The organism is Streptomyces sp. NBC_01012, from assembly GCF_045162755.1.
GTDB lineage: Bacteria > Actinomycetota > Actinomycetes > Streptomycetales > Streptomycetaceae > Streptomyces.
Window position 1 is genome coordinate 6,683,886 of sequence record NZ_CP108688.1, and the last position, 115,343, is coordinate 6,799,228.

At 70.4% G+C, this 115,343-nt stretch carries 100 protein-coding genes and 1 riboswitch (2 of these 101 cut by a window edge); of the genes, 56 read left to right on the top strand and 44 right to left on the bottom strand.

All coding sequences use genetic code 11. The annotated features are described in order from the left end of the window. The 4 genes from OG623_RS29915 to OG623_RS29930 all read left to right on the top strand — a co-directional run. On the top strand, nt 1-625 hold the 3' portion of the coding sequence (locus tag OG623_RS29915; RefSeq protein WP_406150683.1) for an MBL fold metallo-hydrolase. It extends 62 nt beyond the left edge of the window; 625 of the gene's 687 nt are visible here — the last part of the coding sequence; the start codon falls outside the window, past its left edge; its stop codon occupies nt 623-625. Between the two features lie 16 nt (nt 626-641). After that, nucleotides 642-1,904 carry a histidine--tRNA ligase gene (gene hisS, locus OG623_RS29920; RefSeq protein WP_406150684.1) on the top strand — a complete coding sequence of 421 codons (1,263 nt, stop codon included), beginning with the start codon at nt 642-644 and terminating at the stop codon, nt 1,902-1,904. Between the two features lie 290 nt (nt 1,905-2,194). Next, entirely contained in the window at nt 2,195-2,830 is a 636-nt protein-coding gene (locus OG623_RS29925) for a vitamin K epoxide reductase family protein (protein ID WP_406150686.1), read from the top strand. Nucleotides 2,831-2,872: 42 nt separating this feature from the next. Beyond that, nucleotides 2,873-4,246 (top strand): replication-associated recombination protein A, encoded by a 1,374-nt coding sequence (locus OG623_RS29930; RefSeq protein WP_406150688.1) that lies wholly within the window; start codon nt 2,873-2,875, stop codon nt 4,244-4,246. A gap of 40 nt (nt 4,247-4,286) precedes the next feature. Here OG623_RS29930 and OG623_RS29935 read toward each other — a convergent pair whose 3' ends face one another. Further along, nucleotides 4,287-4,988, bottom strand: coding sequence for a DUF2470 domain-containing protein (locus tag OG623_RS29935; RefSeq protein WP_406150689.1), 702 nt, complete (start codon nt 4,986-4,988; stop codon nt 4,287-4,289). A gap of 188 nt (nt 4,989-5,176) precedes the next feature. On the opposite strand from OG623_RS29935, the gene rpsD reads away from it, so the two are divergent. Then, entirely contained in the window at nt 5,177-5,791 is a 615-nt protein-coding gene (gene rpsD / locus OG623_RS29940; protein WP_406150691.1) for a 30S ribosomal protein S4, read from the top strand. Nucleotides 5,792-5,802: 11 nt separating this feature from the next. Here the strand turns inward: rpsD and OG623_RS29945 are convergent, their stop codons facing one another. Beyond that, nucleotides 5,803-8,049, bottom strand: coding sequence for an ATP-binding protein (locus tag OG623_RS29945; RefSeq protein ID WP_406150692.1), 2,247 nt, complete (start codon nt 8,047-8,049; stop codon nt 5,803-5,805). Nucleotides 8,050-8,288: 239 nt separating this feature from the next. On the opposite strand from OG623_RS29945, the gene OG623_RS29950 reads away from it, so the two are divergent. The 13 genes from OG623_RS29950 to nusB all read left to right on the top strand — a co-directional run bounded on the left by OG623_RS29950 (nt 8,289) and on the right by nusB (nt 21,427). After that, nucleotides 8,289-8,738 (top strand): DUF948 domain-containing protein, encoded by a 450-nt coding sequence (locus tag OG623_RS29950; protein WP_362890476.1) that lies wholly within the window; start codon nt 8,289-8,291, stop codon nt 8,736-8,738. Between the two features lie 7 nt (nt 8,739-8,745). Continuing rightward, on the top strand, nt 8,746-9,042 hold the full coding sequence (locus tag OG623_RS29955; RefSeq protein ID WP_362890256.1) for a DUF6167 family protein: 297 nt from the start codon (nt 8,746-8,748) through the stop codon (nt 9,040-9,042). Next, nucleotides 9,042-11,711, top strand: coding sequence for an alanine--tRNA ligase (gene alaS / locus OG623_RS29960; protein WP_406150694.1), 2,670 nt, complete (start codon nt 9,042-9,044; stop codon nt 11,709-11,711). Before OG623_RS29955 ends, alaS begins: the two co-directional genes overlap by 1 nt. Continuing rightward, nucleotides 11,708-12,193 (top strand): Holliday junction resolvase RuvX, encoded by a 486-nt coding sequence (ruvX, locus tag OG623_RS29965; protein WP_406150695.1) that lies wholly within the window; start codon nt 11,708-11,710, stop codon nt 12,191-12,193. Before alaS ends, ruvX begins: the two co-directional genes overlap by 4 nt. A gap of 101 nt (nt 12,194-12,294) precedes the next feature. Next, nucleotides 12,295-14,016 (top strand): endolytic transglycosylase MltG, encoded by a 1,722-nt coding sequence (gene mltG / locus OG623_RS29970; RefSeq protein WP_406150696.1) that lies wholly within the window; start codon nt 12,295-12,297, stop codon nt 14,014-14,016. Continuing rightward, a complete protein-coding gene (locus tag OG623_RS29975) occupies nt 14,013-14,885 on the top strand; it encodes a shikimate dehydrogenase (protein WP_406150697.1) in 873 nt (290 codons plus the stop codon). The genes mltG and OG623_RS29975 overlap by 4 nt, the downstream gene beginning before the upstream one ends. Nucleotides 14,886-14,970: 85 nt before the next feature. After that, nucleotides 14,971-16,155 (top strand): chorismate synthase, encoded by a 1,185-nt coding sequence (aroC, locus tag OG623_RS29980; protein WP_406150698.1) that lies wholly within the window; start codon nt 14,971-14,973, stop codon nt 16,153-16,155. Beyond that, nucleotides 16,152-17,801, top strand: coding sequence for a 3-dehydroquinate synthase (gene aroB / locus OG623_RS29985; RefSeq protein WP_406150699.1), 1,650 nt, complete (start codon nt 16,152-16,154; stop codon nt 17,799-17,801). The genes aroC and aroB overlap by 4 nt, the downstream gene beginning before the upstream one ends. Further along, nucleotides 17,798-18,241 (top strand): type II 3-dehydroquinate dehydratase, encoded by a 444-nt coding sequence (aroQ, locus tag OG623_RS29990; protein WP_406150701.1) that lies wholly within the window; start codon nt 17,798-17,800, stop codon nt 18,239-18,241. Before aroB ends, aroQ begins: the two co-directional genes overlap by 4 nt. Nucleotides 18,242-18,348: 107 nt before the next feature. Beyond that, nucleotides 18,349-19,176 carry a Pro-rich N-terminal domain-containing protein gene (locus OG623_RS29995; RefSeq protein WP_406150702.1) on the top strand — a complete coding sequence of 276 codons (828 nt, stop codon included), beginning with the start codon at nt 18,349-18,351 and terminating at the stop codon, nt 19,174-19,176. Between the two features lie 69 nt (nt 19,177-19,245). Continuing rightward, a complete protein-coding gene (locus tag OG623_RS30000; RefSeq protein WP_406150704.1) occupies nt 19,246-20,352 on the top strand; it encodes a M24 family metallopeptidase in 1,107 nt (368 codons plus the stop codon). 74 nt (nt 20,353-20,426) lie between these two features. Continuing rightward, on the top strand, nt 20,427-20,993 hold the full coding sequence (gene efp, locus OG623_RS30005; RefSeq protein ID WP_406150706.1) for an elongation factor P: 567 nt from the start codon (nt 20,427-20,429) through the stop codon (nt 20,991-20,993). Nucleotides 20,994-20,995: 2 nt separating this feature from the next. Next, a complete protein-coding gene (gene nusB / locus OG623_RS30010) occupies nt 20,996-21,427 on the top strand; it encodes a transcription antitermination factor NusB (protein ID WP_362890234.1) in 432 nt (143 codons plus the stop codon). A gap of 157 nt (nt 21,428-21,584) precedes the next feature. Here nusB and bldD read toward each other — a convergent pair whose 3' ends face one another. Then, nucleotides 21,585-22,085, bottom strand: a complete 501-nt coding sequence (gene bldD, locus OG623_RS30015) for a transcriptional regulator BldD (RefSeq protein ID WP_014157378.1) — start codon at nt 22,083-22,085, stop codon at nt 21,585-21,587. Between the two features lie 232 nt (nt 22,086-22,317). Here bldD and pyrR point away from each other — a divergent pair, with 232 nt between their 5' ends. From pyrR to OG623_RS30085, 14 genes are all read left to right on the top strand, one after another. Further along, on the top strand, nt 22,318-22,902 hold the full coding sequence (pyrR, locus tag OG623_RS30020) for a bifunctional pyr operon transcriptional regulator/uracil phosphoribosyltransferase PyrR (RefSeq protein WP_406150707.1): 585 nt from the start codon (nt 22,318-22,320) through the stop codon (nt 22,900-22,902). Nucleotides 22,903-22,993: 91 nt separating this feature from the next. Then, on the top strand, nt 22,994-24,010 hold the full coding sequence (locus OG623_RS30025; protein ID WP_406150708.1) for an aspartate carbamoyltransferase catalytic subunit: 1,017 nt from the start codon (nt 22,994-22,996) through the stop codon (nt 24,008-24,010). A 2-nt stretch (nt 24,011-24,012) separates the two neighbouring features. Further along, the gene (locus OG623_RS30030; RefSeq protein WP_406150709.1) at nt 24,013-25,299 is read left to right on the top strand and encodes a dihydroorotase; all 1,287 of its coding nucleotides are present in this window, start codon (nt 24,013-24,015) and stop codon (nt 25,297-25,299) included. Then, on the top strand, nt 25,296-25,886 hold the full coding sequence (locus OG623_RS30035) for a hypothetical protein (RefSeq protein WP_406150710.1): 591 nt from the start codon (nt 25,296-25,298) through the stop codon (nt 25,884-25,886). Before OG623_RS30030 ends, OG623_RS30035 begins: the two co-directional genes overlap by 4 nt. Next, a complete protein-coding gene (gene carA, locus OG623_RS30040) occupies nt 25,883-27,025 on the top strand; it encodes a glutamine-hydrolyzing carbamoyl-phosphate synthase small subunit (protein ID WP_406150711.1) in 1,143 nt (380 codons plus the stop codon). Before OG623_RS30035 ends, carA begins: the two co-directional genes overlap by 4 nt. After that, a complete protein-coding gene (gene carB, locus OG623_RS30045) occupies nt 27,018-30,326 on the top strand; it encodes a carbamoyl-phosphate synthase large subunit (protein ID WP_406150712.1) in 3,309 nt (1,102 codons plus the stop codon). The genes carA and carB overlap by 8 nt, the downstream gene beginning before the upstream one ends. Before the next feature lie 67 nt (nt 30,327-30,393). Then, nucleotides 30,394-31,503 carry a quinone-dependent dihydroorotate dehydrogenase gene (locus OG623_RS30050; protein ID WP_406150714.1) on the top strand — a complete coding sequence of 370 codons (1,110 nt, stop codon included), beginning with the start codon at nt 30,394-30,396 and terminating at the stop codon, nt 31,501-31,503. Then, the gene (gene pyrF, locus OG623_RS30055) at nt 31,500-32,339 is read left to right on the top strand and encodes an orotidine-5'-phosphate decarboxylase (RefSeq protein ID WP_406150715.1); all 840 of its coding nucleotides are present in this window, start codon (nt 31,500-31,502) and stop codon (nt 32,337-32,339) included. Before OG623_RS30050 ends, pyrF begins: the two co-directional genes overlap by 4 nt. A gap of 244 nt (nt 32,340-32,583) precedes the next feature. Further along, nucleotides 32,584-32,907: an integration host factor gene (locus OG623_RS30060; RefSeq protein WP_014157387.1), complete on the top strand. Its 324-nt coding sequence runs from the start codon at nt 32,584-32,586 to the stop codon at nt 32,905-32,907. 38 nt (nt 32,908-32,945) lie between these two features. Further along, a complete protein-coding gene (gmk, locus tag OG623_RS30065; RefSeq protein ID WP_406150717.1) occupies nt 32,946-33,563 on the top strand; it encodes a guanylate kinase in 618 nt (205 codons plus the stop codon). Between the two features lie 102 nt (nt 33,564-33,665). Further along, nucleotides 33,666-33,938 carry a DNA-directed RNA polymerase subunit omega gene (rpoZ, locus tag OG623_RS30070; protein ID WP_003970369.1) on the top strand — a complete coding sequence of 91 codons (273 nt, stop codon included), beginning with the start codon at nt 33,666-33,668 and terminating at the stop codon, nt 33,936-33,938. A 137-nt stretch (nt 33,939-34,075) separates the two neighbouring features. Then, complete coding sequence (gene coaBC, locus OG623_RS30075) at nt 34,076-35,287, top strand: bifunctional phosphopantothenoylcysteine decarboxylase/phosphopantothenate--cysteine ligase CoaBC (protein WP_406150718.1); 1,212 nt, start codon at nt 34,076-34,078, stop codon at nt 35,285-35,287. A gap of 230 nt (nt 35,288-35,517) precedes the next feature. Next, nucleotides 35,518-36,741, top strand: a complete 1,224-nt coding sequence (gene metK / locus OG623_RS30080; protein WP_406150719.1) for a methionine adenosyltransferase — start codon at nt 35,518-35,520, stop codon at nt 36,739-36,741. A 111-nt stretch (nt 36,742-36,852) separates the two neighbouring features. Then, nucleotides 36,853-38,997, top strand: coding sequence for a primosomal protein N' (locus OG623_RS30085; RefSeq protein ID WP_406150721.1), 2,145 nt, complete (start codon nt 36,853-36,855; stop codon nt 38,995-38,997). A 21-nt stretch (nt 38,998-39,018) separates the two neighbouring features. Here the strand turns inward: OG623_RS30085 and OG623_RS30090 are convergent, their stop codons facing one another. Beyond that, nucleotides 39,019-39,531, bottom strand: coding sequence for a hypothetical protein (locus OG623_RS30090; RefSeq protein WP_406150722.1), 513 nt, complete (start codon nt 39,529-39,531; stop codon nt 39,019-39,021). Between the two features lie 237 nt (nt 39,532-39,768). Between OG623_RS30090 and fmt the strand changes: the two genes are divergently transcribed. The 4 genes from fmt to OG623_RS30110 all read left to right on the top strand — a co-directional run bounded on the left by fmt (nt 39,769) and on the right by OG623_RS30110 (nt 44,298). Beyond that, a complete protein-coding gene (gene fmt / locus OG623_RS30095; protein WP_406150723.1) occupies nt 39,769-40,701 on the top strand; it encodes a methionyl-tRNA formyltransferase in 933 nt (310 codons plus the stop codon). Nucleotides 40,702-40,802: 101 nt separating this feature from the next. Further along, nucleotides 40,803-42,236 carry an RsmB/NOP family class I SAM-dependent RNA methyltransferase gene (locus OG623_RS30100; protein ID WP_406150724.1) on the top strand — a complete coding sequence of 478 codons (1,434 nt, stop codon included), beginning with the start codon at nt 40,803-40,805 and terminating at the stop codon, nt 42,234-42,236. A gap of 252 nt (nt 42,237-42,488) precedes the next feature. Beyond that, a complete protein-coding gene (gene rpe, locus OG623_RS30105) occupies nt 42,489-43,172 on the top strand; it encodes a ribulose-phosphate 3-epimerase (RefSeq protein ID WP_406150726.1) in 684 nt (227 codons plus the stop codon). Nucleotides 43,173-43,311: 139 nt separating this feature from the next. Next, the gene (locus OG623_RS30110; protein ID WP_406152072.1) at nt 43,312-44,298 is read left to right on the top strand and encodes a sugar-binding transcriptional regulator; all 987 of its coding nucleotides are present in this window, start codon (nt 43,312-43,314) and stop codon (nt 44,296-44,298) included. 67 nt (nt 44,299-44,365) lie between these two features. On the opposite strand, the gene OG623_RS30115 is transcribed toward OG623_RS30110, so the two are convergent. Continuing rightward, nucleotides 44,366-45,415 carry a terpene cyclase gene (locus OG623_RS30115; protein WP_406150727.1) on the bottom strand — a complete coding sequence of 350 codons (1,050 nt, stop codon included), beginning with the start codon at nt 45,413-45,415 and terminating at the stop codon, nt 44,366-44,368. 297 nt (nt 45,416-45,712) lie between these two features. Here OG623_RS30115 and OG623_RS30120 point away from each other — a divergent pair, with 297 nt between their 5' ends. From OG623_RS30120 to OG623_RS30140, 5 genes are all read left to right on the top strand, one after another. Continuing rightward, nucleotides 45,713-47,179 carry a GuaB1 family IMP dehydrogenase-related protein gene (locus tag OG623_RS30120; protein WP_406150729.1) on the top strand — a complete coding sequence of 489 codons (1,467 nt, stop codon included), beginning with the start codon at nt 45,713-45,715 and terminating at the stop codon, nt 47,177-47,179. Nucleotides 47,180-47,330: 151 nt separating this feature from the next. Then, nucleotides 47,331-48,791, top strand: a complete 1,461-nt coding sequence (locus tag OG623_RS30125) for an aldehyde dehydrogenase family protein (RefSeq protein ID WP_406150730.1) — start codon at nt 47,331-47,333, stop codon at nt 48,789-48,791. A 126-nt stretch (nt 48,792-48,917) separates the two neighbouring features. Further along, entirely contained in the window at nt 48,918-49,376 is a 459-nt protein-coding gene (locus OG623_RS30130; protein WP_406150731.1) for an Lrp/AsnC family transcriptional regulator, read from the top strand. A 200-nt stretch (nt 49,377-49,576) separates the two neighbouring features. Then, nucleotides 49,577-50,374, top strand: coding sequence for a carbon-nitrogen hydrolase family protein (locus OG623_RS30135; protein ID WP_406150732.1), 798 nt, complete (start codon nt 49,577-49,579; stop codon nt 50,372-50,374). 43 nt (nt 50,375-50,417) lie between these two features. Continuing rightward, on the top strand, nt 50,418-52,124 hold the full coding sequence (locus OG623_RS30140; protein WP_406150734.1) for a flavin monoamine oxidase family protein: 1,707 nt from the start codon (nt 50,418-50,420) through the stop codon (nt 52,122-52,124). A gap of 89 nt (nt 52,125-52,213) precedes the next feature. Here OG623_RS30140 and OG623_RS30145 read toward each other — a convergent pair whose 3' ends face one another. The 6 genes from OG623_RS30145 to OG623_RS30170 all read right to left on the bottom strand — a co-directional run bounded on the left by OG623_RS30145 (nt 52,214) and on the right by OG623_RS30170 (nt 59,562). Beyond that, nucleotides 52,214-52,987, bottom strand: coding sequence for a DeoR/GlpR family DNA-binding transcription regulator (locus OG623_RS30145; RefSeq protein WP_406150735.1), 774 nt, complete (start codon nt 52,985-52,987; stop codon nt 52,214-52,216). Between the two features lie 102 nt (nt 52,988-53,089). Further along, entirely contained in the window at nt 53,090-54,283 is a 1,194-nt protein-coding gene (locus OG623_RS30150) for a Gfo/Idh/MocA family protein (RefSeq protein ID WP_406150736.1), read from the bottom strand. Between the two features lie 144 nt (nt 54,284-54,427). Further along, nucleotides 54,428-55,264 (bottom strand): ketose-bisphosphate aldolase, encoded by an 837-nt coding sequence (locus OG623_RS30155; protein WP_406150738.1) that lies wholly within the window; start codon nt 55,262-55,264, stop codon nt 54,428-54,430. 71 nt (nt 55,265-55,335) lie between these two features. Beyond that, the gene (locus OG623_RS30160) at nt 55,336-56,292 is read right to left on the bottom strand and encodes an SIS domain-containing protein (RefSeq protein ID WP_406150739.1); all 957 of its coding nucleotides are present in this window, start codon (nt 56,290-56,292) and stop codon (nt 55,336-55,338) included. Between the two features lie 502 nt (nt 56,293-56,794). Beyond that, nucleotides 56,795-58,186, bottom strand: a complete 1,392-nt coding sequence (locus tag OG623_RS30165; RefSeq protein WP_406150741.1) for a uracil-xanthine permease family protein — start codon at nt 58,184-58,186, stop codon at nt 56,795-56,797. A gap of 146 nt (nt 58,187-58,332) precedes the next feature. Beyond that, nucleotides 58,333-59,562, bottom strand: a complete 1,230-nt coding sequence (locus OG623_RS30170) for an MFS transporter (protein WP_406150743.1) — start codon at nt 59,560-59,562, stop codon at nt 58,333-58,335. 166 nt (nt 59,563-59,728) lie between these two features. On the opposite strand from OG623_RS30170, the gene OG623_RS30175 reads away from it, so the two are divergent. After that, nucleotides 59,729-60,949: an ROK family transcriptional regulator gene (locus OG623_RS30175; protein ID WP_406152074.1), complete on the top strand. Its 1,221-nt coding sequence runs from the start codon at nt 59,729-59,731 to the stop codon at nt 60,947-60,949. Between the two features lie 325 nt (nt 60,950-61,274). Here the strand turns inward: OG623_RS30175 and OG623_RS30180 are convergent, their stop codons facing one another. From OG623_RS30180 to OG623_RS30200, 5 genes are all read right to left on the bottom strand, one after another. Next, nucleotides 61,275-65,996: a putative T7SS-secreted protein gene (locus tag OG623_RS30180; protein ID WP_406152076.1), complete on the bottom strand. Its 4,722-nt coding sequence runs from the start codon at nt 65,994-65,996 to the stop codon at nt 61,275-61,277. Then, nucleotides 65,996-66,643 (bottom strand): hypothetical protein, encoded by a 648-nt coding sequence (locus tag OG623_RS30185; protein WP_406150745.1) that lies wholly within the window; start codon nt 66,641-66,643, stop codon nt 65,996-65,998. The genes OG623_RS30180 and OG623_RS30185 overlap by 1 nt, the downstream gene beginning before the upstream one ends. Next, on the bottom strand, nt 66,640-67,122 hold the full coding sequence (locus OG623_RS30190) for an SseB family protein (RefSeq protein ID WP_406150746.1): 483 nt from the start codon (nt 67,120-67,122) through the stop codon (nt 66,640-66,642). The genes OG623_RS30185 and OG623_RS30190 overlap by 4 nt, the downstream gene beginning before the upstream one ends. A gap of 75 nt (nt 67,123-67,197) precedes the next feature. Continuing rightward, nucleotides 67,198-67,665: an ATP-binding protein gene (locus tag OG623_RS30195; protein WP_406150747.1), complete on the bottom strand. Its 468-nt coding sequence runs from the start codon at nt 67,663-67,665 to the stop codon at nt 67,198-67,200. 220 nt (nt 67,666-67,885) lie between these two features. Next, nucleotides 67,886-68,905 carry a MarR family transcriptional regulator gene (locus OG623_RS30200; RefSeq protein ID WP_406150748.1) on the bottom strand — a complete coding sequence of 340 codons (1,020 nt, stop codon included), beginning with the start codon at nt 68,903-68,905 and terminating at the stop codon, nt 67,886-67,888. A gap of 546 nt (nt 68,906-69,451) precedes the next feature. On the opposite strand from OG623_RS30200, the gene OG623_RS30205 reads away from it, so the two are divergent. Together OG623_RS30205 and OG623_RS30210 are read left to right on the top strand one after the other, a co-directional pair. Then, nucleotides 69,452-70,318, top strand: a complete 867-nt coding sequence (locus tag OG623_RS30205; protein WP_406152078.1) for a helix-turn-helix domain-containing protein — start codon at nt 69,452-69,454, stop codon at nt 70,316-70,318. Then, nucleotides 70,315-70,572, top strand: a complete 258-nt coding sequence (locus tag OG623_RS30210) for a DUF397 domain-containing protein (RefSeq protein WP_406150750.1) — start codon at nt 70,315-70,317, stop codon at nt 70,570-70,572. Before OG623_RS30205 ends, OG623_RS30210 begins: the two co-directional genes overlap by 4 nt. 182 nt (nt 70,573-70,754) lie before the next feature. Here OG623_RS30210 and OG623_RS30215 read toward each other — a convergent pair whose 3' ends face one another. Further along, nucleotides 70,755-71,339 carry a GNAT family N-acetyltransferase gene (locus tag OG623_RS30215; RefSeq protein WP_406150752.1) on the bottom strand — a complete coding sequence of 195 codons (585 nt, stop codon included), beginning with the start codon at nt 71,337-71,339 and terminating at the stop codon, nt 70,755-70,757. A gap of 137 nt (nt 71,340-71,476) precedes the next feature. Continuing rightward, entirely contained in the window at nt 71,477-71,971 is a 495-nt protein-coding gene (locus tag OG623_RS30220; protein WP_406150754.1) for a hypothetical protein, read from the bottom strand. A gap of 366 nt (nt 71,972-72,337) precedes the next feature. Then, a riboswitch (FMN riboswitch) is annotated at nt 72,338-72,468 on the top strand. A 160-nt stretch (nt 72,469-72,628) separates the two neighbouring features. Between OG623_RS30220 and ribD the strand changes: the two genes are divergently transcribed. The 10 genes from ribD to OG623_RS30270 all read left to right on the top strand — a co-directional run bounded on the left by ribD (nt 72,629) and on the right by OG623_RS30270 (nt 81,241). Then, entirely contained in the window at nt 72,629-73,729 is a 1,101-nt protein-coding gene (gene ribD / locus OG623_RS30225; RefSeq protein ID WP_406150755.1) for a bifunctional diaminohydroxyphosphoribosylaminopyrimidine deaminase/5-amino-6-(5-phosphoribosylamino)uracil reductase RibD, read from the top strand. Next, nucleotides 73,730-74,356, top strand: coding sequence for a riboflavin synthase (locus OG623_RS30230; RefSeq protein ID WP_406150757.1), 627 nt, complete (start codon nt 73,730-73,732; stop codon nt 74,354-74,356). Next, on the top strand, nt 74,353-74,997 hold the full coding sequence (locus OG623_RS30235; protein WP_406150758.1) for a nicotinamide riboside transporter PnuC: 645 nt from the start codon (nt 74,353-74,355) through the stop codon (nt 74,995-74,997). The genes OG623_RS30230 and OG623_RS30235 overlap by 4 nt, the downstream gene beginning before the upstream one ends. Further along, complete coding sequence (locus OG623_RS30240; protein WP_406150759.1) at nt 74,994-76,280, top strand: bifunctional 3,4-dihydroxy-2-butanone-4-phosphate synthase/GTP cyclohydrolase II; 1,287 nt, start codon at nt 74,994-74,996, stop codon at nt 76,278-76,280. The genes OG623_RS30235 and OG623_RS30240 overlap by 4 nt, the downstream gene beginning before the upstream one ends. Before the next feature lie 51 nt (nt 76,281-76,331). Next, nucleotides 76,332-76,817, top strand: coding sequence for a 6,7-dimethyl-8-ribityllumazine synthase (gene ribH / locus OG623_RS30245; RefSeq protein WP_362890153.1), 486 nt, complete (start codon nt 76,332-76,334; stop codon nt 76,815-76,817). 35 nt (nt 76,818-76,852) lie between these two features. Continuing rightward, entirely contained in the window at nt 76,853-77,125 is a 273-nt protein-coding gene (locus tag OG623_RS30250) for a phosphoribosyl-ATP diphosphatase (RefSeq protein WP_277335015.1), read from the top strand. Between the two features lie 64 nt (nt 77,126-77,189). Continuing rightward, complete coding sequence (hisG, locus tag OG623_RS30255; RefSeq protein ID WP_406150761.1) at nt 77,190-78,038, top strand: ATP phosphoribosyltransferase; 849 nt, start codon at nt 77,190-77,192, stop codon at nt 78,036-78,038. 74 nt (nt 78,039-78,112) lie between these two features. Continuing rightward, nucleotides 78,113-78,592, top strand: coding sequence for a PH domain-containing protein (locus OG623_RS30260; RefSeq protein WP_406150762.1), 480 nt, complete (start codon nt 78,113-78,115; stop codon nt 78,590-78,592). 190 nt (nt 78,593-78,782) lie between these two features. Then, nucleotides 78,783-80,159, top strand: coding sequence for a hemolysin family protein (locus tag OG623_RS30265; RefSeq protein WP_406150763.1), 1,377 nt, complete (start codon nt 78,783-78,785; stop codon nt 80,157-80,159). Continuing rightward, complete coding sequence (locus tag OG623_RS30270; protein WP_406150764.1) at nt 80,156-81,241, top strand: hemolysin family protein; 1,086 nt, start codon at nt 80,156-80,158, stop codon at nt 81,239-81,241. Before OG623_RS30265 ends, OG623_RS30270 begins: the two co-directional genes overlap by 4 nt. A 78-nt stretch (nt 81,242-81,319) precedes the next feature. Here the strand turns inward: OG623_RS30270 and OG623_RS30275 are convergent, their stop codons facing one another. Beyond that, nucleotides 81,320-83,224, bottom strand: a complete 1,905-nt coding sequence (locus OG623_RS30275; protein WP_406150765.1) for an AAA family ATPase — start codon at nt 83,222-83,224, stop codon at nt 81,320-81,322. Between the two features lie 367 nt (nt 83,225-83,591). Continuing rightward, a complete protein-coding gene (locus OG623_RS30280) occupies nt 83,592-84,206 on the bottom strand; it encodes a uridine kinase (RefSeq protein ID WP_406150767.1) in 615 nt (204 codons plus the stop codon). Nucleotides 84,207-84,389: 183 nt separating this feature from the next. On the opposite strand from OG623_RS30280, the gene OG623_RS30285 reads away from it, so the two are divergent. Continuing rightward, nucleotides 84,390-85,751, top strand: coding sequence for a peptidase C39 family protein (locus tag OG623_RS30285; protein ID WP_406150769.1), 1,362 nt, complete (start codon nt 84,390-84,392; stop codon nt 85,749-85,751). Nucleotides 85,752-85,820: 69 nt separating this feature from the next. On the opposite strand, the gene OG623_RS30290 is transcribed toward OG623_RS30285, so the two are convergent. The 5 genes from OG623_RS30290 to OG623_RS30310 all read right to left on the bottom strand — a co-directional run bounded on the left by OG623_RS30290 (nt 85,821) and on the right by OG623_RS30310 (nt 92,170). Then, nucleotides 85,821-86,714 carry a geranyl diphosphate 2-C-methyltransferase gene (locus OG623_RS30290; protein ID WP_406150770.1) on the bottom strand — a complete coding sequence of 298 codons (894 nt, stop codon included), beginning with the start codon at nt 86,712-86,714 and terminating at the stop codon, nt 85,821-85,823. 15 nt (nt 86,715-86,729) lie between these two features. Further along, a complete protein-coding gene (locus OG623_RS30295; protein ID WP_406150772.1) occupies nt 86,730-88,049 on the bottom strand; it encodes a family 2 encapsulin nanocompartment cargo protein terpene cyclase in 1,320 nt (439 codons plus the stop codon). 105 nt (nt 88,050-88,154) lie between these two features. Then, nucleotides 88,155-89,582, bottom strand: a complete 1,428-nt coding sequence (locus tag OG623_RS30300) for a family 2B encapsulin nanocompartment shell protein (RefSeq protein WP_406150773.1) — start codon at nt 89,580-89,582, stop codon at nt 88,155-88,157. An 860-nt stretch (nt 89,583-90,442) separates the two neighbouring features. Further along, nucleotides 90,443-91,111: an SGNH/GDSL hydrolase family protein gene (locus tag OG623_RS30305; RefSeq protein WP_406150774.1), complete on the bottom strand. Its 669-nt coding sequence runs from the start codon at nt 91,109-91,111 to the stop codon at nt 90,443-90,445. 312 nt (nt 91,112-91,423) lie between these two features. Further along, nucleotides 91,424-92,170: an alpha/beta fold hydrolase gene (locus tag OG623_RS30310; protein WP_406150775.1), complete on the bottom strand. Its 747-nt coding sequence runs from the start codon at nt 92,168-92,170 to the stop codon at nt 91,424-91,426. A 516-nt stretch (nt 92,171-92,686) separates the two neighbouring features. On the opposite strand from OG623_RS30310, the gene OG623_RS30315 reads away from it, so the two are divergent. After that, complete coding sequence (locus OG623_RS30315; protein WP_406150776.1) at nt 92,687-93,271, top strand: TerD family protein; 585 nt, start codon at nt 92,687-92,689, stop codon at nt 93,269-93,271. An 85-nt stretch (nt 93,272-93,356) separates the two neighbouring features. Here the strand turns inward: OG623_RS30315 and OG623_RS30320 are convergent, their stop codons facing one another. The 19 genes from OG623_RS30320 to OG623_RS30410 form a co-directional block, all read right to left on the bottom strand. After that, nucleotides 93,357-94,289 carry a LacI family DNA-binding transcriptional regulator gene (locus OG623_RS30320; RefSeq protein WP_406150777.1) on the bottom strand — a complete coding sequence of 311 codons (933 nt, stop codon included), beginning with the start codon at nt 94,287-94,289 and terminating at the stop codon, nt 93,357-93,359. 160 nt (nt 94,290-94,449) lie between these two features. After that, nucleotides 94,450-95,361 carry a formyltetrahydrofolate deformylase gene (gene purU / locus OG623_RS30325; RefSeq protein WP_406150778.1) on the bottom strand — a complete coding sequence of 304 codons (912 nt, stop codon included), beginning with the start codon at nt 95,359-95,361 and terminating at the stop codon, nt 94,450-94,452. Continuing rightward, nucleotides 95,358-96,230 carry a methylenetetrahydrofolate reductase gene (locus OG623_RS30330; RefSeq protein WP_406150779.1) on the bottom strand — a complete coding sequence of 291 codons (873 nt, stop codon included), beginning with the start codon at nt 96,228-96,230 and terminating at the stop codon, nt 95,358-95,360. Before OG623_RS30330 ends, purU begins: the two co-directional genes overlap by 4 nt. Before the next feature lie 9 nt (nt 96,231-96,239). Next, nucleotides 96,240-97,586: an aminomethyl transferase family protein gene (locus OG623_RS30335; protein WP_406150780.1), complete on the bottom strand. Its 1,347-nt coding sequence runs from the start codon at nt 97,584-97,586 to the stop codon at nt 96,240-96,242. A gap of 270 nt (nt 97,587-97,856) precedes the next feature. After that, complete coding sequence (locus OG623_RS30340) at nt 97,857-99,083, bottom strand: FAD-dependent monooxygenase (protein ID WP_406150781.1); 1,227 nt, start codon at nt 99,081-99,083, stop codon at nt 97,857-97,859. Then, nucleotides 99,080-100,477: an MFS transporter gene (locus OG623_RS30345; RefSeq protein WP_406150782.1), complete on the bottom strand. Its 1,398-nt coding sequence runs from the start codon at nt 100,475-100,477 to the stop codon at nt 99,080-99,082. The genes OG623_RS30340 and OG623_RS30345 overlap by 4 nt, the downstream gene beginning before the upstream one ends. Nucleotides 100,478-100,715: 238 nt before the next feature. After that, on the bottom strand, nt 100,716-101,198 hold the full coding sequence (locus tag OG623_RS30350) for a DUF3500 domain-containing protein (RefSeq protein ID WP_406150783.1): 483 nt from the start codon (nt 101,196-101,198) through the stop codon (nt 100,716-100,718). A 32-nt stretch (nt 101,199-101,230) separates the two neighbouring features. Beyond that, entirely contained in the window at nt 101,231-103,774 is a 2,544-nt protein-coding gene (locus OG623_RS30355) for an ABC transporter permease (RefSeq protein WP_406150784.1), read from the bottom strand. Next, entirely contained in the window at nt 103,771-104,616 is an 846-nt protein-coding gene (locus OG623_RS30360; RefSeq protein ID WP_406150785.1) for an ABC transporter ATP-binding protein, read from the bottom strand. Before OG623_RS30360 ends, OG623_RS30355 begins: the two co-directional genes overlap by 4 nt. A gap of 143 nt (nt 104,617-104,759) precedes the next feature. Further along, the gene (locus OG623_RS30365) at nt 104,760-105,434 is read right to left on the bottom strand and encodes a response regulator (protein ID WP_406150786.1); all 675 of its coding nucleotides are present in this window, start codon (nt 105,432-105,434) and stop codon (nt 104,760-104,762) included. Continuing rightward, nucleotides 105,431-106,669: a sensor histidine kinase gene (locus OG623_RS30370; RefSeq protein ID WP_406150787.1), complete on the bottom strand. Its 1,239-nt coding sequence runs from the start codon at nt 106,667-106,669 to the stop codon at nt 105,431-105,433. Before OG623_RS30370 ends, OG623_RS30365 begins: the two co-directional genes overlap by 4 nt. A gap of 57 nt (nt 106,670-106,726) precedes the next feature. Then, on the bottom strand, nt 106,727-107,794 hold the full coding sequence (locus OG623_RS30375) for a fatty acid desaturase family protein (RefSeq protein WP_406150788.1): 1,068 nt from the start codon (nt 107,792-107,794) through the stop codon (nt 106,727-106,729). Nucleotides 107,795-107,856: 62 nt separating this feature from the next. Further along, complete coding sequence (locus OG623_RS30380; protein ID WP_406150789.1) at nt 107,857-109,095, bottom strand: acyltransferase; 1,239 nt, start codon at nt 109,093-109,095, stop codon at nt 107,857-107,859. Beyond that, the gene (locus OG623_RS30385) at nt 109,092-110,069 is read right to left on the bottom strand and encodes an alpha/beta hydrolase (RefSeq protein ID WP_406150790.1); all 978 of its coding nucleotides are present in this window, start codon (nt 110,067-110,069) and stop codon (nt 109,092-109,094) included. The genes OG623_RS30380 and OG623_RS30385 overlap by 4 nt, the downstream gene beginning before the upstream one ends. Before the next feature lie 269 nt (nt 110,070-110,338). Beyond that, a complete protein-coding gene (locus tag OG623_RS30390) occupies nt 110,339-111,115 on the bottom strand; it encodes a class I SAM-dependent methyltransferase (RefSeq protein WP_406150791.1) in 777 nt (258 codons plus the stop codon). 42 nt (nt 111,116-111,157) lie between these two features. After that, nucleotides 111,158-111,838 carry a pyridoxal 5'-phosphate synthase gene (locus OG623_RS30395; RefSeq protein ID WP_406150792.1) on the bottom strand — a complete coding sequence of 227 codons (681 nt, stop codon included), beginning with the start codon at nt 111,836-111,838 and terminating at the stop codon, nt 111,158-111,160. A gap of 60 nt (nt 111,839-111,898) precedes the next feature. After that, a complete protein-coding gene (locus OG623_RS30400; RefSeq protein ID WP_406150793.1) occupies nt 111,899-113,851 on the bottom strand; it encodes an ABC transporter permease in 1,953 nt (650 codons plus the stop codon). Between the two features lie 80 nt (nt 113,852-113,931). Continuing rightward, nucleotides 113,932-114,738: a molybdate ABC transporter substrate-binding protein gene (modA, locus tag OG623_RS30405; protein WP_406150794.1), complete on the bottom strand. Its 807-nt coding sequence runs from the start codon at nt 114,736-114,738 to the stop codon at nt 113,932-113,934. A 238-nt stretch (nt 114,739-114,976) separates the two neighbouring features. Further along, nucleotides 114,977-115,343, bottom strand: partial view of a molybdopterin-dependent oxidoreductase gene (locus OG623_RS30410; protein WP_406150795.1) — the 3' portion only. The gene runs 56 nt beyond the window's last position; only the last 367 of its 423 coding nucleotides appear in the window; its start codon lies off the right edge, out of view; its stop codon occupies nt 114,977-114,979.

The window sequence follows — 115,343 nt, forward strand, 5'->3', positions numbered from 1 at the left end:
CGCAGGCGAGGAGTGCGTGATCATCGACCCGGGCCACCAGGCCGCCCAGGGCGTCGAGGACGCGCTGAAGAAGCATCGGCTCAAGCCCGTCGCCGTCATCCTCACCCACGGCCACATCGACCACGTCGCCTCGGTCGTCCCCGTATGCGGCGCCCATGACGTCCCCGCCTGGATCCACCCCGACGACCGCTTCATGATGAGCGACCCCGAGAAGGCACTCGGCCGCTCCATCGGGATGCCGCTGATGGGCGAGCTCGCCGTGGGGGAGCCGGACGACGTCAAGGAGCTGACCGACGGCGCCCGGCTGGAGCTGGCGGGTCTGGAGTTCGGCGTCGCGCACGCGCCCGGCCATACGAAGGGGTCGGTGACGTTCAGAATGCCCGAGGTCGCGGATGTCCCGCAGGTCCTCTTCTCGGGCGATCTGCTCTTCGCCGGCTCCGTCGGACGCACCGACCTGCCCGGCGGCGACCACGCCGAGCTGCTCGAGTCGCTGGCCCGCGTGTGCCTGCCGCTCGACGACTCGACCGTGGTGCTGTCCGGCCACGGCCCCCAGACGACCATCGGCCGCGAGCGCGCCGCCAACCCGTATCTGAACGGTCAGGCCGCGCCCCGCCGAGGAATGTGACGAGAGAACAGAAGCTGTGAGCACCTTCCAGGCCCCCAAGGGCACGTACGACCTGATCCCCCCGGACTCCGCGACGTACCTCGCGGTGCGCGAGGCCATCTCCGCGCCCCTGCGCAACTCCGGCTACGGCTACATCGAGACACCCGGCTTCGAGGACGTGGCCCTGTTCGCACGGGGCGTCGGCGAGTCCACCGACATCGTGTCCAAGGAGATGTACGCCTTCGAGACCAAGGGCGGCGACAAGCTGGCACTGCGCCCCGAGGGCACCGCGTCCGTGCTGCGCGCGGCGCTGGAGGCCAACCTCCACAAGGCGGGCAACCTCCCGGTCAAGCTCTGGTACTCCGGCTCGTACTACCGCTACGAGCGCCCGCAGAAGGGCCGTTACCGCCACTTCTCGCAGGTCGGCGCCGAGGCTATCGGCGCCGAGGACCCGGCGCTCGACGCCGAGTTGATCATCCTCGCCGACCAGGCGTACCGCGCCCTGGGGCTCCGCGAGTTCCGGATCCTGCTCAACTCGCTGGGTGACAAGGAGTGCCGCCCCGTCTACCGCGAGGCGCTCCAGGGCTTCCTGCGCGACCTCGACCTCGACGAGGACACCCGCCGCCGCATCGAGATCAACCCGCTGCGGGTGCTCGACGACAAGCGGGCCGAGGTCCAGAAGCAGCTGACCGGCGCCCCGATGCTGCGCGACTACCTCTGCGACGCCTGCAAGGCGTACCACGAGGAGGTCCGTGCGCTGCTGACCGCGGCGGGCGTGGTCTACGAGGACGACGAGAAGCTGGTCCGGGGCCTGGACTACTACACCCGCACCACCTTCGAGTTCGTCCACGACGGGCTCGGCTCGCAGTCGGCGGTGGGCGGTGGCGGTCGCTACGACGGGCTGTCGGAGATGATCGGCGGCCCCGCGCTGCCGTCCGTCGGCTGGGCGCTCGGCGTGGACCGCACGGTGCTCGCCCTGGAGGCGGAGGGCATCGCGCTCGACATCCCGGCCGCCACCAGTGTGTACGCGGTACCGCTCGGCGATGAGGCACGGCGCGTGCTCTTCGGCCTGGTCACGGAGCTGCGCAAGGCCGGGGTCGCCACGGACTTCGCGTTCGGCGGCCGGGGGCTCAAGGGCGCGATGAAGAGCGCCAACCGCTCCGGCGCGCGCTTCACGCTCGTGGCGGGGGAGCGTGACCTCGCCGAGGGTGTCGTCCAGCTCAAGGACATGGAGTCGGGAGAGCAGAAGCCGGTCGCGCTCGACGCGCTCGTGACCACGGTCAGGGACGAGCTGGCCTGACCGTCCCCGCCCACCGATCGATGTGTGCCCGCCCGGTCCGTCCGGGCGGGCACACACGCGTCGGGGCGTGGGCCCGAATCCCGCACCGTCAACTCGGTGAGGCCGGGTTCATCCTGTCGAACGGTGCCGATCCTGGAGGGCTCCCGACGGCCGGCAGCGCCGGGACCGGCCGAAGTGCCGCGTTCCTGGCGCCGTTCGGGCACATCTTTATGCGCATCGAACGGTTGGTCGCTTCGGAGGTGCGGCACAATGACCTTGCCCGGCCGGCTACTCAGTGATGGAACGGCGATATGACGATGGCAGCGGTAGACCACCCCTCCTCCCGGCAGGACGAGGACAACGGGGCGAAGACCTTCGGCAGCGGCCGCGCGTTCGCGCTGCTGCTGGTGATCACCGGTGCGGCCGGGCTGCTCGCCGGCTGGGTGATCACCATCGACAAGTTCAAGCTGCTGGAGGACCCGAGCTTCGTCCCGGGATGCAGCCTGAACCCGGTGGTCGCGTGCGGCAACATCATGAAGAGCGAGCAGGCGTCCGCCTTCGGCTTCCCCAACCCGATGCTCGGCATCGCCACCTACTCGGTGGTCATCGGCATCGGCATGGCGCTCCTCGCCGGCGCCCGCTTCCGCGCCTGGTACTGGCTCGGCCTCAACGCGGGCACGCTGTTCGGCGTCGGATTCTGCACCTGGCTGCAGTACCAGTCGCTCTACAACATCAACTCGCTCTGCCTGTGGTGCTGCCTGGCCTGGGTCGCCACGATCTTCATGTTCTGCTACGTCACCACGCACAACATCAAGCACGGCATCCTGCCCGCCCCCGCCTGGCTGCGGAACACCCTCACCGAATTCCACTGGGTGCCGCCGGTCCTCTGGATCGGGGTCATCGGAATGCTGATCCTGACCCGCTGGTGGGACTTCTGGACCAGCTGATGCCGGGCGGTCCTGTCAGTGGGGTGACATAGGCTTCTCGACGTGGAGCCCGACCTCTTTACCGCAGCAGCCGAAGACCGCCAGGAGAAGGACCCGTCCAGCAGCCCCCTCGCTGTCCGGATGCGCCCTCGTACGCTGGACGAGGTCGTCGGCCAGCAGCATCTGCTCAAGCCGGGCTCGCCGCTGCGCCGTCTCGTCGGTGAGGGCGGTGGAGGGCCCGCAGGCCCCTCGTCGGTGATCCTCTGGGGGCCGCCGGGCACCGGCAAGACCACCCTGGCGTATGTGGTCAGCAAGGCCACCAACAAGCGCTTCGTCGAGCTCTCCGCGATCACCGCGGGAGTCAAGGAGGTCCGGGCCGTCATCGAGGGCGCGCGCCGCGCCACCGGCGGTTTCGGCAAGGAGACCGTTCTCTTCCTCGACGAGATCCACCGCTTCTCCAAGGCCCAGCAGGACTCCCTGCTCCCCGCCGTGGAGAACCGCTGGGTCACGCTGATCGCGGCCACCACGGAGAATCCGTACTTCTCGATCATCTCCCCCCTGCTGTCGCGCTCCCTGCTCCTCACCCTTGAGCCGCTCACGGACGAGGATCTGCGGGCGCTCCTGCGCCGGGCGCTGACCGAGGAGCGTGGCCTCGGCGGTGCCGTCACCCTGCCCGATGACGCCGAGGCGCATCTGCTGCGCATCGCCGGCGGTGACGCGCGGCGTGCGCTGACCGCGCTGGAGGCCGCTGCGGGAGCGGCTCTCACCACGCACGAGCGGGAGATCACGCTCACGACGCTGGAGGAGACCGTCGACCGCGCCGCCGTGAAGTACGACCGCGACGGCGACCAGCACTACGACGTGGCGAGCGCCCTGATCAAGTCGATCCGCGGATCCGACGTGGACGCGGCCCTGCACTATCTGGCCCGGATGATCGAGGCGGGCGAGGACCCCCGCTTCATCGCGAGACGGCTGATGATCTCCGCGAGCGAGGACATCGGACTCGCCGATCCGACGGCGCTGCCCACAGCGGTGGCGGCCGCCCAGGCCGTCGCCATGATCGGCTTTCCCGAGGCGGCTCTCACCCTCAGCCATGCCACGATCGCGCTGGCGCTCGCACCCAAGTCCAATGCGGCGACCCTGGCGATCTCCGCCGCGCAGGAGGATGTGCGCCGGGGCCTCGCGGGCCCGGTCCCGGCCCATCTGCGTGACGGTCACTACAAGGGCGCGGCCAAGCTGGGCCACGCCCAGGGCTATGTCTACCCGCACGACGTGCCCGGCGGGATCGCCGCCCAGGAGTACGCCCCGGACGCCGTCCGCGGCAGGCGTTACTACGAACCCACGCGCTACGGCGCGGAGGCACGGTACGCCGATGTGGCCGACCGGGTCCGTGAGCGGCTGGGCCGCGGCGAGCCGGGCGGTCCGTCGTCCTCCTGACGGCTGCCGCCCAGCAGGAAGCCGCCCAGCGGGACGCCGCTCAGCAGGACGCCGCTTCGAAGAGGGTGTGCATCGCGCGGCGCAGCTCGGTGATGTCGCGTACGGGCTCGGGAAATTCGAACCGGGCGTCGAAGCAGGCGTCACCGTTCTCCACGAACCGCACCCGGAGGCCGAAGCGGTCGAGCGCGACGGGCACGGCGGCGAGCCTGTGGTCCGCGCAGCCGCACTCGGCACGGTCACCGAGCAGCGCGGACAGGGTGGCCAGCTGCTCGCTGTGGGCGGCGTGCAGATGCTGGAGCAGCTCGGCCTCGTGGTCGACCAGCGGATCGGCGACGGCGTCGCGGAAGTCCTCGGGCTCCACCTCGTCGAATCCCCACAGGTCGTCGACCGACGCCTCCCCGGTCTCCAGCCGGAGCACCATCCGGCCGGGTTGCCCGAGCCCCGGCACCGCGGTGAGCCAGCCGGCGATCCGGGCACGGCCGCGGATCCGGTGCGGCACGGAGACCGGGGCGACATCGGTGATCTCCAGCACAGCGGTCAGTTCGTCGCCCTGAGCGCGGGTCGCGGCCCGCACGACCGGGGATTCGGCCGGGAATCCGAGGAACAGATCCCCCTCCGGGCCGATGCTCCTGCTGTCGGGCATCAGCTGGTCCGGGTGGATCACCGACAGCCCCGGTACGAGCAGCACCGCGGAGCAGGTACTCTGTACGAGAGTTCGTGTGCGCTCGGCTGCTGACGGCATCCGAGTGTTTTCAAGCCCGCTGGGACGCGGCTGACCACGATCAGATCGGCCTTCCGTCGTTGCGGCGCCTTCTTGTGCGCCGTCGCTGTCTGTGCTGTCCGTGACGTGTGTGGTGTTCCCAGGGCGAGACATGCGATCTCCTTGAGTAAGGTAAGCCTAACCTAACCTACAACGGAGGTCTGGAGAACGTGCCTAACCAGTCGCGTCCCAAGGTCAAGAAGTCGCGTGCACTCGGCATCGCCCTGACGCCGAAGGCTGTCAAGTACTTCGAAGCCCGCCCCTACCCGCCGGGCGAGCACGGCCGTGGCCGCAAGCAGAACTCGGACTACAAGGTCCGTCTGCTCGAGAAGCAGCGTCTGCGTGCGCAGTACGACATCAGCGAGCGTCAGATGGCGCGCGCCTACGACCGCGCCCGTAAGGCCGAGGGCAAGACGGGCGAGGCGCTGGTCGTCGAGCTGGAGCGTCGTCTCGACGCCCTGGTCCTGCGCTCGGGCATCGCCAAGACGATCTACCAGGCTCGTCAGATGGTCGTCCACGGCCACATCGAGGTCAACGGTGGCAAGGTCGACAAGCCGTCCTTCCGCGTGCGCCCCGACGACGTCGTCCAGGTCCGCGAGCGCAGCCGCGCCAAGGTCCCCTTCCAGGTGGCCCGCGAGGGTGGCTTCGACACCGAGGGCGAGACCCCGCGCTACCTCCAGGTGAACCTGAAGGCCCTGGCCTTCCGCCTGGACCGTGACCCGAACCGCAAGGAAATTCCGGTCATCTGCGACGAGCAGCTCGTCGTCGAGTACTACGCCCGCTGACGCAGGCGTAGCTATCGACCGAGCTCGGGCCCGCCCCTCCCTGTCGTACGGGAGGCGGCGGGCCTTCGCGTTTCCCCTGCCGCATCGGCCGCCCCGCCGCCGGGCGACGCCTCCGGCGCCGCGCCTTCGCCCTCGGGGGCCGTGCCACCGCCGTCCGGGCCGGCGTCCTCCCGGCCGGTCCTGAGCGCCCGCGCCACCGCCGCGTTCGCGTCCAGCCGGAGGCCCAGGCGCCGCTCCGTCTCGTACCGCGTGTCTCCGAGCTCCGCCCTGGCGCGCTTCTCGCACTCGGTCCTGGGCCTGCCGTAGTGGACGGAACCGAACAGCGGCAGGCCCACCGAAGGCCAGATCCGGTCCGCCGCACCCTGGAGCACCGCGGCCTCCGACGCGTCGCCCTCGGTCACCGTGATGAGGGCCAGCAGCTCCAGCGAGAGTGCCGTGCCGAGCAGATCGTGGAAGGCGTGGCCGATGGAGAGGGCCTCCCCGAGCATCCGGCGTGCGCGCGTGCACGCCCCCGCCCGCAGGGCCGCGAAGCCCAGGACGTACAGCGCGTAGGCCAGGGTCCACCGCTCACCGTGGTCCTCGCAGATCTCCCTGACCTCCTGACAGATCACCGAGGCCGCGTCCAGGTCACCGCGGAAGGCCACGGCCATGCCCAGCTCCACCTGGGCCATCAGGACATTGCTGTTCAGCTCGCCGATCTCCCGGTAACGATCGAGCGCCTCGCGCAGCAGTCCCTCCGCGCGGACCGGGTCGTCCGTGACGAGCGAGAGACAGCCCGTACGGTGCGCGGCGTAGGCCACCGCCGTGGCGTCCCCCGAGCGCTCGCCCTCCTCGCGGCACTCCTGCAGAGCCGAGACCGCGCCGGCCGGATCCCCCTGGAGCACGGCGACGTACCCCAGCACCCACAGGGCCTTCAGGCGCGAGTGGTCGGGGGGCGACTCCGCCTCCAGCACGTGGTCCAGCCAGTGGCGGCCCTCCGACAGACGTCCGCAGCCCACCCAGTAGAACCAGAGCGTGCCCGCCAGGTACTGCGCGAGATGAACCTCGTCGGGACTCTCCATCGAGCACTCCATCGCACGGCGGAGATTGGGCAGCTCGCTGTCGATCCGGGCGGCGACCTCCGCCTGCCTGGGGCTGAACCAGTCGAGCTCGCACCAGGTGGCAAGCCCCAGATACCAGTCCCGGTGCCTGTGCCGCAGCCGCTCGGCGTCCCCCGTCGCCCGCAGCCACTCGGCTCCGTACTCCCGCACGGTGTCCAGCAGCCGGTAGCGGCTGCCGACGGCGCAGTCCTCGCGCAGCACCACGGACTGGGCGAGCAGCTCGTCCAGCACGTCCAGCACGGAATCGGCCGGCAGACCGGGGCCGCTGCAGATGTACTCGACGGCCTCCAGGTCGAACTGCCCGGCGAACACCGAGAGCCGCGCCCACAGCAGGCGCTGCTCGGGGGCGCACAGCTCATGGCTCCAGCCGATCGCCGTACGCAGTGTCTGATGGCGGGGTAGCGCGCTGGGGCTGCCCCCGGTCAGCAGCCGGAACCGGTCGTCGAGGCGGTGCAGCACCTGCTCCGTCGTCAGGGCGCGCAGCCGCCCCGCGGCGAGCTCAAGGGCCAGCGGGATGCCGTCGAGACGGCGGCAGAGCTCCCGTGCGGTCTCCCGGTCGGCGTCCGTCCGCAGGACCCCGGGGCGCACCGCGGCGGCACGCCGGGTGAAGAGCTCCAGGGCGTCGTCCTCCCTCATCGGCAGCAGGGGGAAGGTGAGTTCACCGTCCACCCGCAGCGGGCGCCGCCCGGCCGCCAGCACCTTGAGGTGGGGCGACCGGCGCAGCAGCTCCCGTACCAGCGAGGCGCACGCGTCGGTCAGCTGCTCGAAGCCGTCGATCACGAGCAGGAGCCGGCGTTCCGCGCAGTGTTCGAGCAGCATCGTGCGGGGTGGTCTGCCGGTCTGTTCGGTGATGCCCAGCGCGTCGACAAGTGCGTGTTCGAGCAGTTCGGGGTCCTGGACGGTCGAGAGCTCGACGATCCAGACACCGTCGCAGTACCGTTTCTCCATCAGTGCGGCGACTCTGGTCACGAAGCGGGTCTTGCCGACCCCGGCCACACCGGCGACGGTGACGAGCCTGGACTTCCGCAGCAGCGGCTCCAGTTGGGCCAGTTCGTCGTCACGTCCCACGAAGGTGTTCAGCTCCGCGGGGAGATTTCCGCGTACGGCGGCGGGCTCCGCGTCGTCGGGCGTGGGGGAGGGGCGCTGAGGGCGTCGCATGAAACACGCAGAGTACTGGCACATAAGCTCTCCGTACAATCTCCCCGCGTCGAGGGGGCCCACGCCGCCCCGTAATGCGGTACGGCGCGTGACGTCCGGCGCGATAGGCTCGGGGGACGACGATCGGCAGTGGTGGCAGGACGCGCCGGCCGAGCGGTGGCAGGCAGACAGCGGCCGGGAGAGGTCCCGGCCGGTGCGGGCGACGAAACAGAGAGCGGTGCACTGTGTCCGGTGGAGAGGTGGCCGGCATCCTGGTGGCTGTCTTCTGGGCGATCCTGGTGTCCTTCCTCGCCGTGGTACTGGTGAGACTGGCCCAGACGCTCAGGGCGGCCACCGCCCTGGTGGCGGACGTGACCGAGCAGGCGGTTCCGCTGCTCGCGGACGCCTCCGCCACGCTGCGCTCCGCGCAGAGCCAGCTGGACAAGGTCGACGCCATCGCGAGCGACGTCCAGGAGGTCACCTCCAACGCCTCGGCGCTCTCCACCACGGTCGCTTCGACGTTCGGCGGCCCACTCGTGAAGGTCGCGGCGTTCGGCTACGGGGTGCGGCAGGCGATCGGCCGCCGCACCGCAGCCGAGCCCGAGCCGGCCGGCCGGACCTCCCGCCGCGCCGTGATCGTCGGCCGTACCGTGCCGTCCGCCCGCGCCAGGAAGCGGAACGGCCGAAGCTCCCGCGGACAGAAGGACTGAACCAGCGATGTTCCGCCGTACGTTCTGGTTCACCGCCGGCGCAGCCGCCGGTGTCTGGGCCACCACCAAGGTCAACCGCAAGATCCGGCAGCTGACTCCCGAGAGCCTCGCGGCGCAGGCCGCCGACAAGGCGCTCGACGCGGGTCACCGGCTGAAGGACTTCGCACTCGACGTCCGTGAGGGCATGGTCAGGCGCGAGGCCGAACTGGGCGGGGCACTCGGTATCGAGGCGCCGCCCGACCCCGAGCTCGCCGTCCACCGGGCACTTCCCTACAACTCGAACAACCGGAATGAGGACCACTAATGGAGTCGGCTGAAATTCGCCGCCGCTGGCTGAGCTTTTTCGAGGAGCGCGGCCACACCGTCGTGCCTTCGGCGTCGCTCATCGCGGACGACCCGACTCTGCTGCTGGTCCCCGCGGGCATGGTCCCCTTCAAGCCCTACTTCCTCGGTGAGGTCAAGCCGCCCGCCCCGCGCGTCACCAGCGTGCAGAAGTGCGTGCGCACGCCGGACATCGAAGAGGTCGGCAAGACCACCCGGCACGGCACCTTCTTCCAGATGTGCGGCAACTTCTCCTTCGGGGACTACTTCAAGGAAGGGGCCATCCAGTACGCCTGGGAGGCCCTCACCGGCTCCGTCGCCGACGGCGGCTTCGGCCTCGACCCCGAGCGCCTGTGGATCACGGTCTACCTCGACGACGACGAGGCCGAGCGGATCTGGCGCGAGAAGATCGGCGTCCCGGCCGAGCGCATCCAGCGCCTGGGCAAGAAGGACAACTTCTGGTCCATGGGCGTCCCAGGACCCTGCGGCCCGTGCTCCGAGATCAACTACGACCGCGGCCCCGAGTTCGGCGCCGAGGGCGGCCCCGCCGTCAACGACGAGCGGTACGTGGAGATCTGGAACCTGGTTTTCATGCAGTACGAGCGGGGCGCGGGCGACGGCAAGGAGGACTTCCCGATCCTCGGTGACCTGCCGTCGCAGAACATCGACACGGGCCTCGGCCTCGAACGCCTCGCCATGATCCTCCAGGGCGTACAGAACATGTACGAGACCGACACCCTGCGCGTCGTCATGGACAAGGCCACCGAGCTCACCGGTGTGCGCTACGGCGCCGAGCAGGGCTCCGACGTCTCCCTGCGCGTCGTCGCCGACCACATCCGTACCTCGGTGATGCTCATCGGCGACGGCGTCACCCCGGGCAACGAGGGTCGTGGCTACGTCCTGCGCCGGATCATGCGCCGCGCCATCCGCAACATGCGCCTCATGGGCGCCACCGGGCCCGTCGTCCGTGAGCTCGTCGACGTCGTCGTCGACACCATGGGGCTGCAGTACCCCGAGCTGATCACCGACCGCAAGCGCATCGAGACGGTCGCCCTCGCCGAGGAGGCCGCCTTCCTCAAGGCACTCAAGGGCGGCACGAACATCCTCGACACCGCCGTCACCGAGACCAAGGCCGCCGGTGGCCAGGTCCTGGCCGGCGACAAGGCGTTCCTGCTCCACGACACCTGGGGCTTCCCGATCGACCTCACGCTGGAGATGGCCGCCGAACAGGGCCTCTCCGTCGACGAGGACGGTTTCCGCCGCCTGATGAAGGAGCAGCGGGAGCGCGCCAAGGCCGACGCCAAGGCCAAGAAGACCGGGCACGCCGACCTGTCGGCCTACCGCGAGGTCGCCGACAACTCCGGCGTCACAGAATTCACCGGCTACACCTCCGTCGAGGGCGAGTCGAAGATCGTCGGCCTCCTCGTCGACGGTGTCCCCTCGCCCGCGGCCACCGAGGGCGACGACGTCGAGGTCGTCCTCGACCGCACCCCGTTCTACGCCGAGGGCGGCGGCCAGCTCGCCGACCAGGGCAGGATCCGGCTCGACAGCGGCGCCGTCATCCAGGTCCGCGACGTGCAGCAGCCCGTCCCCGGCGTCTCGGTCCACAAGGGCTCGGTGCAGGTCGGTGAGGTGACGGTCGGGTCCTCGGCACTCGCCGTCATCGACACCACCCGTCGCCGGGCCATCGCCCGCGCCCACAGCGCCACGCACCTGACCCACCAGGCGCTGCGCGACGCGCTCGGCCCCACGGCCGCCCAGGCAGGCTCGGAGAACTCGCCCGGCCGCTTCCGCTTCGACTTCGGCTCGCCCGCCGCCGTACCCGGCACGGTGCTCACCGACGTCGAGCAGAAGATCAACGAGGTGCTGGCCAGGGAGCTCGACGTCCAGGCCGAGGTCATGTCCATCGACGACGCCAAGAAGCAGGGCGCCATCGCCGAGTTCGGCGAGAAGTACGGCGAGCGGGTCAGGGTCGTCACCATCGGCGACTTCTCCAAGGAGCTGTGCGGCGGGACGCACGTCCACAACACCGCCCAGCTGGGCCTGGTGAAGCTGCTCGGCGAGTCCTCGATCGGTTCCGGTGTGCGCCGTATCGAGGCCCTGGTCGGCGTCGACGCGTACAACTTCCTCGCCAAGGAGCACACGGTCGTCGCCCAGCTCCAGGAGCTGCTCAAGGGCCGTTCCGAGGAGCTCCCCGAGAAGATCTCCGGCATGCTCGGCAAGCTCAAGGACGCCGAGAAGGAGATCGAGAAGTTCCGCGCGGAGAAGGTCCTGGCCGCCGCCGCCGGACTCGTGGAGTCCGCCAGGGACGTACGCGGTGTCGCGCTGGTCACCGGAGAGGTGCCGTCCGGCACCTCGGCCGACGACCTGCGCAAGCTGGTCCTCGATGTGCGCGGGCGTATCCAGGGCGGCCGGCCGGCTGTCGTGGCCCTGTTCACCGTGGCCAACGGCCGCCCGCTGACCGTCATCGCCACCAACGAGCCGGCCCGCGAGCGCGGCCTCAAGGCCGGTGAGCTGGTGCGCACCGCAGCCAAGACCCTCGGTGGCGGGGGCGGCGGCAAGCCGGACGTCGCCCAGGGCGGCGGCCAGAACCCGGACGCCATCGGCGACGCCGTCGCCGCTGTCGAACGCCTCGTCACCGAGACGGCATGACACCGGACGTGCCTCAGCTGCGCCGTGGACGCCGGCTCGCCGTCGACGTCGGTGACGCCCGTATCGGGGTCGCCTCGTGCGACCCCGACGGGATCCTCGCCACGCCGGTGGAGACCGTGCAGGGACGCGACGTCCCGGCCGCCCACCGGCGGCTCGGCCGGCTCGTCGAGGAGTACGAGCCGATCGAGGTCATCGTCGGACTGCCCCGCTCGCTGGGCGGCGGCGAAGGCCCGGCGGCCGCGAAGGTCCGCGCCTTCGCCCAGGTGCTCGCCCGCGGGATCGCACCGGTCCCGGTGCGTCTCGTGGACGAGAGGATGACCACAGTGACGGCCGCCCACGGGCTGCGCGCCTCGGGTGTGAAGTCCAAGAAGGGCCGGTCTGTCATCGACCAGGCTGCCGCTGTGGTGATCCTTCAGAACGCTCTGGAGTCCGAACGGGCGTCAGGCGCTGCCCCCGGCGAGGGCGTCGAAGTGGTTGTCTGATCGCGATACGGTAACGTTCCGCGCGATGCGCCGGTGTTCGAACAGACACCGCACAGCAAAGCGGAAGAGACGGAGCGTCGTCTCGCGGCTCAAGGGGATCGATGACTGAGTATGGCCGGGGCCCACGCCCCGAACCGTGGCATCCCGAGGATCCCCTGTACGGGGACCAGGGATGGGGAGGCCACCAGGCCGCCCACGGCCAGGGCCAGTACGAAGGCCAGCAGCAGCCCTACCCCCAGGACCCGTACGCCCAGCAGGGCTACCAGCAGGACCCGTACGAGCCGCAGCAGCAGCACGATCCGTACGCACAGCAGCAGTACCAGCAGCAGCAGTACGGCGGCGGCTACCCGCAGGACCCGTACGCCCAGCCTCAGCAGCACCCCCAGTACGACGGCGGCTGGGACACCGGCCAGCAGGCGGCGATGCCGTACGCGGCGCAGCAGCAGCCGCAGTACGGCGAGAACCCCGGCGGCTACGACGAACAGGCCGACTACTACGGAACCCCCGGGGCCTACCCTCCGCCGCAGCCCCCGGGGCGGCGTGAGGAACCCGCGCAGCGGCAGGGCCCCGACTGGGACCCGGAGGAGCCGCAGGAGGAGACGCACCCCTTCTTCACGGGTGCCGACGAACCGGCCGAGGACCCCGGCTCCCGCACGCGCTCCCGAGGGGACGACTCGTACGACGACCACGACGACGACCCGGGCGATTCCCGTGGCGGCGGTGAGCGCCGCGGCAAGGGCAAGAAGAAGCGCGGTGGCTGCGCCTGCCTGGTCATCTCGCTGGTCCTGGCCGGAGGCGTCGGGGGAGTGGCCTACCTGGGTTACTCGTACTACCAGAGCAAGTTCGGTGACGCCCCCGACTTCGAGGGCGAGGGATCGGGCACGGTCGAGGTCGAGATTCCCGAGGGTGCCTACGGGAACGAGATCGCGAACATCCTGAAGAGGGCCGGTGTCGTGAAATCGGTCGACGCCTTCGTCTCCGCCCAGGAAGCGAATCCCAAGGGGGAGTCCATCCAGGCCGGCGTCTATCTCCTGAAGAAGGAGATGTCCGGTGACAGCGCCGTCGAGCTGATGCTGAATCCCAAGAGCCAGAACGCACTTGTCATTCCCGAGGGTACGTCCACCATCGGTATCTACACGGCGATCGACAAACGGCTCGACCTGAAGAAGGGCACCACGGCCAAGGTCGCGAAGACGAAGGCCGAGAGCTTCGGACTGCCCGAGTGGGCGGAGGCCGATCCCGCGATCAAGGACCCGCTGGAAGGCTTCCTCTTCCCGGCCGCCTACGCGGTTCCCAAGGACGCGAAGCCGGAGGACGCCCTCAAGAAGATGGTCGCCCGGGCCAACAAGGAGTACGACAAGCTCGATCTCGAGAAGAGCGCGAAGGAGCAGAATCTCAAATCGCCGCGCGACATCATCACCGTGGCGAGCCTTGTCCAGGAAGAGGGCAAGTACAAACACGACTTCGACAAGGTCGCGAGGGTGGTCTACAACCGGCTCAAGCCGGCGAACCTCGAAACGGTCGGCAGGCTCGAATTCGACTCGACGGTCAATTACATCCGGGCCGAGAGCACCCTGGACGTGGGAGCCGTCGACGACCTGCGGAAGATCGACGATCCGTACAACACGTACAGCATCAGAGGACTTCCGCCCGGCCCGATCAGCAATCCCGGCGCGGACGCGCTGCAGTCGGCCATCAGCCCCGCGGACGGCCCCTGGTACTACTTCGTGTCCGTCACCGCGGACAAGACGCTGTTCGCCGTGACGAACGAGGAGCACGAGGCCAACCGCAGGAAGTACGCGGAGAGCAAGGCGGACCAGTGAGCATCACCCGCCGGGCGGCCGTACTCGGCTCGCCCATCGCCCATTCCCTGTCCCCGGTCCTGCACCGGGCCGCGTACGCGGAGCTCGGCCTCGACCACTGGTCGTACGAGCGTTTCGACGTGGACGAGGCCGCCCTGCCCGGATTCATCGGGGGGCTGGACTCCTCCTGGGCGGGGCTCTCCCTGACCATGCCGCTCAAGCGGGCGGTCATCCCGCTGCTGGACTCCCTCAGCGACACGGCGGCCTCGGTCGAGACCGTCAACACGGTCGTCCTCACCGAGGACGGCCGTCGCCTCGGCGACAACACGGACATCCCCGGCATGGTCGCCGCCCTGCGTGAACGCGGTGTGGAGAAGGTCGAGTCCGCCGCCGTCCTGGGCGCGGGTGCCACGGCGTCCTCGGCCCTGGCCGCCCTCTCCGCGATCTGCGCGGGACCGGTGACGGCCTGTGTGCGCAGCGCGGCACGGGCGGACGAGATGCGCGGCTGGGGCGAACGGCTCGGCGTCGACGTCAGGATCGCCGACTGGGCGGAGGCAGGCGAGGCGCTGGGCGCCCCGCTGGTGATCGCCACCACACCGGCCGGCACCACGGACGCCCTCGCGGACGCCGTCCCGGCCGCCCCCGGCACCCTGTTCGACGTGCTGTACGAGCCCTGGCCGACGGCGCTGGCCGCCCGCTGGGGCGGGGCAGGCGGGACGGTCGTCGGGGGCCTCGATCTCCTCGTCCACCAGGCGGTACTCCAGGCCGAGCAGATGACAGGACGGACCCCCGGCCCGCTCGCCGTCATGAGGGCCGCGGGCGAGCGGGCCCTCGCCGCACGGGCGGACAAACGTCCGTCTGCTGGACCGGCGGCGGATCCGCTCTCCTGATCGTGGGAGGATCGGGGGCGGCGGGCCAGGGCCGCGCACCCGGGTCGCGCCGTCGCAGTTACAGGCGCGAGCATGAGGAGCACCGTTGAGCAGGTTGCGCTGGCTGACCGCCGGAGAGTCGCACGGCCCCGCACTGGTGGCGACGCTGGAGGGTCTTCCCGCCGGTATCCCCGTCACCACGGAGATGGTGGCGGACGCGCTCGCCAGGCGCCGGCTCGGTTACGGGCGCGGCGCCCGGATGAAGTTCGAGCGGGACGAGGTCACGTTCATCGGCGGTGTCCGGCACGGCCTGACCATGGGCTCGCCCGTCGCCGTCATGGTGGGCAACACCGAGTGGCCCAAGTGGGAGCAGGTCATGTCGGCCGACCCGGTCGACCCCGACGTGCTGGCCGAGCAGGCCCGTAACGCCCCGCTGACCCGCCCCAGGCCAGGCCACGCCGACCTGGCCGGGATGCAGAAGTACGGCTTCGACGAGGCCAGGCCGGTCCTGGAGCGTGCCAGCGCCCGGGAGACCGCGGCCCGGGTCGCCCTCGGCGCCGTCGCCCGCTCCTACCTCAAGGAGACCGCGGGCATCGAGATCGTCTCGCACGTCGTCGAGCTGGCCGCGGCCAAGGCGCCCTACGGCGTCCACCCCGAGCCCTCCGACGTCGAGCGCCTGGACGCCGACCCGGTGCGCTGCCTGGACGCCGACGCGTCGAAGGCGATGGTCGCGGAGATCGACCAGGCCCACAAGGACGGCGACACCCTCGGCGGTGTCGTCGAGGTGCTGGCCTACGGCGTGCCCGTCGGCCTCGGCTCGCACGTGCACTGGGACCGCAGGCTCGACGCCCGTCTGGCCGCCGCGCTGATGGGCATCCAGGCCATCAAGGGCGTCGAGGTCGGCGACGGCTTCGACCTCGCCCGGGTGCCGGGATCCAAGGCGCACGACGAGATCGTGTCCACCGCGGACGGGATCAGGCGCACCTCGGGCCGCTCCGGCGGCACCGAGGGCGGTCTCACCACCGGCGAACTGCTGCGCGTGCGGGCCGCGATGAAGCCCATCGCCACCGTGCCCCGCGCACTGGCCACGGTCGACGTCGTCACCGGCGAGGCGACCAAGGCGCACCACCAGCGCTCCGACGTCTGTGCCGTCCCGGCCGCCGGGATCGTCGCCGAGGCGATGGTCGCCCTGGTGCTGGCCGATGCCGTCGCGGAGAAGTTCGGCGGGGACAGCGTCGCCGAGACCCACCGCAACGTGCAGTCGTACCTCTCCCACCTCCAGATCCGGTGAGCGGCCCGCTGATCGTCCTGGTCGGCCCCATGGGGGTCGGCAAGTCCACGGTGGGCGGACTGCTCGCCGACCGGCTGGGCGCCGCCTACCGCGACACCGACGCGGACATCGTCGCCACGGCCGGCAAGGAGATCTCGGAGATCTTCTTCGACGAGGGCGAGGAACGCTTCAGGGCCCTGGAGCGGCAGGCCGTACGGGACGCCGTCGACCGGCACACCGGCGTCCTCGCGCTCGGCGGCGGCGCCGTGCTCGACGGGGAGACCCGGGCGCTGCTCGCGGGCCACCCGGTCGTCTATCTCTCCATGGACGTGGACGAGGCCGTACGGAGGGTCGGTCTCAACACCGCCCGGCCCCTCCTCGCGGTCAACCCGCGACGGCAGTGGCGCGAGCTGATGGACGCCAGGCGACCGCTCTACGAAGAGGTGGCAGCCGTCACGGTGGCCACCGACGAACGCGCTCCCGACGAGGTCGCCCAGGCGATCATCGAGGCACTGGAACTGCCGGAGCGCACAGGCGGTCCCGCACCGTCGTCCGACCAGGAGAACTCAACGATGACCGAGCAGGGCACCACGCGCATCCAGATCGCCGGCACGGCGGGCACCGATCCGTACGAGGTGCTCGTCGGCCGCCGGCTGCTCGGCGAGCTGCCGAACCTCATCGGCGACCGTGCCAAGCGCGTCGCCGTCCTGCACCCCGAGGCGCTCGCCGAGACCGGCGAGACGGTCCGCACGGACCTCGCCGCCCAGGGCTACGAGGCCATCGCGATCCAGCTGCCGAACGCCGAGGAGGCCAAGACCGTCGAGGTCGCCGCCTACTGCTGGAAGGCGCTCGGCCAGACCGGCTTCACCCGCACCGACGTCATCGTCGGCGTCGGGGGCGGCGCCACCACCGACGTCGCGGGCTTCGTCGCCGCCTCCTGGCTGCGCGGGGTCCGCTGGATCGCCGTACCGACGACCGTGCTCGGCATGGTCGACGCTGCGGTCGGCGGGAAGACCGGCATCAACACCGCCGAGGGCAAGAACCTCGTGGGCGCCTTCCACCCGCCGGCCGGTGTGCTCTGCGACCTCGCCGCGCTGGACTCGCTCCCGGTCAACGACTACGTCTCCGGCATGGCCGAGATCATCAAGGCCGGTTTCATCGCCGACCCGGTCATCCTCGACCTCGTCGAGGCCGACCCCGAGGGTGCCCGCACGCCGGCGGGGCCGCACACCGCGGAGCTGATCGAACGCTCGGTGCGGGTCAAGGCCGAGGTCGTCTCCAGCGACCTCAAGGAGTCCGGTCTGCGGGAGATCCTCAACTACGGCCACACCCTGGCCCACGCCATCGAGAAGAACGAGCGCTACAAGTGGCGCCACGGGGCGGCCGTATCGGTCGGCATGGTCTTCGCCGCCGAGCTCGGCCGGCTCGCCGGACGCCTCGACGACGCCACCGCCGACCGTCACCGCGCCGTCCTGGAGTCCGTCGGGCTGCCCCTCACCTACCGCGGTGACCAGTGGCCCAAGCTCCTGGAGAACATGAAGGTCGACAAGAAGTCCCGCGGTGACCTGCTGCGCTTCATCGTCCTGGACGGCATCGGCAAGCCCACCGTGCTGGAGGGCCCCGACCCGGCCGTCCTGCTCGCCGCCTACGGGGAGGTCTCCGCGTGACGACCCGGCGGGTTCTCGTGCTCAACGGCCCGAACCTCGGACGTCTGGGCTCCCGGGAGCCCGATGTGTACGGGGCGACGTCCTACGCCGGTCTGGTCGACACCTGCCGGACCCTGGGCAAGGAGCTCGGCTTCGACGTCGACGTCCGGGAGACCAACGACGAGGGGGAGCTGATCCGCTGGCTCCACGAGGCGGCGGACGGCTCGCTCCCGGTCGTCCTCAACCCCGGCGCCTTCACGCACTATTCGTACGGGATGCGGGATGCGGCGGCCCAGCGCACCGCCCCGCTCATCGAGGTGCACATCTCGAATCCGTACGCGCGCGAGGAGTTCCGCCACACCTCGGTGGTCGCCCCGGTGGCCACCGGGACCGTGGCGGGCTTCGGGATCGGCTCCTACCGGCTCGCCCTGCGCGCCCTCGCCGACGAACTGACGGACTGACACCGGGCACTTCGTGCCTCCCCCGCCCGTTCACAGCGTGGCGGCCGGGGGAGGTACGGTTGCCGTCGACCAGCGCCAGTTGCCTGTACGAGACGGAGTGGCACCGGATGCAGCACGCAGTGGGGGCCCCGCTGCCGCCGCCCCAGGGTCCCGGTAACGGGCCGTGGACGCACCAGGCCCAGCACCCAGGCCACCCCGGACCAGCGGGGCCGCCTCCGCCACCCATGGCCCCCGGGTCCTCCCAGCCGCAGGCGCCGCCGCCGTCGGCGCCCCCGCACGCCCCGGCCCTGTCCTCCCCGGAGACCACCGGGCACATCCAGCTGCCGCCGGGCGGCCCCGTCCCGCTGCCCGCGCCGCCCGCGGACGCGGGCACCGGCGCCGCGACCCTGGCCGTGCTGCTGATCGGTCCCGCCGGAGCGGGCAAGACCACGGTCGCCAAGCTCTGGGCGGGCCGCCGCCGGGTGCCCACCGCGCATGTGTCCCTGGACGACGTCCGCGAGTGGGTCTGCTCGGGCTTCGCCGACCCGCAGGCCGGCTGGAACGACCACTCCGAGGCCCAGTACCGCCTGGCCCGGCGCACCTGCGGCTTCGCCGCGCGTAATTTCCTGGCCAACGGCATCTCCTGCATCCTCGACGACGCGGTCTTTCCCGACCGCCCTGTCGTGGGCCTCGGCGGCTGGAAGCGCCATGTGGGCCCCGGGCTGCTCCCCGTGGTCCTCCTGCCAGGCCTGGAGGTCGTCCTGGAGCGGAACGCGGCGCGCAGCGGCAACCGCAGGCTCTCCGACGAGGAGGTCGCCCGCATCCACGGCCGTATGGCCGGCTGGTACGGCTCCGGCCTGCCGATCATCGACAACTCCACCTACGACGTCGAGACGACCGCCCGGGTACTCGACGACGTCCTGGCGCGCTCCATAGCCAGCCCGCCCGCCTGGTAGCGGCGGTCAGGTTCCCGGTCGGGTGCGCTGACCGGGCGAGGCCCCGCCCGCGCTCGTAGGCTCACAAACATGTCAGAGGTGTACGCCGTCCGACGCGGGCTGCTGCGCGACCGGTACGCCGCCGCCGGATCCGCGGCCGCCCTGGTCTCCCGCCCCGCGAACGTCCGCTATCTCGCGGGCGGTGCCCCGCCGGGCGCCGTGCTGCTGCTCGGTCCCGCCGACGATGTCCTGCTCTGCCCCCGCGCGCCGACCGGCGCCCCCGCGCACGGGCGCCCCGACGAGGGGCTGCGGGTGAGCGTCCTGGCCGGGACCGACGACGACCCGGTGGTCGCGGCGGCCGCTCTCGCCGGCGGCCTCGACGCGGGCTCCCTGTCGGTCGAGGAGCACGATCTGACGGTCTCCCGCCACCGCGCCATGGGCTCAGCGGCCCCGGGCCTGCGCCTGTGCGACCTCGGCACCAGCGTGGAACAGCTGCGCCTGGTGAAGGACGAGGAGGAGATCGCCTGTCTGCGGATCGCGGCGGAGATCACCGACCAGGCACTCGGCGAACTCCTCGAATCCATCCTGGTGGGGCGCACCGAACGCCACCTCGCCCTGGAGCTGGAGCGCCGTCTGGTGGACCACGGCGCCGACGGCCCGGCCTTCGCCACCTCGGTGGGGACGGGCCCGCACTCCGGTCAGGGCCGCCACCGGCCCACCGATCGCAGGGTCGAGGAAGGCGATTTCCTTTCCGTCTGCCTGGGCGCGAACTACCACGGCTACCGCTGCGAGATCGGCCGGACCTTCGTCATCGGAACCAGTCCCGCGGACTGGCAGATCGAGCTCTACGATCTCGTTTTCGCCGCTCAGAGGGCCGGACGGGAGGCTCTGCGCCCCGGAGCCGGCTACCGCGACGTGGACCACGCGGCCCGTCATCTCCTGGTCTCCGCGGGCCACTCGGACTGTCTCAGGCCCAGCACAGGACACGGTGTGGGGCTCGAAATCGACGAGGACCCGCAGTTGGCACCGACAGCCATGGGTAAACTGGACGCTTGTGTGCCGGTCACCGTCGAACCGGGGGTCCACCTCCCGGGCCGGGGCGGTGTCCGGATCGATGACACGCTCGTCGTGCGCCCCGAGGCGGACGGCGGACCCGAGCTACTCACCATTACGACCAAGGAGCTGCTCGCGCTCTAGGAGATCTCCCCGTGGAGGACTCCGGCGCGCATCCTTGGCCGTCCACCAGCTTCAGTCCAGGAGATTCCGCAACCGTGGCTTCCACGAACGACCTCAAGAACGGCCTGGTGCTCAAGCTCGACGGAGGCCAGCTCTGGTCCGTCGTCGAGTTCCAGCACGTCAAGCCCGGCAAGGGCCCCGCCTTCGTGCGCACCAAGCTCAAGAACGTGCTCTCCGGCAAGGTCGTCGACAAGACGTTCAACGCCGGTGTGAAGGTCGAAACGGCCACCATCGACCGTCGTGACATGCAGTTCTCGTACATGGACGGCGATTACTTCGTCTTCATGGACATGGACACGTACGACCAGCTGATGGTCGACCGCAAGGCCGTCGGCGACGCCGCCCACTTCATGATCGAGGGTTTCACCGCCTCCGTCGCGCAGCACGAGGGCGAGGTGCTCTACGTCGAGCTGCCCGCCGCGGTCGAGCTGACCATCCAGCACACCGACCCGGGCGTCCAGGGCGACCGCTCCACCGGTGGCACCAAGCCCGCCACGCTGGAGACCGGCTACGAGATCGGTGTACCGCTCTTCATCACCACCGGCGAGAAGATCAAGGTCGACACCCGTTCGGGCGACTACCTCGGCCGGGTGAACAGCTAACCGTGGCTGCCCGCAACAAGGCCCGCAAGCGCGCCTTCCAGATCCTTTTCGAGGCCGACCAGCGCGGTGAGTCCGTGCAGACGGTCCTCGCGGACTGGGTACGGCTCTCGCGGACCGACGACCGTCAGCCGCCGGTCGGGGAATTCACGATGGAACTGGTCGAGGGGTACGCGCAGTACGCCGACCGGATCGACGACCTCATCGTCACCTACGCCGTGGACTGGGAGATCGACCGCATGCCGGTCGTCGACCGGAACATCCTGCGGCTCGGAGCGTACGAGCTGATCTGGATGGACGCGACCCCGGACGCCGTGGTGATCGACGAGGCGGTCCAGCTCGCCAAGGAGTTCTCCACGGACGACTCCCCGACCTTCGTGAACGGCCTGCTGGCCCGGTTCAAGGACCTCAAGCCGAATCTCCGCCGGGAGCAGTAGCCTCAGCCTCCGGCGGTGTCCAGCCGCACGAAAGGGCCCACGGTCGCACGCGACCGTGGGCCCTTCGGCGTACCGGCCCGGCCGGAACACGGAAAACGCCGGACCGGCGGGGCCCGAGGGCCCTGCCGGTCCGGCGTACGTGTCTGGGTGGGGCCGCTCAGCCCTCGTCGTGCGCGACGGCGCGACGCGCGTCGGCGTCCAGCACACCCCAGCTGATCAGCTGCTCCGTGAGCACGGACGGCGACTGGTCGTAGATCACGGCCAGCGTGCGCAGGTCGTCCTGGCGGATGGACAGCACCTTGCCGTTGTAGTCGCCGCGCTGGCTCTGGATCGTCGCCGCGTAACGCTGCAGCGGTCCGGCCTTCTCCGGCGGCACATGGGCGAGGCGCTCAAGGTCGAGGACCAGCTTCGGCGGCGGCTCGGCGGCACCGCCGGGCGTCGTGCCGGGCAGGAGCTCCTGCACCGGGACGCCGTAGAAGTCGGCCAGCTCGGCAAGGCGCTGAACGGTCACGGCGCGGTCGCCGCGCTCGTAGGAACCGACCACGACGGCCTTCCAGCGGCCCTGCGACTTCTCCTCCACGCCGTGGAGGGAGAGGCCCTGCTGGGTGCGGATGGCGCGGAGCTTGGCCCCGAGCTGCTTTGCGTATTCGCTGGACATAAGGCTCCCCGGACGCTGGGACATTCTGCGGCTGTGCCGCGTGGCTGCCGCGTGGCTGGTAACTCACTGTGAGGTTACGCAGCGTTACTTGGCTGCGTCAAGCCGAAAGGTCCGTACTACGGCCTCCCGGGGGCGGAGTCGGGGCCTCGCACAAGCCCTGGTAACGTGGATGACGCAATTTCGACGTCCTTTAACATCCGTCCAGTGAGGCGGAGAAGGAGGTCCGTTTCTTATGGACGCACAGCATGACGACAGCGGCAATGCGGCACGCCCCGTTCTCGAGGCTCCCGACATCGCCCGGGTACTGACCCGGATCGCCCACGAGATCGTCGAACGCGCCAAGGGCGCCGACGATGTGGTGCTCCTCGGCATCCCGACACGCGGGGTTTTCCTCGCCCGTCGGCTCGCCGAGAAACTCGAGGAGATCACCGGCCGAAAGACGCCGGTCGGATCGCTCGACATCACGATGTACCGCGACGATCTGCGGATGCGCCCCGCGCGCGCACTCGCACGCACCGAGATCCCCGGCGAGGGCATCGAGGACCGCCTCGTCGTCCTGGTCGACGACGTGCTCTTCTCCGGCCGCACGATCCGCGCCGCACTCGACGCGCTCGGCGACATCGGCCGGCCCCGTGCCGTACAGCTCGCGGTCCTCGTCGACCGCGGCCACCGCGAACTCCCGATCCGCGCCGACTACGTCGGCAAGAACCTCCCCACGTCGCTGCGGGAGACGGTCAGGGTCCAGCTCGCCGAGGAGGACGGCCGCGACGCCGTGCTGCTCGGCGTCAAGCAGACCATCCCGGCAGGCGAGCAGTAGCCGAGTCCCGTGCCGTGCGCTCCCACCGGACGCACGGCTGTTTCGGCACGCCCACCCGCCTGAACCCTCCACCCTTCACGGAGACTCCCAGATGCTGCGCCCTCCCGGGGACAATCCCCGGACCCCCCGTCACCTCATCTCGGCCGGGGACCTCACCCGCGACGACGCCGTCCTGATCCTCGACACCGCCGAGGAGATGGCCAGGGTCGCGGACCGGCCGATCAAGAAGCTCCCCACCCTGCGTGGACGAACGGTCGTCAACCTCTTCTTCGAGGACTCGACCCGGACCCGGATCTCGTTCGAGGCCGCCGCCAAGCGCCTGTCGGCCGACGTCATCAACTTCTCCGCGAAGGGCTCGTCCGTCTCCAAGGGCGAGTCGCTCAAGGACACCGCCCTGACCCTGGAGGCCATGGGCGCCGACGCCGTCGTCATCCGGCACGGCGCCTCGGGGGCCCCGTACCGCCTCGCGACCTCGGGCTGGATCGACAGCGCGGTGGTCAACGCGGGCGACGGCACCCATGAGCACCCCACCCAGGCCCTGCTGGACGCCTTCACCATGCGCCGCAGGCTGGTCGGGCCCGACGCGGGCATCGGCCGGGACCTCGAAGGCCGCCGGATCACGGTCGTCGGCGACATCCTGCACAGCCGCGTGGCCCGCTCCAACGTGCACCTGCTGCACACGCTCGGCGCCCACGTCACCCTGGTGGCCCCGCCCACCCTCGTGCCCGTCGGCGTGGAGCAGTGGCCCTGCGACGTCAGCTACCACCTCGACGATGTGCTGCCGAAGTCCGACGCGGTCATGATGCTCCGTGTGCAGCGCGAGCGGATGAACGCCGCCTACTTCCCGACCGAGCGCGAGTACTCCCGCCGCTACGGCCTGGACGGTGAACGCATGGCCAGGATGCCGGAGCACGCCATCGTGATGCACCCGGGCCCGATGGTCCGCGGCATGGAGATCACGGCCGAGGTCGCCGACTCCGACCGCTGCACCGCCGTCGAACAGGTCGCGAACGGGGTCTCCACCCGCATGGCCGTCCTTTACCTGCTGCTGGGCGGTTCCGAGACCGCCCTGCCGTCCGCCGCCGCCCGTACCGAGGAGAACAAGTAATCATGAGCAAGATCCTGATCCGCGGTGCGAAGGTCCTCGGCGGCGAGCCGCAGGACGTGCTCATCGACGGCGAGACGATCGCGGAGACCGGCACCGGCATCGACGCCGGTGACGCCACCGTGATCGAGGCGGCCGGCCACATCCTGCTGCCCGGACTCGTCGACCTGCACACCCATCTGCGCGAGCCGGGACGCGAGGACTCCGAGACCGTCCTCACCGGCACCAAGGCGGCGGCGGTCGGCGGCTTCACCGCCGTCCACGCCATGGCCAACACCTTCCCCGTCGCCGACACCGCGGGTGTGGTCGAGCAGGTCTGGCGGCTGGGCAAGGAGTCCGGCTACTGCGATGTGCAGCCCGTCGGGGCCGTCACCGTCGGCCTGGAGGGCAAGCAGCTCGCCGAGCTCGGCGCCATGCACGACTCCGCCGCCGGGGTGAAGGTCTTCTCCGACGACGGCAAGTGCGTCGACGACGCCGTGATCATGCGCCGCGCCCTGGAGTACGTGAAGGCCTTCGACGGCGTCGTCGCCCAGCACGCCCAGGAGCCCCGCCTCACCGAGGGCGCCCAGATGAACGAGGGCGTAGTGTCGGCCGAGCTCGGCCTCGGCGGCTGGCCCGCCGTCGCCGAGGAGTCGATCATCGCCCGCGATGTCCTCCTCGCCGCGCACGTCGGCTCCCGGGTGCACATCTGCCATCTGTCGACCGCCGGCTCCGTGGAGATCGTCCGCTGGGCCAAGTCCAAGGGCTGGAACGTCACCGCCGAGGTCACCCCGCACCACCTGCTGCTCACCGACGAGCTCGTGCGGACCTACAACCCCGTCTACAAGGTGAACCCGCCGCTGCGCACCGAGGCCGACGTCATGGCCCTGCGCGAGGCGCTCGCCGACGGCACCATCGACTGCGTGGCCACCGACCACGCACCCCACCCGCACGAGGACAAGGACTGCGAGTGGGCCGCCGCAGCCATGGGCATGGTGGGCCTGGAGACCGCGCTCTCCGTGGTCCAGCAGACGATGGTGGACACCGGGCTCATCGACTGGGCCGGCGTGGCCGACCGCATGTCGGTGCGCCCCGCGGGCATCGGCAGGCTCGAAGGGCACGGCCGCCCCGTCTCGGCGGGTGAGCCGGCCAACCTCACCCTGGTCGATCCGGCATACCGTGGAGCCGTGGACCCCGCGGGCTTCGCCTCCCGCAGCCGCAACACCCCGTACGAGGGTCGCGAGCTGCCCGGCCGAGTGACCCACACCTTCCTGCGGGGCCGTGCCACGGTCGTCGACGGGAAGCTCGCGTGACAACACTCAACAGCCTCTACCAGCTCGCCGCCGACGAGAAGTCGGCCGAAGTGACGGACTGGTCCGCCCGCATCAGCTGGGTCATCGGACTGCTCGTCCTCATCGCGTTCGTCTACTGGCTGATGCGCCAGGGATGGAAGTGGCGGGGGAGCCTGCAGTCGGACCTGCCCGAGCTCGCGACCACCCCCGAAGGCTTCGCCGACGGCGAGAAGCTGCTCACCCTCACCGGCCGCTACCACGCCTCGACGACCGCGGGCCAGTGGCTCGACCGCATCGTGGCGCACGGCCTCGGCACCCGCAGCCGGGTCGAGCTGACCCTCACGGCGCAGGGCCTCGACGTCGTACGCCCCGGAGCCGCCGACTTCTTCGTGCCGGCCGCCGAGCTGCGCGAGGCCAGGACCGACAAGGCACTCGCCGGGAAGGTCCTGCCCGAAGGCGGCCTCCTGGTCATCACCTGGGCGCACGGCGGGAAGCTGATCGACTCCGGCTTCCGCTCCGACCACTCGGCCGAGCACCAGGCGTGGGTCGACGCCGTGAACCACCTCACCAGCACCACCACCAGCACGACGGAAGGCACCGCACGATGACGATCTCCACCCGGGGAGCCGGAAAAGCTCCCGCCGTACTCGTCCTGGAGGACGGCCGCTCCTTCCGCGGTCGCGCCTACGGGGCCGTGGGGGAGACCTTCGGCGAGGCGGTGTTCTCCACGGGCATGACCGGCTACCAGGAAACGCTGACCGACCCCTCCTACCACCGTCAGGTCGTCGTGATGACCGCCCCGCACGTCGGCAACACCGGCGTGAACGACGAGGACCCCGAGTCCAGGCGCATCTGGGTCTCCGGCTACGTCGTGCGCGACCCCGCCCGGGTGCAGTCGAACTGGCGCTCGCGCAGGTCGCTGGACGAGGAGCTCACGAGCCAGGGCGTCGTCGGCATCAGCGGCGTCGACACCCGCGCGCTCACCCGCCATCTGCGGGAGCGCGGCGCGATGCGCGTCGGCATCTTCTCCGGGAACGCCCTGGAGGACGAGGGTGTGCTCCTCGCCAAGGTGCGCCAGGCACCCGAGATGGCAGGCGCCGACCTGGCGGCCGAGGTCGCCACCGAGGAGACCTACGTCGTCCCCGCCGTCGGCGCCAAGAAGTTCACCGTCGCCGCGATCGACCTCGGCATCAAGGGCATGACCCCGCACCGCATGGCCGAGCGCGGCATCGAGGTGCACGTCCTGCCGGCCACCGCCACGCTCGACGAGGTGTACGCGGTCGCACCCGACGGAGTCTTCTTCTCCAACGGCCCCGGCGACCCGTCCACCGCCGATCACCCCGTCGCCCTCATGCGGGGCGTCCTGGAGCGGAAGACCCCGCTCTTCGGCATCTGCTTCGGCAACCAGATCCTGGGCCGCGCCCTCGGATTCGGCACCTTCAAGCTGAAGTACGGCCACCGGGGCATCAACCAGCCCGTGCAGGACCGTACGACCGGCAAGGTCGAGGTCACCGCGCACAACCACGGCTTCGCCGTCGACGCCCCGCTCGACAAGGTCTCCGACACGGCCTTCGGCCGCGCCGAGGTCTCCCACGTATGCCTGAACGACCAGGTCGTCGAAGGCCTCCAGCTGCTGGACCAGCCGGCGTTCAGCGTCCAGTACCACCCCGAAGCAGCCGCGGGTCCGCACGACGCCGCATACCTCTTCGACCGCTTCGTTTCCCTGATGGAGGGCCAGCGTGCCTAAGCGCTCCGATATCCGGTCCGTCCTGGTCATCGGCTCCGGTCCGATCGTCATCGGGCAGGCCGCCGAATTCGACTACTCCGGGACCCAGGCCTGCCGCGTGCTCAAGGCCGAGGGCCTGCGCGTCATCCTGGTGAACTCCAACCCCGCGACGATCATGACCGACCCGGAGATCGCCGACGCCACGTACGTCGAGCCGATCACGCCCGAGTTCGTCGAGAAGATCATCGCCAAGGAGCGCCCCGACGCGCTGCTCCCGACCCTCGGCGGCCAGACCGCGCTCAACACCGCCATCTCCATGCACGACAACGGTGTGCTGGAGAAGTACGGCGTCGAGCTCATCGGCGCCAACGTCGAGGCCATCAACAAGGGCGAGGACCGCGACCTCTTCAAGGGGGTCGTCGAAGCCGTCAAGGCGAAGATCGGCTACGGCGAGTCCGCCCGCTCCGTCATCTGCCACACCATGGACGACGTCATCCAGGGCGTCGACACCCTCGGCGGCTACCCCGTCGTCGTCCGCCCCTCCTTCACCATGGGCGGCGCCGGCTCCGGCTTCGCCCACGACGAGGAGGAGCTGCGCCGCATCGCGGGACAGGGCCTCACGCTCTCGCCGACCACCGAGGTGCTCCTGGAGGAGTCCATCCTCGGCTGGAAGGAGTACGAGCTGGAGCTGATGCGCGACCGGAACGACAACGTCGTGGTCGTCTGCTCCATCGAGAACTTCGACCCGATGGGTGTCCACACCGGCGACTCCATCACCGTCGCCCCCGCGATGACGCTCACCGACCGTGAGTACCAGCGGCTGCGTGACATCGGCATCGCGATCATCCGCGAGGTCGGCGTCGACACCGGCGGCTGCAACATCCAGTTCGCCATCGACCCGGCCGACGGCCGCGTCATCGTGATCGAGATGAACCCGCGCGTCTCCCGCTCGTCGGCGCTCGCGTCCAAGGCCACCGGCTTCCCGATCGCCAAGATCGCCGCCAAGCTGGCCGTGGGCTACACGCTCGACGAGATCCCCAACGACATCACCGAGAAGACGCCGGCCTCCTTCGAGCCGACCCTCGACTACGTCGTGGTCAAGGCCCCGCGCTTCGCCTTCGAGAAGTTCCCGTCCGCCGACTCCACGCTCACCACCACCATGAAGTCGGTGGGCGAGGCCATGGCGATCGGCCGCAACTTCACCGAGGCCCTCCAGAAGGCCCTGCGCTCCCTGGAGAAGAAGGGCTCGCAGTTCGCCTTCACCGGAGAGCCGGGCGACAAGGCCGAGCTGCTCGCAGAGGCGGTCCGCCCCACGGACGGCCGTATCAACACCGTGATGCAGGCGATCCGCGCGGGTGCCACCCAGGAGGAGGTCTTCGACTCCACGAAGATCGACCCCTGGTTCGTCGACCAGCTCTTCCTGATCAAGGAGATCGCCGACGAGCTGGCCGCCGCCGAGCGCCTCGACACCGACCTGATCGCCGAGGCCAAGCGGCACGGCTTCTCCGACGCCCAGATCGGTGAGATCCGCGGGCTGCGCGAGGACGTCGTGCGGGAGGTCAGGCACGCGCTCGGTGTCCGCCCGGTCTACAAGACGGTCGACACCTGCGCCGCCGAGTTCGCCGCGAAGACGCCGTACTTCTACTCCAGCTACGACGAGGAGAGCGAGGTCGCGCCGCGCACCAAGCCGGCGGTGATCATCCTCGGCTCGGGCCCGAACCGCATCGGCCAGGGCATCGAGTTCGACTACTCCTGCGTCCACGCCTCCTTCGCCCTGCACGACGCGGGCTACGAGACCGTCATGGTCAACTGCAACCCGGAGACCGTCTCCACGGACTACGACACCTCCGACCGGCTCTACTTCGAGCCGCTCACCCTGGAGGACGTGCTGGAGATCGTCCACGCCGAGACACTGGCAGGCCCGCTCGCCGGCGTCATCGTCCAGCTCGGCGGCCAGACCCCGCTCGGCCTCTCGCAGGCGCTCAAGGACAACGGCGTGCCGGTCGTGGGCACCCCGCCGGAGGCGATCCACGCCGCCGAGGACCGCGGCGCCTTCGGCCGGGTGCTCGCCGAGGCCGGCCTGCCGGCCCCCAAGCACGGCACCGCCACCACCTTCGCCGAGGCCAAGTCCATCGCCGACGAGATCGGCTACCCCGTCCTCGTACGCCCCTCGTACGTGCTCGGCGGGCGCGGCATGGAGATCGTCTACGACGAGGCCCGGCTCTCCTCGTACATCTCCGAGTCCACCGAGATCAGCCCCACCCGCCCGGTGCTGGTCGACCGCTTCCTCGACGACGCGATCGAGATCGACGTCGACGCGCTCTACGACGGCACCGAGCTCTACCTCGGCGGCGTCATGGAGCACATCGAGGAGGCCGGCATCCACTCCGGCGACTCCGCCTGCGCGCTGCCGCCGATCACCCTCGGCGGCTTCGACATCAAGCGGCTGCGGGCCTCCACCGAGGGCATCGCCAAGGGCGTCGGCGTACGCGGGCTGATCAACATCCAGTTCGCGCTGTCCGGCGACATCCTCTACGTCCTGGAGGCCAACCCCCGCGCCTCGCGGACCGTCCCCTTCACCTCGAAGGCGACCGCGGTCCCGCTCGCGAAGGCCGCGGCCCGCATCTCGCTCGGCGCGACCGTCGCCGAACTGCGCGCGGAGGGCCTGCTGCCGGCCCACGGCGACGGCGGGACCCTGCCGCTGGACGCGCCGATCTCCGTCAAGGAGGCCGTCATGCCGTGGTCGCGCTTCCGCGACATCCACGGCCGCGGCGTCGACACCGTCCTCGGCCCGGAGATGCGCTCCACCGGTGAGGTCATGGGCATCGACTCGGTGTTCGGTACCGCGTACGCCAAGTCGCAGGCGGGCGCGTACGGTCCGCTGCCCACCAAGGGCCGCGCCTTCATCTCCGTCGCCAACCGCGACAAGCGTTCGATGATCTTCCCGGCGCGCGAGCTGGTCGCCCATGGCTTCGAGCTGCTGGCCACCTCGGGCACCACCGAGGTGCTCAAGCGCAACGGCATCAACGCCACCCTCGTGCGCAAGCAGTCCGAGGGCGAGGGCCCGAACGGCGAGAAGACCATCGTCCAGCTGATCCACGAGGGCGGGGTCGACCTCATCGTCAACACCCCGTACGGAACGGGCGGCAGGCTCGACGGCTACGAGATCCGCACCGCGGCCGTCGCCAGGTCCGTGCCGTGCCTCACGACGGTCCAGGCGCTCGCCGCGGCCGTCCAGGGCATCGACGCGCTGAACCACGGCGACGTCGGCGTGCGTTCCCTCCAGGAACACGCGGAACACTTGATCGCGGCCCGCGACTAGCAAGCCCAGCAGGGGGGACACCGGACACGGTGTCCCCCCTCTTCATGAGGACACCCAGGACACCGTGATGTACAAACTCTTCTTCCAGCTGGTCTTCAAGCGCATGGACCCGGAGCAGGCCCACCATCTCGCCTTCCGGTGGATCCGTCTCGTCGCCCGGATCCCCGTCCTGCGCACCTTCGCCGCCGCCGTGCTCGCCCCCCGCCACAAGGAGCTGCGCACCGAGGCGCTCGGCCTGCGGATGCACGGACCCTTCGGGCTCGCCGCCGGCTTCGACAAGAACGCCGTCGCCATCGACGGCATGTCCATGCTCGGCTTCGACCACATCGAGATCGGCACCGTCACCGGCGAGCCGCAGCCGGGCAACCCGAAGAAGCGGCTGTTCCGTCTCGTCGCGGACCGGGCGCTGATCAACCGCATGGGCTTCAACAACGAGGGCTCCGCGGCCGTGGCCGAGCGCCTCGCCGCCCGTACCCCGGTCTTCCGCACGACGGTCGGCGTCAACATCGGCAAGACCAAGGTCGTCCCCGAGAGTGAAGCCGTGGGGGACTACGTGAAGTCCACCGAGCGGCTCGCCGTCCACGCCGACTACCTCGTCGTCAACGTCTCCTCGCCCAACACGCCCGGCCTGCGCAACCTCCAGGCCACCGAGGCGCTCCGCCCGCTGCTCACCGCGGTGCGCGAGGCCGCCGACCGCACCGTCACCGGCCGGCGCGTCCCGCTGCTCGTCAAGATCGCCCCGGACCTCGCGGACGAGGACGTCGACGCGGTCGCCGACCTCGCCGTCGAGCTCGGCCTCGACGGCATCATCGCCACCAACACCACCATCGCCCGCGACGGCCTGGGCCTCAGGTCGGAGGCATCCCTGGTCAAGGAGACCGGAGGGCTCTCCGGCGCCCCCCTCAAGGCGCGCTCCCTGGAGGTCCTGGGCCGCCTGTACGCCCGTGTGGGGAACCGGATCACGCTCGTGGGTGTCGGGGGCATCGAGAACGCCGAGGACGCCTGGCAGCGCATCCTGGCCGGCGCCACACTCGTCCAGGGCTACAGCGCCTTCATCTACGAGGGCCCGTTCTACGCCCGCGCGATCCACCGGGGCCTGGCGGCCCGGCTGGCCGCGTCGCCGTACACGACACTCGCCGAAGCCGTCGGCGCCGAGACACGGAAGGTCATGCAGTGACCCCTGAACCCTTCGGCGCGCGCCTGCGCCACGCCATGGACACCCGCGGGCCGCTCTGCGTCGGCATCGACCCGCACGCCTCCCTGCTCACCTCCTGGGGCCTCGACGACGACATCGCGGGCCTGGAGCGCTTCACCCGCACGGTCGTCGACGCGCTGGCCGACCGGGTCGCCGTGCTCAAGCCCCAGTCCGCGTTCTTCGAGCGCTTCGGGTCGCGTGGCATCGCCGTCCTGGAGAAGGCCGTCGAAGAGGCACGCGCGGCGGGTGCCCTCGTCCTGATGGACGCCAAGCGCGGCGACATCGGCTCCACGATGGGCGCCTACGCGGCCACCTACCTCGACAAGGACTCGCCGCTCTTCTCCGACGCGGTCACCGTCTCGCCCTACCTCGGCTTCGGCTCGCTGCGCCCTGCGCTGGACGCGGCCGCGGTCTCCGGCGCGGGTGTCTTCGTCCTCGCGCTCACCTCGAACCCGGAGGGCGCGGAGGTCCAGCGCGCCACGGCCGCCGACGGACGGCCGCTGGCCCAGGTGATGCTCGACCACATGGCCGCCGAGAACGCGGGCGCCACGCCGCTCGGCTCCGTCGGCGCGGTGGTCGGCGCGACGCTCGGGGACGCCGGCGTCGACCTGTCGATCAACGGCCCGCTGCTCGCTCCCGGCATCGGGGCCCAGGGCGCCACGCCGGCGGATCTTCCCCGCGTCTTCGGGGCAGCCGTGGGCAATGTCGTGCCGAGTGTGAGCCGGGGAGTGCTGCGCCACGGACCTGACGTTTCAGGGCTGCGCGAAGCCGCCGGACGGTTCGCGGACGAGGTCCGTACGGCCGTCCCGGAAAGGTGACCATGCCACGTAACAGGCTGTTGACGGAATCCTGACCAAAATTCCGGGTCGTTATGACCGAAATGTACGGGTCGGCTCAGGCTGACCAGGACTTTTCGTCTGTTCTCGCTGACTCAGGCGGCCCAGGCCGCTAGTCTCCGTCGAGAGCCAACGCGCATACGTTGTTCGTTGCTCACCAGGTGAGGGGCCACCGGGCCCCCCGCCGGTCCGTATCCGACAGATCGACATCCGAGGTGACGTAGGCGTGGCTCTTCCGCCCCTTACCCCTGAACAGCGCGCAGCCGCGCTCGAAAAGGCCGCCGCGGCTCGCCGGGAGCGGGCCGAGGTCAAGAATCGACTCAAGCACTCCGGCGCCTCGCTCCACGAGGTCATCAAGCAGGGCCAGGAGAACGACGTCATCGGCAAGATGAAGGTCTCCGCTCTTCTCGAGTCCCTGCCGGGCGTGGGCAAGGTCCGTGCCAAGCAGATCATGGAGCGTCTCGGCATCTCCGAGAGCCGCCGGGTCCGGGGTCTTGGCTCCAACCAGATCGCATCCTTGGAGCGTGAGTTCGGCGGCAGCGCCGCCTGACGTTCTCAGGCACTCCTGAGAACCTGGATAATCGCCCCATGGCTGCAACATCCCGGGGGACACCCCCCGTACCCCCGGACGTACGTCCGCGGCTGACCGTGCTCTCCGGACCCTCAGGGGTCGGCAAGAGCACGGTCGTCGCTCATATGCGCAAGGTTCACCCCGAGGTATGGCTCTCGGTGTCGGCCACGACCCGTAAGCCACGCCCCGGCGAGCGCAACGGTGTCCACTACTTCTTCGTGGACAACGAGGAGTTCGACAAGCTGATCGCCAACGGCGAGCTGCTGGAGTGGGCCGAGTTCGCCGGCAACCGGTACGGCACGCCCCGCAGGGCCGTGCTCGAACGCCTGGAGGCCGGCGAGCCCGTGCTGCTGGAGATCGACCTCCAGGGCGCCAGGCTGGTCCGCCAGTCGATGCCCGAGGCTCAGCTCGTCTTCCTGGCGCCGCCCGGCTGGGACGAGCTGGTGCGCCGGCTCACCGGCCGGGGGACGGAGTCGCAGGAGGTGATCGAGCGCAGGCTCGCTGCGGCGAGGGTCGAACTCGCCGCCGAGGCGGAGTTCGATACGACGCTTGTCAACACCTCGGTCGAGGACGTGGCACGCGAGCTGCTAACGTTGATGCTGCAGGCTTCCGGCCTCCGTGGTGGCGACGCCTGACCTCACCGGTCCTCACGTGTTCCACGGACGCAGAGCAGCACCACTGCGGAACCAGCATGATCAAAGATCTCTTTGATCTCTATCCCCTTCGGAAGGCAGAGAGTGTCCTCTTCCATCACCACGCCCGAGGGCATCATCAACCCGCCGATTGATGAGCTCCTCGAGGCCACCGACTCGAAGTACAGCCTTGTGATCTACGCCGCCAAGCGCGCGCGTCAGATCAACGCGTACTACTCGCAGCTCGGCGAAGGCCTCCTCGAGTACGTCGGTCCGCTCGTCGACACCCACGTGCACGAGAAGCCGCTCTCGATCGCGCTCCGCGAGATCAACGCGGGCCTGCTGACCTCCGAGGCCATCGAGGGCCCCGCGCAGTAGGCAGCAGACTTCTCCTCACCACAGGCCCGGCGGTCGGTACCCGCCGGGCCTGTGGTGTGTTCCGGTGAGGCAGCATGGGGTGCGTACGCCAACACTCCGCGCGCCGGCGCGGAGCATCACGAGTGCGGGGAGACGCTGTGGAGAAGCCGAAGGTCGTCCTGGGGGTCAGCGGAGGCATCGCCGCGTACAAGGCATGCGAGCTGCTGCGCGGGCTGACCGAGTCCGGCCACGACGTACGGGTCGTCCCCACCGAGGCGTCGCTGCACTTCGTCGGGGCGGCCACCTGGTCGGCGCTGTCGGGCAACCCGGTGGCGACCGAGGTCTGGGAGAGCGTGCACGAGGTGCCGCACGTCCGGATCGGCCAGGGCGCGGACCTCGTGGTGGTCGCCCCCGCCACCGCCGACATGCTCGCCAAGGCCGCCCACGGCCTCGCCGACGACCTCCTCACCAACACGCTGCTCACCGCGCGCTGTCCGGTCGTCTTCGCGCCCGCGATGCACACCGAGATGTGGGAGCACCCCGCCACCCAGGAGAACGTCGCCACGCTGCGCCGCCGCGGGGCCGTCGTCATCGAGCCCGCCGTCGGCCGGCTCACCGGTGTGGACACCGGCAAGGGCCGGCTGCCCGACCCGGGGGAGATCTTCGAGGTCTGCCGGCGTGTCCTGGCACGGGGCACCGGCGCCCCCGACCTGGCGGGCCGCCATGTCGTGATCAGCGCGGGCGGCACCCGTGAGCCGCTGGACCCGGTGCGCTACCTCGGCAACCGCTCCTCCGGCAAGCAGGGCTACGCGCTGGCCCGCACCGCCGTCGCGCGCGGCGCCCGGGTCACGCTGATCGAGACCGGCACCGGCCTCCCCGACCCGGCGGGCGCCGACGTCGTCCGCGTCGGGACCGCCGTACAGCTGCGGGAGGCCGTGCTGAAGGCGGCGGCCGACGCCGACGTGGTGGTGATGGCGGCGGCGGTCGCCGATTTCCGGCCCACCGCCTACGCGACGGGGAAGATCAAGAAGAAGGACGGCCAGGAGCCGGCCCCCATCGAGCTCGTCCGCAACCCCGACATCCTCGCCGAGGTCGCCGCGGACCGCGCCCGGGAGGGACAGCTCGTCGTCGGTTTCGCCGCCGAGACCGACGACGTGCTCACCAACGGCCGCGAGAAACTCCGCCGCAAGGGCTGCGACCTTCTCGTCGTCAACGAGGTGGGGGAGCGCAAGACCTTCGGCTCCGAGGAGAACGAGGCGGTCGTGCTGGGCGCCGACGGCGGCGAGACCCCGGTGCCCCACGGGCCGAAGGAGGCGCTCGCCGACACGGTGTGGGACCTGGTGGCGGCGCGTTTCGGACAGGACGCGTAGGCACCGTTCCCGCGGGCGGTAACTCACGATATGCAGCCATATCTCACGCCCGGACGGGGGAATTGTCGTACTGCCGTCAACAGTGCCGCAGGTCACAGACCTCCCAAGGAGCGAGACACGTGCCCCATTCACCGGCAGTGACCGATAAACTGGTCGCGGAATGTGCCGGGCGCAGCTCCCGGAGTTCCATCAATGATCAGCCAGCAGCCGCTGCAACCCCAGGGAGCGATGTGTCCCGCCGTCTCTTCACCTCGGAGTCCGTTACCGAGGGCCACCCCGACAAGATCGCTGACCAGATCAGCGACACGATTCTCGACGCGCTCCTGCGCGAGGACCCTTCCTCGCGCGTCGCCGTCGAGACCCTGATCACCACTGGTCTGGTGCATGTCGCGGGTGAGGTCACGACCAAGGCCTACGCCGACATCCCCAACCTCGTGCGCAACAAGGTCCTGGAGATCGGCTACGACTCCTCCAAGAAGGGCTTCGACGGAGCCTCCTGCGGCGTCTCGGTGTCCATCGGGGCGCAGTCCCCGGACATCGCCCAGGGCGTCGACACCGCGTACGAGAAGCGGGTCGAAGGGTCCTCCCGGAAGGAAGAGCAGGACGAGCTCGACAAGCAGGGCGCCGGCGACCAGGGGCTGATGTTCGGCTACGCCTGCGACGAGACCCCCGAGCTGATGCCGCTGCCGGTCAACCTCGCGCACCGGCTCTCGCGCCGGCTCTCCGAGGTCCGCAAGAACGGGACCATCCCGTACCTGCGCCCCGACGGCAAGACCCAGGTCACCATCGAGTACGACGGTGACAAGGCCGTCCGCCTCGACACGGTCGTCGTCTCCTCGCAGCACGCCTCCGACATCGACCTCGACTCGCTGCTCGCGCCCGACATCCGTGAGTTCGTCGTCGAGCACGTGCTCGGCCAGCTCATCGAGGACGGCATCAAGCTGGACACCGAGGGCTACCGCCTCCTGGTCAACCCGACAGGACGCTTCGAGATCGGCGGCCCGATGGGCGACGCCGGCCTCACCGGACGCAAGATCATCATCGACACCTACGGCGGCATGGCACGCCACGGCGGCGGCGCCTTCTCGGGCAAGGACCCGTCCAAGGTCGACCGCTCGGCCGCCTACGCCATGCGCTGGGTCGCCAAGAACGTCGTGGCGGCCGGGCTCGCCACCCGCTGCGAGGTCCAGGTCGCCTACGCGATCGGCAAGGCCGAGCCGGTGGGCCTGTTCGTCGAGACCTTCGGCACCGCAGCGGTCGACACGGAGAAGATCGAGCACGCCATCGGTGAGGTCTTCGACCTCCGCCCGGCCGCGATCATCCGTGACCTCGACCTGCTCCGTCCAATCTACGCCCAGACCGCGGCGTACGGACACTTCGGCCGCGAGCTCCCCGACTTCACCTGGGAGCGCACCGACCGCGTGGACGCGCTGCGTCAGGCGGCGGGGCTGTAGCACCAGTCGCGACGCCGGGGCCCGGACACCGTACGAGGTGTCCGGGCCCCGGTGCGTGCGGCCGTTCCCGGCCGCCGGGGCGTGTCAGTGGTCTCTGGTAGGAAGGTGGCTGTGAGCAGCGACGACGAGCAGCCCGACGAGCCCGGGGCAGGGGCACCGGAGCAGCTTGCGCTCATCCGGGAGACGGTGCGGCAGGCCAAGGTGCCGCGGGCCAAGCCCAGGACCTGGCGGGGCGCCGCGCTCGCGGGCGAACTGCCGGTCGCCCGCGTCCTGGTGAACAAGGGCGCACTCCACCTCGACCAGTACTTCGACTACGCCGTCCCCGAGGAGCTCGACGCGGACGCACAGCCCGGGGTCCGGGTCCGGGTGCGGTTCGGGGCCGGGGGGCGCCAGGTCCGCGGCGGCAGACGTGAGGGCGGCGGGCTGATCGACGGCTTTCTGATCGAGCGCCGGGCATCGTCGGACTACCAGGGGGCGCTGGCGGCCCTCGCCTATGTCGTCTCGCCCGAGCCGGTCCTCGGGCCCGAGCTGCTCGAACTCTCCCGCGCGGTCGCCGACCGTTACGCCGGCAGTCTCGCGGACGTGCTGCAGCTCGCCGTGCCCCCGAGGAACGGCCGCGCCGAGGGCCGACCGTCGCCCGAACCCCTGCCGCCCCCGTCGGCCCCGGAGCCCGGCACCTGGGAGCGGTACGCCCAGGGCCCCGGCTTCCTGCGGGCGCTGGCCGACGGCGGGGCGCCCCGGGCCGTGTGGACGGCGCTGCCAGGACCGTACTGGCCCGAGGAGATCGCCCGCGCCATGGCCGCGACCCTGGCATCGGGCCGGGGCGCCCTCGTCGTCGTACCCGACGGGCGGAGCGCCGGGCGGGTCGACGCCGCGCTCACCGAGGTGCTGGGGAAGGGGCGCCACGCCCTGCTGACCGCCGACTCGGGACCGGAGAAGCGCTACCGGCAGTGGCTGGCGGTCAGACGCGGCTCCGTGCGCGCGGTGGTCGGTACCAGGGCCGCGATGTTCGCCCCGGTCGCCGACCTCGGCCTGGTGGCCCTCTGGGACGACGGCGACTCCAGCCACAGCGACGACAACGCCCCCTTCCCGCACGTCAGGGAGGTCCTGGAGCTGCGGGCCGCGCACGGCCGCTGCGCCTTCCTGCTGGGCGGCACGAGCTGCACGGTGGAGGCCGCCCAGCTGGTCGAGAGCGGCTGGGCCCTGCCGCTGCGCGCCGGCCGTGACCAGCTGCGCATCGCCGCCCCCCTCGTGCGTACGGTCGGCGACGGTGAGCTCGCGCGGGACGGCGCGGCCCGCTCGGCGCGACTGCCCAGCCTGGCCTGGGGGACCGTGCGCGACGGTCTGCGCGAGGGCCCGGTGCTCGTCCAGGTGCCCCGCCGTGGTTACGCACCGAGGCTGGCCTGTGAGCGCTGCCGTGAACCCGCGCGGTGCCGGCACTGCGCGGGGCCGCTCCAGGCACCGGACCAGCGGGACCTCGACTGCGCCTGGTGCGGGCGGTCCGAGACGGCGTGGAGCTGCCCGGCCTGCGGAGGCGTCCGGCTGCGGGCCCAGATCGTCGGGGCCCGCAGGACCGCCGAGGAGCTCGGGCGGGCGTTTCCCGCCGTCCCCGTGCGGACCTCGGGGCGTGACCATGTGCTGGACTCCGTGCCCGGTCAGCCCGCCCTGGTCGTCAGCACCCCCGGGGCCGAGCCGGTGGCCGAAGGTGGCTATGCGGCGGCGCTGCTGCTGGACGGCTGGGCGATGGTCGGCAGGCCCGACCTCAGGGCCGGCGAGGAGGCGCTGCGCCGCTGGACGGCCGCCGCCGCGCTGGTGCGGGGGCAGCCCGAAGGGGGCGTCGTGGTGATCGTGGCCGAGCCGACGCTGCGTCCCGTGCAGGCACTCGTCCGCTGGGACCCGGTCGGTCACGCCCGCCGTGAGCTCGCGGAGCGCGCCGAGCTCGGCTTCCCGCCGGTGTCCCGGATGGCTTCGGTCACCGGCCCGCCCGAGGCGGTGGCCGCCTATCTCGCCGGTGCGGAGCTGCCGCCCGAGGCGGAGGTGCTCGGCCCGGTGCCTGTGGCGGGAGCCACTCCCGGCAGGCCCCGCAGACAGGGGGGCGCCCCGCCCGGCGAGACCTGGGAGCGGGCGCTGGTCAGGGTCCCGCCGGGGCGGGGAGCCGCGCTGGCTGCCGCGCTCAAGACGGCGCAGGCGGCGCGGACGGCCAGGGGCACGGGCGACCCCGTACGGATCAGGATCGACCCGCCCGACATCGGCTGACGCGGCCGGGGCGAGGAGCCGTCAGCCGTTGCGCGGGCCGGGGAAGACGCCGGAGCGGTCCGCGGACTGCGGCGGCATGGAGCGGGCCGCCGGCACGGCGGGCAGCATGGAGGAGGAGCCCGACGCCGAGGGCACCGTACGGTTCGCGCTCTCGGGAGCGGCCTCCGCCGACCCGGGCTGCGGAGTCGTGCGGCGCGCGCCGTAACGGCGGTGCACCGCCTGCTTGGTGACCCCGAGGGCGGAGCCCACCGCGTCCCACGAGAAGCCCAGCGAACGGTCGAAGTCCACGGCCGCGGTCACCAGCGTCTCGACACTGTCCCGGAGCTCCTGGGCGAGCCGGACCGTCGGGGCCGGCGCCCTGCCGTAGACGACGAAGCCGGCGGACGGGCCTGAGCGGCGTGGACGGTAGACGTTGCCCAGCTGGGCAGTGAGGGTGCGCAGCGCGTCCACCTGCCGCCGGACCCGCTCGATGTCCCGCACCAACAGGTGCAGACTGGCACGCGCTTGGGCGTCGTGGGTTGCGTGGTCGGCCATGAACAAGCCTCTCGAACCGGCGTTGAAAGGGATCGGGCCGCGCGGCGGCGGCCCACTTCGGTCAATCTCACTTGACCAACGCGTCACCCGGCCATGTGGTCACGCAACAGGGGCGTATGTGCTTATGCGCGGGGCGCACGAACCTGCGTACGCCCCCCGCCGTCACCGCCGGGACAGCCCTTAGACTGGTGTGCTGCTCGCCACGTACGTTCCGCCCCGAGAGGCAGTCCGCCACCCATGAAGCTCGTCTTCGCAGGCACCCCCGAGGTCGCCGTCCCCGCCCTGGACGCCCTGATCGCCTCCGACCGCCACGAGGTGGCCGCCGTGGTGACCCGGCCCGACGCACCGGCCGGGCGGGGGCGCCGGCTGGTCGCGAGCCCGGTGGCCGAGCGCGCCGAAGAGGCCGGCATCGAGGTGCTCAAGCCCGCGAAGCCGCGCGAGGAGGACTTCCTGGCGCGGCTGCGGGAGATCGCCCCGGACTGCTGCCCCGTCGTCGCGTACGGCGCGCTGCTCCCGAAGACCGCGCTGGACGTGCCCGCCAGGGGCTGGGTCAATCTGCACTTCTCGCTGCTGCCCGCCTGGCGCGGCGCCGCGCCCGTGCAGCACTCGGTGATGGCCGGCGACGAGGTCACCGGCGCCTCCACCTTCCTGATCGAGGAGGGTCTCGACTCCGGGCCTGTCTACGGCGTGCTGACCGAGGAGGTCAGGCCCACCGACACCAGCGGTGATCTGCTCACCCGGCTCGCCTTCGCGGGCGCCGGGCTGCTCGCGGCGACCATGGACGGCATCGAGGACGGCACCCTGCACGCCGTCCCGCAGCCCGCCGACGGCGTCACCCTCGCACCCAAGATCACCGTCGAGGACGCCCAGGTGCGCTGGTCCGAGCCCGCGCTCCGGGTGGACCGCGTGGTGCGCGGCTGCACCCCGGCCCCCGGCGCGTGGACCCTCTTCCGCGGGGAACGCCTCAAGCTGGTCCAGGCCGTGCCGGTCCTGGACCGGACCGAGCTCGCCCCGGGCGAGCTGTCCGCCGGCAAGAACAACGTGTACGTGGGCACCGGCTCGCACGCCGTGGAGCTCCTCTGGGTCCAGCCGCAGGGCAAGAAGCCGATGAGGGCGGCCGACTGGGCGCGCGGCGTCCGCCTCGTCCACGGGGAGCTGCTGGGGCTCTGAGGCCTCCGGGGGCGGGCTCCGCTGCCTCGGGAGGGCCGCCGGGCCACGGCGACGTACGCTGGACGGGATCGTCCCCTCACCATCAGCGGAGCACCTTTCACGTGAACGACCAGCAGCGTCGCCGTCCCGCCACACCGCACCGGCGCCCCAAGAAGGACCCGGTGCGCTTCCTCGCCTTCGAGGTGCTCAGGGCCGTCGACGAGCGCGACGCCTACGCCAACCTCGTCCTGCCGCCGCTCCTGAAGAAGGCGCGTGCCAAGGGCGACTTCGAGGGCAGGGACGCGGCGCTGGCGACCGAGCTGGTCTACGGGACGCTGCGCAGGCAGGGCACCTACGACGCGATCGTCGCCGCCTGCATCGACCGGCCGCTGCGCGAGGTCGATCCGCCGGTGCTCGACGTCCTCAACATGGGCGTCCACCAGCTGCTCGGCACCCGCATCCCCACGCACGCCGCCGTCTCCGCCAGTGTGGAGCTGGCGCGGGTGGTGCTGGGCGAGGGCCGCGCCAAGTTCGTCAACGCGGTGCTGCGCAAGGTCACCAAGCACGACCTCGACGGCTGGCTGGAGCGCGTCGCACCGCCGTACGAGGAGGACGCCGAGGAACATCTCTCCGTCGTCCACTCGCACCCCCGCTGGGTCGTCTCCGCGCTCTGGGACGCCCTGGGCGGCGGCCGGGCCGGCATCGAGGACCTGCTGGAGGCGGACAACGAACGGCCGGAGGTGACGCTCGTCGCCCGCCCCGGCCGGTCCACCACCGGCGAACTGCTGGACGCCCTCGGCGAGGAGAGCGGCCTCCCAGGACGCTGGTCGCCGTACGCCGTGCGGATGGCCGAGGGCGGCGAGCCAGGCGCGCTGGCAGCCGTACGGGACGGCAGCGCGGGTGTGCAGGACGAGGGCAGCCAGCTCGTCGCAGCCGCGCTGGCCGCAGCTCCGGTCGAGGGCGACGACACCCGGTGGCTCGACGGCTGTGCGGGCCCGGGCGGCAAGGCCGCCCTGCTCGCCGCGCTCGCCGCCGGACGTGGCGCCACTCTGCTCGCCGCGGAGAAGCAGCCGCACCGCGCCCGGCTCGTCGAGCGCGCGCTGGCCGGCAACCCGGGGCCGTACCAGGTGGTCACCGCCGACGGCACCCGTCCGCCGTGGCGGCCGGGCTCCTTCGACCGGGTCCTCATGGACGTGCCCTGCTCGGGCCTCGGCGCGCTGCGCAGGCGCCCCGAGTCCCGCTGGCGGCGCCGCGCCGCGGACCTGGAGGGCTTCGCCCCGCTGCAACGCGGCCTGCTGCGCGAGGCGTTGAAGGCCGTACGGGTCGGCGGCGTCGTCGGCTACGCGACCTGCTCGCCGCATCTCGCCGAGACCAGGGTCGTCGTCGAGGACGTGCTCAAGGGACGCGGCGGGGAACCGTTCGAGGCGGAGTGGGTCGATGCCCGCCCGCTCCTGCCCGGGGTCCCCGCGCTGGGCGACGGGCCCGACATCCAGCTGTGGCCGCATCTGCACGGCACCGACGCGATGTACCTGGCCCTGCTGCGGCGCACGGCCTGACCCCGCCGCGCCCCCGGCGCGGGCGGCGCGTCAGCAGGGCCGGCTCACCGGAACTGGTCGCAGATCACGGGGAATTGTGTAACACAGCCGCACCTCGGGCACCAGGGTCCGTCCGCGCCCTGGTACGGGCCGGTCGGATTCCGGGGCATCGGGAGGCGGAAAGGCCGGGAATGCGCGAACCGTAATGATCCCGTGAGGCTTTGAGGCTCACCGAGGCGGGGAAGTGGCGCCGGGCATGGCAGGCTAGGGTGCATGGCCCAGATCAACCCCAGCATCCTGTCCGCCGACTTCGCACGCCTCGCCGATGAGGCGAAGGCCGTGGAAGGCGCCGACTGGCTCCATGTCGATGTCATGGACAACCATTTCGTGCCCAACCTGACGCTCGGCGTGCCCATCGTGGAGGCGCTGAGCAAGGCGGCGGACACCCCGCTGGACTGCCATCTCATGATCGAGGACGCGGACCGCTGGGCACCGCAGTACGTCGAGGCCGGCGCGGGCTCGGTCACCTTCCACGCGGAGGCCGCGGCGGCGCCGGTGCGGCTGGCCCGGGAGATCAGGGCGAAGGGCGCCCGTGCCTCCATGGCGCTGAAGCCCGCGACGCCCATCGAGCCGTACGAGGACCTGCTCCCCGAGCTCGACATGCTGCTGATCATGACCGTGGAGCCCGGCTTCGGCGGCCAGGCGTTCCTGGACATCATGCTGCCGAAGATCCGCCGCACCCGTGAGCTGATCTCCAAGCACGGTCTCGAACTCTGGCTCCAGGTCGACGGCGGCGTCTCCGCCACCACCATCGAGCGATGCGCCGAGGCCGGTGCGGATGTGTTCGTCGCCGGCTCGGCGGTGTACGGGGCCGAGGACCCGGCCCAGGCGGTGCGGGCACTGCGCGCCCAGGCGGCCGCGGCCACGGCTTCGGCACCCTGGGCATGCGGCCACTGAACCAAGATCGGATGAACGCGGCCCGACGGGCCTGATCCAGGAGCGTCGGTTCTGACAGGATGAACGGCGTATCAAGAGTGTGAACAGCAGTGAGGAGATCGCGGTGTCTGGCATCTCGGCGGGTCGGTCAGCCATGCGGATGGGACCCGCGGAGCTGGTGCAGGCGGCGGCCATGGCCCGTCGGTTCTACCTCGAGGGAAAGTCGAAGATCCAGATCGCCGAGGAGTTCGGCGTCAGCCGATTCAAGGTGGCCAGGGTCCTGGAGACGGCCCTCGAACGTGATCTCGTACGGATCGAGATCCGGGTTCCGGCGGAGCTGGACGCGGAGCGCTCGGACGCGCTCAGGGCCCGTTACGGCCTGCGGCACGCCGTCGTCGTCGAGTCCCCGGCGGAGGAGCAGGACGACGCCGCCGACCCGGAGAACCTGGGCGAGGTCGCGGCCGAGCTGCTCGGCGAGCTGGTCAACGAGGGCGATGTGCTGGGTCTCGCCTGGGGCCGCTCCACCATCCATATGGCGGCGGCCCTCGACCGGCTGCCCCCGTGCACGGTCGTGCAGCTGACCGGTGTCTACGACGCGGGCACGGCCGAGCGCGGCTCGGTCGAGGCGGTCCGCCGCGCCGCGCAGGTGTCGGGCGGCGAGGCGCACCCGATCTACGCCCCGATGCTGCTGCCCGACCCGGCGACGGCGGCCGCGCTGCGGCACCAGACGGGTATCGCCCGCGCTTTCGAGTACTTCGACAAGGTGACGGTCGCCGCGGTCTCCATCGGGTCCTGGGAGCCGGGCATCTCCACCGTCCACGACATGCTCTCGGACGAGGAGCGGCAGCACTACGCCTCGCTCGGTGTGGCGGCGGAGATGTCCGCCCACCTCTTCGATGCGAACGGCCGCCGGGTCGGCCGGGACCTCGGCGAGCGGTGCATCACCGTGGAGGCCGACAGGCTGCGCCGGATCCCCGAGGTGGTGGCCATCGCCGGAGGGCAGCGCAAGGCGGCGGCGATCGGTGCGGTGCTGCGCTCGGGGCTTGTCACCAGCCTCGTCACGGACACGGCGGCGGCCGACTACCTGCTGACGGAGTTCGCCGCGGCTCAGCGCCCGGCGCTGGAGCGGGCCGACCCCGACGACTGATCCCGGCGCCGGGGGAGTCCGGTCGCCGCGGTCTCCCTCCTGACCCGGGTCAGCCTCCTGCCCCGGGTCAGCCTCCGTCGGCGGCCAGCCCCGCGCGGTCCGGGCTCACCCCGAGGACGGACTCCTCCAGATAGGCCCCGGGCTCCGCGTACTGGCTGACGTCCGCCGGGTTGTAGCGGGGGGTCTGCCGTGACCAGTCCAGATTCCCGCGCATCCAGCTCCGCATCCCGTCCAGATAGGGCACGAGCAGATCCGACAGCTCCGGGTACCGGCCGAGCAGCTCGGCCTCGGCGGCCAGGAAGCGTTCCGTCTCGGTGGCTATCTCCGCGCACACGTGCTCGATCGCCCGGCGCTCGTCGTAGCCGCGGTGGTGGCGGACCAGGTGGACGAGATTGTGGATCTCGCCCAGCACCTGCTCCTTCTCGTAGGAGTAGACGTCGTTCGCCCAGCACACGACGTTGCAGGACGCTTCCAGCGCGGTGATGAACCCGGCGTCGTTGTGGACCGATTCGGGCGCCCCGACACCGGTCACGATCTCTATCAGGTCCATGCACACATGGATCGCCCCGGTGTGCCGACGCTGAGCGATGTACGTCGTCTCGGACGGGACGACCCCGGCGGCGCGGTTGCCCGTCTCCCAGGTGGTGGCGGTCGTCAGATACGTCATGAGGTGCCAGGTGAAGCGGGTGCGCCAGTGCGGGGCGGCCCGCGGAATCGTACGTTCCCACAGGTCGGCCAGGGCGATGAGCGCGGCGGGCGCCTCCTCGTCCGGCCCGGGGCCCGGGGCCGTACCCTCGACCACGCCACGCATCCGCTCGACCACGTCACGTACCCGGTCGGGGCTGCGGCCCAGATGCCCGTCGTCCAGCTGGTCGTCGACGAGGAAGAGCCAGACGAACCAGTCGGCGACCAGATCCAGGTGCTCGCTGCCGGCCGTCGGGTGCACCATGCCCACGAAGGTGGCGAAGTCGGCCTGTTCGAAGCGCCGTCTGGCCGATTCCCGGTGGATCAGGCCGGTGCGCCGCGTCCAGGCCCCGATGTGCTCCCGGGTGTGGTCCACGTGCGGATTGCTGCGCCGGGGGAACGGGCAGTAGATGTCGGGCAGTTCGCTCTCCACAGGCGGATCCCCATCCTCTTCCGGCCGAACGCGTGACAGGTTTTCCGGGTCCATGGGCGGGCGTCGTGCCCACTGCGGGGACCTGCGGATTTGAAGCTACCTGACCCTCCGTCACCCGGTCCAGGGATAGTGATCATCAAGGTCCGAATCCTGTTCGGGTAGGGTCCCTGGGTAAGGCGGGTCTCCACTTGCCCGGCCCCCGGCGGCCTCCTTTCGGAGGAAAGGACGAACGCGGGGGTCCATTGCTGTGTCTTCGTGGAAACGACCTGCACTGTTTCATATGAAAAAGTGGGTGTTATGCGTTTTCTTGAGCCCGGCACCGGTCGTTACGCGGCCTCTCCCTCGGTCCCCTACGACCTGACGTACGACGATGTCTTCATGGTCCCCGGCCGCTCCGCGGTCGGGTCCCGGCAGGCCGTGGACCTCTCGTCGCCGGACGGCAGCGGCACCACCATCCCCCTCGTCGTCGCGAACATGACGGCCATCGCGGGCCGCCGGATGGCCGAGACCATCGCCCGCCGCGGTGGGCTGGTCGTCATCCCCCAGGACATCCCGATCGAGGTCGTCACCGAGGTCATCGGCTGGGTCAAGAAGCGCCACCTCGTGCTCGACACACCCATCGTGCTGGCCCCGGGACAGACTGTCGCCGACGCGCTCTCCCTCCTGCACAAGCGGGCCCACGGCGCCGGCGTCGTCGTCGACGCCGAGCACCGGCCGGTCGGTGTCGTCACCGACCACGACCTGACCGGCGTGGACCGATTCACCCAGCTGTCCGAGGTCATGTCCAAGGACCTGGTCGTGCTCGACGCCGACATCGATCCGAGCGAGGCCTTCACCACGCTCGACGGCGCCAACCGCAAGCTCGCTCCGGCGGTCGACGCGGACGGCCGGCTCGTCGGCATCCTGACCCGCAAGGCGGCACTGCGCGCGACGCTCTACACCCCCGCGACGGACGCGGACGGCAAGCTGCGGATCGCGGCTGCCGTCGGCATCAACGGCGATGTGGCGGGCAAGGCCGCCCAGCTGCTGGCCGCAGGCGTCGACACCCTCGTCGTGGACACCGCGCACGGTCACCAGGAGTCCATGATCAGCGCGGTCGCCGCCGTCCGGGCGCTCGACCCCGGCGTGCCGGTCGTCGCGGGCAACGTCGTGTCGGCCGATGGTGTGCGTGACCTGATCGAGGCGGGCGCCGACATCATCAAGGTCGGAGTGGGCCCCGGCGCGATGTGCACCACCCGGATGATGACCGGCGTCGGCAGGCCGCAGTTCTCGGCCGTGCTGGAGTGCGCGGCCGAGGCGAAGAAGCACGGCAAGCATGTCTGGGCCGACGGAGGCGTCCGGCACCCGCGCGACGTGGCGATGGCGCTCGCCGCAGGCGCGTCCAACGTGATGATCGGCTCCTGGTTCGCCGGTACGTACGAGTCGCCCGGCGACCTCCAGCAGTCCGCCGACGGGCGCTTCTACAAGGAGTCGTTCGGGATGGCGTCGGCGCGCGCGGTCAAGAACCGCACCTCGGACGAGTCCGCCTACGACCGGGCCCGTAAGGCCCTGTTCGAGGAGGGCATCTCCACCTCGCGGATGTTCCTCGACCCCACCCGCCCCGGTGTGGAGGACCTGATCGACTCGATCATCGCCGGTGTCCGTTCCTCCTGCACCTACGCCGGCGCCTCCTCGCTGGAGGAGTTCGCCGAGAAGGCGATCGTGGGTGTGCAGAGCGCGGCCGGCTATGCGGAGGGCAAGCCGCTGCACGCCAGCTGGAACTGATTCCCAGCGCCCATGACAGGTGCCTCTCCCCGGCGTTCGCGCCGGAGAGAGGCACCTGTCATCTGTGTCCGACAATGATCCCCCAACCCGATTGGGGGATAAGTAATATGAATCCCGATCAGCTGCCCGCCCCTCTGCGGTAAGGGATTTCATGACTGCCTTCTTCACCGACCTGGCCCAGCAGTACATCGACGGTGAATGGAGGCCGGGGAAGGGGTCCTGGGACATCATCGACTTCAACCCGTACAGCGGGGAGAAGCTCGCCTCGGTCACCGTCGCGACGGCCGAGGAGGTCGACCAGGCCTACCGCGCCGCCGAGCGGACCCAGCCGGCCTGGGGCGAGAGCAACCCCTACGTCCGTCGGGCGGTGCTGGAGAAGGCGCTGCGCGTGGTCGAGGAGCGCGAGGCCGAGATCGCCGAGGCGATCGTCGCGGAGCTCGGCGGCACCCGGCTGAAGGCGGGCTTCGAGCTGCACCTGGCCAAGGAGTTCCTGCGTGAGGCGGCCCAGCTCACCCTGCGGTCCACCGGGCAGATCCTGCCCTCGCCCACCGAGGGCAAGGAGAACCGCGTCCACCGGCTGCCCGCCGGCGTCGTGGGCGTCATCAGCCCCTTCAACTTCCCCTTCCTGCTGTCACTCAAGTCGGTCGCCCCCGCGCTGGCCCTCGGCAACGCCGTGGTCCTCAAGCCGCACCAGAACACCCCGGTCTGCGGCGGTACGCTGATCGCCAAGGTCTTCGAGGACGCGGGGCTGCCCGCCGGCCTGCTGAACATCGTGGTCACCGACATCGCCGAGATCGGCGACAGCCTGCTGGAGCACCCCGTCCCGCAGGTCATCTCCTTCACCGGGTCGGACAGGGTCGGCCGCCACGTCGCGACGGTCTGTGCGGCCAACCTCAAGCGCGCGGTGCTCGAACTGGGCGGCAACAGCGCGCTGATCGTCCTGGACGACGCCGATGTGGACTACGCCGTCGACGCCGCCGTCTTCAGCCGCTACATCCATCAGGGCCAGGTCTGCATGGCGGCCAACCGCATCCTGGTGGACCGCTCGGTGGAGCAGGAGTTCACCGAGAAGTTCGTCGCCAAGGTCGCCTCCCTGCGCGTCGGCGACCCCGCCGACCCCGCGACCCACATCGGCCCGCTGATCACCTCGGCGCAGGCCGACGCGGTGTCCAAGCTCGTCGACGAGACCGTCGACGCGGGTGCCACGGCCCTGCTGCACGGCACGGCCGACGGCAATCTGGTGAGCCCGTCCGTGCTGACCGGTCTGGCCGCCGACTCACCCGTCCTTCAGCAGGAGATCTTCGGTCCCGTGGCGCTCCTGGTCCCCTTCGACGGGGAGGACGAGGCCGTACGGATCGCCAACGACACCCCGTACGGACTGAGCGGAGCCGTCCACACCGGCAACATCGAGCGTGGCGTACGGGTGGGGCAGCGGATCCGCACCGGAATGATCCACATCAACGACGGCACGGTCCACGACGAGCCCATCGTCCCCTTCGGCGGGGAGAAGAACTCGGGCCTCGGGCGGCTGAACGGCGAGTCGATGCTGGAGGCCTTCACCACCCAGAAGTGGATCTCCGTCCAGTACGGCCGCTCGGAGTTCCCCTTCTGACCGGGCCCGCCGTCGGCGGTGAGCGCGCCCCGCAGGGGGCGCGCGTGGTCTACTTCGGGGGCGGCCCCGGGCGAGAGCCCCGGCCGCCCCCGAGTCCTTCCGCCGCAGAGAAGTGATCCACCCGAAGTGCGCCTGAACGACCTCGACGAACGCATCGTCCACGCCCTCGCCGAAGACGCCCGCCGCTCCTACGCGGACATCGGCGCCCTCATCGGCCTCTCCGCGCCCGCGGTGAAACGCCGGGTGGACCGGCTGCGCGCCGAAGGCGCGATCACGGGCTTCACCGTGCGGGTCGACCCGGCGGCGCTCGGCTGGCAGACCGAGGGGTTCATCGAGATCTACTGCAGCCGCAACACCGCCCCCGAAGCGATCAAGCGAGGCCTGGCCGCGTATCCGGAGGTCGCGTCGGCGTCCACCGTGACGGGCGACGCCGACGCGGTCGTACAGGTATTCGCCGCCGACATGCGGCACTTCGAGCAGGTGCTGGAGCGGATCGCCGGCGAACCGTACGTCGAGCGGACCAAGTCGGTCCTGGTGCTCTCCCCGCTGCTGCGGCGCTACTCCTCGTCCGGCCCGCCCGCCTGACCTCGCGGCCTGCTGTCCGACGAGACCGAAATCACTGCCCGACCTGCGAAAACGCCCTCACGCAACGAATCGCCGCCGGCGTGCCTTCCCACGCAACGGATCAACGGTCCACGCGCAACATCCGCGCCTTGTCCACCGTGATGCCCGCGCCGTACCTTCGATACGTCTCCCCACCCCGCCCGTCCCGCCCGAGGTCAGCCATGCCGCCGTTGCGTACCGCCCTGCTCCAGAGCTCCGGACGAGTGGGCTCCGTGGACGACAACCTCGCCACGCTCGACGCGGCAGCCGCACGGGCCTCGGCCGCGGGCGCCCGGCTGCTCGTGAGCCCGGAGCTGTTCCTGACCGGATATGCCATCGGCGACGACGTCCCCGCACTGGCCCAGCCCGCCGACGGACCCGCCGCCCGCGAGATCGCCGCCATCTGCGTACGCCACGGCCTCGCCGTCCACTACGGCTACCCGGAGCGGGCCGGCGACGCGGTGTTCAACGCGGCGCAGCTCATCGGCCCCGACGGGACGCCGCTCGCCAACTACCGCAAGACCCACCTCTTCGGCGGCTTCGAGGAGAAGTGGTTCACCCCGGGGGAGCTCCCGGTGGTGCAGGCCGAGCTCGACGGCGTACGGATCGGGATGCTGATCTGCTACGACGTGGAGTTCCCGGAGAACGTACGCGCCCACGCCCTGGCCGGGACCGAACTGCTGCTCGTCCCGACCGCGCTGATGCACCCCTTCCGGTTCGTCGCCGAAGCCGTCGTGCCGGTCCGCGCCTTCGAGAGCCAGCTCTACATCGCCTACGCCAACAGGGTCGGCAGGGAAGGCGAGTTCGACTTCACGGGGCTGAGCTGCCTGGCAGGCACCGCCGGCACGGCCCTGGCCCGCGCCGGCGACGGGGACGAACTGCTCGTCGCCGATGCCGACCCCGGACTGCTCGTCGCCTCACGCGCCGCGAACCCGTATCTCCGCGACCGCATCCCGGCGCTCTACGGCTCCCTGGCCTGAGCGACGCCCCCGATCCGCGCTTCCCGCAAGGAGTCCGTACCCCATGACGTCCACGGTGCCCAACGCCGTCCAGCACACCGACGCGCAGCCGCCGATCACCATGTTCGGGCCGGACTTCCCGTACGCCTACGACGACTTCCTCACCCACCCGGCGGGCATCGGACAGATACCCGCCACCGAACACGGCACCGAGGTCGCCGTCATCGGGGGCGGGCTCTCCGGCATCATCACCGCGTACGAACTCATGAAGATGGGGCTGAAGCCCGTCGTCTACGAGGCGGACCGGATCGGCGGCCGGCTGCGCACCGTCGGCTTCGACGGCTGCGACCCCTCGCTGACCGCCGAGATGGGCGCGATGCGTTTCCCGCCCTCCTCCACGGCCCTCCAGCACTACATCGACCTGGTGGGCCTGGAGACCAGGCCGTTCCCCAACCCGCTCTCCGCGGCCACCCCCTCGACCGTCGTCGACCTCAAGGGCGAGTCCCACTACGCGCGGACCATCGACGACCTGCCCCAGGTCTACCGGGAGGTGATGGACGCCTGGAACTCCTGCCTGGAGGACGGCGCCGACTTCTCCGACATGAACCGCGCGATGCGTGAACGCGACGTCCCGCGCATCAGGGAGATCTGGGCGAAGCTCGTCGAGAAGCTCGACGACCAGACCTTCTACGGCTTCCTCTGCGGCTCCGAGGCCTTCGCCTCCTTCCGGCACCGCGAGATCTTCGGCCAGGTCGGCTTCGGCACCGGCGGCTGGGACACCGACTTCCCCAACTCGATCCTGGAGATCCTCCGCGTCGTCTACACCGAGGCCGACGACCACCACCGGGGCATCGTCGGCGGCAGCCAGCAACTGCCGCTGCGCCTCTGGGACCGGGAACCGCAGAAGACCGTGCACTGGCCTTCCGGCACCTCGCTGTCCTCCCTGCACGGCGGGGCGCCGCGCGGCGCCGTGACCCGGCTCGACCGCACCGCGGGCAACCGCATCACGGTCACCGATGCCACCGGTGACATCCGCACCTACCGTGCGGCGGTCTTCACCGGTCAGTCCTGGCTGCTCCTCTCCAAGATCGCCTGCGACGACGCGCTCTTCCCGATCGACCACTGGACGGCGATGGAGCGCACCCACTACATGGAGTCGTCCAAGCTGTTCGTCCCCGTCGACCGGCCGTTCTGGCTGGACGAGGCCGTCGACGGCCGGGGCAACCCCACGGGCAGGGACACGATGTCCATGACGCTCACGGACCGGATGACCCGGGGGACGTACCTCCTGGACGACGGGCCCGACAGGCCGGCCGTCATCTGTCTCTCCTACACCTGGTGCGACGACAGCCTGAAGTGGCTGCCGCTCTCCCCGAACGAGCGCATGGACGTGATGCTCAAGTCGCTCGGCGAGATCTATCCGGGTGTCGACATCCGCAAGCACATCATCGGTAACCCGGTCACCGTCTCCTGGGAGAACGAGCCGTACTTCATGGGCGCGTTCAAGGCCAACCTGCCCGGCCACTACCGCTACCAGCGGCGCCTGTTCACCCACTTCATGCAGGACAGGCTGCCCGCCGACAAGCGCGGCCTGTTCCTCGCGGGCGACGACATCTCCTGGACGGCGGGCTGGGCCGAGGGTGCCGTGCAGACCGCGCTGAACGCCGTATGGGGTGTGATGACCCAGTTCGGTGGATCCACCGACCCGGCCAACCCCGGCCCTGGCGACGTCTTCGACTCCATCGCGCCGGTCGAACTCCCCGAGGGCTGAACGCCACTCGCAGGTTCAGGACGTCCCGTCGGTGTTCGGCGGCTGCCGGCCGAGCCAGTCGTCGGGCTCGGGCCGGTGGCCCGCTCCGCTCACACGCACAACACTTCGATCCCTTGTTGCGAGATCTCCTCGACGATCTCAGCGGGCGCGTCCTTGTCCGTCACAAGAACCGACACGGCGCTCAACTCACAGACCAGGGCGAAGGCCCGGCGCCCCAGCTTGGACGAGTCGGCGACGACGAACACCTTGCCGGCACAGTCGGCCAGGGCGCGATTGGCGCCGGCCTCCGACTCGTCATGAGTGGCCGCCCCCAGGCGGGGGTGGACGGCGTCCACGCCCAGGATCGTGTAGTCCAGTGCCAGGCCATGGAGGACGGAGTCGACCAGCGGGCCGACGAGCTCGTACGAGTTCGGTCGTGCCACTCCGCCGGTGACGACGAGCTTCACCTGGGGCCGGACGGCCAGCTCGTTGGCGATATTGATCGCGTTCGTCACGACGGTCAGGGTGGTGTCGCCGGCATCCGGTCGTACCGCCAGTTCCCGGGCTACCTCCGACGTCGTCGTACCCCCGTTGATACCCACGGTGGAGCCTGACGGGATCAGCGCGGCGGCGGCCTTGGCGATGCGCAGCTTCTCGTCGGCCTTTCGAGCCACCTTGTAGCGCAGCGGCAGGTCATAGGCGACGGCGCTCACCACCGCGCCACCCCGCGTGCGCGTCAGCAGATTCTGCCGGGCCAGCTCGTCCAGGTCCCGCCGGATCGTGGCAGCGGAGCAGCCCAGTCGTTCCGCGGTGTCGATGACGTCGACGTGCCCCTCGGTGCTGAGCATTTCCAGCAGCCGGGTCCACCGCGAATGTGCCGCCATGTGTTCCTCCTCGCGTTCGCCACGGAGTCTACGGGCACGGATCCGCACGTGGCGGCTCTGATCGTCGGCGCGTGGCCGGCGTGGTTCCGCAGATGACAGGCCCTATGCCAGGGCGTCCGTACGCCCGGTGCGCTGGCCACCGGCGAAGTACGCCGCGAGTGCGGGGTCCAAGGGAGGTACGTCGTACGGTGTGCCCCCCTCGCGCAGCGACCGGGTCGCCAGCACACCGGCGGCCACGCTCATCCGGGCCGCGACCGGTGAGGTGTCGGTGACCCCGCCCTCACGCACGAACCGGCAGAACTCGTCGACGATCCGGGCGTCGGCACCACCGTGGGAGCCAGGCTCCTCGGGGACGCGGTGGACCGCGTCGGAGTCGGCACGGTAGCCGGAAGGGCCGCTGTTCCAGACCCGTACCTCGTCGCCGGGGCCGTCGCCGAAGTTCTCCAGCCGGCCCTCGGTGCCGATGACCGTGTAGTTGCGGAAGTAGTCCGGACTGAAGTGGCACTGCTGATATGCGGCGATGACGCCGTTGTCCAGCTGCATGTTCATCACCGAGACGTCCTCGACGTCCACGACGGAATGCAGGTCCCGGCGCTGGGTCGGCGGCCAGTCGAAGTCGCGCAGCCACCCCCGCGGACGTGGGGTGTCCGGCTCGCGGCGAGGCAGGTCGCCGTAGACCATCAGGTCGCCCATCGCGTTGACGCGCCGGGTGTACCCGCCGGCCAGCCAGTGCAGCACATCGATGTCATGGGCGGCCTTCTGCAGCAGCAGCCCTGTGGTGTTCCGCCGGTCGGCGTGCCAGTCCTTGAAGTAGTAGTCCCCGCCGTACGAGACGAAGTGCCGCACCCAGATGGTCTTGGGCTCACCGATGTCGCCGCGGGCGATGATGTCCCGCATCAGCCGGACGACGCCCATGTGCCGCATGTTGTGGCCGACGTAGAGACCTGTACCGGTCTCGTGGGCGGTGCGCAGGATGGTGTCACACTGCTCGACCGTGATGCCGAGCGGCTTCTCGACGTAGGCCGTCCTGCCTGCCTTGAGCACATCGCAGGCGATGGCCTCATGGGTGTTGTCCGGGCTGGCGACGATGACGGCGTCGAGTGAGTCTTCGTCCAGGAGCCGCCGGTGGTCGTCGACCGCCACCGCTCCCTCGATCAGCTCCGGCACCCCCGCGCGAACCGCGGGGTCGGTGTCGGCCACCGCTGCCACGACCGAGCCCTTGCCGGGCCGATGCGCTGCCAGCGCCAAGCTGCGTCGCAGCCCGAGTCCGATGACTCCTATACGTAGGTCTTCCATGTGCGCGACTCCTGTTCTGCGTTGATGCCGGGCGAGGCCCCCTCGGTCCTGGCGCGGCCTCGGCCCCGTGGTTCAGCACCACACCGCGGCCGGTGGAACGGGTGCTCGCCGCCGGAGTGCCCCGTGCGTCCGTCGAGTGGAGACTCAGCCGGTCGCCAGCACCCGCAGGAGCCGCGCGACTTCCACGGCCACGCGGTCACGGGCCGGACCGATGTACTTGCGAGGATCGACCGCTTCGGGCTGTTGGCGGAGGCAGTCGCGCACCGTCCGGGTGTAGATGCCGTTCAGATGCGTCGACACGTTCACCTTGGTCATTCCCGCGGTGACGGCCTTACGGAGATCCGAGTCGGCGACCCCGGACGAACCGTGGAGCACGAGGGGAACGCCGACTGCCTTCCGGAGCCGGGTGATGAGAGCGAAGTCGAGCACCGCGTCACGGCTGAGCATGGCGTGTGAGCTGCCGACCGCGACGGCAAGGGCGTCGACGTCGGTCGCCTCGACGAAAGATCGGGCCTCGGCCGGGTCGGTACGTACGCCGGGGGCGTGGGCCCCGTCCTTGCCGCCGATCTCGCCCAGCTCCGCCTCCACCCAGGTGCGCGAGGCGTGGCAGTGCCTCGTCACGTCCCGCGTGGCTTCGACGTTGTCGTGGTAGGGCAGTTTGGCCGCGTCGAACATCGCGGAGGTGAAGCCCATTTCGACGGCCTCGTACACCAGGGCTGCCGACTCCGCGTGATCGAGGTGAACGGCCACGGGCACGTCGGCCGCCCGCGCCAGGGCGAGTGATGCCGTCCCGATCGGCAGGAGCGCCCCGTGGTAGCGGACGGTGTTCTCACTGATCTGGAGGATCACCGGCAACTGTGCCGTCTCGGCGCCGGCGACTATGGCCTCGGCGTGCTCCAGTTGCACGACGTTGAAGGCGCCGACCCCGACGCCCTTCCGGTAGGCAGAACCGATGATCTCTTCGGTGCGGGTCAGGGGCATGAGTCTTCTCCACGGTGACGGTCGTTCGGCTGGGCGTAGAGGCTCGCGTCGCACGCCTCACTCACGGCCTGTCACGCACCGCCAGGGCCTTCGAGGACCACGGAGCGAGTGAGGTTGCGGGGCCGGTCGGGGTTGTAGCCGCGGGACTCGGCACAGAGCACCGCCAGGCGCTGCACGCGGACCAGATCGGCCAACGGGTCGATCTCCTCGGCGGCCCCCGTCGACTGGGCGACCAGCGTGCCGCCGACGCGGGCCACATCCTCCGCCAGCCCCTGCGGTACCGAGCCGAGCACCCATGCGACACGACCCGGGCCGGTGATGCTGATCGGCCCGTGGCGGTACTCCATGGCCGGATAGGCCTCGGTCCAGGCGCCGGCGGCTTCACGCATCTTCAGCGCCGCCTCCAGAGCGAGTCCGTATGTCCAGCCCGTTCCCAGGAAGGTGCACTGCTCGGCCTCCAGGACGTCGGCGCCCAGCGGCATGGCCAGTGCCGCTTCAGCATCCTTGACTGCTCGGGCGAGTGGACGCACACCGTCCGGCAGCGCGTCCTCGGACTCCAGATGTGCGCGGAGCAGGGCGAGAACCGTGGTGGCGAAGCGTGTCTGGACCACCGACTCCTCGTCGGCGAAGTCGAGTACCGCGACGGAGTCGGCAGCCGACATGATCGGGGTGTCGGGGTCCGCGGTGATCGCACTCGTCGGGACGAGGCCCTTGATACGGGTGAGCAGTTCCAGGACCTCGGTCGTGGTGCCCGAGCGGGAGATGCCGATGATTCGGTCGTAGCCGCGCCCGAACGGGAACTCCGAGGCGGCGAAGGCGTCGGTTTCTCCATGGCCCCCCTTCTCCCGCAGTTCGGCGTAGGCATGGGCCATGAACCAGGAGGTGCCGCAGCCGATGACGGCGACTCGCTCTCCCTTGTGGGGCAACACCCGGGAATCGTGGGAGGGAAGCGACTCGGCCGCGCGTGACCAGACAGCGGGTTGAGAGGCGATCTCGACCGACGTGCGGAAGGCGTTCGACGCAGTCATGTGGTGACTCCTGGGGTTGATCGCGGACAGGGAAACGAGGCGTCGGCCAGGCAGCGCCCGGTGGAGGAGCCGAGGAGAGCCGAGGGCATGACCGGGGTGAAGGACGGGCCGCCGCGGACGGTTCGGCCACTCCCCGCAGCACGGTGAACTATGCATGAGGAGTGCAAGCGGTGCATTTAGTTGTTTACTTCGGCGCAGTTTGCAGCGTAATCGCTCAAGGTGTGTTCGTCACGCCTTCAACGGCCCCTCTTTCGGGCCATGTTTCGAGGCGGGACCGTCGGCTTTAGTGGCGTGTGCATGTCATTACAGCGAAAGTGGAGGAGTTGGGCGGCGTTCGACGGTCCGGAGACGGGTCGCTGGGACGGATCGCTGGGACGAGTGGCCGAGACGGGTCGCACTCACCGCTGGCGCGGTCGGGAGATGCCCGGTCGCGTGAGGCGTAGGGGTGTGGGCTGAGGGAACGCGGGGGTCAGCCCCTGGCCGGGGGGCTGATCAGGGCCGGTCAGCGCCGGCCGAGGCCCTGGTCGCCATCCCCGGTATCGGCTGCTTCGGCGAGCGGTGGCTCGCCCTTCAGGTGGGCCGGGGCGAACGCCCTGAGGACGTGATAGCCGGTGATCACCACGAGCGTGCCCAGCGCGATGCCGCTCAGCTCGAAGTTGTCGGTGATCTTCAGGCTGACACCGCCTACGCCGATGATGATGCCCGCGGCTGTCGGCACGAGGTTGAGGGGACTGCGCAGGTCGACACCGGCGTTCAGCCAGATCTGGGCGCCCAGCAGGCCGATCATGCCGTAGAGGATGACGGTGATCCCGCCGAGCACCCCGCCGGGGATCGCGGCGACGACCGCGCCGAACTTCGGGCAGAGACCGAAGAGCAGCGCGAAGCCGGCCGCGGCCCAGTAGGCGGCCGTGGAGTAGACCCGGGTCGCAGCCATGACCCCGATGTTCTCGGAGTACGTGGTGTTCGGTGGGCCGCCGACAGCCGTGGACAGCATGGAGGCCGCGCCATCGGCGGCGATGGCTGTGCCCAGCTTGTCGTCGAGGGACTCGCCGGTCATCTCGCCGACGGCCTTCACATGCCCGGCGTTCTCGGCGATCAGCGCGATGACGACCGGCAGCGCGACGAGGATCGCGGACCACTGGAAGCTGGGCGCGTGGAAGGACGGCAGCCCGATCCAGTCCGCGTCCGCCACGGCAGACAGGTCAAGCCGCCAGTGGTCGACGGCCTCGGCACCGCCGGCCGGGGAGTGGATCTTCCCGAAGGTCAGGTCGAGGACCCAGGACAGAGCGTAGCCGAAGACGAGCCCGAGGAAGATCGCGATACGGGCGAAGAACCCGCGCAGGCAGACCACCGCAAGACCGGTGAACAGCATCACCAGGAGCGCCGTCCACTGGTCCTGAGGCCAGTACGTCGACGCGGTGACGGGAGCCAGGTTGAAACCGATCAGCATCACGACCGCGCCGGTCACCACGGGGGGCATCGCCGCATGGATGATCCGCGCGCCGAACCGCTGGACCATGAGCCCCACCAGGAACAACACGGCACCGACCACCAGCACCGCGCCCGTGACCGTGGCGCTGGTGCCGCCAGTGGCCCGGATCGTGGCGGCCACGCCCACGAAGGAGAGCGAGCACCCTAGATAGCTGGGCACCCTGCCCCGCGTCGCGAGCAGGAAGATGGCGGTGGCGACACCGGACATCATGATGGCGAGGTTCGGGTCGAGGCCCATCAGGACGGGCGCCACGAAGGACGCGCCGAACATCGCCACCACGTGCTGGGCGCCCAGGCCGAACGTACGGGGCCAGGAGAGCCGCTCGTCGGGGCGTACCACGGCTCCCGGTGCGGGAGTCTTTCCGTCGCCGTGCAAGGTCCAGCGCACGCCGAGGCCGCCCATGGTCGCTCCCTGATTGGTGTCTGCGGTACGCCCTGGGGGTCCATCCGCGGGAAAAAGATCAGACCCATGGTAGACGGGCGGCGCGAGGGGACCGCGCACGGCCGCCGGCTGTCGGTCCCCGCCGGCTGTCAGTCTCCCGCCTGCTGTCAGTCTCCCGCCGAGCTTCTGGCCGGGGCCGGCTGCGCGACGCCGCCCTCGGCGGCCCTGCGGTCACCGGCCCGCAGCACCTGCGCACCCAGGACCAGTCCGAATGCCAGCACAGTGACCAGGCCGAACGACACCAGCAGTGAGGTCGCCTCCGCCAGCGAGCCGATCGCGGACGGGGCGATGAGCCCAGAGGTGTACGTGATGGTGGCGACGCCCGCGATGGCTCGGCTCGGGTTCGTACCGCTGCGTCCGGCCGCGGCGAACGCCAGGGGGACGACGACCGCCACACCGAGGCCCATCAGCCCGAAGCCGCACAGCGCGGTGGCGGAGCCGGGGGCCAGGACCACGAGCAGCCCGCCGAGCGTGGCCAGGAGGCCTCCGACGCGTACGGTCCGCACCGCTCCGAAGCGGTCGACGACCTTGTCGCCCGCGATCCGGGCGATGGCCATCGTCAGGGCGAACGCCGTGGTCGACGCAGCGGCGAGGCCGGCCGAACTCCCCATGATGTCCTTGAGGTAGACCGCCGACCAGTCCATGCTGGCCCCCTCGGCGAACACCGCGCAGAAGCCCACCGCCCCGATGACCAGCGCCGACCTGGGCGGCAGGGTGAAGCGCGGCGGGGGCTCCTCGTCGGGAGCGCTGCGCAGGTCGAGGACTCCCTGGCAGGCGGCCAGGCCGAGAGCCGTGAGCACCAGGGCGGCCAGGGTGTGGTGCAGCCTGGCGTCGGCACCGATGTGCGCCGCGACCGTGCCCGCCGCCGAACCGGTCAGGGCGCCCACGCTCCACATACCGTGCAGCCCGGACATGATCGACTTGTTGAGCCGGTTCTCCACCTCGACACCGAGCGCGTTCATCGCCACGTCCGACATACCGGCGCTCGCCCCGTACACGAACAGCGCGAGGCAGAGCGTGAGCAGATTCGGAGCCAGGGCCGGCAGGATGAGCGCCAGGGTCCACAGCGTCAGCAGTCCGCGCAGGGCCGTCCTCGCGCCGAAGCGGTGACTGACGCTGCCCGCCAGCGGCATGGCCACCGAGGCGCCGATGGCGGGGAACGCGAGGGCCAGGCCGAGCTGGCCCGCGCTCACCGAGGCATGGTCCTGGATCCAGGGGACCCGGGTGGCGAAGCTGCCGGTCACCGCCCCGTGCACGGCGAAGACCGCGGCGACCGCGTACCTGGCCCGTCTGATCCGCTCCATGCCGAAGACGGGGACCGCTGGATCCTCTGTCATACGCCGTGCCCTCCCCTGGAATTCCGGCCTGCCGGTGTCCCGGCGCCGCGTCGCGTCGCGCGGTGCGGCGCGACGCGGTGCGTAAACTATCAGGAACCCTGCCTGATAAATAACCCGTGGCGGAGATCCGCCAGTGATCTGGAAGGATCCCGGCATGTCCGCATCCATGCCCGCGTCTCCGAGCACAGCCCGGGCCATCAACGACCGGCGTGCCCTGCGACTCCTCGAGCAGGACGGCCCGCTGACGGCCGCTCAGCTGAAGACGATGACCGGCCTGTCCAGGCCCACGGTCGCCGATCTGGTGGACCGGCTCCAGGACGCCGGCCTGGTCCGGGTCGTCGGGGAGAGCGGCGCGGCCCGCCGAGGCCCCAACGCCAGGCTGTACGGGATCGTCGCCGACCGCGCCCACCTCGCCGCCCTCGACGTACGCACGGACAGCGTCGCCGTGGTCGTGGCGGATCTGCTCGGCACCACGCTCGCCGAGGCCACCCTGCCGATAGACGGCGACACCGGGACGCGGCCCGCCGTCGAGCGCGCCGTGGCGATGCTGGAGCACACCGCCCGTACGGCGGGCACAGCCCCGCTCCACAGTGTCGGCATCGGGGCCCCCGGTCTGATCGACCCGGTCACCGGCGAGCTCAGGAACACCGCCGGGCTCCCCGCCTGGCACGGGAGCCTGGTCAGGGAGCTCCAGCAACGGCTCCCCGCCACCGTCCTCGTGGAGAACGAGACCAACCTCGCCGCAGTCGCCGAACACCGCATCGGCGCAGCCCAGGACCGCGACACCTTCGTACTGCTCTGGCTCGGTCACGGCATCGGTGCCGCCGTGATGCTCGACGGGAAGCTCCGCCGCGGCGCCTCGGGCGGAGCGGGGGAGATCGGCTTCCTCCCGGTGCCCGGCACCTCGGGGGTGCCGTCGGCCGTCAACTGCGAGGGAGGGTTCCACTCCCTGGCTGGTTCGGCCGCGGTCTGCCGGCTGGCCGAGGAACACGGCATCGCTGCGGGGAACCCCACGGCCGACGCCGTGCAGGAGCAGGACCCCGCCGCCGCGTACGCCGTCCGGGCCGCGCTGCGCGCCGAGGGCGGGGGAGGCGAGGCCTTCCTGGCAGCGCTGGCCGACCGCCTCGCGCTCGGAGCCGCCGCCGTCGTCTCCGTCCTCGACCCGGGCTGCCTCGTCCTCGCGGGCGAGGTAGGCCGAGCCGGCGGCGCCGCGCTCGCCGCGCGGGTGGAAGAGCGACTGTCCCGGATGTCCCCACTGCGTACGGAGGTCAGGGCGGGAAAACTGGGCGGCGGCGCGGTCCTGAGCGGAGCGCTGTACGCGGCACGTGAGGCGGCGCAGGAGGCGCTCTTCACCCCGGGAAGGGGCATTGGTAAAGTTTTGGGCTGACCGGAGGAATGTTTATGCGATCCCGGACGTCAGTCTTTGCGCCAGTAAGAATCAGTGAACCTCCGTGAGGATCGACCCCCTACCCAGCTCCATCACCGAACCTCCGGAAAGGGACACCCTGGCCGTATTGGGTGGATCGAAGAAGTCGACGTTCTTCCTGTACCGTTCAATCCTTGTAAGTTTGAAGTTCGAATCTGGGTTCATGCTGTCGGTGGAGTTATCGAGTGAGAATACTTGGCCGATGCGAGCGATTCCTGCAATGCATCTCACGGTGCAGATGCCTCCGCCGTCATCCGAACGTTCAACCTCATAAATCTGCAATTGACTAGGTCCGGCCATGCTTATATGCCTCCGCCACGAACTGTGATATTTGCTCTGGTGAGAGCTTAGGGACATCCCATTCTAGCGCGTCGGTGATGCCGCCGATGCTGTGGATCTTGGGTACTTGGATTCCCATTCGGTTAAGAATGGCTGTAGCTGCGCTTGAGGGAAGTTCGACACTGGCAAGCTTGGATAGCTGCGATGCTGGCAAGCCCACGGCGACCTCGGCTTCGGCTCGAATGACGCCCCGTTCGAGTGGTACACCGTCCAGGGCGCTCCGGGGGAAGAGCTGCACGATTCCTTCGCCGAACTGGTCCGAGTGTCTGGCGAACAAGGTGGCGACTCCAGGATCCGTTGATGTGGGAGTATAGCCGGATGCCTGGGTGCCGTCGCTGGCTTCATATCCGCGAGTTGTGCCGCGAAATAGGTGTTCTTCTTCGGGGCAACCGAAAAGGCCGTACGGGTCGATCGAAGCGTGCGGGTTCGAGACGTAGCCAGCGGGATTGGGTGCCGGGGCGAGTCCAAGTGGGTCCGATGTGAGGTACCGGGAAGTTCCTGGATCGTAGTATCGATGGAAATTGTAATGAAGTTCGCTCTCAGAATCGAAGTACTGCCCTGGGAAGCGAAGGGGAGTGTACGCAGTGCTATCAACCGCCCATGAGGTTGTCCCCCACAGGGTGCTCCGTGCACGCCATGAAAGATTCCCGCATTCGTCGACCATCTCGCTCGGGCTACCGACAAGGTCGGTAATGATCGCGAAGAACCGCTCATCGACCAGCTTATGGGGTGAACGGGGTGCGACTATGCGTTCCAGCTGACTCACTGGCCGCAGTCCGTCGTGCTCCCATGTCAACACGACGGAATTGGGTAGGTTGTCGGCTTGGCTGGTCTGTTCACACAGGGTAGGGCCGTCCCACGTGAAGGTGACCTGCTCGAGGACGGTACGTCCGTCTCCACTCATCCGCTGTTTGGCTATCCGGCGGCCAAGGGCGTCGTACTGGTAGCGCCATACGACTTCGTCAGGTGTAATGGCTGAGCTCATGCGCCCCTCAGCATCCCACTCGTATCGCCACGAATTGGGTTTGTGAGAAAGGCGGGTCTTTTGGCGGAGGGTAATACGGCCAAGGGCGTCGTGTTCGTAGCGGATGCTTCCCGCGCGGGTGATCGTGGTACCTGTGTACTCGCGGGAACCTCTGGCCTCTTGACCGGGATGATCTGCCGGCCAGGAGGCTTCGGTCTGGTTGCCGACCTCGTCGTAGGTGTAGGACTCGGTCCAGTCGGCAGCTTGGACATCAGTGACACGGCCAGCTGCATCAAGGTCGAAACGCTTGTACCCGGAGAACTCGTCGGTGATGCCGATCAGGTGGCCGTCGGCGCGGTAGGCGTATTCGCGGTCTAGCAAGCTGCGGCCCACACCGGTGATCTTCTGGCTGGCGAGGCGGCCCATTGTGTCGAACCCCGATGTGAGGCTGACGTTGTCACCGATGTGCCGCGCCTTTTCCTGCCCCATGGCGTCGCGGTCGAAGGCAAGAAGGTGTCCCGAAGTAGTCAGAGAGGAACGCCGCCCCGCCGCGTCATAAGTCCAGGTACTGGTGACACCGCTGGGGGTGGTTCGGCCAACGCGACGTCCGATGTTGTCGTAGGCATAGGTCGTCTTTCGGTCGTTGACGGTCTCGGACTTCAGTCGACCGAAGCGGTCCCGAAGGTAGGTGATGGTGGCGTCTGCATTGACGGCTTCAGCAAGTTGATCGGAGAGGTCGTAGGTGAAAGCGGTAATGGCTCCGGCTGCGTCCATGGAGATGATGCGGTCCAGGCTGTCCCGCTCATAGAGGATGGTCTGGCCGAGGGCGTCGGTGCGAGCGGTCAAGCGGCCTGCCGCGTCGCGGTCGTAGCTAAGGGTGCGGTCGTCAAAGTCAGTTTCGGAGGTGAGGTGCCCGGCCGCGTCGTAGCCGTAGTTCCAGGTCAGCCCCTGGGGATTGAGTACCTGGGTGAGGCGGAGTTCGTGGTCGTAGACGAACTCGTAGCGCACGCCGTCCGGTCCGGTGCGGGCGGTCATGAGGTCGAAGTGCGTGTATTCAAAGTGGGAGGTGGCACCCATGGCGTCCGTGTGGGTGAGGCAGTTGCCCTCGCCGTCGTACGTCCAGGACTGTGTGGTGCCGTCCGCATCGGTGCGGCGGGACAGTTTGCCTTCGACGGTCCATCGGAGGTGCGTGGCCGCGCCAAGAGGGTCGGTGAGAATGACTGGACGACCGAAGCCGTCTCTCGTGATCTTGGATATTGCACCGAGCGGGTCCGCTATCTCGACGGGCAGGCCAGCGGGGTTGCTGCGGATGTGAGTTGTATGGCCGAGGCCGTCGGTCACCGAGGTCGCGTGGCCGGCCGCGTTGTAGGCGGTCCGTGTCACGGCACCGGACGGGTCGATGACAGCGAGTCGGTTTCCTCGCGCGTCCCACTCTTGTCGGACCACGGTGCGGTCGGGGTTGGTGACACGGGTCGGCTGCCTCAGGTCGTTGTATTGCGCGGAAGTCTCCCGACCGTCCGGTCGGACCGCGCAGGTCACCAGGCCTGACTCGTCGTACTCAAGTCGAGTGGTGCGGCCGAGTGGGTCTGTACGAGACAGCAAGCGGTTGTAGCGGTCGCGTTCGAAGCGCGTCGTGGCGCCCAGCGGATTGGTCTCGGCAACCACTTGGTAGTTGTCATTGACCACGTAACGGTGGACGGCGCCGTTGCTGCTGGTAACGGTCGTGACGCGCATCCCGCTCTCGGGATCAGTGTCGTCGTAATCCAGGCGCAGGGCCATGTGACCCGCGGCTCCGCCTTCGGCTATGCACCGGTCCTGGTCGTCGTAGGTGTAGTCGTACCGGCTGTCGTTGGTGTCGGTCCAGGACGTGACCCGGCCATGGTGGTCGTAGGCGAACCGGAGTGGGAGTCCTGAGGAGTTGATGACCTCGGTGAGGTGGCCGTCGGTGTAGCGGTAGCGGAGGATCTCCTGGTCGGAGCCGTCCAGGGCGGCTTCCGCGAGGTGGAGTGCGGTGATCCGGCCTTCGCTCGTGGTGAGCTTCAGGTGGTAACCGGCGCCATGGATGATCCCGGTCGGTACTCCGGTCTCGTCGTACTCGAACTGGATCCAGTTACTGTTACGGTCGTCGATCTGCACCAGCAGTGCAATGTCTTCGGTGTGTGGGCTGAAGTGCCGTATTCGGCCGCTGTCCGGATCTGTGATGGTGTAGTGGCCTGTGGTGTCCAGATCGAGGGGCCAGCGGGGGCCGTGGCTCGGCATGACCGGCACGCCTGGTGCGGGGTGTGGGTAGGAGAGCAGTAGGCCGTCCTCGCATACGAAGACGATGCCCTGGGAGTCGATTTCCAGCCGTTGGTCTGCCGTGGAGGACCATGAGGGACCGAACCAGCGCCCTGCACGGTAGTTGGAGGCGACCCGGCGGCGGAAGATCAGAGGGAGAGTTCCAGACAGAGCGATGTCTGTCTGCGGCAGGTACATCGTCCCGGTGGCCAGATCGACAGGATCGGTGGGGTCCTTCTCCACGCCCTTGTCAGGCTTCGAGGGTTTCGCCGGATTCTCGACACTCCTGCGGGCAGCGCTCTCTGTCCCGTCCTTCAGTCCATGGCGAGCGAGCCCCTTGATCAGCCCCCCGCCCTTGGTGCCGATCAGTTCGGGGACGAGCCGGCCGAGGAATTCGGAGGGGTCGCCCTTGGCCGCGTCCCAGGCGTTCTTCAGCGCGCGGTCGGGGTTGGCGGCGGTGGAGGCGAGGCCGGCGAGCGTCATGTTGACGCCCTTGTAGTACTCGGCCGGGTGCGTCAGGTTGTACGGGTCTTGCGGGTTGACCGAGCGGACGAAGTTCACCAGTCCCGCGGTGCCCTTGATGATGCCGCCGCCGAAGTGGGCCAGTTCCATGCCCTGGCCGACCCCGTAGTCGATCAGCTCCTGCTTGGCCCGGTCCAGGCCGGTGGGTTCCTTCGGGGCGTGCGCCATCGCGGCGGTGATCGCGCCCTTGGCCGTTTCGGCAGCGTCGTCGCGCGCCCGGCGGGCGCGCTGAAGAATCTCCTGGGCGTGCCGCCGCTTGGCCGCTCCCGGGTCGGAGAAGGCGCCTGGGTGCGGGAGAGGGTGGTCGGTGTTGCGAACCGCGTTGTACGCCTCGGCCTTCTTCTTGAAGGCGGCTGCCGCAGTCTCGTAGTCCTGTTTGCCCTCCTTGTAGAGAGCGATTGCCTCACCCGCCTTGGCCTGCGCGCTGGTGACCGTCCCCGCGTACGTCTCCAAAGCCTTGGCCGCGTCCTCGAACGCATCCGCCGCACGCACCCAGTCGGTCGGCAGCGTCTGGAACTTGGACCTGAAGGCGTCGGCCGCTTCACCCTTCCAGTGACCGGAGTCGAGCTTCTTCATCCCGCTGCCGACGAGATCGAACGCGTGTCGGAAGTCGCGGAGATCCTTCACCGCCGCGCTGATCTTCTCCGGCCGGCCGTGGATCAGCTCGTCGGCTTCCTCGCTCTGGCCGAGCTGCTGCTCCCTGACGTCCGCGCCCAGCGAGGACGCGGTCTCATCACCCCAGTCCTCGACCTTGTCGGCCCACTCGTCGGCGCCGACCTTCTCCAGACCCGAGCCGAGCACGTCGGTGCCCACGTCGATCCCCGTGCCGACGACCTTCTTGCCCTTGTCATACAGATCGCCCGCACCGTCGTAGAGGGCCCCGCCCCACTTCCCCCAGTCCACCATCAGTTGCTCTGCCCCCACCGCGGCTGCTCAGCCTGATCGATCGTCTCCTGCGAAGGATCAAGCTGCTCCCGAAGCCGCTCATCCGCCGCGTCCCGCACCTCGGGGTCCATCAGCCCGTTGCGCTCCATCGAGTCGAGCGCCGCGTCCTCCACGTCATAGGCGGTGTCCTTCCAGGTCTGCTTGACCTCTGCGTGGGCCGTATCCCATGACTCGCGGCTGTAGTCCGGATTGTCGTACGCGGACTGGCTGCTGATCGTGTCCCAGCTCATCGCCTTGACCTCGTCCTCGGTCGCGTGCGGGTTCCCGTTCAGGGAGTTCACGCCGATCTTGATCGAGTCCTTGACGTACTGCTCCTGCTCCGCGAACGAACCCGCCGACAGTCCGACACCGAGAGCGAAGCCGTTCCCCTTCTGCGTCAGGGCCCGTACGCCCCACTCCCAGCGGTCGCAGAATGTCTTGAACTCCGATGTCAGCCCGCCGTGCCCCAACTCCAGTCCCGACAACGCCAGATCCGAGAACCCACGGCCCACCGACGCCTCGCCGATGAACCCGAGCTCCTTCAACTCCGCATGCGCCAGGTCGATCCCCTTCGCGATCTCGGCCAACGCCTCCGGCGGAACCTGAAGATCCCCGATTTCCCCGCTCACTGCATCCCCCCGAGATCCACTGCGACGGCATCCGGCACGATGCCCTCCACCGGCGGGAACAGCATCCCGCCGGCCGTACTGCCCGCATCCAGCGCCACCCCGGCAGGTCCTGGCAGCAGAGGCACCATCACATCCAGCAACCGCGCACCCAGAACGGTCTGATACGTCCACTCCCGCCCGGCCTCACCGCGGGCGACCGCGAACCGGGCCAGCGCCTCCTCGTCCGAGAAGGCGCAGATCCAGCGCACACCGTTCTGCTCCGCCGACCACAGGTCACCGGCCTCGTCCAGCGGCACCAGCACCGCCGTACGCCGGAACTCACCCAGCAACACAGCAAACTCTCGGCGGGCCGTACGCAACTGCTCCTGTTCTGCCTCCGCCGACGCCCGCGCGGGAGGCGGTTCAGGAAGATCATCCAGGTCTGCGAGCCGCGAACGCCTGAACTGCTGCTCCGGTATGCCGTCCCCACTCGTGGTCATGCGCAGGATCATCACACGCACGGATTTTCGAGTGCAATGTGATACCGCCTCCTGGCCGGAATTCTGCTGGTGCGGTCACGGGGCAACTTCCAGGACCGCCCACACCGTCTTGCCCGGTCCGTCCGTACGGGGATACCAGCCCCAGCGGTCGGCCAGTGCGGCGACCAACAGGAGCCCCCGGCCGCCCTCCTGGTCGGGCGAGGCGGAGTCGTTGGAAGCGGGGAGGCGGTCGCCCCGGGTGTCGGTGACCTCGATGCGGATGGCCGTGCCTTCGGCGGTGATGCGGAGCCGGAAATCGCGGCCGGAAACGTGACCGTGGCGCACCGCGTTGCTGCTGAGCTCGGCGACGATCAGCGACAGCGCGTCGTGCGCGTCACTTCCGTACGGGACGCCCCAGGCGTCGAGGCGTTCACCGGCCAGCCCTCGGGCGAGCCGGGCTCCCCGTGGCGTCGAGCTGAGTCGCATCGTGAAGTCATGCCAGGGGAATCGCGTGTGCGAGGCGCGCGTCGGTCGTACGGGCAGGAGCGGCGGCTTGTCGGTCATGCCTCCACAGTGACGAACCGTGACCACGTGTCACCAGAGGTGACGCACTGTCATGCTCTGGATGTACGCGACCGGAACCAGCCTGTACGCAGAAGGGGGAGGCGAAACGCGATTCTGCCGAACTCACCCGGGACGGCTTCCCTCGGGCCGTTCACGGCGGATTCTGTGGCCCCGTGCCCTACGGTTCGGTGCGAATGCCCCCCGAGCTGATCACGGAAGGTCAAGGCAGGCGGGTCAACTCGCGGAGCTGTCCGACCAGCGAGCGTACGTCGCGTTCGGCGGGCGGAGCGGCGGGCGCCTCCGGCGGGGTGGTGCGGCAGGGGCGGCAGAGGCCGTCGGGGAGTGCCTCGGGCGAGCCGGGGCGCCCGCATTCGGTGCACTCGGCGAGGACGCGGCGCTTCGGGGCCACGGTCGTGGCAGGTGCCGGGCTGCTCGCCGTGAGTGGCGGAAGCTTGTCGGTAAGGCGGCGGCGTACGAGGCCGACGGGGGAGCCGACCTGGGCCGGGAGGCCGGCGGTGAGGACCTGGGTGAGGTAGTCGGCGTCCACCCCGCGGGCGAACCACTCGCCGGCCAGCGGCTCCAGGGCGCGACAGTCCGCGGCGGAGAGCGCCAGGCGCATGTCCCGGCGGCCGAGTTGGGCCAAGGCGAGGTACGCGGGGGAGGCGTCGGCCGCCGGTGGGGCGAACGTGCGCTGTGAGGGCACGGCGGGCGGTACGGGTGCGAGGGCAGGTGGCGCCGTGGGTTCGGGCGTGGTGGCGGGGGCGACGGCCACCCGCACAGGTGAAGCCGTGCCGCCGGACGTCGGGGGAACGGGCGTCGCCTCCGGGGTGGAGTGACCGGACTCGGCGGCCAGGAACGAGCCCCACCACTCGTTGTCGCGAGCCGTACGGGACCAGTAGGTACGCGAGACCCAGCGGACCTGGTCACCCTCACCGGCCAGGCAGCGCACGCGCCGCAGGTGCCCCGCCACTCCGAGGGCCTTCAACGCGCTGGAGACGGCCATCTGACCGTACAGCGGGAGGCTCTTGGCCAGCGACTTGATGTCCATGGCCGCGCCGTCGGGGAGGCGGTCGACGTACCCGGCGATGTACCGCTCGCGCTCCGGCATCGGGGCGAAGTCGTCGGTACGGGGCGCGCGTTGGCCTGGTGTGGTTCGTTTCCCGTAGCCCGGGCGCGCTTTCGCGTACGGGCGCGAGGATGCGGGTGCGCGAAGGGCAGGGCTAAGGTGCTCGGTAACCACGAGATCGTCCGTTCGATCTTGGGGTGAGACCCCGGCCTGGTGTTTCCGCACCGCGTCGGGGTCGATTCGTCGGTGGCACCGTAAGCAGGCGTGACGTTACGCCGCAAGTTGCTCACAGTTAGTCATACCGGCAGGCCGTGACGGGGCAGGGAGGGTGGGGAGGTTTTCCCAAAACCCTTCTTCTGCCTACCGGGTGAACAGCATCGCTCGGCCCTCGAAGCTCGCATCCCGGCCCTCGAATCCCGAGGCTCAAGCGCCGGGCCCGCGCCCGTGATCGCGTCCCTCCGACGAGTGAACGAGCCGATTCCGGCGCTCGAAGCCCGGCTCTTGAGCGCCGGGTGTCGGGCCACTCCTTCGATGGAACGCGGCGGGAATCGGGTGCGTGCGCAGGGGCGGCTCGTTACGGTGCCCGAGTGGGACGAGCCGGGGCGGGCGCTGCCTCCGGGCCGGGCGCCGTCGGTGTGGCGGGTGCCTGAAGAGCCCTTCTTCGCAGACTGGTTGTACGTGATGGGCCAGGCGTGTACGTACGTGGACAGGCGGGTGGCGATGACACAGGACGAGGCGGCCGTGGACGAGGGGGCGGTGACCTCGTCGGAGCCGAGGCCGGAGGGCAAGCCGGAGAACGGCGTGGCGGTCGCCTTCGGGAGACAGCTGAAGCTTCTCCGGGTGCGGGCGGGGCTGGACCGGGCGGAGTTCGGGAAGCGGCTGGGGTACGCGGCGCAGTCGGTGGCCTCGTTCGAGCAGGGGCGACGCATCCCGCAGCCGGAGTTCGTCGACAAGGCGGACCGGGTGCTGGAAGCTGGTGGGCTGCTGGTGGCGTTGAAGGAGGAGCTCGCGCGGTCGCAGTATCCGGCGTTCTTCCGGGACATGGCGCGCTTGGAGGCAAGAGCGGTGGCCCTCTGTGTGTACGGCCTCTACGCAGTGCCGGGCCTTTTGCAAACGGCAGACTATGCGCGGGCGGGATTCCAGCAGGAACGCCCGCTGCTTGAGGACGAGGTCATTGAGCAGGGAGTCACTGCTCGGCTGGTCAGGCAGGGGATCTATGACCGACGTCCTGCGCCACTTCTGAGCTTCATTGTGGATGAGGCCGTAATCCGCAGGCCGATCGGTGGTCGATCAACGCTACTTGGCCAGTTGGAACGCATGCTGCGCCTTGCTGAGAAGCGCAACGTTGAAGTGCAGGTGATGCCCTTGGACCGAGAGGATCATGCAGCACTCGGAGGGCCGTTCACGTTGATCGACACCGAGCAGGGGCAGCGCATCGCCTATGCCGAAGTGCAAGGTGACAGCCGTCTCTACACAGGCCGTGCAGCGGTCCGCGAACTTGAAGCCCGCTATGGCATCATCCGGTCACAGGCTCTCACTCCTCGTGAGTCCTCGAAGTTCATCGAGAAACTTCTGGGAGAGAAATGACCGTGCGCCCCACCAGGCTGTCGACCCCCGATTTGGCGTGGTTCAAGAGCAGTTACAGCACCGGGAACGGTGGCGAGTGTGTGGAAGTTGCTTGGCGGAAGAGTAGCTACAGCAGCGGCGAAGGCGGCGAGTGCATGGAGTTCGCCGCCGCAGCCACCCACGTGCACGTCCGGGACTCGAAGCAGGTCGGCGGTCCCGTGCTGACCATTGCACCAGGCGCGTGGGCCGGTTTCGTCGGGCTCGTCGCCAGCTGAGCAACGTACGGCGGCATGCCCCGTCCCTCCAGTATCGGGACGGGGTGTTCGTCCTCAGTGTGACGATGTGTCCGCTCGACGGCACTGCACGCAAGCGACTACCCGGCGCCTGCAAGGCGGCCCAAGTCGTGCCATGCCCACACGGGATGAACGCCGGCCAACTCGGCGTCGAACTGGCGGCCTTACTGAAGGGAGAGCCACATGTCGACGCTCTCGATCTCCCCTTCGCGGAAGACGCCGGCCGGTTTGAATCCCGCCTTCTCGTAGGCGCGGATCGCCCGGACGTTGGAGGTCTGGGTGCCACCGAAGAGGATGACGTGCCGGTGTCCGCGCCGGCGCAGGACGTCGAGCGCTCCCTTCAGCAGCTCGGTCCCGAGGCCGTTGCCTTGCACATGGTCGGCGACGACGGGGGCGATGCGGCAGTCCGTGCCGTCCTCGATGGTCCACCCGCGACTGCGGTAGCGCGCCTTCTCGTCCTCCGGGATGGCGAACTGGGCCAGCAGATACGCCACCACGCGATCGTCACGGGCATCCGCCAGCACGAAACGCAGCGCGGTCGCATCGTCGAGAGCGGAGCAGACCCGCTCAGCTTCGGCCCGGTCGAGCGGGTGTGGGTTGTAGCGCTGCCTGGTTTCCGCCGAGAGTGCTTCGAGGAATTCGCCGAAGCCGGCGGCGTCGCTGTTCCGTAGGGGACGCAGGACGGCGACGGCACCGTTGGTCCCCGAGACCGGCCTCGCGGGGAACGGGGGCGCGGTGGATTCAGTCATGTCGCGCAGCGTAAATCAGTCTGACCCGGGGGGCGGACAGCTGCTGTCGTGCCGCATCTCCGGTGCCGGCGCGGCCCTGCCGCCGCCGGCGAGGCGCTGTCGGCGGCAGCAGGGTGTGCGGGGTGTGGGGCGGCGGGTCAGTGGAAGCTCAGGGAGGCGGAGCCGGGTTCGAGGGAGACCGAGGACGGACAGAGGAAGCTGCCCGAGCTCTTCGATGCGGTGAACGTCTGGTTGAGGTAGGTGCGCGTGGAACCGTCGCGGCTCCATCCGACGTTCGTGGCCGTGTAGGAGCAGGAGACGATGCTCTGGTTCACCGTGATGTCGATGAGGTCGGACGTCGCGGTCCCGGCCGCGTCGTCGAAGGCGAGCGTCGAGTCGCTGTTGAGGGTGGCGCTCGCGCCACCTGTGCAGCTCACGCCGCTGTTGACGCTGGCGTGGTCGATGGTCAGGCCGGAGGGCGGGTCGGCGCTGGCGGTGGCGTCGGCCCAGGTGCAGGTGCTGCCCGCCACCGTGATGGAGCCGTCGACCTTCTGGGAGGCCGCGAGGTCCGTCGCGCTTGCTGCGGTGGAGGCGGCGGCAACGGCCGCGACGGCCAGGGCGGTGACGCAGGAGAGTTTCGGTGCGAGCCTCATGTCACTCCTTTTTGCCGCGTTCGTGTGGGCGTGCGGCTGAGGTCCGCGCACGCGGCGGGGCGCGGGACCGGGCCTGTTCTGGACGGTCCCACAGAAGCCCTGGCATGTCATGAGCGCGACAAGTATTGGCCGGATGGCTTCCACGGGAGCGCGATCGGCGCCATGGGGCCTGGCGATCTGCGCCCACTCGTCGTCGGTGATCGACCGGAAACGCGGTGCAGGCGGGGGGCGTGTTCGTGCGGTGCTCGTGGGGCGACCCGGGGCAGTGCGCTGAGCCGCGTACGCCGCACGCCGTGTGACCTGTCCCACAGAAGTCACCCGTATGGACCGTTGCGCAACGTGGCAGAATGATTCCTGTACCAGCAGCAGCGCACTCCGGGGTCGGTGTAATTCCGAACCGGCGGTTATAGTCCGCGACCCGTCCGCATCCAGCGGCCGGTTGACCAGGTGAGATTCCTGGACCGACGGTGAAAGTCCGGATGGGAGGCAGTGCGCGGCGGGTTGTCACAGGTACGCCGCCGTAGGCGGACGGGTGTCCGGGGGATGTTCCGGACCATCTCGTCCGTACATGGTTTCCGGCGTTTCCTGCTGCGGCTCGCTTCATCTGTCGTCATCGACAGGCCCCGGAGTCCGTGCCCGAAGAGGCAGGAGGACCCGGTGGCCACCGCAGCCGAAGCAACCGCCATGCGGCGAGCGATCACGCTCGCAGCCCGCGGAACCGGCGCCACCAGCCCGAATCCGGTCGTCGGCTGCGTCATTCTCGACGCGGCCGGGGAACAGGCCGGCGAAGGCTTCCATCAGCGCGCCGGAGGGCCGCACGCCGAGATCCACGCCCTGCGCGCGGCCGGCGAGCGCGCCCGGGGCGGCACCGCCCTGGTCACCCTCGAACCCTGTAACCACACCGGACGCACCGGACCCTGCGCCCAGGCGCTCGTCGAGGCCGGCGTCCGTCGTGTCGTGTACGCGGTCAGTGACCCGAACCCGCAGGCCACCGGCGGTGCGGACACCCTGCGCGCCGCAGGTGTCCAGGTCGAGCAGGGGCTCATCGCCGACGAGGCGGAGGCCGGCAACATCGCCTGGCTCACCTCGGTCCGCCTCGGCCGTCCGTACGTCCGGTGGAAGTACGCCGCGACCCTGGACGGCCGGATCGCCGCCGCCGACGCCACCAGCCGCTGGATCACCTCGCCCGAGGCCCGCGCCGACGTCCACCGGCTGCGTGCCGAGGCCGACGCCGTGGTGGTCGGCTCCGGTACCGCCCGCGCCGACGACCCGCAGCTGGGCGTACGTGGCATAGAGGGCGCCGTCCAGCCGCTGCGAGTGGTCGTCGACACCGGCGCCACCGCCGTCCGGCCGGGGGCCCGGGTGCTCGACGGGTCCGCGCCCACCCTGATCGCGGTCGCCGAGGACGCCGAGACAGGGCACCTCCCCGAGGACGCCGTGCTGCGCCTGCCGCGCTCCGCCACCGGGCCCGGCCTGGACATCGGCGCGCTGCTCGCCGCCCTCCAGGCCCGCGGCGTCCGTTCCGTACTCCTCGAAGGCGGGCCGGTCCTGGCCGGCTCCTTCGTCGCCGCCGGAGCGGTCGACACCGTCGTCGGCTATCTGGCTCCGGTCCTCCTCGGCGCGGGCCCCACGGCCCTCGCCGACGCCGGAATCTCCACCATCTCCCAGGCGTTGCGCCTCGATGTGACCGAGACCGTCCGTATCGGCCCCGATCTGCGCATCACCGCCGTCCCCGTTCCTGCTCGGAAGGGAAACTGAGTGTTCACCGGAATTGTCGAAGAACTGGGTGAGGTCACCGGCGTCGAGAAGCTCGACGACGCCTCCCGCTTCCGACTGCGCGGCCCCGTCGTGACCGAGGGTGCCAAACACGGCGACTCCATCGCCGTCAACGGCGTCTGCCTCACCGTCGTGGACCTCGGGGACGACGAATTCACCGCCGACGTCATGGCCGAGACCCTGGACCGCTCCAGCCTCGGCGCGCTCGCTCCTGGCTCCCGCGTCAACCTGGAGCGCCCCATGGCGCTCGGCGGTCGGCTCGGCGGACACCTCGTCCAGGGGCATGTGGACGGCACGGGCCACATCGTCGAGCGCCGGATCTCGGAGAACTGGGAGCTCGTCAAGATCTCCCTGCCCGACGGCCTGGCCCGCTACGTGGTGGAGAAGGGCTCGATCACGGTCGACGGTGTGAGCCTGACCGTTGTGGACGCGGGCACCGACCACTTCACGATCAGCCTCATCCCCACCACCCTGGCGCTGACCACGCTCGGCATCAAGGAGCCGGGCGACCCGGTCAACCTGGAGGTGGACGTCCTCGCGAAGTACGTCGAACGGCTGCTCGGCCACGGCCACGGCGCCGCGCCGGAATCCGGGGAGCCGGTCTCATGAGCCCCCTGGACTGGCTGAACTCGGAGGCCTTCACCGTCCTCGGTCAGCACATCATCTGGTCGGACATGCTCGGCAACACCATCGGTCTGGCAGCCCTGGCGCTCGGCTGGCTCCGCTCCATCTGGACCTGGCCCGCCCAGCTCCTGTCCGGCGCGGTCCTGGTCGCCGCCAATGTCTCCGTGCAGCAGGCGGGCAGCGTCGGCAAGCAGCTGATCGTCATCGCCGTCGCCGTCTGGGGCTGGCAGCAGTGGACCCGGGGCAGGCAGCAGGCGCAGGACGGATCCATCGCCGTGCGCTTCGCGAGCTGGCGTGAGCGCGGATACCTGCTGGGTGGCGCCGTCGTCGGCACCCTCGCGGTCGGAGGCCTCTTCACCGCCTTCCCCTCGCTCTCCTGGAGCCCGTGGGCGGACGCGTACATCTTCGCCGGGACGCTCGTCGCGATGCTGGCCCAGGCGCGCGGCATGGTCGAGTTCTGGTTCGCCTGGCTGCTCGTCGACCTCGTCGGCGTACCGCTCAACTTCCACAGCGGACTCGCCTTCTCCGGTCTCATCTACGTCGTCTACGGCGCCCTCGTCCTGTGGGGCATGCGCGACTGGTGGCTGCGTACGCGGACACCCGCTCTGGAAGGAGCCACAGCATGACTGCCCAGCCCACCTGGTTGCACCACCGCCCCGTCGAGGACCTCTCGCTCGACCCCGTCGAGCAGGCGATCCGTGACATCGCCGCCGGACGACCCGTCGTGGTCGTCGACGACGAGGACCGGGAGAACGAGGGCGACCTCGTCATCGCCGCCGAGAAGGCGACCCCCGAGATCGTCGCGTTCATGATGAGCGAGTGCCGCGGTCTGATCTGCGCGCCCATGGAGAACGACGAGCTGGACCGCCTCGAACTCCCTCAGATGGTCACGCACAACACCGAGTCGATGAAGACGGCCTTCACCGTGTCCGTGGACGCCTCGGGGGAGCACGGGGTGACCACCGGGATCTCCGCGGCCGACCGCGCCACCACGCTCCGGATGCTGGCGGGCGGCGCGGCGGGACCCGGCGACTTCGTACGCCCCGGCCATGTCTTCCCGCTCCGCGCCCGTACCGGCGGTGTCCTCGTCCGCAACGGCCACACCGAGGCGGCCGTCGACCTGGCCAGGCTCGCCGGGCTGCGGCCCGCGGGCGCGATCGTCGAGATCGCCGGTGAGGACGGGGTGATGCTGCGGCTTCCCGAGCTCGTCCCGTTCGCCCGCAAGCACGGCCTCACGATCATCTCCATCGAGGACCTGATCGCCTACCGCCGCAGCTCCGAGCCCACCGTGCGCCGCGAGGCCGAGGTCAGGCTGCCCACCGCGTTCGGCCCGTTCACCGCCTACGGCTACCGGTCCGTCGTCGACGGCGTCGAGCACGTCGCACTCGTCCACGGCGACATCGGTGATGGCCAGGACGTCCTGGTCCGGGTCCACTCCGAATGCCTGACAGGCGACATCTTCCAGTCCCAGCGCTGCGACTGCGGCCCTCAGCTGCACACCTCCATGGAACGCGTCGCCGCCGAGGGCCGCGGGGTCGTCGTCTATCTGCGCGGGCACGAGGGCCGGGGCATCGGACTGCTGTCCAAGCTGCGCGCCTACGAGCTCCAGGAGCGCGGCTCCGACACCCTGGACGCCAATCTCGAGCTCGGGCTGCCCGCCGACGCCCGGGACTACGCGGCGGGTGCCCAGATCCTGAGCGACCTGGGCGTACACAGCCTGCGCCTGATGACCAACAACCCGGACAAGACCGCCGCGCTCGTACGGCACGGTCTCAGGATCACCGGGCGTGAGCCCATGCCCGTCCAGGCCGGCGAGCACAACCTGCGGTACCTGCGCACCAAGCGGGACCGGATGGGTCACGACCTGCCCTGGCTCGACGCCCCGGCGTCCGCCTGCGGCAACCAGTGAGTAAGCACCTACGAGCCAGAAGAACCCGCAGAACCACAGAACAGGAGAGACATGAGCGGCAAGGGCGCACCCGAACTGTCCGTACGCAACTGCGGCGACCTGCGGGTGGCGGTGATCGCGGCCCAGTGGCACGAGCAGGTCATGGACGGCCTCGTCGACGGGGCCCTGCGCGCCCTGCGCGACCTGGGCATCGACGAGCCGACCCTGCTCAGGGTCCCCGGCAGCTTCGAGCTCCCGGTGGTGGCCAAGGTGCTCGCCGGCCGTGGCTACGACGCGATCGTCGCGCTCGGGGTGATCATCCGGGGCGGCACCCCGCACTTCGAGTACGTCTCCCAGGGCGTGACCAACGGCCTGACCCAGGTCACCGTTGACACCGGCGTGCCCGTCGGATTCGGCGTGCTCACCTGTGACGACGAGGCGCAGGCCCTGGACCGGGCCGGACTCGAAGGCTCCAACGAGGACAAGGGGCACGAAGCGGTCACCGCGGCCGTGGCCACGGCCGCCACCCTGCGCACCGTCAGCGAACCCTGGCGCTGAGCGGGGGTCCGGGACCCCGTATTCTAAGGACCATCATGGCCAACAAAACCTTCGAAGAACTCTTCGCCGAGCTCCAGCTCAAGGCCGCCGACGGCGACCCCTCCACCTCCCGCACCGCCGAGCTGGTGGGCAAGGGCGTGCATGCCATCGGCAAGAAGGTCGTCGAGGAGGCCGCAGAGGTCTGGATGGCCGCCGAGCACGAGGGCAAGGAAGCCGCAGCCGAGGAGATCTCGCAGCTGCTCTACCACGTCCAGGTGATGATGGTCGCCCGGGGGATCTCCCTCGACGACGTCTACGCCCACCTCTGAGCCACCCCGCACGTAGTTCGAACACCCTTCCGCACATCCCTCCGCACAAAGGAAACCCGACCTCATGCTGCGCATCGCCGTCCCCAACAAGGGTTCTCTCTCCGGACCTGCGATGGCGATGCTTCATGAGGCGGGCTACCAGCAGCGCAAGGAGTCGAAGGAACTCGTCCTGGTCGACCCGACCAACGAGGTCGAGTTCTTCTACCTGCGGCCGCGTGACATCGCGATCTACGTCAGCTCCGGCCGCCTGGACATCGGCATCACCGGCCGTGACCTGCTGCTGGACTCAGGCGCCGAGGCCGAGGAGATCCTCCAGCTCGGCTTCGCACGCTCGACCTTCCGCTACGCCACGAAGCCCGGCACGGCCACCGGACCCAAGGACTTCGACGGCATGACGATCGCCACGTCCTACGAGGGCATCGTCGAGGCGCACCTCGCCGACATCGGCGTCGAGGCCTCCGTCGTGCACCTCGACGGCGCGGTTGAGACGGCCGTGGAGCTCGGTGTCGCCCAGATCATCGCCGATGTCGTCGAGACCGGCACCAGCCTGCGTAACGCGGGACTCGAGGTCATCGGTGAGCCGATCATGACGTCCGAGGCCGTCGTGATCCGCCGCCGGGGCGCCGACCCGGAGGACGCCAAGGTCCAGCAGTTCCTGCGCCGCCTCCAGGGCGTCCTGGTCGCCCGTACCTACGTGATGATGGACTACGACTGCCGCGTCGAGCACCTGGAGCGGGCCGTCGCCCTCACCCCTGGTCTCGAGTCCCCGACCATCTCCCCGCTGCACCACGAGGGCTGGGTCGCCGTACGCTCCATGGTCGCGTCCAAGGAGGCCCAGCGGATCATGGACGACCTGTACGAGCTGGGTGCCCGCGCCATCCTCACCACGGCCATCCACGCCTGCCGCCTCTGACAGCCGGAGCCCGGCGCACCGAAGGACCCGGCACACCGAAGGACCCCAGCCCACCGAAGGACGACAGCGTCACCATGTCCGCCCCCACGCCCCGGTCATCCGAACTCCCGTCCCTGCCGGCCACCTTCAGGCCCACCCTCACCCGGGTGGTCCTGCTGACCGTGGGGGCGGCGATGTTCGTCGTCATCACGGTGGTCGCGCTCACGCTGGAGAACCTCGGCGCGGGGGAGCGCACCAGCTTCGTCTTCGTCGCCCTGCTCTTCTTCGCGGTCCTCGCGCTGCTCAGCCGACCCCGGATCACCGCCGACGAGACGGGAGTCACGGTCGTCAACATCGTCCGTACCCGCCGGCTGGCGTGGCAGGAGATCCTCCGCGTCAATCTGCGGTCCGGTGACCCGTGGGTCTTCCTCGATCTCAGTGACGGCACCAGCATGCCCGCCCTCGGAATCCAGCCCGGGATCGCCAAGGCAAAGGCCATCGCTGACGCCCGCACACTGCGTGCTCTCGCCGAATTCCACGGCAGCGGAGTGAAGGACGCCACGGAGAACAGCTGAGCCCCCTGCCCCGTTCGCCCCGATCCCGATTATTCTGGGGAGCGGTGGCGCACCGGGTGCGCCCCCGCCCCGCATCAGAAGGCCCTACGAGGCCGCGGGGCACTTTCCTGCGACCCAAGGAGTGACTCCCTCCAGCAATGGACGGATCTTCCGGTAGTACCTGCGCCGCCCCCTCTCCGGAGGCGGCGGCATGACCACCCCCCTGTTGCTGCTCATCGCGGCATTCCTTCTCATCCTCGCCAACGGATTCTTCGTGGCGGCCGAATTCGGCCTCGTCACGGTGGAACGGCCGGACGCCGAACGCGCCGCCGACGAAGGCGACCGCCGGGCGCGTACCGTCGTCGCCGCCCTGCGGGAACTCTCCTTCCAGCTCTCCGGCACCCAGCTGGGCATCACCATCACCTCACTGGTCGTGGGCATGCTCGCCGAACCCGCGCTGGCCCAGCTGCTGGCCGGACCGCTCACCGCTCTTGGGCTGCCCGGAGGCATCGCCCCCGGTGTGAGCGTGGTGGCCGGCATGCTGCTCGCCGCCGCCGTCCAGATGGTGATCGGCGAGCTCGTCCCGAAGAACTGGGCGGTCTCCAGGCCGCTCCAGGTCGCCCGGTTCGTCGCCGGACCCCAGCACCGCTTCTCCACCCTCCTGCGCCCGGTGATCACCGCCCTGAACACCGTCGCCAACCGGCTGGTCAGGCTGCTGGGGGTGGAGCCCACCGACGAACTCGCCTCGGCGAGGACCCCGGGCGAGCTCGTCTCGCTGGCCAAGCACTCCGCCGAGGCGGGCACCCTGGAGCAGGACACCGCCGATCTCTTCGTGCGGACCCTGTCCCTCGCCGGTCTCACCGCGCAGCACGTCATGACCCCGCGGGTGAAGGTCAGCGCGCTCCAGACGTCGGCGACCGCGGCGGACGTCCTCAACCTCACCCGGGCCACCGGCCTGTCCCGCTTTCCCGTCTACCGGGAGCGCATCGACGAGGTCGTCGGCATGGTCCATCTCAAGGACGCCCTGGCCGTTCCCTCCCAGGACCGGCTGCGGACTCCGGTGAGCCGCGTCGCCGTGGCACCGCTCCTGGTGCCGGAGACCCTGCCCGTCGAACAGCTGCTCCAGCGGCTGCGCAGCGAACAGCCGATCGCCGTCGTGGTCGACGAGTACGGCGGCACCGCGGGTGTCGTCACCCTGGAGGACATCATCGAGGAGCTCGTCGGTGAGGTCAGGGACGAGCACGACGCGGAGGGCGCCGACCGCCCCGAGCTGACGTCCGTCGTCGCCGAGGACGGCAGGGCCGGCTGGGACGTGGAGGGCAGCACCAGGGTCCTGACCCTGCGGCGGATAGGCCTCGACGTACCCGAGGGGCCCTACGAGACCGTGGCGGGCCTTGTCGCCGATCTGCTGGGCCGCATCCCCGCACCCGGTGACCGGGCCGAACTGCCCGGCTGGCGGATCTCCGTCCGCCAGGTCGGCCACTACCGCGCCGAACAGGTCCGCTTCGTCCGGCTGACCGACATACCGGCAGCCCCGGCGGAACGCCCTGAGCACCTCACCCAGGCCCTGCTGGAGGCCGTGCGATGAGCCTCGTACAGCTGCTCTTCGCCGGGCTCCTCGTGCTGGCGAACGGCTTCTTCGTCGGCGCCGAGTTCGCGCTCGTCTCCGTACGCCGCAGCCAGGTCGAACCCCTCGCGGCAGCCGGGTCGAGCCGGGCCAGACAGGTCATGTACGGCCTGGAGAACCTGCCGCAGATGATGGCCGCCGCACAGTTCGGCATCACCGTCTGCTCCCTCACGCTCGGCGCCGTCGCCGAGCCGACCGTCGCCCGCCTCCTGGAGCCGGTCCTCCACGCGGCGCACCTGCCCGACGGGCTCGTGCACCCGCTCGGCTTCGCGGTGGCCCTCGTCTCCGTGGTCTTCCTCCACCTCGTCATCGGCGAGATGGTTCCGAAGAACCTGGCGATGGCCGCGCCCGAGAAGACCGCGATGTGGCTCAGCCCCGGCCTGGTCGGCTTCGCCCGGCTGTGCAGGCCCGTCACCACGGCGCTCGGGGCCTGCGCCAGGCTCGTCCTGCGGCTCTTCAAGGTCGAGCCCAAGGACGAGGTCGAGGCCGTCTTCACCAGTGAGCAGCTCAACCGTCTGGTGGAGGACGCCGGCATGGCCGGTCTGCTGGAACCCGAGGCCCAGGAACGCCTGGGGGACGCCCTCGAACTGGGCAGCAGGCCCGTCACCGATGTGCTGCTCGACCGTGCGTCCCTGGTGACGGTCGCCCCCTCGGTCACCCCGCGCCGCATCGAGGAGCTGACCGTGCGGACCGGGTACTCGCGCTTCCCGGTCTGCGCGGAGGGCGGCGGCCCGTTCATGGGCTATCTGCACGTCAAGGACGTCCTGGAGCTGGAGGACGGCGAGCGGGCCGTTCCGCAGCACATCTGGCGCCCGATGGCCACCGTACGGGCGGAACTCCCCCTGGACGACGCCCTGACGGTCATGCGACGCGCGGCCACGCATCTCGCCCAGGTCGCCGACGCGTCGGGCAAGGTGCTCGGCCTGGTCGCCATGGAGGACGTCCTGGAGATGCTCGTCGGTGAGGTACGCGACCCGGCCCACCGGGTCTCGGTGCCCCGCCGCACCGTGGAGGTGCCGAAGGCCATGGCCCCGCTGGTCTGATCCGTACCGCTGCCGGACGGTCCCACCGGGATCCCACCACTGCCGGACGGTCCCACCGGGGCCGTCCGGCAGCCGCTTTCACAGGGCCCCCGGCTCCGGCTTCCCCCGGTCCGCAGGACCCCGCCCCGACAGCACCTCGCCGTACGCCTGCATCAGGTCGGGCAGCCGCAGCGTGGCCAGGTCGTCGCGGGTCGGCGCGGCGGCGTAGCCGGACAGCCGCAGATCACGGTAGGCGCAGCTCTTCTCGTACAGGGTGCGCAGGAAACGGCCGTTGCCCAGCTCGTCGATCCAGCCCTGGTCGACCACGTGCCCGCTGACACTGCGCAGCTCGTCGAGGGACTCCTCGTCCCATACGTCGCCGTTCTCGGCGGCCAGCACCTCGCCGATCGCGGTGAGTTCGAGGGGCCGGTAGCTCGGGAAGTCGACCCGCGTGGTGAAGCGGGAGGAGAGCCCCGGGTTGGTGGAGAGCAGCCGGTCCATGCCCTCCGGATAGCCGGCGAGTATGACCACCAGATGGTCCCTGTTGTCCTCGGCGCGCTTGAGGAGGACCTGCAGGGCCTCGTCCCCGTACGCGTCGCCCTTGCTGTAACCGGAGTTGGACAGGCTGTACGCCTCGTCCACGAACAGCACCCCGCCGAGCGCCGAATCGATCAGCTCGTTGGCCTTCACCGCGGTCTGCCCGAGGAACTCGCCCACCAGGTCGGAGCGTTGGGCCTCCACCAGATGGTCGCCGCCGAGGAGTCCGAGGGCGTAGAACACCCGGCCCAGGATGCGGGCGACCGTGGTCTTCCCGGTCCCGGACGGCCCCGAGAAGACGAAGTGGCGCTTCGGCGGCTGCACGGGCAGGCCCTGCTCCGCGCGCAGACGCGCCATGTTCAGCTGCGCGGACAGCGCCTTGACCTGGCGCTTCACGGGTTCGAGCCCGACCATGCGCTCAAGCTCGGCCAGGGCCTCGGCGAGCAGCACCGGGTCGCTCGGCCCTGCCGGGAACGCGGCAGCCCGCTGTGCTCCCGGCTTCTCGCGTGCCCCGCCACCGGGTCCGGCGGGCGGCACCGCGGCACCGGGCAGGACCTGCGGATCGCCGCCGAGCCAGGGGTCACGGCCCTCGGCCAGGTCCGTGCCGAGCGCGATGTCGCCGTCCGTCTGCGCGCCCGTACCGATGCCGTCCGATCCGAAGCCGGCCAGTGACACCGCGGCGAGGTCGGCGGCCTCGTCGTAGCCGTCGCCCTCGGAGATCGCCGCGAGCCGGGCCGAGGTGTCCATGAAGGCCGGGTCCACGCGGTGCACCGCCCGGTACAGGGGCAGGGCCGCCGCGCTGCGCCCTGTGCCCTCATGGGCCCGCGCCAGCCAGTAGCGCAGCTCCTTGCGCTGCGGCTGCTCGCTGCGACAGCGCATCAGCGCGGCGGACAGAAGGGGCTCAGCCTGCCCGTACATCTCCAGGCGCACCCGCGCCATGCCGCCGAAGAGGCCGGCCTCGATACCGAGCAGCGGATCGTCGACGAGCTGCTCCGTCGTGCGCACCAGCTGCTCCCAGTCCTTGACCAAATAGGAGCGGCAGGCGTGCAGAAAACGCACCTGCGGATCGGCGTCCACGGGCGGCAGGCCTGCCAACGCCCGGTCGAGCTCCGGCACATGACGACCGTCCAGCCAGTGCGAGGCGTGCGCGAGGAGCAGATCGCGCGGGCTCTCCAGTACCGGCTGTACCCACCACCCCAGCCAGTACCACGAGTTGAGCGTGCGGCGGTGGCGGGTGCGCTGCTCGCCGAAGCGGTCGCGATGGCGGTACATGCGGAGCAGCGCCGTGGTCGTGTCGATCCGCAGCGCGTGCAGCCCCAGCCAGCCGTCGGCCATGCCGGGGTCGAACCGCACCGCGGTTCTGAACTCCTCCTCGGCCTGTGGGTACGCCCCCATGGTGTAGGCGTCCACCCCACGCAGCCAGGCAAGGTCGGCCGGGGCCTGCGCGCCCGGCGTGCCGATGTCCATCAGGTCCCCCACAAACCGTGCCCCAGAATGTCCCGCCCGCACAGCATGCCCAGCTCGGCGCAGCTAATCACCGTGCCGGGGACGGGAATTGACCACACCCGAGACGCATCGTACCTGCGCGAAGAGGGAGTGGTCAGGTGCGTATCCGGCGCTTCGGACCGCGGTGACCCAGGGTGAGACGGGGCCCGGTGCGGCGGGGGTGAGAGGGCAGAACGAAGCCCCCGATCACGGGGGAACAACCGGGGGCTTCGCGTCCGTGTGGGCTCCGAAAAGCCGCACATTGAGAACGTAAGACCTGTACGGGCCGTCGGTCAAGCCGAGTTGGGGTGGTTCCGGGGCTTTTCCCTACCGGCCGGTATGCCGTCCCTCAAATTTCACTGTCCGTGACGAAGTGACTCGTCCCCGCTGTCGGGTGAGGCCCTTTCAGCCACACGTATCCCGCAGGCATCCGGCGTATCACCGCGTCCGCGAAGGGATATGAGGGGTCGTCGGCGAAATGCCGCCGCTCCGCGACGGTCCAGCCGTCCCAGAAATCCGAGAGCCCGGGACCGTCACGACGCCGGCCCCGCTCCCAGGACACCTCACGGTCCCCTTCCATCCACAGCAGCCCGGCGAGGTACGGGCGCACCGCCGACCGGCCCGCACCCACCCCCTCGATCAGCGTCACGGGAGCGGGGTTCAGCGTCCTCGGCGGCCCGAACCGCCGGGCCGTCCAGTCGTAGGCCGCGTAGCGCGCGGGCTCTCCCCGGGCGAACGGATCCAGGACCTGCGCCCGGAGCCTGTCCGTCCAGGAGAAGAGCTCCTCATGCGTGGCCAGGTCGTCCAGGTGCAGTACGGGCGCGTCCCCGAGCGCGGAGGCCAGACGGCCGGCGAAGGTGCTCTTGCCCGACCCGGCGTGCCCGTCGACCGCGATCAGCCGCACGGGCCCGCAGGACGGGGGCAGGGAGCGCAGCCGGCGCGCGTGATCCGCCAGGTCGTTCATCCCTCCACCTTACGGAACCACGGCTTCCCCCGGGCCCGCGCAGGTCACGCCAGTGGACCAGACCAATATTGCTACCGCGGCACGGAGCGAATCACTGGCAGGACCCGGCCCCGACCGGCGATAGTTGGCGCACCGATCGGCACCCGCAGCCCCAATCCGCTCACACGACCGGGGGTCTCGCCCATGACCAGACCGACTTCACGCAGGACCGTGCTCACCGCCGCACTCGCGGCAGCGGCCGGAGCAGGCACCGTCGCCTCCGCCGGCCCGTCGAGCGCCACTGTCTCCCGTACCCCCTCATCACCGGCGGCGGCCTCGCTCGTGGACAACCGTTTCTGGACGACGTACACCGACTGGCGCTGCGGCTCGTCCGCCGGAACCCGTGCGGTCGGCGGCGACCGGCCGGGCCTGGTGATCTCCACCCCCGCAGGGAGCACCGACTACACCGACCCGCACACCGGCACGACGGGCACCTGGGAGTACGGGACGTGGACCTCCCCGGTCCACCGCTCGGCCGTCCCCGCCACCGAGGTGATCGCCTCCTGGAACGCCCACACCCCGCAGGGCACCTGGATCCAGGTCGAGCTGCGCGGCGGCTACGCGGACGGGACGGACACCCCCTGGTACGTGATGGGGCGCTGGGCCGCCGGTGACACGGACATCCGCCGCACCTCCGTGGACGACCAGACCGACGGCCGGAGCTCGGTCTGGACCGACACCCTCGCCCTGGACGACGCGGCGAGCGGGCCCCGGCTGGTGTCCTACCGCCTGAGGCTCACCCTCCACCGCACCCCCGGCACCACCCTCACCCCCACGGTGTACCGGGCCGGCGCCATGGCGTCGGACGTCCCGGACCGCTTCACCGTCCCCGCCACCGCACCGGGCGCGGCCCGTGAGCTGGAGGTGCCGCGTTACTCGCAGAACCTCCATGTGGGGGAGTACCCGGAGTACGACAACGGGGGCGAGGCCTGGTGCAGCCCCACCTCCTCGCAGATGATCATCGAGTACTGGGGCCGCACCCCGACCCCCGAGGACCTGGCCTGGGTGAAGCCCGGCATCGAGGACCCGCAGATCTGCCACGCGGCCCGCTACACCTTCGACAACCAGTACGAGGGATGCGGCAACTGGCCCTTCAACGCCGCCTACGCCGCGACGTACAGGGACATGAACGCCGTGGTCACCCGGCTCGGTTCGCTGACCGACGTGGAGAAGCTGATCACCGTGGGCATCCCGGTCATCACGTCCCAGTCGTTCCTCGCCGATGAGCTGGCCGGGGCGGGGTACGGAACATCGGGCCATCTGATGACGGTCATCGGCTTCACGGCCGACGGCGACGTGATCGCCAACGACCCGGCGTCACCGTCCAACGAGGCGGTGCGCCGCGTCTACCGGCGGCGCGAGTGGGAGAACATCTGGCTCCGCACCAAGCGCCACGACGCGGAGGGGCAGGTCAAGAGCGGTACGGGAGGGGTCTGCTACGTCTACTGGCCCGTCGGCCCGACAGCAGGTCAGGCCGGCGTGCTGCGCTCGCTCGGCCTGACCTGAGCTCCGCCCGACCGAGCGGGCGGCGGTGAGGGCCCCCGCCAGGGTCGGGCCCTCACCGTCGGTCCGGGGTCAGACGCGGTCCGCCGCGATGAGGACGTACTGGAAGGACCCGTCCTTGTACGAGTTGATGAAGGCCTCCTCGATTCCCGTGACCAGCGAGGACGTGGCCCTCAGCTCCCAGTAGGGGAGTGTGTCGGGGGTGAGGTCCACGACGGCCTGCGGCACGAGACGGTTGTCGGCCATGGCGCGCAGGTACTCGCGGCGCGAGTGGATGTTGCATTCGAAGTGGGCGTTGATCTGGGACACCCACTTCGAGGGCTGGCCGTAACGCGGGTTCCAGCAGCCGGTGATGGTCACGTAGCGACCGCCGACCTCGAGGACACGGGAGTGCTCGGCGAAGAGGTCGTGCAGGTCGACGTACATGCTCGACTCGTTGTTCCACGAGGCCGCGGCCGAGCCGGTCTCGAACGGCGTGGAGAGCATGTTGCAGACCCGGGCACGGACATGGTCCTGGATGCCGATCTCCCGGGCACGGCCGTTGGCGAAGTCCGCCTGCTTGGCCGAGAGCGTGACGCCTTCGACCTTGCAGCCGAAGCGCTGGTGAGCCATCACCATCGAGCCGCCACGCCCGCAGCCGGCATCCAGCAGGGTGTCGTTCCCGCCGATGTCACCGAGGTGACCCAGAAGGTACTCGGCCTGCGCCGACTCCAGCCTGTGCAGCTCGGCGATCAGCTTCTTCTCGCTCTCGCTGTCCTCGGCACCGCCGAGAGCGGCGTGGTCCACCTCGCCGATGCCGTAATGGTGGTGGTAGAGCCCGTCGACGTCGCCGAGCCGCAGGTTCACGGGCCTGGCCTCACCGTCCCAGTAGCGGGCGATGTCTCCCTGGTAGGGGGACGCCGGGCTGGGGATCCGCACGGAGCCCGAGGTGTCGGTGGCGGCGGGGGCGAGTTCGGTGTGGGTCACAGATGAGTCCGTTCTTTACCAGAAATCGGGCAGGCTGTAGCGGTAGGTGTTGTTCTGGTGCCAGTTGTGGTTGCCGTCGACCCAGGCGGCCACTCCCCGGAGGAAGCGGTGCACGCCGGGTGCCGGACAGGCCTCGGCCAGGGCCGCGGCCTCGCTCTCGAAGTCGTGCATGAGGTCGTTGTGGACCTCGACCGACTTCAGGTAGGCGTCCCGGTCGGAGAGGCCCTCCCGTTCGGCGATCACCACCGGAAGGTTCAGGTGATGGCCGGGAGCGTCGAGTTCCTTCGTGTAGGAGTAGAGGTCGTTGACGATGGTCGTCGCGTTCCCCGCGAGCGCGATGACCTTCTGCAGGCCGGGCTGGGCGTGCAGGTCCGCGGGCAGTTCGTAGCCGCCGACGGTGTCGGTGATGGTCGGGCAGGGGCGGAAGTTGTTGAACTGGCGCATCGCCAGGTACTCCCACACCTCGGGGACGTGATCCAGCTGGGCCCAGGCCGCTTCGGCGAGGTAGCCCATGTGCAGCCGGGCCATGTCGTGCCGGTACCGGTCCGCCTGGGAGGCGCTGGCCGCCCGTACGAAGTACTCCATGGCGGAGCGGTAGGCGCGCCGGGGCGCGTCCGCGTGGAGCGACTCCGCCCACTGCGGCTGGTACTCCTTCGTCGTGTACAAGGGGTCCAGTGCCGTGTGCGCCAGCAGAAGCCTTTCGCCGAGGCCCACGGGCGAACCTCCGTGGTCCTCGCAGTAGCAGTCGTCCACCGCGTTCTCGGCCACCATCAGGCGCGTGGCGAGCATGAGGTGGTCGACAGTGGGCGCGTCCGGATGGCAGCCGACCATGTAGCGGCCCACGGAGAAGCCGTCGAACTGCTCCTCCCAGTCATCGGGATACAGCGAGACCTCGTCCAGCGCCCAGGCCTTGATCCTTCGGCTGACCTCCTCGACCCGCACCGGGTCGGGCTCGGGCACGGGGTGGTGGTAGAGGCCCGGGACCGGCGTCCCTTCCGCTGTGGCCGTCGGCGGGGAAGACGGTGTGTGCTGCTCGTCCCGCGGGAACAGGCGCAGGCCCGCCGTGCCCAGACCGCTGGGGCCACGCAGGATCCGTTCCAGGCCGGCGCCCACGGTCGCCACCTCGGCCGGCGGGGCGGCTGGGAGGGGACGGGCGGCCAGGGCGGACACGGAGGTCACGGGCGGGGCGGGCCGGGAGGGCACGCCGGGCAGGCCGCCGGTCATGCCCTTGATGTCGATGGTGTGCGTGGCGGCGGAGCCGAGCAGGTGCGCCCCGGAACGGGAAGCGGCCTCCGGCAGGCTCGACTGTGGTGGTGGCAGCTCAGGTGCGGGCATCCATGGCTCCTTGGTGGGGATGTGCGGTGTCCCGAAGCCTTCCGGGGGCCGGTGCGACCGTGCCCGGAGGTCTCGGTCCTGGGCCTTCCGGGCGTGGGACCGTTGCTACCTGGGCCAGCGGGCGATCTGCACGTTCTCCATCACGCCGACCGCGTCCGGCACGAGGATCGCGGCCGAGTAGTAGGTGGTGACGAGGTAGGACGTGATCGCCTTCTCGTCGAGGCCCATGAACCGGACCGACAGGCCCGGTTCGTACTCGTCCGGCAGCCCGGTCTGGTGCAGACCGATGACGCCCTGGTTCTCCTCGCCGGTACGCATGGCGAGGATCGAGCTGGTCTTCTCCTTGGTGACGGGGATCTTGTTGCAGGGGAGGATCGGAACCCCTCGCCAGGCAGGGACCTGCTGACCGCCGAGGTCGGCGTGGTCCGGATAGATCCCTCGTGCGTTGAACTCACGCCCGATCGCCGCGATGGTCCGGGGGTGCGCGAGGAAGAACTTGGTGCCGCGGCGCCGGCAGAGGAGTTCGTCCATGTCGTCCGGGGTCGGCGGGCCAGAGTGCGTCTGGATGCGCTGCTTGAAGTCGGCGTTGTGGAGCAGGCCGAACTCCCGGTTGTTGATCAGCTCGTGTTCCTGGCGCTCGCGCAGCGCCTCGATGGTGAGCCTGAGCTGTTCCTCGGTCTGGTTCATCGGCCCGTTGTAGAGGTCGGCGACCCTCGTATGGATCCGCAGGATGGTCTGCGCGACCGAGAGCTCGTACTCCCTCGGCCTCAGTTCGTAGTCGACGAACGCGCCCGGTAGCTCCTGCTCGCCCACGTGGCCGGCCGACATCGCGATCTCGGCCTCGCCACGATGGTTCTGCCGCCGGTGGGAGAGCGACGAGAACGCGTCGAGGTGGGCCCGGAGGCTGGATGCCGTGGACAGCACTGCCGCGAAGTCCGCGCGGGACAGAGTGAGCAGGGTGCCCGACGTCTCGGCCGTGGCGGTGGTCTCCCAGCGGGCGTCCTCGTCCAACAGCGCGTTCTCCCCGAACCGGTCGCCGTCGGCCAGTACGTCCAGGGCGACCTCGTCGCCGTAACTTCCGACGGAGGTCTGGTTGATGCGGCCGTGGGCGATCAGATGGAGCTTGTCCGCGGGTGCCCCGCGCTCGACCAGCGTCTCGCCGGCGCGGAACTCGCGCTGCACGCACCGGTCGGCGATGGCGGTCAGGACGTCCACGTCGTCGAAGCCCCGGAGCAGGGCCAGTTCGCCGAGTTCCCGGGGGATGACGCGGACGTCCGCGCCGTCCTGGACGAATTCGATGGTGCCGTCGCCGACGGTGTAGCTCAGGCGACGGTTCACCCGGTACGCGCCGCCCTTGGTCTCCACCCAAGGGAGCATGCGCAGCAGCCAGCGGGAGGAGATCTCCTGCATCTGCGGCGCGGACTTGGTGGTGTTGGCGAGGTTGCGGGCAGCCGCCGTGCCCAGGCTGGACTGCCGGGGCAGCTCCAGCCGCACGTCCGGGTTCGACACGTCCGGGTTCGAGTCGACAGTCATCGGGACGTTCTCCTTGGTCAGGTCGGTGGCACACGTATACGGACGCCGTCGGGCGAAGAGAGCGATAAGGGGTCAATGAACGGGAAGCCATCCATTTCCGGGGGAACACTAATCGCGGCTTCAGCCGCTGGACCAAGGGAAGTCGGTGACATTAGCTCGATACGATGATGACGATCGCTCTATGTTTGTCCGGGTACCGAATAAATTCAGCCGTAGTCCGTGGTGCACGCCGACCCCCGGGCCGGATACCGACGGTGCCGGGCCGGCGCCGGGCCGGCGCGGCGAAGGGCTGCGAGGGGCCTGGCGTCAAAGGCCGAGGGGGCAGTTCGGGGCCGGAGTGGGCGAGTGTCCACCGTCGTCCTCCTCGGCGCGCCGTATGCCTGATGTCACGACGCGACGTCAGAAACGCGACAGGACCAGGTGCGCGACCACGTGGCGGGGGCGATACTGCGGCGCACTCGGGGGCCCTGTCTCTTTCGTCAAGCGCTGGGCGCCGGACCCGAAGTACTGCGGGGGACGGGGCGGCGTTGATGGTGCGGACGGGGGCGACGGACCACAGCCCATCGACTTGGGCCGGCAGGCCGTCGCCCCAGTGCCGCACGACCGGCCCCGGCCCTGGGCCTCGAACAGCACCTTCCGCCGCCCGCGCCGGAGTCCACGACGCCTTCTCCGGCCGCGGCAGCGTCGAGAGGCGTTCCTTGTCCGTTGCCCGCTTCGCCGTACTGACCAGCCTCGTCGCCATCAGCACCGAGAACAGGTCCAGTGGGCCGCCGGGCCGGCGCCTCCTGCTCGGTCCCGGCCGCACCCACGAAGGGACCGCCTGCCAGCCAGCCCCCGCCTGGGGCACTGCGGCCGAGCTGTCAGGCGACCAGGCGCAGCCAGGCCGCCGCGAGTGCGGCGTGACCGGCCGGAGTCGGGTGTACGCCGTCCGCGGCCCAGTACTCCGGCCCGGTCGTCGTGGCGAGCTCGGCGAACATGTCGTCGGCGGCGAGCAGATGCGCGCTGTACTTGCGGGCGAGCTTGTGCACGACCTGGATCTTCGGGTCCAGGTCGGTGCGCCATTGCTTTCGCTCGTCGTCTCCGATGAGCGCGTAACCGGCGCCGGCCTCGATGACTCCGTGGATCGGCAGGAGGAACGGCTCGATGAGGATCAGCTTCGTGCCCGCCTCGGCGAGGGGCGCGAGCAGACGGTCGTAGCCCGCTTCGAACTCCTCCGCAGGGATCACGTACCCCTTCGGGTCCAGCGTGTGCCAGCCCATGTCGTTGACTCCGACGAGGATTGACACCACGTCCGGGCGTGCGTCGAGTACGTCTGTCTGCCAGCGGGCTTGGAGGTCCCTTACCTTGTGGCCCCCGATCCCGGTGTTCAGCCAGGTCACGGGCCGGTCAGGGTGCCTGAGCCCCCACTCGCCCGCGACGCGCAGCGGGTAGCCGAACCCGAGACCGTCTTCGCTCTCCAGCCGTTGGCAGTCTGTGATCGAATCGCCGGTGAACATCACGGTGCTCCCCGGTCGGACAGTGATCGTCATGTGCGCTCCTTGAACTCGGCTGAGGAAGAGGACCTCTCGAAAGGTGGCAGACCCCACCGACATCGGACCGACAGTCCACCGATACCGCCGACGCCACGGCACCCCCGTGTTGCGACCGGCGGCACCCGGCTCCCCTATCGCTCTGTGTATTCGCCGGCGGGGGACACGGGGGACACGGGGGACGCCCCGACAGCAAGGTCCTCCGAAGACCTCAGTGAACGTCCCGTACGACTCGGCCTGATCATCAGCCAAGAACTCCACCGGCGTGCCCAGGTGAGCGTCCGTCGTAGCTGGGGCGGGATGCCGAGGGCCTCAGCTCTGCGCGGACGCCATCTTCTGGATCTCCTGGAGCACCAGCGCGGGCCGGTCGTTGGGGATGTCGTGCGAGCTGCCCTTCGCGGTGACCAGGGTCCGGTTCGGCGCCTGCTGTGCGAACGACGCGGCGGCATCCCGCCAGAGTTGGGCGTCCTCGGGCATGCCGTCGAACGGAGTCTTCTCCGACACGATGACGGTCGCCGGGACGCTGTCGGGCCAGGAGACCTCGTGGTAGGCCTTGTGCATCGAGACATAGCTCTCGGCCGTGGAGATCAGCTGTCTGTTCTGCGGGGTGGAGGGGTCCTTCTTCGCGGCGTCGACCGCGGGCTGGTTCGCGGCGGCGATACGGGCGGTCTCCTCGTCCGTGTACAGCGGGGGCAGGCTGGCGTCGACGAGGACCGCGCCGGACACCAGCTCCGGGTACTCCTTCGTGAAGTACGTCGCGACCTCACCGGCCTGCGAGTGGGAGACCAGGACCACGTCCTTGGTCACACCCAGCTTCTCCAGCCCCGCTCGCAGGTCGCCGACAGCGCTTTCCACGTCCCAAGGGCCCGGGACCGCGTCGCTCTTGCCGAGGCCCGCCCGGTCGTACGTGATGATCGTGGCGCCGGTGGCCGCGTGCAGCTTGCCGACCATGTCCGTCCAGTAGGAGGAGTCCTCGCCGCCGCCTGCGTCCAGGACGATGGTGGGTCCGTGCCCGTCGACGACATGGAACGCGAGGCGGTGACCGTCGCTTTCGATCATGTGCAATGTCGACTTCGCGGACCGGCCTGCCCCCGGAAGGGACGCGGCGGAAGCGGAGGCCGAGGCTGAAGCGGAGGCAGATGGGGCCGGATCCCGGTGCGTGGGTCCCTCATCGCTGCACGCCGTGACGACACCGGTGGTGACGGCCAGCAGGGCGATGGCCGACAAGGTGCGGTGCGTGCGCGGACCGGAGAAGCGGAAGCGTGCCATGAGTGACCCCTGAGAACTGAAGAAGCGTCGGATTCGGACAAGCACCATCCTTCGCCGGACCCGGCCCCGGGGGCATCCGGCTACCGTGCGGATCGATGGTGCAACTGAACCCCCGCGCAGGGTGGTGGCACGCCCCGTGACGGTGCTGGGCGCGGCTACCGCGGGGTGCGGACAGGAGCGGGCCAAGCGGGATAAGGGTGACGGCACCGGGGAAGTGTGAAGATGTGAGGACCCGGCGTAGTGCCCCGCGCCGGCGCCAGGCACACTCAGCCTGTCGTAGTTCCTTCACCAGAGGATGATCCACGCATGATTACGCTCACCAAAGAAGACGGGCCGGCGGACCTGGACGGAGTCACTCACCTGTCCATCGGCGTGTCCTGGGACCCCACGGCCGGGAGCAGCGGAGGGGTGATGGGCAAGATCCGCCGCAAGACCGGCACCGACCTCGATCTGATCGCCATCGCGGTGCAGGGCGCGGACCCGGTGCGTCTGGCCGGTCTGGACTCCCTCGACCCGCTGGGCAACGGCTCGCTGGTCCACAGCGGCGACAACCAGACGGGGCGCGGTGAGGGTGACGACGAGACCGTCACGGTCGAGTTCGCGCGGGTGCCCACCAACATCACGTCGATCGTGTTCGTCGCGGCCGCCTTCAAGAAGGGCAGCTCCTTCCAGAAGGCCCGCAACATCAGCTTCAAGGTCTACGACGCGACCGGCGGCAGCACACAGCAGGTGGCCGACATCTGGCCCAGCCTGCTGACCCAGGACAACGGCTGCGCCGTCGCCAAGGCCGTGCGCGTGGGCGGTTCCTGGAAGCTCGAAGTGATCAATGTGACGGGGAAGATCAAGCAGGGCGACGAGCACGCCCTGATGCGTTTCGCGATGAGCAAGTAGGTACGCGTCGAGGGAACTCCGGGCCCTGGACGAGGAGCCGTAACAACACCTCGTCCAGGGGCGCGCCCGTCAACCGGGCCGCCCGTCAGGCCGATTCGCGCAGGACGATCCGCGCGGGAGCCGGAGTCAGTCCCCTGCTGTCCATGCCCAGGGCCAGCCGTGCTTCCAGACGGCCGTGGGCCTCGGCGTCGATGTGCACGGTGGTCAAGGAGGGGCTGACGAGCGAGCCGTACTCCGTGTCGTCGAACCCGATCACCGCCATGTCACGGGGGACTTCCCGTCCCAGATCGCGTAGCGCGGCCAGGACGCGCAGGGCCACGTCGTCGTTGTAACCGGCGATCGCCGTCACACCGGGCGCGTCCGCGAGGAACGTTCTGACCGTGCGCGTACAGGCCGGACGCTCACGCGGTGCCACGAAATGACCCGGCACGGACAGGTCCGCGTCGCGTGCCGCGTGTCCGGCGAAGCGAAGGCGCGCGGCGACGACCGGGGTCTCGGTCTCCGGCAGCGCGAGAGCGACCTCCGTGTGGCCCTGGGCGGCCAGGTGCCGGATCTGCAGTGCGGCGTGCGCGGCGAGGCCGTCCCGCCAGCCGCCGCCCCTGTCCTCCAGGTCGTGGCCGGTGACGTACGCCTCGCCGAAGCGGAGCACCGCGCGGGGCGCGATGACGTCCAGGACCTGCCGGGCGGCCTCGGGGGACTGGTGACCATGGCGTACGAGGAGGACGTGGCCGTGCGCCGCCAGTTCGGCGTCGAGCCCGCGCACGTAACTGCGGGAGTAGTTGCCCTCCAGGCCCCCGTCGATGTTCAGGACGACGACCCGCGACGCCCCCTCCCGCAGGGCGCGGGCGACACCGTGCGGCACGTATCCCAGCTCGCGGGCCGCCTGTCTCACCCGGTCGCGCGTGGGGCCCGAGATCGACTGCCGGGGGTCGTCGTTGAGCACGAAGCTCACGGTGGCGCGGGACACCCCGCTGGCCGCCGCGACATCGTTCAGAGTGACTCTTCCGGAAGCGCCCATCCGCCTGTACCCCGAGCAGTAGTGCCTACCGTCAGCTCAGGACCGACGGTCACCACATCCTAGGCGTGTTCCACGAGGGCGGGCTCCGGCCTGCGACATCGGGCCCCGTATCGAGGGTTGTCATGGTGGTGAGCCTTTCCGCTCCGGGCCTACCCGCGGGTCAGGTGAAGACGATGGTGTGGTTGCCGTGCCGGATGACACGGTCCTCGGCGTGCCAGAGGACGGCGCGGGACAGGACGGCGCGTTCGACGTCGGCGCCGCGCCGGGCGAGGTCGGCCGCGGTGTGGGCGTGGGTGACGCGTACGACGTCCTGCTCGATGATGGGGCCCTCGTCGAGGTCCTCGGTGACGTAGTGGGCGGTGGCGCCCACGAGTTTCACCCCGCGTTCCTTGGCCTTGGCGTAGGGGCCGGCGCCGATGAAGGCGGGGAGGAAGGAGTGGTGGATGTTGATGATGGGGACGCCGAGGTCGCGGATGAAGTCTCCGGAGAGGATCTGCATGTAGCGGGCCAGGACGACGAAGTCGACGTTGTCCTTGAGCAGGCGCAGATGCGCGGCCTCGGCCTCCGACTTGTCCGACCCCATGGAGGGGACGTGGAAGAACGGGATGCCGAAGGACCGTACGTCCTCGGCGATGTCGGGGTGGTTGGAGACGACCATGGGGATGCTGACCGGGAGCTGGCCCTGGCGGTGGCGCCAGAGCAGATCGAGCAGGCAGTGGTCGGACTTCGAGGCGAACACCGCCATCCGCTTCGGCACCGACACGTCCCGCAGGGTGTAGGCGAGCCCGTTCTTCTCCACCAGCTCCCTGTCGAGGTCGGCCCGGAGCTCGGGCATGGACGCCTGGAGGGAACCCAGGCCGAACACCGTGCGCTGGAAGAAGGCGCCGCCCTGCGGATTGTCCGAATACTGGTCCAGCGACACGATGTTGGCCCCGTGCGCAGCGAGCACGCCGGTGACACCGGCGACGATCCCGGTCGAGTCGGCCCCCTGCACGATCAGTGAGGCCTGGTGGGAGGTGGTCCGGCCGGTGGGCTTCGCGGCACGTGACGACACGTCCTGGGCGAGGGTCATACGAGTGCGTCCTTCCGGAAACGGGCGATCCATTCGGAGGTCGCCGTCAGCCCGCCGAAGGTGTAGAAGTGCAGCTTCACCTCACCGTGCAGGAGCGGGTCGTACCTCTCGGCGAGTGCCCGCAGGAAGCGGTCGGGTCCCGCGGTGCCCATGAGATTGGTGATCGAGAAGCCGTACTTCTTGGCGATGGACGCGCTCGTTCCCACGCCGAACCGTGACGCGTACGACATCAGCCGCCGGATGCCGGCAGGGCCTGGTACGCCGATGCGGACCGGCGCCATGACACCTCGGCGGCGCGCCTCCTCGATCCAGGCGAGAACCGGGTCCACATCGAAGGCGAACTGGGTGATCACGGAGGTGGCGAGCCCCTGCTCGGTGAGCCTGGCGCTCTTCTCACGCAGCGCGGCCCACAACACGTCGTCGGAGATGGCCGGATGGCCCTCCGGATAGCCACTGATGCCGACGTGCCGCGCCCCGTAGCGTCGCAGCAGCCCCGTCTCGATCAGGGCGAGCGCGTCCTCGTACGGTCCTTCGGGACGGCCGGGGTCACCGCCGACGACGAAGACGTCGGCGCTGGTGCCGTCGGCCCGGAGCCCGGCGAGGAACTCCTCGAGAGCCGCGCGTGAGCCGAGGCGGCGGGCTGAGACATGGGGGACCGGTACGAAGCCGAGACGCCTCACCGCCCTGGCGGCGTCCAGCCGCGTCCGGAGATCCTCGTTGCCGAGGAAGGTGATGTTGATCCGGGTGCCCGCGGGGATGGCGGGCCCGGCCTCCTCGAGACCGGAGACGTCCTTGCCCGTCATCTCCAGCGAGAAGTCCGTCAGCAGCGGCCTGTTCGCCGCCTTCGGCGCCGTGCTGTCCATGTCCATCGATCCTCCTCAGCGGGCGTCGCGGCGGTACTGGGTGCGGGCATGCCGGTCGAACGGACTCGGCTCGACGGTGGCCCGGATGCGGGGGAACCCGAGATCGGCCTCCGGATCGGTACCCGGTCCGGGGTGCTCACCCCAGACCACGGACACCTCGGTGCCGGGCTCCGAGTGCCCCACGTCGACCAGGCTCTGCGCGAGCACCGTGCCGACGGGGTCGATCGAGGCGGTCTGCATGGTCGTCCCGACCAGACCGTCCGCGCTCTCCACCCTGTGGCGGGCGTAGGTGAGCACGAACCCCGGGTCCTCTCCGCCACCGACGACCCGGCGCACATCGTCCGGGTCCAGGACGAGGGTCACCTTCCTGCGGTGCGGTTCCTCCTTCGCCCTCATGAGGGCGTCCCGGCCCAGGAAGTCGTGGTGGAAGGAGATGATCTTGCCGTAGCCGAGCTCGTACGGTGAGACGTAGTGGTCCTCGATGTCCTCGGAGAAGAAGCTGCCGCTCAGCGGGCGCTGCCCCTCGATGCCGTACAGCGGGAGCTGCTTGCGGTAGTCGAGCAGGCTCGGGTCCGTGTAGATGCCGGGCACCGGCGACGGGATCCAGCCGCTCTCCACGCTCGGCGTCGTGTAGGCCAGGGCACCGACCCGCACCAGGCCGAGAGGCTCGCCCGCCCGGAGGAACGCCTCGTGCACGTACGAGGCGTGCTCCCACGGGCCGATGAACTCGTAGCCCGCCTGGCCGGCCATCCCGTGCCGCAGGGCCTTGAAGCGGCGGCCGTCGAGCACCACGGGGGCGGAGTGGAAGAACCTGGTGTCCGGCATGGGGCCGCCGAAGACCTTCTCCGTCAGCTCCTTGGCGAGGGGCCCCTGGAGCTGGTAGCGGAACAGCTTGGGATCCCCGCCGCCCGGACGGAAGGCGGATGAGGCGTCGGTCTCGAACGAGACGTCGTAGCCGCCCTTCTCGGCGTGGTACTTGACCCAGTGCTGCGAGGCCGGGACCCCGCTCAGCAGGTAGGCGTTCTCCGCCTCACGGGCGAGGATGCCGTCGGTGACGAGCCTGCCTTCGCGTGTCACCGGCACGTACTGCTTGGCCTGGCCCACCGCGAACTTCCCGAAGTCGTTGGCGCCGTGGTCCGCGAGCACCTGGGTGGCGTCCGGTCCCTCGATCCACATGTCGTACATGTGGTGCGAGAGGTTCAGCAGAGCCACGCCCTCGTGCCACGCGGCCTGCTCGGCGCGCCACCCGACGTACTCACGCTCCACCACCTCGGGCATCCACGGCTCCGCGCCCGGCTTCCACAGCAGCCCGACCGCTGAACCGGCCCTGTCGATACCGTCCTGCAGAGAGGAGAAAGTCACTGCGGCCCCTTCCGGTGTCCTACTAGAACGATTAAGCGCAGGGTACTAGAACGATCTAGTAATGGGGTGGTGAGGAGCCGGGCATGTGTCCGGCAACCATTGATTGCGTCCGGCGGGACGGTGGCCGGCGGCGGCCGGATCCGGGACGGGCGGGTGGCGACGGGCCACCGTGCCGGGGTCCGCGGTCGCGTACGCGTACAGCCGTAAGTGGCGTACGCGACCGTGGAAGAGGGGAGCACCTCCATGCGGCGGTGCGGCACCGGGCTCGCGTCAGGGCGTGAAGGTGGGCAGAGTGAGAGCCGAATGGGCAGGCCGTCCCGCTGAGGCGGGGATGGCGCTGAGGCCCCGCAGTCCGGCGTTGCGCTGTTCCAGGTCCCGGGCGGTGGTCGGGAAGAGGGTGGCGCCGCCCTGGCTGACCAGGTTCTGGTTCGCGGTCACGAACTCCCGGGTGTCGCGTTCGTAGGCGGCGAAGCCCTTGATGTGGTCCTGGTCCGCGAGGGAACCGGCGAGCATGTACGCGCCGACGAGGGCGAGGCTGGTGCCCTGTCCGGTGAGGAACGAGGGTGCGTACGCCGCGTCGCCGACCAGCGCGACCCTGCCGCTGGACCAGCCGGGCACACGGATCTGGCTGACCCCGTCGAAGAACAGGTCGTCCGTGTCGCGCAGGACGGCCAGCATGCCCGGGACCTCCCATCCCGCGTCGGCGAAGACCTCGGTGACCAGGTCGCGTTGGGCGTCCGGGTCCCGGAAGGCGTCCATGGGCGGCTCCGGCTGGGCGAAGTTCAGGAAGGCGTGCACCTCGTCGTCGTCCCCCACGGCGTAGAGCGCCGCGGCCCTGCCCGGGGTGTTCCACATCACGGTCTCGTGGGAGAGCCCGAAGGTGTTGCGCATGGTGAACACGGCGAAGCAGTAGCCGAGGTAGCGATGGAACTGCTCCTCGGGGCCGAACAGCATCTCCCGGGTACGTGAGTGCATGCCGTCCGCACCGAACACCATGTCGAACGTACGGCTGCGGCCCTCGTGGAAGGTCACGTCGACCCCGTGGTCGGTCTGGTCGAGGGTGTCGATGGAGTCGTTGAACACGAACTCCACGTCGTCCTTGACCGCCGCGTAGAGCGCGTCGGTCAGGTCACCGCGCCGCACCTCCAGGTCCCGGCCCGCGACGCCGCCGGTGACGGCGTGGGGGTGCAGCGAGGCCACCTCGGTTCCGTCCCCGTCGAGGAAGGTCAGCCGGCGCAGGTCGATGTGCGCCTCCCGCAGGGGTGGCAGGATCCCCATCTTCTCCACGACGTCGAGCGCGGTGCCGCGCACGTCGATGGGGTAGCCGCCGCTGCGGAGTGTGTCGGCCTTCTCCACCACGGTGACCTCGTATCCGTAGCGATTGAGCCAGAAGGCCAGGGCGGGACCGGCGATGCTGGCCCCGGATATCAGGACCTTGCGCCTCGGCCTGGTGCGGTTACCGGTGGGTGCGGGCGTCGGCTGGTCGGTGCGGGTCATGCTTTGACTCCTTTGCTCATGGTGCGGGTGACGAACAGGGCCAGCGACACGACGACGCCGGCGATGAGGAAGCCGGTGACGTAGGCCGATTCGGCCGCGACCTCCGACCCGGAAGGGGTTCCGGCAGTGAGCAGTGCACCCCCGAGCTGTCCGCCCACGGCGGAGCCGACCACCCGGCTCACGAGGATCAGACTGGTGGCGATGCCGGTGTCGTCCTTGTCGACGGCGGTGGCGGTGCTGGTCATCATCGCCGTGACGCACAGACCGTTGGCCAGCGCGATCAGCACCTTGCCGACGACCAGGTGCCAGACCTCGGTGTGTACGACTGCCACGGAGAGCAGGCCGAAGGCCATCATGATGACGCCGGTGTTGACCACGGCACGCGAGCCGAAACGGCGGTCCCCGATCCCGCCGAGCGGACCGGCCAGAGTCGCGGCGATGGCGCCGGGCAGCAGGAAGAAGCCGATCCGGGTGGCGCTGGCATGGAATCCGTACCCGTCGCCGCGCTCGTCGAGCAGCTGCGGGATCAGATAGACCGCCATCGTGGTGCCGAGGCAGATGATGAACGTGAGCACGCACGCCTTCCAGATCGCGGGCCGTGCCAGCATGCGAAGGTCGATCATCGGCGAGGCCGCACGCCGTTCGACCCTGATCCATCCGATGACGAAGACGGCCAGCAGGGCGACGAGCGCGACGAGCACGAGCGGTTGCGAGCCGGCTTCGGGCGCCAGCGCGAGGACGAGCATGAGCGTGACCAGCATCCCGCTCAGGAGCAACAGGCCGGGCCAGTCCATCCCGGAGTCGTCCGACCGGCCCGGCGCATCGGCCGGCATCAGCCTGTTCACGAGCAGGGTGGCCCCGACGACCGCCATCGTCGGCAGGGCGAACATCCAGTGCCGCGAGAGCTGTTCCGCCACGGGCCCGGCCGACAGCATGCCGACCATCGACCCGCCGACGAAGAGTCCGCTGACCACGCCGATGGCCACTTTGGACTCCCCGGCGGGGAGGTGTTTGCGGACCACGATGAACGACAGGGGCAGTGCGCCGATCATCGCGCCCTGAAGCACCTGACCGAACAGCAGCACGGGCAGGTTCGGGGCCAGGGCGGACACCGTGCCGCCGACCGAGACCACCGCCATCAGGCGGATCAGGATCTTCTTCCCGCCGTAGCGGTCGCCGAACTTGCCCGCCAGCGGCGTGATGAGCGCGCCGGTGATGAGCAGGACGATACTGAGCAGCGCCCCTTCGGCCGGGCTCATGTGCAGTTCGCGTTCCAGCAGCGGGATGGTCGGTGACACCACCGACTCCAGTGCGCCGGTGGACAGAGCCAGCAGGCCGAGGGCTCCGACAGCGGCCTTCCCGATGGGGACCGTGGGCGCCAGGGTTGTGGCCATGATGGTCCTTTCGGTCATTGCCGAGTGAGGGCGGTCGATACCGTCGTGGGGCGCCGCAATGCCCCTTGGGGCGGGCCGTCGCCGCCTGCGCTCCCATGGCCAGGGTGCAGCGTGGGGCGGGTCTTGTGAGGGGGAGCGTCGGTCGGTGGAGGTTGTTGTGTGCCGGCCATGTATGTCACATTCCGTTTCGTTGGCACGCGGTGGCTGACGACGCGTGCCGGATGACGGCGCGGGTGGCTCACCGCGTGTGGTGGGCCGCGTGGTGAGCTGCCAGGACGTCGCCGCCGAAGTCGGTTTCCGGATCCCGCCACACGGCGTGGGCGTGATTGGCGCCGCGGTGGCCGTTGGTCCACTCGATCAGCAGCCGCGGGCCTTGCAGGCGGTAGTAGTGGGCTTCGCCCGCCGCGGTGGAACCCGCCCAGGCGAGGTGTACGGCGTCCAGCGCCGACGGGTCGTCGTAGCGGGGCTGTGGGGACACCCCTGGCGGGACCCGGTCGAGGTAGGTGCCGAGCAGGGCCCGCAGCAACTCGCGCTGCGGCGTGTCGAGTTCGGCGCCCGGCACGCCCTTGGGTGTCCGGGTGAGGGCCAGCGCCCGCCGGTTGGCGCCGTCGAGGCCGGTGGCCGGGTGCCCGGCGCGGTCAGGGACGTGCGGTCCGGGGCGCCAGAGTTCGGCTCGCCTCACCACGCGGTCCTCGATCCGGCTGCTGGGCGGGAGCGGCATCACGCCGGCTCCCGCCCCCCTGTAGGCCAGCGCTACGACCAGCGGCGCAACGCCGCCCTGGCCGGCAGGGTGACCGCGAGCAGTGCCAGGCCGCCGGCGGCGGCCGCGAAGGACCCGTACACCAGCGGGGGCACGAACGGCATGTCACCGGTCACGCCGCTCATCATCGGGATGAGCGTGGCCGCGGCGATCGCGGAGCCGAGGGCCAGGCCCACCCCTGCGACCAGCAGTCCCTCCCAGCGGAGCATCGTCATCACCTGACGCCGGGTGGAGCCGATCAGGCGCAGCGAGCCCAGTTCGCGGCGGCGGTCCAGGACCGTCATCACCAGGGTGTTGATGGCGGCGACGGCCGCGAAGCCGCCGAGGACCGCGGCCATGGTGTTGTTCATCCAGGCGCCCAGCTTCGCGTCGCGGTTCTGCTCGGTGGCGTAGCCGGAGGCGTCGGTGACCTCACCCAGGGCGCTGAGCGACTTCTCCGAGCCGCCCCGCACCAGCAGGGTGCTGTCGAAGCCCGAGGTGACATGGCCGGCCAGGGACTCCCGGTCCATGGTCACCGTGGACAGGCCGAGGCCACGCCCGTACACGGCGACGACCTCGGGGCTGATCTCGGTGCCGTCGGGGAGGTAGAGCGGGAGGCGGTCGCCGACGCCGGCGTCCGCCGAGGTCGCCAGGGTCTTGTCGATGGCGACACGGCCCTCGCCGAGCCGGTCGAGGCTGCCCTCACGTACGTCCAGGTCCTGCACCTTCGCCAGCTCGGCGCCGGAGCCGGTGACACCCTGGGTGGCCGCACCCAGAAGCGACTTGAACTCGCCGGAGCCGGTCGGCACCAGTACCTGCGTGTTCAGCAGACCGACGGCCGCCTCCACGCCGGGCGCGCGGGCGGCGCGGTCCGCCGCGTCCACCGGGAGCCCGGCAGGGCCCGTCACCACGTGGTCCGCGGTGATGCCCGCGCGCAGCTGTTTGTCGGCGGCATGGGTCTCACTCGTGTGCATGAACACGAGGGTCGAGGCGAAGGCCACGGCCAGCACGATCGGGGTGATCGCGGAGGCGAGGCGGCGGGCGTTGGCGCGGGAGTTGGCGGCCGCGAGCTCCGCGGCCGGGCCCGCCCCGCGCAGTGGGAGGCCGAACAGGCCGGCGCACAGCCGCGCCACCAGCGGGCCGAGCAGCCCGACGGAGAGCATGAAGAGCATGACGACGCCGAGGGCGGCGCCGGCCGCGTCGTCGCCCGTGGAGCGGGCGGACACACCGGTGAGGATCGCGCCTCCGACGAGGGCGCCGACACCGAGGAGGGTGCGGACCAGGCCGGGCCGCAGTCGCTCGACGGAGGCCTCCGCGAGCGCCTGTCCCGGCTTGATCTTCGCGGGCCGGCGCCCGGCGGCCCAGCCCGCGCCGAGCGCGGTGAGCAGCCCCATGACGACGGCGGCGAGCAGCGGGATCCCGGACACGTGCAGGTCCACGGCGCGCGGAATGGCGTCGCGGTCCTGGAGCTGCCCGAACCACCAGCGGGCGAGCCCGATGCCGGGCAGGCAGCCGATGATCCCGGCGAGCGGCGCGACGAGCAGTGCCTCGGATGCGACCGCGCGGCGGATCTGCCGCGGGGTGGCGCCGACAGCGCGCAGCAGGGCGAATTCGCGGGCCCGCTGGCCCACCGAGAGCGCGATGGTCCCGGCGGCGGTGAAGACCGCGACGATGGCGGCGATGCCGCCGAAGGAGCCCCCGATCCCGAAGAGCGTCACCTTGGCGTACCCGAGGCCCGGGTCCTCGACGGCACCGCGGTCGTCGCCGGTGTGGACCTGAACCCCGGAGCCTGCCAGGGCCGTCTTCACGGAGCCGGCGAGGGCATCGGTGCCGGTGCCGTGCTCGGCCAGCACGACGACGGCGTCGGCCTTGCCGGGGTGCCCGGCGAGCGTGGGCGCCTGGGCGTCGGCGAACCAGGTCAGGGCGCCCGCCTCGGCGGTGCTCCGGGCGGTCTCCGCGGAGCCGGCCCGGGCGACACCGGCGACGCGGAAGTCCTGCTGCCCGGCGGCGGTCTCCAGCACGACGGTGTCGCCGACGGCGGCGTGCGCGGCACGGGCCGTGTCCGCGTCGAGCACGACTTCGCCGGCGCGGGGTGCGGAGCCGCTGGTCAGCGCGGTGCCGGTGAAGGCATGCGAGCCCCATCCGTGTGCGGTGAGCACGCCACCGGGAACGGACAGTCCACGGGCGCCGGAGCCCGCGCCGTCGTCCGTCGCGTGCACCGGGAAGGTGAAGTCCGCGACGGCCGTGGCGACACCCGGCGCCTCGCCGGCCTTCGCCGCCAGCCCGGCGTCCATCCGCGCCGTGTCCGGCAGCGGTGTCGCCTCCCTCTCGAGGTCCTCGCCACTGCCGGTGACGACGTACTCGTTCTGGTCCGCCGCGGCGACGACCGGTGCGTTCGCGTACCGCTCCGGCGGCACCGAGGCACGCAGGCTGGTCTCCAGCAGGATTCCGCAGGCCGAGACGATCAGCGCGGACATCAGCAGCGCGAGGAAGGTCCCCGCGAAGGACGCGGGCTTGAAGCGGACGGCCTCACGGGCGAGTCCGTTGGGGCGCTTCATGCCGCGACCCCCGTCATCGCACCGGGGCGGGAGGCACGCGAGGTGAGCACGGCCATCCGTGCCGCGATCTGTTCCGCGGAGCCGCGCTCGAGATGGTCGGCGAAGGAGCCGTCGGCGAGGAACAGCACCCGGTCGGCCCAGGAGGCCGCGGCCGGGTCGTGGGTGACCATGACGACGGTGGCCCCGAGGGTGTCCACCGCGTTCCGCAGCAGGCCCAGGACCTCGGCGGCCGTGCCGGTGTCCAGGGCGCCGGTGGGTTCGTCCGCGAAGATCACGTCGGGGCTCGTGATCAGGGCGCGGGCGACGGCCACGCGCTGCTGCTGGCCGCCCGAGAGCTCGCCCGGCCGGCGCTTCGCCTTGTCGGCGAGCCCGACCTGGGCGAGTACCGCCTGTGCCTGCCGGCGATCCTGGCGCTGCCCGGCCAGACGCATCGGGAGCAGCACGTTCTGCTCGACGGTGAGGGAGGACAGCAGGTTGAAGGACTGGAAGACGAAGCCGAGACGACTGCGGCGCAGCTCGGTCAGCTCGTTCTCGCTCATGCCGGTGATCTCCGTGCCACCCAGGAACACGGATCCCGCGGTCGGCCGGTCGAGCCCGGCGGCGCACTGCAGGAACGTGGACTTGCCGGACCCGGACGGGCCCATGACCGCGGTGAACGTGCCGCGCGGCAGGGCGAGGTCCACACCCGCGAGGGCATGCACCGTGCCCGCCCCGCGGCCGTACTGCCGCCGGACGTCGCGCAGCTCGACGGCGAGACCGGGCGTGGCGGCCGGGACCTCGGGCCGGTACTCCACCCCCGGCCTGTTGTCCGCCTTCTGCCGCTTGCCCTTGCCTAGCTTCATGTCCCGTCTCCCTCATGCGCGCACTTTCTGTGACGCGTGAAGAGTGCGGGGACGGCTGTGCGCCGGGCGTCATACTGCGGAGCCAATGTGGAGGTGCTACCGCGGTAGGGGGTGGAGGAGGGACGGAGCGGTGACGGCGCGCCCTACTCGCCGGGGGCGACCAGCCCCGACTCGTAGGCGAAGACCACCGCCTGGGCGCGGTCGCGCAGGTCGAGCTTGGTGAGGACGCGGCTGACGTGCGTCTTCACCGTCTGCTCGGCCAGCACGAGGGTCTGGGCGATCTCCGTGTTGGACCGGCCGCGGGCTATCAGGGTGAGGACCTCGGTCTCGCGTTCGGTCAGGCCCTTGAGGCGCAGCGCCGGTTTGCTCAGCGCGGTGGGGCGTTGCTTGGCGAAGTCCGCGATCAGGCGGCGCGTCACGGAGGGGGCGAGTAGCGCGTCGCCCGCGGCCACGACGCGGACCGCCGCGATGAGGTCGGCCGGCGGCGCGTCCTTGAGCAGGAAGCCACTCGCGCCCGCCCGCAGCGCCTCGTAGACGTAGTCGTCGACGTCGAAGGTGGTGAGCATCAGGACGCGCGGACGGTGGGTGACGCCCGGCGGCGGCGACAGGAGACGGCGTGCGGCCTCCAGGCCGTCCATCTCGGGCATGCGGACGTCCATCAGTACGAGGTCGGGATGGGTGCGCCGGCTCAGCTCGACGCCCTGCACGCCGTCGGGGGCCTCGCCCACCACGTCGATGTCGCTCTGGGCAGCCAGCAGCGCGGCGAAGCCGGCCCGAACCATGGCCTGGTCGTCGACGATGATGACGCGCGTCGTCATGTGAAGTCCTTTTCAGTTAACGGAAGTTGAGCGGCGACCCGGAAGCCGCCGTCCGGCAGTGGCCCCGTATCGAGGCTGCCGCCGATGATGCGTACTCGTTCGCGCATGCCGACGAGCCCGTGCCCGGTACCGCCCACCTCGAGCGGTGCGGCGGACGGCTCGGGCGACGGCCCGTTGACCACCAGGACGATCAGCCGCGCGGCCTCTCCCGAACGGGGCTCCGAGACCGACACCGACACCTGTGTGCGGGCACCCGGCGCGTGCCGTACGACGTTCGAGAGGGCCTCCTGGACGATCCGGTACGCGGACAGGCCGACCGCTTCGGGCACCTCGACGTCGCAGGGGGTGAACTCCACCGGCCCTCGGGCCCTGGCCGTCGCCTCCACCAGCGGCCCGAGCTGCGCCAGGCCGGGCTGGGGCACCAGCTCGCCCTGCGCCTCCTCGTTGCGCAGCACACCGAGAAGACGTCGCATCTCGCCGAGCGACTCGCGCGCGGTCGCCGCGATGGCGGTGAACTCCTCCCGCACGTCCGGAGGCATCCTGTCGAAGCGGTACTCCGCGGTGTCCGCCTGCACCGTGATGACGGACATGTGGTGTGCGACCACGTCGTGCAGCTCGCGGGCGATCCGGGCGCGCTCCTCCAGCAGCGTCCGCCGCCCGCGCTCGGCCTCGCTGATCGTCTCCTGCTCGACCAGCCTGCGCTGCACCTCGGACCGGTCGCGCAGCACCCCGCCGAGCAGGAGTGCGACGCCCCCGAGGATGGTGAGCAGCAGGTCCTTGGCGCTGGAGCCGTGGGGCGCGACGAATCCCAGGCCGACGTTGGCGCCCGCTGTCGCCAGCCACACCAGCAGCAGCGTCCGGCGCCGCTCGCGCAGGCCCAGGGCGAGGCAGAGGCCGACGTACCCGACGATCTCCATGGGCGGGAAGGGCCACAGCAGCCGCTCCTGGAAGTCGGCGGTGAGCAGGACGAGCGCGCCGGCCACGTCCGCGACGAATACCACGTACCAGGCCTGCAACGGCCGTACGACGGCGAGCAGCAGCGGCGCGGCCTGTGCGACGGCCAATGCGCCGGCGACACCACCGTTCAGGCCGTAGTCGGCGGTGAGGACCACGATGGTCGTGGGCAGCAGGGCCACGCACAGCACGAACGCCACGGCCCACGGCAACAGCCGTACCCACCGTCGCGAGGCCCCTGCGAGCAGCGCGCGAGGGCGTTCCTCCTTCACCGAGGTCATGCGCACCAACCTATGTGTGCCGCGGTGGCGTCCGGGCGAGCGCAAGGCGTCGGCTCCTCAGATGTCGGCACGCAGCGGTTCTCCCACTTCGTGCATGTGCCGCAGGGCCTGCCGGTAGGAGTCGACGAGGCCGGTCTCGGTGTAGGGGATGCCGAGGTCGCGGCAGCGGGCTCGCACCATGGACCGGGCGAGCCTCAGATGCGGGCGGGGCATGCTGGGGAACAGGTGGTGCTCGATCTGGTAGTTGAGGCCGCCGAGGAACCAGTCGGTGAGGAAGCTGCCCTTGACGTTGCGGGACGTGAGGACCTGGCGCCGTAGGTGTCCCCACTTCTCGCCGTCGGGGTCGGGCATGTCCATCCCCTTGTGGTTGGGCGCGAAGGCCATGCCCAGGTGCAGGCCGAACAGGGCCTGGTGGAGCGCCGCGAAGACGAGCGCGTGCGTGAGCGGCATGGTCGCCAGGAGCAGGGTGACGTACCCGGCCACGTGCGCGACGAGGAGGGCGCCGGCCACCAGCCGTTCGCGGCCGGTCTGACGACGCAGGTACTGGAAGCCGTAGAGCTTCAGGGCGAGGCCTTCGAGGAGGGTCAGGGGGAAGAAGAGCCATGCCTGGTGGCGGGTGAGCCGGCCGCGAAATCCTGTGCGGACGGCAGCCTGCTCGCTGGTGAAGACGAGGACGTCCGCGGCGACGTCGGGGTCCTTGTCCCTGTGGTTGGGGTTGGCATGGTGGCGGTTGTGCTTGTCGTTCCACCAGGCGGAGCTCATGCCGAGCAGCAGGTTGCCGTGGATGAGCCCGATGCGGCGGTTCGTGGCACGGTTGCCACTGATCTGGGCGTGGCCCGCGTCGTGGCCGATGAACGCCGTGCGGGCACACAGGACGGCGAGTACGGGGGCCAGCGCGAGGACCCACCAGGAACCGCCGATGAGCGCCATGCCGGTGACGACGGCAGCCAGGGCGAGCGCGTTGATCACGATGGTGCGTGCGTACCAGCCGCGGCGGCGGTCGAGCAGCCCCTGTCCCCTGACTTCCCGCAACAAGGGCGCGAACTCGCTGCCCGCGTCCGGTGGGGGGTGCGGCGTGGTGGTGTTCTCGGGGTGCGGCAGAGTGGTTTCGCCGACCGGGGACATGGTGGTACTCCTTTTTCGGTGGGTCGTGGGGTGGCGGGGTGATATGGCGGTGGAGTCGTCCCTCACGCCGCCAGCGCGAAGTATCCGAAGCCCGCGGCCAGCACACCGGCCGCCGCCCGCCGGGCCGTGCCGGCGTGCTTCCACGGGCTCTCCAGGGGCCGGGCGACCCTCGTGATCACCACGAGCAGCCCCGCGAAGAGCGGCATCCAGGCCAGCCGCGTCAGGATCCATCCGCCCGAATCCGGCGCAGCGGTCAGCCCGGGGATCTCCCCGAGGTGCGAGGCGGGGACCGCAGCGGCGAGCATCGCGATCTGGTGCCAGCACAGGATCGTCATCGCGGACAGATTGATGAGCACCACCGGGGCCCACAGGGCGGGGCGCCGCAGCAGGCGGGCCAGCCGGTCGCGCAGCAGGATCGCCGCGCCGGACTGGGCGGCCGCGAGTGCCAGGACCAGCAGGGACGGCGGGTGGGAGTTGGTACGGGCCTCGCCGGGCACGCCCACCATCGACATCGGGTAGTGGAAGGCGAGCAGCAGGGTGGCGAACAACGCCGTGCCGCCGGCGAGCAGGAGCCACGCCCCGCGCCTGCCCAGCCGCCCGTGGGCCCAGGACACGCCGAGCTGGTAGGCGAACATCCACCCCGGAAGCAGGTTGAGCAGACTCAGCCAGGACGGCATCGCGTCCGCGTACGGCCCGTAACGGAGGAGGTCGACCACGGCGACGGACCCGAGCAGCGGGGCGGCGGCCCAGAAGCCCAGACGCTTGGACGCGCGGACGCAGTACGGCGTGAGGGCCGTGATCACGGCGTAGACGCCGACGAACCACAAGGGCTGGACGACCAGCGTCGACGCGGTGTGCAGGGTGGCGGTGGGCACCCCGAAGCCGTAGTGCAGGGCAGGCAGCAGCACCGCGCACACGGCGGTGGCACCCAGGACCGGGCGGCCGAGGCGGCGGAGCCGGCCGGTGATCCACTCACGGGTCGAGTCCTTGCGGCGCTGGTAGGAGAGGTACGAGGAGTAGCCGCCGACCAGGAAGAAGATGCCCAGCATCTGCAGGATCCAGCCGGCCGGCGCCAGCGCGTCGAATGTGACGAGCGGGCTGGCGTTGTGCAGGCCGCCATCGGTGTCGCGGGTGAAGCCGCCGAGCAGCCAGTGGCCGGTCGGGACGGCCAGGAGCGCCAGTGCGCGCAGGCCGTCGATGGCACGGTCGCGGTGCGCGGGGGTCCGGTCGTCGATCTTCGCGCTGAGCTTCGCGAGCTTCGTGGGGGTCTTCAGGACCTTCAAGGTCTTCGGAGTCTTCATCGCAGGTCTCCGTCGGCGATGGCCGCGAACGCGGTCAGGGTGGAGGTGCCGGGGGTGAAGTACTCGTCGTGCTCCGGGACGTCGTCGGCGGGCAGGACACTCGCGCCGAAGCCGGGCGACGTGGGGTCGGCGCCATGGCCCAGGCCGAGGAACTCGACATGGGGGACGCGGCCGATCCAGTCGTCCGGGGACTTCGCCGCCCATACGTGGGCGTCGGTACCGAGGTCGGTGACGTTGTCGGCGCGCATGCCGGGCGAGCCCATGACGACGATGTCGCTCGCGTCGGTGTCCGCGGCGGCGAGGCCGCAGACCACCGAGCCGTAGCTGTGGCAGAAGAGGGCGGGGTCGGGCAGCCCGGCGGCGTCCAGGCCCTCGGTGAGACGCACCAGCCGCTCGGCCCCGGCCTCGGCGAGCCGGCCCGTCGCCAGGTCCAGGCCGATACCGGAGGGGGTGGTGTAACCGGCCCAGGCGATGACAGCCGTGTCGTCACCGGCCTCCTTCTGAAGGTCGGAGGCCCGCTCGGCCGTACGGTCGAAGGCCGAGATGTCGACGTCCGAGCCAGGGACGATCACCGAGACGTGGTCGGCGTTCTCCAGGTCGCCGGCGACCTGCGCGATCAGGCCGCGACCGCGCGGGTCGTACGCCAGGACCTGGTCACCGGCCTGGGCGTTGGCCTCGTACCTGAGCTTCACGGGAGCGCCGTCGAGATTGCCCACCACAGTGGGGTGGTCCTCGACGAGCCGCTGCTCCTGAGCGCCGGTGAGGCCGGCGAAGAACGCCGCCACCTCTGACGGGGTGGCCGTGGTGGGGTCCGGCAGCTCCCTGGCCAGGGAGTCGTCCGCCAGCCAGGCGGCCGTGCCGGGGAGTGGACCGCTCGGCACGCTCTCACTGCTCGCCGACGCCCCACCCGCAGTGCCACCGACCAGCAGCGTGGTCAGTACGGCGGTGGTCAGCAACGTCCTGAAGCGGCGCATACACCCGTCTCCCTCTGTCTCGTCCGGTGGCGACGAGGAGAAAGTAGGGAGGCGGCAGGCGACTGCGCGTCACACTGGGGAGCCAAGCCGCGGTGATACCCGGGTAGGGGGTCGACCAGGCGCCGCCGCGCCGCGACCTGTGAAGAGGGTGCCGCCGGCATCACGGCACGCGGTTTCAAGGCGCTGTGTCAGCGGGGCGGACAGCAAGGTGACGGTGCGGTTGACCGGTGCTCCCCACCTGCCGATCCAGATCCAGCGCCCGGCGAGGGTCAGGGGACCGCTTGCACGACGACCAGGGCCCCTTCGTACGTCGGCTGCGTCCGCAGGTGCCCGAATCGCCGGTCCCAGGCGCCGGACGCGAGGTCGTCGCGCAGAGTCCGGTCGAAGCGCTCCAGGACCTCGTCGTCGACGAAGCTCCACGCCGAGCAGGCCTGGCGGGCGCCGGGCTCCAGGAGCATCTCGGGACGGCCGTAGTACGCCTCGTTGAAGCCGTCGGTGCAGTCCAGCGGGACCGGAACGGTCCGGATGGTGGCGGTGCCGCCGAGCGCGTCGGTCAGATCCTCGACGGGCGGGTAGCGACGGGCCTCCGTGTCGAGGACCTCGGGCGCGTACGCGTACAGCCAGAAGTCGCGTACGCGTTCCGGCGCGCAGGTCAGGACCACGACCGGGCCGCGGGTGACGCGCCGCATCTCGCGCAGACCGGCCGTGGCGTCGCTCCACTGGTGGACGCTGAAGAGGGTCATCGCTCCGTCGAACTCACCGTCCGGGAAGGGAAGGTTCTCCGCGACGGCATCGACGGCCCGGGCGAGCCCGGCGGGGCGCTGGGCCCGCATCGACTCGGACGGTTCCACCGCTGTGACCGTGGGGGCGGCGCTCTCGTAGGAGCCGGTACCGGCGCCGACGTTGAGGACGTGTCGCACGCCGCCGAGTGCATCGGCGATGGCCTGCGTGATGCGGGGGTCGGGCCGCCGGTAGGCGGAGTAGCCGGCACCGATGGCGCCGTAGTCGGCGTCCCCCGCGCTGCCGTCCTGGGTACGTGTGGTCATCTCGTCCTCGCGGTGTGAGTGGGGAGGGTGGGAGGATGGGGCTCAGGACCAGAGCCGGAAGCGTTCCCATCCGCCGGCGACGCGTTCGTAGCGCAGCCGGGTGTGGACGCGGCTCCGCGCGGCCTGCCAGAACTCCACCTCGGCCGGGGCAAGGGTGTAGAGCGTCCAGGCCGGGTCGACGAGCGAAGGGTCCGTGTCGACCCGGGCGAGGGACTCCTTCAGCGCCTGGTCCCGCTCCGCGGTGTCCGTCAGATGCCGGCTCTGCCGGGCCGTCAGGGACTCGGCCCTGGCCGTGGCGGAGCGGCCGAGGAAGTCGGCGGCGTTGTCCTCGGCGGAGCCGGGTGTCACCTCGCCGCGGACTCTGATCTGGCGGCCGTGGGCCGGCCAGTAGAAGGTCAGGGCGGCCCTGGGGTGTCCGGCGAGGTGCCGGCCCTTGGGGCTGGAGGCATGCCCGGCGAACTGCCAGCCCGAGGCGTCCACGTTCTTGAGGATCAGTACACGGGAGTCCGGGTCGCCCGCCGCGTCGACCGTGGACAGGGTCATCGCGTGCGGATCACGCACACCGTCCGCCACGGCCTCGGAGAGCCAGGAGAGGAAGAGCGGGACCGGGTCGGCCGGTGCCTGCTCGGGGTCGAACTCCCGCAGCGGCCCTGCGAATACGTCGAGGTCGCGCAGCCACTGCCGTGTGCTGTCGCTGTCGCCGTGCTCCGGGTCCGTGGTCATGCTCAGCTCCTCCTGCCGCCGTACGGGCCGCTTCCCCGTACGGATGGAATTCTGCCCCGCTCAGAGGGCGACGGCGGTCGCTTCCGTGGCTTTGACGCTGGTCCAGACGGGAGTCCCCTCGGTGAGGCCGAGTTCGGCGACCGCCTGAGGGGTGATCTCGGCGACGAGGTCCGGTACCTGGTCGGAGGTGACCAGGACCCGCAGCCTGCTGCCGCTGGTGGTGATCTCCCGTACGGTGCCGGGCCAGACGTTGCGTGGACTGCCGGACGGCTTGTCCCGGTGCAGGGCGACGGCCTCCGGGGCGATGATCGCGAGTGTGTCCGTGCCGGGCGGGGGCAGTTCCGCGGCCACGAGGGTCCCGCCGCCGGTGAGCAGGATGCCGTCGTCGGCGGAGGTGCCCGGCCAGGCGTTGCGGCCCAGCATGCGGGCGACCCAGGGGGAGCGCGGGTGGTGGGTGACCTCGGTGGGCGGGGCGTCCTGGAGGGTCCGCCCCTCGTCGAGGACGAGGACCCGGTCGGCGAGCGCCACGGCCTCGACGGGGTCGTGCGTGACGATGAGGCATACGCCGCCGAACCCGTCGAGATGGCGGCGGAGGGTGTGCCGGACGTGGGCACGGGTGGTCTGGTCGAGTGCGGCGAGCGGTTCGTCGAGCAGCAGCAGCCGTGGCCGGGCGGCGAGCGCCCTGGCGAGCGCCACACGCTGGGCCTGGCCCCCGGAGATCTGCCCCGGCCTGCGGTGCGCGAGGTGCCCCACGCCGAGACGGTCCAGCCACAGCTGCGCGCTCCGGCGGGCCTCGGCGCGCGGGATGCCACGGGCGCGGAGCCCGTACGCGGTGTTGGCCGCAGCGTTCATATGGGGGAAGAGCGCGCCGTCCTGGGGAACCCAGGCCACGCCCCGGCGGTGCGGGGGGAGCGCGGTGACGTCGGTGTCGCCGAGCCGTAGTTCGGCGTGGGCGCGTGGAGTGAGGCCGAGGAGGGCCCTGAGCAGAGTGGTCTTGCCGGCGCCGTTGGGTCCGACGACGGCGATGGTGGTACCGGCCTCCGCGTCCAGGGTGAGGTCGTTGAACCCCGTGACGGTGGCGTGCAGCGGCCAACTGCCCCCCTTCTCACCGGTCTCGGGCGTGCCCTCGGTATCGGCCCGGAGGTCCATCGGGGCGGCGGCCGGCCCCGAGTCGTCGGCGAGGGCGCGCGGCCGGTCCGTGGAGGCGCCCGGGGTGCCGGTCCACCGGCCGCGCAGCGCGACGAGTACGACCATGGCGATGGCCAGCAGCAGCAGGGAGACCGAGGTCGCGGCCTCGGGACTGTCCTGGAGCAGCAGATAGACCTGGAGCGGGAGGGTCTGCGTGGTGCCGGGAAGGTTTCCGGCGAAGGTGATGGTCGCGCCGAACTCCCCGAGGGCGCGTGCCCAGGTCAGGGCCGCGCCCGCGGCGAGACCCGGGGCGACCATGGGCAGCGTGACGGTGAAGAACACCCGTACCGGTGAAGCCCCCAGGGAGGCCGCGGTCTCCTCGTAGCGTGGGCGCAGTCCGCCCAGCGCTCCTTCGAGGCTGATGATGAGGAACGGCATGGCGACGAAGGTCGCGGCCAGCACGGCGCCCGAGGTGTGGAACGGCAGGGTGATCCCGAAGGTGTCCTCCAGCCAGGGGCCCAGCAGTCCGCGCCGGCCGAAGGCCAGGAGGAGCGCGACACCGCCGACGGTCGGCGGCAGCACCATCGGCAGGAGCACGAGGGACCGGACGAACGCCTTGCCCGGGAAGTCGACACGGGCCAGCAGCCAGGCAAGCGGCACACCGAGGACGAGGGAGAGGCCCAGGGCCCAGGCCGAGACGATCAGGGACAGCTTGAGCGCCTGGGTCGTCCCGGGGCTGGTCAGATGAGCGCCCAGTTCGCCCCACGAGGTCCGGGCGAGGACCCCGATCAGCGGCAGGAGCAGGAAGGCGATGGCCAGCAGCGCGGGGATCGCCAGGGCGATCGGCGCGCGGGGGCCGGTGGCGCTGCGGCGAAGGCGTCTCATGGAAGATCCCCGGTGCTGGAAGTGCCGTGCGGGCGGCCCGGCCCTCGGGGCCGTGCCGCCCGCACGGGTGGGTGTCCTGGTTACGGCTTCTGGAAGCCGGCGCCGGCGAGGATCTTCTGGGCCTCGGGGGTGGACAGCCACTTCACGAACGCGCTCGCGGCGTCACTGTTCTTGGAGGTCTTCAGCGTCGCCGCCGGGTAGGAGGCCACGGCGTTCTGCGCGTCCGGGATGTCGATCGCCTCGACCTTGTCGGTGGCCGTCGCGGCGTCCGTCTTGTAGACGAGGCCGGCGTCCGCCTCGCCGAGCTCGACCTTGCTGAGCACGGCGCGGACGTTGGGCTCCTGGGAGACCGGCTTCACCGCGATCTTCTGGGCGTCCAGGATCTCCTGGCCGTAGCGCCCGACCGGCACCTCGGGGGCCGCGAGGACGACCTTCAGCGAGGGATCGGCGAGGTCCTTGAGGTTCTCGACCTTCTCCGGGTTGCCCTTGCCCGTGGCGATCACCAGACGGTTCTTCGCGATGACGGTCGGCGTCCCGGTGTCGGAGGTCAGCCCGTCCATCGTCTTGGTGTCCGCCGTGACCAGTGCGTCGGCGGGTGCGCCCTGCTTGACCTGGGCGGCGAGCTCCTGCGAGCCGGCGAAGGAGAACGTCACCTTCGTGCCGGGGTTCTCCTTCTCGTAGGCCGCGCCCGCCGCCTTGAAGACGTCGGTGAGCGAGGAGGCGGCCAGAACCGTCAGGTCGGCCTTCGGCGCCCCCGACGCGGAAGCGGTGGCCTTGTCACCCGACTCCTTCTTGTCGTCGTCGCTGCCACAGGCGGCCAGCGGAACAAGGAGCGCCGCGGTGAGGACCGCGGCGGCGGTACGTCGTCCGGTGAACGTGAGAGACATGAGGGTGGGACTCCTTGGGGGGACGTGGCCGGCTTGCGCGTGATTCAGGTGCGGCCCCTGGGCGGCTTCGGCTGCGCCGGGGCGGACGCCGGGCAGACGTGCCGCCTCTCCAAGGGTGGAGACTGCATGTGCGACAGATTAGAGGAACCCCGCTTGTATTTACAAAGTTTAATGTGAATCTACATAGCAGATGCGTCGGCATCTGGAGGATGGTCCTAGACCTCCCGGGGCCTCGCCATCAGCACAGAGGGCCGACCCACACACGGGTGATGGCGCTGACATAGCGCGCACCGCACCGGTCGACGGGCACCACGAGCTGGCTGCCCGCCGTGTCCAGGTCCTGGCCGTCGAGCCGGGTGGCCAGCAGGACGGGGGCGTCGCCGAAGTCGGCGTCGATCTCCGCCCAGGCCAGCACGGTGCGGTGCCCGTCCCCACCGGACACCGCGAGCACGAAACGGGAACGGTCCTTGCGCCGGCGGGTGTCGAACAGCGGCTGCGCGGCCAGGGCCACCTCGCGCAACAGCGGCCCTTCGAACCGGTGCTTCCGCGGGCCACTGGTGGCGCAGTCGAAGATCACATCCGCCCGGTGCTGCTCCCATCCGCTG

Coding starts and splice junctions, on each gene's coding strand:
- OG623_RS29925 (WP_406150686.1), top strand. CDS start 2,195: ATGACGATGGCAGCGGTAGACCACCCCTCCTCCCGGCAGGACGAGGAC.
- OG623_RS29935 (WP_406150689.1), bottom strand. CDS start 4,988: ATGCCGTCAGCAGCCGAGCGCACACGAACTCTCGTACAGAGTACCTGC.
- OG623_RS29945 (WP_406150692.1), bottom strand. CDS start 8,049: ATGCGACGCCCTCAGCGCCCCTCCCCCACGCCCGACGACGCGGAGCCC.
- OG623_RS29955 (WP_362890256.1), top strand. CDS start 8,746: ATGTTCCGCCGTACGTTCTGGTTCACCGCCGGCGCAGCCGCCGGTGTC.
- alaS (WP_406150694.1), top strand. CDS start 9,042: ATGGAGTCGGCTGAAATTCGCCGCCGCTGGCTGAGCTTTTTCGAGGAG.
- ruvX (WP_406150695.1), top strand. CDS start 11,708: ATGACACCGGACGTGCCTCAGCTGCGCCGTGGACGCCGGCTCGCCGTC.
- mltG (WP_406150696.1), top strand. CDS start 12,295: ATGACTGAGTATGGCCGGGGCCCACGCCCCGAACCGTGGCATCCCGAG.
- OG623_RS29995 (WP_406150702.1), top strand. CDS start 18,349: ATGCAGCACGCAGTGGGGGCCCCGCTGCCGCCGCCCCAGGGTCCCGGT.
- OG623_RS30000 (WP_406150704.1), top strand. CDS start 19,246: ATGTCAGAGGTGTACGCCGTCCGACGCGGGCTGCTGCGCGACCGGTAC.
- bldD (WP_014157378.1), bottom strand. CDS start 22,085: ATGTCCAGCGAATACGCAAAGCAGCTCGGGGCCAAGCTCCGCGCCATC.
- pyrR (WP_406150707.1), top strand. CDS start 22,318: ATGGACGCACAGCATGACGACAGCGGCAATGCGGCACGCCCCGTTCTC.
- OG623_RS30025 (WP_406150708.1), top strand. CDS start 22,994: ATGCTGCGCCCTCCCGGGGACAATCCCCGGACCCCCCGTCACCTCATC.
- OG623_RS30030 (WP_406150709.1), top strand. CDS start 24,013: ATGAGCAAGATCCTGATCCGCGGTGCGAAGGTCCTCGGCGGCGAGCCG.
- carA (WP_406150711.1), top strand. CDS start 25,883: ATGACGATCTCCACCCGGGGAGCCGGAAAAGCTCCCGCCGTACTCGTC.
- OG623_RS30050 (WP_406150714.1), top strand. CDS start 30,394: ATGTACAAACTCTTCTTCCAGCTGGTCTTCAAGCGCATGGACCCGGAG.
- gmk (WP_406150717.1), top strand. CDS start 32,946: ATGGCTGCAACATCCCGGGGGACACCCCCCGTACCCCCGGACGTACGT.
- OG623_RS30090 (WP_406150722.1), bottom strand. CDS start 39,531: ATGGCCGACCACGCAACCCACGACGCCCAAGCGCGTGCCAGTCTGCAC.
- fmt (WP_406150723.1), top strand. CDS start 39,769: ATGAAGCTCGTCTTCGCAGGCACCCCCGAGGTCGCCGTCCCCGCCCTG.
- rpe (WP_406150726.1), top strand. CDS start 42,489: ATGGCCCAGATCAACCCCAGCATCCTGTCCGCCGACTTCGCACGCCTC.
- OG623_RS30110 (WP_406152072.1), top strand. CDS start 43,312: ATGGGACCCGCGGAGCTGGTGCAGGCGGCGGCCATGGCCCGTCGGTTC.
- OG623_RS30120 (WP_406150729.1), top strand. CDS start 45,713: ATGCGTTTTCTTGAGCCCGGCACCGGTCGTTACGCGGCCTCTCCCTCG.
- OG623_RS30125 (WP_406150730.1), top strand. CDS start 47,331: ATGACTGCCTTCTTCACCGACCTGGCCCAGCAGTACATCGACGGTGAA.
- OG623_RS30135 (WP_406150732.1), top strand. CDS start 49,577: ATGCCGCCGTTGCGTACCGCCCTGCTCCAGAGCTCCGGACGAGTGGGC.
- OG623_RS30140 (WP_406150734.1), top strand. CDS start 50,418: ATGACGTCCACGGTGCCCAACGCCGTCCAGCACACCGACGCGCAGCCG.
- OG623_RS30145 (WP_406150735.1), bottom strand. CDS start 52,987: ATGGCGGCACATTCGCGGTGGACCCGGCTGCTGGAAATGCTCAGCACC.
- OG623_RS30150 (WP_406150736.1), bottom strand. CDS start 54,283: ATGGAAGACCTACGTATAGGAGTCATCGGACTCGGGCTGCGACGCAGC.
- OG623_RS30155 (WP_406150738.1), bottom strand. CDS start 55,264: ATGCCCCTGACCCGCACCGAAGAGATCATCGGTTCTGCCTACCGGAAG.
- OG623_RS30160 (WP_406150739.1), bottom strand. CDS start 56,292: ATGACTGCGTCGAACGCCTTCCGCACGTCGGTCGAGATCGCCTCTCAA.
- OG623_RS30165 (WP_406150741.1), bottom strand. CDS start 58,186: ATGGGCGGCCTCGGCGTGCGCTGGACCTTGCACGGCGACGGAAAGACT.
- OG623_RS30170 (WP_406150743.1), bottom strand. CDS start 59,562: ATGACAGAGGATCCAGCGGTCCCCGTCTTCGGCATGGAGCGGATCAGA.
- OG623_RS30175 (WP_406152074.1), top strand. CDS start 59,729: ATGCCCGCGTCTCCGAGCACAGCCCGGGCCATCAACGACCGGCGTGCC.
- OG623_RS30180 (WP_406152076.1), bottom strand. CDS start 65,996: ATGGTGGACTGGGGGAAGTGGGGCGGGGCCCTCTACGACGGTGCGGGC.
- OG623_RS30190 (WP_406150746.1), bottom strand. CDS start 67,122: ATGACCACGAGTGGGGACGGCATACCGGAGCAGCAGTTCAGGCGTTCG.
- OG623_RS30195 (WP_406150747.1), bottom strand. CDS start 67,665: ATGACCGACAAGCCGCCGCTCCTGCCCGTACGACCGACGCGCGCCTCG.
- OG623_RS30205 (WP_406152078.1), top strand. CDS start 69,452: ATGACACAGGACGAGGCGGCCGTGGACGAGGGGGCGGTGACCTCGTCG.
- OG623_RS30210 (WP_406150750.1), top strand. CDS start 70,315: ATGACCGTGCGCCCCACCAGGCTGTCGACCCCCGATTTGGCGTGGTTC.
- OG623_RS30215 (WP_406150752.1), bottom strand. CDS start 71,339: ATGACTGAATCCACCGCGCCCCCGTTCCCCGCGAGGCCGGTCTCGGGG.
- OG623_RS30220 (WP_406150754.1), bottom strand. CDS start 71,971: ATGAGGCTCGCACCGAAACTCTCCTGCGTCACCGCCCTGGCCGTCGCG.
- OG623_RS30235 (WP_406150758.1), top strand. CDS start 74,353: ATGAGCCCCCTGGACTGGCTGAACTCGGAGGCCTTCACCGTCCTCGGT.
- OG623_RS30240 (WP_406150759.1), top strand. CDS start 74,994: ATGACTGCCCAGCCCACCTGGTTGCACCACCGCCCCGTCGAGGACCTC.
- ribH (WP_362890153.1), top strand. CDS start 76,332: ATGAGCGGCAAGGGCGCACCCGAACTGTCCGTACGCAACTGCGGCGAC.
- OG623_RS30250 (WP_277335015.1), top strand. CDS start 76,853: ATGGCCAACAAAACCTTCGAAGAACTCTTCGCCGAGCTCCAGCTCAAG.
- hisG (WP_406150761.1), top strand. CDS start 77,190: ATGCTGCGCATCGCCGTCCCCAACAAGGGTTCTCTCTCCGGACCTGCG.
- OG623_RS30260 (WP_406150762.1), top strand. CDS start 78,113: ATGTCCGCCCCCACGCCCCGGTCATCCGAACTCCCGTCCCTGCCGGCC.
- OG623_RS30265 (WP_406150763.1), top strand. CDS start 78,783: ATGACCACCCCCCTGTTGCTGCTCATCGCGGCATTCCTTCTCATCCTC.
- OG623_RS30270 (WP_406150764.1), top strand. CDS start 80,156: ATGAGCCTCGTACAGCTGCTCTTCGCCGGGCTCCTCGTGCTGGCGAAC.
- OG623_RS30275 (WP_406150765.1), bottom strand. CDS start 83,224: ATGGACATCGGCACGCCGGGCGCGCAGGCCCCGGCCGACCTTGCCTGG.
- OG623_RS30280 (WP_406150767.1), bottom strand. CDS start 84,206: ATGAACGACCTGGCGGATCACGCGCGCCGGCTGCGCTCCCTGCCCCCG.
- OG623_RS30285 (WP_406150769.1), top strand. CDS start 84,390: ATGACCAGACCGACTTCACGCAGGACCGTGCTCACCGCCGCACTCGCG.
- OG623_RS30295 (WP_406150772.1), bottom strand. CDS start 88,049: ATGCCCGCACCTGAGCTGCCACCACCACAGTCGAGCCTGCCGGAGGCC.
- OG623_RS30300 (WP_406150773.1), bottom strand. CDS start 89,582: ATGACTGTCGACTCGAACCCGGACGTGTCGAACCCGGACGTGCGGCTG.
- OG623_RS30305 (WP_406150774.1), bottom strand. CDS start 91,111: ATGACGATCACTGTCCGACCGGGGAGCACCGTGATGTTCACCGGCGAT.
- OG623_RS30310 (WP_406150775.1), bottom strand. CDS start 92,170: ATGATCGAAAGCGACGGTCACCGCCTCGCGTTCCATGTCGTCGACGGG.
- OG623_RS30315 (WP_406150776.1), top strand. CDS start 92,687: ATGATTACGCTCACCAAAGAAGACGGGCCGGCGGACCTGGACGGAGTC.
- OG623_RS30320 (WP_406150777.1), bottom strand. CDS start 94,289: ATGGGCGCTTCCGGAAGAGTCACTCTGAACGATGTCGCGGCGGCCAGC.
- purU (WP_406150778.1), bottom strand. CDS start 95,361: ATGACCCTCGCCCAGGACGTGTCGTCACGTGCCGCGAAGCCCACCGGC.
- OG623_RS30330 (WP_406150779.1), bottom strand. CDS start 96,230: ATGGACATGGACAGCACGGCGCCGAAGGCGGCGAACAGGCCGCTGCTG.
- OG623_RS30340 (WP_406150781.1), bottom strand. CDS start 99,083: ATGACCCGCACCGACCAGCCGACGCCCGCACCCACCGGTAACCGCACC.
- OG623_RS30345 (WP_406150782.1), bottom strand. CDS start 100,477: ATGGCCACAACCCTGGCGCCCACGGTCCCCATCGGGAAGGCCGCTGTC.
- OG623_RS30350 (WP_406150783.1), bottom strand. CDS start 101,198: ATGCCGCTCCCGCCCAGCAGCCGGATCGAGGACCGCGTGGTGAGGCGA.
- OG623_RS30355 (WP_406150784.1), bottom strand. CDS start 103,774: ATGAAGCGCCCCAACGGACTCGCCCGTGAGGCCGTCCGCTTCAAGCCC.
- OG623_RS30360 (WP_406150785.1), bottom strand. CDS start 104,616: ATGAAGCTAGGCAAGGGCAAGCGGCAGAAGGCGGACAACAGGCCGGGG.
- OG623_RS30365 (WP_406150786.1), bottom strand. CDS start 105,434: ATGACGACGCGCGTCATCATCGTCGACGACCAGGCCATGGTTCGGGCC.
- OG623_RS30370 (WP_406150787.1), bottom strand. CDS start 106,669: ATGACCTCGGTGAAGGAGGAACGCCCTCGCGCGCTGCTCGCAGGGGCC.
- OG623_RS30375 (WP_406150788.1), bottom strand. CDS start 107,794: ATGTCCCCGGTCGGCGAAACCACTCTGCCGCACCCCGAGAACACCACC.
- OG623_RS30380 (WP_406150789.1), bottom strand. CDS start 109,095: ATGAAGACTCCGAAGACCTTGAAGGTCCTGAAGACCCCCACGAAGCTC.
- OG623_RS30385 (WP_406150790.1), bottom strand. CDS start 110,069: ATGCGCCGCTTCAGGACGTTGCTGACCACCGCCGTACTGACCACGCTG.
- OG623_RS30390 (WP_406150791.1), bottom strand. CDS start 111,115: ATGACCACACGTACCCAGGACGGCAGCGCGGGGGACGCCGACTACGGC.
- OG623_RS30395 (WP_406150792.1), bottom strand. CDS start 111,838: ATGACCACGGACCCGGAGCACGGCGACAGCGACAGCACACGGCAGTGG.
- OG623_RS30400 (WP_406150793.1), bottom strand. CDS start 113,851: ATGAGACGCCTTCGCCGCAGCGCCACCGGCCCCCGCGCGCCGATCGCC.
- modA (WP_406150794.1), bottom strand. CDS start 114,738: ATGTCTCTCACGTTCACCGGACGACGTACCGCCGCCGCGGTCCTCACC.